This is a genomic window from Propioniciclava sinopodophylli (assembly GCF_004324755.1).
GTDB classification, from domain to species: domain Bacteria; phylum Actinomycetota; class Actinomycetes; order Propionibacteriales; family Propionibacteriaceae; genus Propioniciclava; species Propioniciclava sinopodophylli.
In genome coordinates this window covers 337,983-449,110 of sequence record NZ_SDMQ01000001.1, presented here as the reverse complement: position 1 = coordinate 449,110, position 111,128 = coordinate 337,983, and the positions used below count along the sequence as shown (strand labels likewise).

At 70.4% G+C, this 111,128-nt stretch carries 115 protein-coding genes, 1 tRNA gene and 1 pseudogene (2 of these 117 cut by a window edge); 54 read left to right on the top strand and 63 right to left on the bottom strand.

Annotation, left to right across the window (positions count from 1 at the left end; all coding sequences use genetic code 11):
• From ET989_RS02210 to ET989_RS02200, 3 genes are all read left to right on the top strand, one after another.
• A protein-coding gene (locus tag ET989_RS02210; RefSeq protein WP_131166896.1) for a helix-turn-helix transcriptional regulator crosses the window boundary here: on the top strand, positions 1 to 473 show its 3' portion. It extends 202 nt beyond the left edge of the window; 473 of the gene's 675 nt are visible here — the last part of the coding sequence; the start codon falls outside the window, past its left edge; it ends in the stop codon at positions 471 to 473.
• Between the two features lie 181 nt (positions 474 to 654).
• Positions 655 to 2,088, top strand: a complete 1,434-nt coding sequence (locus ET989_RS02205; protein WP_206662181.1) for a nitronate monooxygenase — start codon at positions 655 to 657, stop codon at positions 2,086 to 2,088.
• A gap of 112 nt (positions 2,089 to 2,200) precedes the next feature.
• Positions 2,201 to 3,010: a pseudouridine synthase gene (locus tag ET989_RS02200; protein ID WP_206662191.1), complete on the top strand. Its 810-nt coding sequence runs from the start codon at positions 2,201 to 2,203 to the stop codon at positions 3,008 to 3,010.
• A gap of 4 nt (positions 3,011 to 3,014) precedes the next feature.
• Here ET989_RS02200 and ET989_RS02195 read toward each other — a convergent pair whose 3' ends face one another.
• The 7 genes from ET989_RS02195 to purD all read right to left on the bottom strand — a co-directional run bounded on the left by ET989_RS02195 (position 3,015) and on the right by purD (position 9,916).
• Complete coding sequence (locus tag ET989_RS02195) at positions 3,015 to 3,983, bottom strand: amino acid ABC transporter permease (RefSeq protein WP_131166894.1); 969 nt, start codon at positions 3,981 to 3,983, stop codon at positions 3,015 to 3,017.
• Positions 3,980 to 4,651 carry an amino acid ABC transporter permease gene (locus ET989_RS02190; RefSeq protein WP_131166893.1) on the bottom strand — a complete coding sequence of 224 codons (672 nt, stop codon included), beginning with the start codon at positions 4,649 to 4,651 and terminating at the stop codon, positions 3,980 to 3,982. Before ET989_RS02190 ends, ET989_RS02195 begins: the two co-directional genes overlap by 4 nt.
• Positions 4,652 to 4,755: 104 nt before the next feature.
• Positions 4,756 to 5,598 carry a glutamate ABC transporter substrate-binding protein gene (locus ET989_RS02185; protein ID WP_131166892.1) on the bottom strand — a complete coding sequence of 281 codons (843 nt, stop codon included), beginning with the start codon at positions 5,596 to 5,598 and terminating at the stop codon, positions 4,756 to 4,758.
• A 61-nt stretch (positions 5,599 to 5,659) separates the two neighbouring features.
• Positions 5,660 to 6,379: an amino acid ABC transporter ATP-binding protein gene (locus ET989_RS02180; protein ID WP_421958204.1), complete on the bottom strand. Its 720-nt coding sequence runs from the start codon at positions 6,377 to 6,379 to the stop codon at positions 5,660 to 5,662.
• A 303-nt stretch (positions 6,380 to 6,682) separates the two neighbouring features.
• Positions 6,683 to 8,116: an adenylosuccinate lyase gene (gene purB, locus ET989_RS02175; protein ID WP_131166890.1), complete on the bottom strand. Its 1,434-nt coding sequence runs from the start codon at positions 8,114 to 8,116 to the stop codon at positions 6,683 to 6,685.
• Positions 8,117 to 8,207: 91 nt separating this feature from the next.
• Positions 8,208 to 8,651, bottom strand: a complete 444-nt coding sequence (locus ET989_RS02170) for an NUDIX hydrolase (protein WP_131166889.1) — start codon at positions 8,649 to 8,651, stop codon at positions 8,208 to 8,210.
• Entirely contained in the window at positions 8,651 to 9,916 is a 1,266-nt protein-coding gene (gene purD / locus ET989_RS02165) for a phosphoribosylamine--glycine ligase (protein ID WP_131166937.1), read from the bottom strand. The genes ET989_RS02170 and purD overlap by 1 nt, the downstream gene beginning before the upstream one ends.
• Before the next feature lie 130 nt (positions 9,917 to 10,046).
• Here purD and ET989_RS02160 point away from each other — a divergent pair, with 130 nt between their 5' ends.
• The 4 genes from ET989_RS02160 (at position 10,047) to ET989_RS02145 (ending at position 14,422) form a co-directional block, all read left to right on the top strand.
• Positions 10,047 to 10,988 (top strand): carbohydrate ABC transporter permease, encoded by a 942-nt coding sequence (locus ET989_RS02160; RefSeq protein WP_206662180.1) that lies wholly within the window; start codon positions 10,047 to 10,049, stop codon positions 10,986 to 10,988.
• Between the two features lie 80 nt (positions 10,989 to 11,068).
• Positions 11,069 to 11,878 carry a carbohydrate ABC transporter permease gene (locus tag ET989_RS02155; protein ID WP_206662179.1) on the top strand — a complete coding sequence of 270 codons (810 nt, stop codon included), beginning with the start codon at positions 11,069 to 11,071 and terminating at the stop codon, positions 11,876 to 11,878.
• Positions 11,879 to 11,952: 74 nt separating this feature from the next.
• Positions 11,953 to 13,263 carry an ABC transporter substrate-binding protein gene (locus ET989_RS02150; RefSeq protein ID WP_206662178.1) on the top strand — a complete coding sequence of 437 codons (1,311 nt, stop codon included), beginning with the start codon at positions 11,953 to 11,955 and terminating at the stop codon, positions 13,261 to 13,263.
• A gap of 28 nt (positions 13,264 to 13,291) precedes the next feature.
• A complete protein-coding gene (locus tag ET989_RS02145) occupies positions 13,292 to 14,422 on the top strand; it encodes an ABC transporter ATP-binding protein (protein WP_131166886.1) in 1,131 nt (376 codons plus the stop codon).
• Here the strand turns inward: ET989_RS02145 and ET989_RS02140 are convergent.
• From ET989_RS02140 to ET989_RS02110, 7 genes are all read right to left on the bottom strand, one after another.
• Positions 14,400 to 15,194 (bottom strand): MFS transporter, encoded by a 795-nt coding sequence (locus tag ET989_RS02140; protein ID WP_131166885.1) that lies wholly within the window; start codon positions 15,192 to 15,194, stop codon positions 14,400 to 14,402. The genes ET989_RS02145 and ET989_RS02140 overlap by 23 nt on opposite strands.
• Positions 15,182 to 15,580 (bottom strand): MFS transporter, encoded by a 399-nt coding sequence (locus ET989_RS15760; protein ID WP_131166884.1) that lies wholly within the window; start codon positions 15,578 to 15,580, stop codon positions 15,182 to 15,184. Before ET989_RS15760 ends, ET989_RS02140 begins: the two co-directional genes overlap by 13 nt.
• 286 nt (positions 15,581 to 15,866) lie before the next feature.
• Positions 15,867 to 16,076: an alcohol dehydrogenase catalytic domain-containing protein gene (locus ET989_RS02130; RefSeq protein ID WP_165489985.1), complete on the bottom strand. Its 210-nt coding sequence runs from the start codon at positions 16,074 to 16,076 to the stop codon at positions 15,867 to 15,869.
• A gap of 188 nt (positions 16,077 to 16,264) precedes the next feature.
• Complete coding sequence (locus ET989_RS02125) at positions 16,265 to 16,495, bottom strand: thiol-disulfide oxidoreductase DCC family protein (RefSeq protein WP_206662177.1); 231 nt, start codon at positions 16,493 to 16,495, stop codon at positions 16,265 to 16,267.
• Between the two features lie 117 nt (positions 16,496 to 16,612).
• The gene (locus ET989_RS02120) at positions 16,613 to 17,893 is read right to left on the bottom strand and encodes an adenylosuccinate synthase (RefSeq protein ID WP_131166881.1); all 1,281 of its coding nucleotides are present in this window, start codon (positions 17,891 to 17,893) and stop codon (positions 16,613 to 16,615) included.
• 121 nt (positions 17,894 to 18,014) lie between these two features.
• Positions 18,015 to 18,470, bottom strand: a complete 456-nt coding sequence (locus ET989_RS02115; protein ID WP_131166880.1) for a DUF3151 domain-containing protein — start codon at positions 18,468 to 18,470, stop codon at positions 18,015 to 18,017.
• Positions 18,471 to 18,558: 88 nt separating this feature from the next.
• The gene (locus ET989_RS02110; RefSeq protein WP_131166879.1) at positions 18,559 to 18,858 is read right to left on the bottom strand and encodes a hypothetical protein; all 300 of its coding nucleotides are present in this window, start codon (positions 18,856 to 18,858) and stop codon (positions 18,559 to 18,561) included.
• Positions 18,859 to 18,931: 73 nt separating this feature from the next.
• On the opposite strand from ET989_RS02110, the gene ET989_RS02105 reads away from it, so the two are divergent.
• Both ET989_RS02105 and ET989_RS02100 read left to right on the top strand, forming a co-directional pair.
• Positions 18,932 to 19,192: a hypothetical protein gene (locus ET989_RS02105; protein ID WP_131166878.1), complete on the top strand. Its 261-nt coding sequence runs from the start codon at positions 18,932 to 18,934 to the stop codon at positions 19,190 to 19,192.
• Entirely contained in the window at positions 19,189 to 20,142 is a 954-nt protein-coding gene (locus ET989_RS02100; RefSeq protein ID WP_131166877.1) for a Clp protease N-terminal domain-containing protein, read from the top strand. Before ET989_RS02105 ends, ET989_RS02100 begins: the two co-directional genes overlap by 4 nt.
• Positions 20,143 to 20,161: 19 nt before the next feature.
• Here the strand turns inward: ET989_RS02100 and ET989_RS02095 are convergent, their stop codons facing one another.
• The 4 genes from ET989_RS02095 to ET989_RS02080 all read right to left on the bottom strand — a co-directional run bounded on the left by ET989_RS02095 (position 20,162) and on the right by ET989_RS02080 (position 23,917).
• On the bottom strand, positions 20,162 to 21,181 hold the full coding sequence (locus ET989_RS02095) for a GNAT family N-acetyltransferase (RefSeq protein ID WP_131166876.1): 1,020 nt from the start codon (positions 21,179 to 21,181) through the stop codon (positions 20,162 to 20,164).
• 106 nt (positions 21,182 to 21,287) lie between these two features.
• Positions 21,288 to 22,307 carry a class II fructose-bisphosphate aldolase gene (fbaA, locus tag ET989_RS02090; protein WP_131166875.1) on the bottom strand — a complete coding sequence of 340 codons (1,020 nt, stop codon included), beginning with the start codon at positions 22,305 to 22,307 and terminating at the stop codon, positions 21,288 to 21,290.
• Between the two features lie 145 nt (positions 22,308 to 22,452).
• Entirely contained in the window at positions 22,453 to 23,034 is a 582-nt protein-coding gene (locus ET989_RS02085) for a hypothetical protein (RefSeq protein WP_131166874.1), read from the bottom strand.
• 283 nt (positions 23,035 to 23,317) lie between these two features.
• Positions 23,318 to 23,917 carry a TrmH family RNA methyltransferase gene (locus tag ET989_RS02080; RefSeq protein WP_180320748.1) on the bottom strand — a complete coding sequence of 200 codons (600 nt, stop codon included), beginning with the start codon at positions 23,915 to 23,917 and terminating at the stop codon, positions 23,318 to 23,320.
• A gap of 111 nt (positions 23,918 to 24,028) precedes the next feature.
• On the opposite strand from ET989_RS02080, the gene ET989_RS02075 reads away from it, so the two are divergent.
• Complete coding sequence (locus ET989_RS02075) at positions 24,029 to 24,964, top strand: DUF368 domain-containing protein (RefSeq protein WP_131166872.1); 936 nt, start codon at positions 24,029 to 24,031, stop codon at positions 24,962 to 24,964.
• Here the strand turns inward: ET989_RS02075 and ET989_RS02070 are convergent, their stop codons facing one another.
• On the bottom strand, positions 24,965 to 27,016 hold the full coding sequence (locus ET989_RS02070) for an MDR family MFS transporter (protein WP_165489984.1): 2,052 nt from the start codon (positions 27,014 to 27,016) through the stop codon (positions 24,965 to 24,967).
• Between the two features lie 61 nt (positions 27,017 to 27,077).
• Here ET989_RS02070 and ET989_RS02065 point away from each other — a divergent pair, with 61 nt between their 5' ends.
• Positions 27,078 to 27,602 carry a MarR family winged helix-turn-helix transcriptional regulator gene (locus ET989_RS02065; RefSeq protein WP_131166870.1) on the top strand — a complete coding sequence of 175 codons (525 nt, stop codon included), beginning with the start codon at positions 27,078 to 27,080 and terminating at the stop codon, positions 27,600 to 27,602.
• Between the two features lie 304 nt (positions 27,603 to 27,906).
• On the opposite strand, the gene ET989_RS02060 is transcribed toward ET989_RS02065, so the two are convergent.
• From ET989_RS02060 to ET989_RS02040, 5 genes are all read right to left on the bottom strand, one after another.
• The gene (locus ET989_RS02060) at positions 27,907 to 28,695 is read right to left on the bottom strand and encodes a LemA family protein (RefSeq protein WP_131166869.1); all 789 of its coding nucleotides are present in this window, start codon (positions 28,693 to 28,695) and stop codon (positions 27,907 to 27,909) included.
• Positions 28,696 to 28,716: 21 nt separating this feature from the next.
• Complete coding sequence (pyrE, locus tag ET989_RS02055; protein ID WP_131166868.1) at positions 28,717 to 29,259, bottom strand: orotate phosphoribosyltransferase; 543 nt, start codon at positions 29,257 to 29,259, stop codon at positions 28,717 to 28,719.
• 43 nt (positions 29,260 to 29,302) lie between these two features.
• Positions 29,303 to 29,998: a class E sortase gene (locus tag ET989_RS02050; protein ID WP_131166867.1), complete on the bottom strand. Its 696-nt coding sequence runs from the start codon at positions 29,996 to 29,998 to the stop codon at positions 29,303 to 29,305.
• A gap of 100 nt (positions 29,999 to 30,098) precedes the next feature.
• A complete protein-coding gene (locus tag ET989_RS02045) occupies positions 30,099 to 30,911 on the bottom strand; it encodes a spermidine synthase (RefSeq protein ID WP_131166866.1) in 813 nt (270 codons plus the stop codon).
• Positions 30,912 to 30,977: 66 nt separating this feature from the next.
• Positions 30,978 to 31,808, bottom strand: a complete 831-nt coding sequence (locus tag ET989_RS02040) for an alpha/beta fold hydrolase (RefSeq protein WP_131166865.1) — start codon at positions 31,806 to 31,808, stop codon at positions 30,978 to 30,980.
• Positions 31,809 to 31,930: 122 nt separating this feature from the next.
• On the opposite strand from ET989_RS02040, the gene ET989_RS14765 reads away from it, so the two are divergent.
• A complete protein-coding gene (locus ET989_RS14765) occupies positions 31,931 to 32,095 on the top strand; it encodes a hypothetical protein (RefSeq protein ID WP_165489983.1) in 165 nt (54 codons plus the stop codon).
• Positions 32,096 to 32,116: 21 nt separating this feature from the next.
• Here the strand turns inward: ET989_RS14765 and ET989_RS02035 are convergent, their stop codons facing one another.
• Entirely contained in the window at positions 32,117 to 32,809 is a 693-nt protein-coding gene (locus ET989_RS02035; RefSeq protein WP_131166864.1) for a Crp/Fnr family transcriptional regulator, read from the bottom strand.
• Positions 32,810 to 32,890: 81 nt separating this feature from the next.
• Between ET989_RS02035 and ET989_RS02030 the strand changes: the two genes are divergently transcribed.
• Complete coding sequence (locus ET989_RS02030; RefSeq protein WP_131166863.1) at positions 32,891 to 33,121, top strand: cation transporter; 231 nt, start codon at positions 32,891 to 32,893, stop codon at positions 33,119 to 33,121.
• 25 nt (positions 33,122 to 33,146) lie between these two features.
• Positions 33,147 to 35,039 carry a heavy metal translocating P-type ATPase gene (locus tag ET989_RS02025; RefSeq protein ID WP_131166862.1) on the top strand — a complete coding sequence of 631 codons (1,893 nt, stop codon included), beginning with the start codon at positions 33,147 to 33,149 and terminating at the stop codon, positions 35,037 to 35,039.
• 12 nt (positions 35,040 to 35,051) lie between these two features.
• Here ET989_RS02025 and ET989_RS02020 read toward each other — a convergent pair whose 3' ends face one another.
• The 3 genes and pseudogenes from ET989_RS02020 to ET989_RS15755 form a co-directional block, all read right to left on the bottom strand.
• Positions 35,052 to 35,657, bottom strand: coding sequence for an endonuclease domain-containing protein (locus tag ET989_RS02020; RefSeq protein WP_131166861.1), 606 nt, complete (start codon positions 35,655 to 35,657; stop codon positions 35,052 to 35,054).
• Between the two features lie 137 nt (positions 35,658 to 35,794).
• Positions 35,795 to 38,371: pseudogene (gene clpB / locus ET989_RS02015) on the bottom strand (ATP-dependent chaperone ClpB).
• A gap of 84 nt (positions 38,372 to 38,455) precedes the next feature.
• Positions 38,456 to 38,854 (bottom strand): carbohydrate kinase family protein, encoded by a 399-nt coding sequence (locus tag ET989_RS15755; protein ID WP_277751335.1) that lies wholly within the window; start codon positions 38,852 to 38,854, stop codon positions 38,456 to 38,458.
• Positions 38,855 to 38,885: 31 nt separating this feature from the next.
• Between ET989_RS15755 and ET989_RS15380 the strand changes: the two genes are divergently transcribed.
• From ET989_RS15380 to ET989_RS01995, 4 genes are read left to right on the top strand one after another with little or no spacing between them, the layout of a single operon-like run.
• Positions 38,886 to 39,095 carry a hypothetical protein gene (locus ET989_RS15380; RefSeq protein ID WP_241656168.1) on the top strand — a complete coding sequence of 70 codons (210 nt, stop codon included), beginning with the start codon at positions 38,886 to 38,888 and terminating at the stop codon, positions 39,093 to 39,095.
• Between the two features lie 42 nt (positions 39,096 to 39,137).
• Positions 39,138 to 39,380, top strand: coding sequence for a hypothetical protein (locus tag ET989_RS02005; protein ID WP_131166859.1), 243 nt, complete (start codon positions 39,138 to 39,140; stop codon positions 39,378 to 39,380).
• Positions 39,353 to 39,583, top strand: coding sequence for a hypothetical protein (locus ET989_RS02000; protein ID WP_131166858.1), 231 nt, complete (start codon positions 39,353 to 39,355; stop codon positions 39,581 to 39,583). The genes ET989_RS02005 and ET989_RS02000 overlap by 28 nt, the downstream gene beginning before the upstream one ends.
• Complete coding sequence (locus ET989_RS01995) at positions 39,580 to 39,810, top strand: hypothetical protein (RefSeq protein ID WP_131166857.1); 231 nt, start codon at positions 39,580 to 39,582, stop codon at positions 39,808 to 39,810. The genes ET989_RS02000 and ET989_RS01995 overlap by 4 nt, the downstream gene beginning before the upstream one ends.
• 87 nt (positions 39,811 to 39,897) lie before the next feature.
• Here ET989_RS01995 and ET989_RS01990 read toward each other — a convergent pair whose 3' ends face one another.
• The 3 genes from ET989_RS01990 to ET989_RS01980 form a co-directional block, all read right to left on the bottom strand.
• Complete coding sequence (locus ET989_RS01990; protein ID WP_241656167.1) at positions 39,898 to 41,346, bottom strand: DEAD/DEAH box helicase; 1,449 nt, start codon at positions 41,344 to 41,346, stop codon at positions 39,898 to 39,900.
• 181 nt (positions 41,347 to 41,527) lie between these two features.
• Complete coding sequence (locus tag ET989_RS01985; RefSeq protein ID WP_131166856.1) at positions 41,528 to 42,223, bottom strand: SCO1664 family protein; 696 nt, start codon at positions 42,221 to 42,223, stop codon at positions 41,528 to 41,530.
• Positions 42,211 to 42,837, bottom strand: a complete 627-nt coding sequence (locus tag ET989_RS01980; RefSeq protein WP_131166855.1) for an MSMEG_4193 family putative phosphomutase — start codon at positions 42,835 to 42,837, stop codon at positions 42,211 to 42,213. The genes ET989_RS01985 and ET989_RS01980 overlap by 13 nt, the downstream gene beginning before the upstream one ends.
• A 55-nt stretch (positions 42,838 to 42,892) precedes the next feature.
• Here ET989_RS01980 and ET989_RS01975 point away from each other — a divergent pair, with 55 nt between their 5' ends.
• Both ET989_RS01975 and ET989_RS01970 read left to right on the top strand, forming a co-directional pair.
• Complete coding sequence (locus ET989_RS01975; RefSeq protein ID WP_131166854.1) at positions 42,893 to 44,281, top strand: MoxR family ATPase; 1,389 nt, start codon at positions 42,893 to 42,895, stop codon at positions 44,279 to 44,281.
• 9 nt (positions 44,282 to 44,290) lie between these two features.
• A complete protein-coding gene (locus ET989_RS01970; RefSeq protein WP_131166853.1) occupies positions 44,291 to 46,282 on the top strand; it encodes a vWA domain-containing protein in 1,992 nt (663 codons plus the stop codon).
• A gap of 299 nt (positions 46,283 to 46,581) precedes the next feature.
• On the opposite strand, the gene ET989_RS01965 is transcribed toward ET989_RS01970, so the two are convergent.
• On the bottom strand, positions 46,582 to 47,607 hold the full coding sequence (locus ET989_RS01965; protein WP_165489982.1) for a patatin-like phospholipase family protein: 1,026 nt from the start codon (positions 47,605 to 47,607) through the stop codon (positions 46,582 to 46,584).
• A gap of 242 nt (positions 47,608 to 47,849) precedes the next feature.
• Between ET989_RS01965 and ET989_RS01960 the strand changes: the two genes are divergently transcribed.
• Positions 47,850 to 49,529, top strand: coding sequence for a hypothetical protein (locus ET989_RS01960; protein ID WP_165489981.1), 1,680 nt, complete (start codon positions 47,850 to 47,852; stop codon positions 49,527 to 49,529).
• 156 nt (positions 49,530 to 49,685) lie between these two features.
• Here the strand turns inward: ET989_RS01960 and ET989_RS01955 are convergent, their stop codons facing one another.
• The 4 genes from ET989_RS01955 to ET989_RS15120 form a co-directional block, all read right to left on the bottom strand.
• Entirely contained in the window at positions 49,686 to 50,462 is a 777-nt protein-coding gene (locus ET989_RS01955; RefSeq protein WP_131166850.1) for a dioxygenase family protein, read from the bottom strand.
• A 114-nt stretch (positions 50,463 to 50,576) separates the two neighbouring features.
• Positions 50,577 to 50,915, bottom strand: coding sequence for an MGMT family protein (locus tag ET989_RS01950; RefSeq protein WP_131166849.1), 339 nt, complete (start codon positions 50,913 to 50,915; stop codon positions 50,577 to 50,579).
• Positions 50,908 to 52,119 carry an MFS transporter gene (locus ET989_RS01945; RefSeq protein WP_131166848.1) on the bottom strand — a complete coding sequence of 404 codons (1,212 nt, stop codon included), beginning with the start codon at positions 52,117 to 52,119 and terminating at the stop codon, positions 50,908 to 50,910. The genes ET989_RS01950 and ET989_RS01945 overlap by 8 nt, the downstream gene beginning before the upstream one ends.
• Before the next feature lie 10 nt (positions 52,120 to 52,129).
• Complete coding sequence (locus ET989_RS15120; RefSeq protein WP_180320747.1) at positions 52,130 to 52,738, bottom strand: early set domain-containing protein; 609 nt, start codon at positions 52,736 to 52,738, stop codon at positions 52,130 to 52,132.
• A gap of 267 nt (positions 52,739 to 53,005) precedes the next feature.
• Between ET989_RS15120 and ET989_RS01935 the strand changes: the two genes are divergently transcribed.
• Together ET989_RS01935 and ET989_RS01930 are read left to right on the top strand one after the other, a co-directional pair.
• Positions 53,006 to 54,850 (top strand): ABC transporter ATP-binding protein, encoded by a 1,845-nt coding sequence (locus ET989_RS01935; protein WP_131166847.1) that lies wholly within the window; start codon positions 53,006 to 53,008, stop codon positions 54,848 to 54,850.
• Between the two features lie 103 nt (positions 54,851 to 54,953).
• Positions 54,954 to 56,873 (top strand): M3 family metallopeptidase, encoded by a 1,920-nt coding sequence (locus ET989_RS01930; protein WP_241656166.1) that lies wholly within the window; start codon positions 54,954 to 54,956, stop codon positions 56,871 to 56,873.
• Between the two features lie 46 nt (positions 56,874 to 56,919).
• Here ET989_RS01930 and ET989_RS01925 read toward each other — a convergent pair whose 3' ends face one another.
• Positions 56,920 to 57,924: an alpha/beta hydrolase gene (locus ET989_RS01925; RefSeq protein ID WP_131166845.1), complete on the bottom strand. Its 1,005-nt coding sequence runs from the start codon at positions 57,922 to 57,924 to the stop codon at positions 56,920 to 56,922.
• Positions 57,925 to 57,999: 75 nt separating this feature from the next.
• Positions 58,000 to 58,908, bottom strand: coding sequence for a hypothetical protein (locus ET989_RS01920; RefSeq protein ID WP_131166844.1), 909 nt, complete (start codon positions 58,906 to 58,908; stop codon positions 58,000 to 58,002).
• Between the two features lie 248 nt (positions 58,909 to 59,156).
• On the opposite strand from ET989_RS01920, the gene ET989_RS01915 reads away from it, so the two are divergent.
• A complete protein-coding gene (locus tag ET989_RS01915; protein WP_165489980.1) occupies positions 59,157 to 59,897 on the top strand; it encodes an AAA family ATPase in 741 nt (246 codons plus the stop codon).
• Positions 59,898 to 59,985: 88 nt separating this feature from the next.
• Complete coding sequence (locus tag ET989_RS01910) at positions 59,986 to 60,879, top strand: hypothetical protein (RefSeq protein ID WP_131166843.1); 894 nt, start codon at positions 59,986 to 59,988, stop codon at positions 60,877 to 60,879.
• A 51-nt stretch (positions 60,880 to 60,930) separates the two neighbouring features.
• Here ET989_RS01910 and ET989_RS01905 read toward each other — a convergent pair whose 3' ends face one another.
• The 5 genes from ET989_RS01905 to ET989_RS01885 form a co-directional block, all read right to left on the bottom strand.
• On the bottom strand, positions 60,931 to 61,356 hold the full coding sequence (locus ET989_RS01905; RefSeq protein ID WP_131166842.1) for a heat shock protein transcriptional repressor HspR: 426 nt from the start codon (positions 61,354 to 61,356) through the stop codon (positions 60,931 to 60,933).
• Positions 61,357 to 61,372: 16 nt separating this feature from the next.
• Complete coding sequence (dnaJ, locus tag ET989_RS01900) at positions 61,373 to 62,518, bottom strand: molecular chaperone DnaJ (RefSeq protein WP_131166841.1); 1,146 nt, start codon at positions 62,516 to 62,518, stop codon at positions 61,373 to 61,375.
• Between the two features lie 46 nt (positions 62,519 to 62,564).
• Entirely contained in the window at positions 62,565 to 63,170 is a 606-nt protein-coding gene (locus tag ET989_RS01895) for a nucleotide exchange factor GrpE (protein ID WP_338324505.1), read from the bottom strand.
• Between the two features lie 90 nt (positions 63,171 to 63,260).
• Entirely contained in the window at positions 63,261 to 65,132 is a 1,872-nt protein-coding gene (gene dnaK, locus ET989_RS01890; protein WP_131166840.1) for a molecular chaperone DnaK, read from the bottom strand.
• 297 nt (positions 65,133 to 65,429) lie between these two features.
• Positions 65,430 to 66,530, bottom strand: a complete 1,101-nt coding sequence (locus ET989_RS01885; protein ID WP_131166839.1) for an inositol-3-phosphate synthase — start codon at positions 66,528 to 66,530, stop codon at positions 65,430 to 65,432.
• A gap of 50 nt (positions 66,531 to 66,580) precedes the next feature.
• On the opposite strand from ET989_RS01885, the gene ET989_RS01880 reads away from it, so the two are divergent.
• A complete protein-coding gene (locus tag ET989_RS01880) occupies positions 66,581 to 67,372 on the top strand; it encodes an inositol monophosphatase family protein (RefSeq protein ID WP_131166838.1) in 792 nt (263 codons plus the stop codon).
• Here the strand turns inward: ET989_RS01880 and ET989_RS01875 are convergent.
• Positions 67,329 to 68,042, bottom strand: a complete 714-nt coding sequence (locus ET989_RS01875) for a MarC family protein (protein ID WP_131166837.1) — start codon at positions 68,040 to 68,042, stop codon at positions 67,329 to 67,331. The genes ET989_RS01880 and ET989_RS01875 overlap by 44 nt on opposite strands.
• Positions 68,043 to 68,278: 236 nt before the next feature.
• On the opposite strand from ET989_RS01875, the gene ET989_RS01870 reads away from it, so the two are divergent.
• A complete protein-coding gene (locus ET989_RS01870; protein ID WP_131166836.1) occupies positions 68,279 to 69,229 on the top strand; it encodes an aldo/keto reductase in 951 nt (316 codons plus the stop codon).
• Between the two features lie 14 nt (positions 69,230 to 69,243).
• Here the strand turns inward: ET989_RS01870 and ET989_RS01865 are convergent, their stop codons facing one another.
• From ET989_RS01865 to ET989_RS01850, 4 genes are all read right to left on the bottom strand, one after another.
• Positions 69,244 to 69,732, bottom strand: a complete 489-nt coding sequence (locus tag ET989_RS01865) for a vitamin K epoxide reductase family protein (RefSeq protein WP_131166835.1) — start codon at positions 69,730 to 69,732, stop codon at positions 69,244 to 69,246.
• The gene (locus tag ET989_RS01860) at positions 69,729 to 70,601 is read right to left on the bottom strand and encodes a DUF929 family protein (protein WP_131166834.1); all 873 of its coding nucleotides are present in this window, start codon (positions 70,599 to 70,601) and stop codon (positions 69,729 to 69,731) included. Before ET989_RS01860 ends, ET989_RS01865 begins: the two co-directional genes overlap by 4 nt.
• 63 nt (positions 70,602 to 70,664) lie before the next feature.
• On the bottom strand, positions 70,665 to 71,672 hold the full coding sequence (locus tag ET989_RS01855) for an ABC transporter substrate-binding protein (protein ID WP_131166833.1): 1,008 nt from the start codon (positions 71,670 to 71,672) through the stop codon (positions 70,665 to 70,667).
• 58 nt (positions 71,673 to 71,730) lie between these two features.
• Positions 71,731 to 72,117: a hypothetical protein gene (locus ET989_RS01850; RefSeq protein WP_131166832.1), complete on the bottom strand. Its 387-nt coding sequence runs from the start codon at positions 72,115 to 72,117 to the stop codon at positions 71,731 to 71,733.
• A gap of 52 nt (positions 72,118 to 72,169) precedes the next feature.
• On the opposite strand from ET989_RS01850, the gene msrA reads away from it, so the two are divergent.
• Entirely contained in the window at positions 72,170 to 72,793 is a 624-nt protein-coding gene (gene msrA / locus ET989_RS01845; RefSeq protein WP_206662188.1) for a peptide-methionine (S)-S-oxide reductase MsrA, read from the top strand.
• A 60-nt stretch (positions 72,794 to 72,853) separates the two neighbouring features.
• Here msrA and ET989_RS01840 read toward each other — a convergent pair whose 3' ends face one another.
• Entirely contained in the window at positions 72,854 to 73,411 is a 558-nt protein-coding gene (locus ET989_RS01840; RefSeq protein ID WP_131166831.1) for a hypothetical protein, read from the bottom strand.
• A gap of 2 nt (positions 73,412 to 73,413) precedes the next feature.
• Positions 73,414 to 73,827: a helix-turn-helix domain-containing protein gene (locus ET989_RS01835; RefSeq protein ID WP_131166830.1), complete on the bottom strand. Its 414-nt coding sequence runs from the start codon at positions 73,825 to 73,827 to the stop codon at positions 73,414 to 73,416.
• A gap of 155 nt (positions 73,828 to 73,982) precedes the next feature.
• Here ET989_RS01835 and ET989_RS01830 point away from each other — a divergent pair, with 155 nt between their 5' ends.
• The 5 genes from ET989_RS01830 to ET989_RS01810 all read left to right on the top strand — a co-directional run bounded on the left by ET989_RS01830 (position 73,983) and on the right by ET989_RS01810 (position 79,180).
• Positions 73,983 to 75,767 carry an alpha-amylase family glycosyl hydrolase gene (locus tag ET989_RS01830; protein ID WP_131166829.1) on the top strand — a complete coding sequence of 595 codons (1,785 nt, stop codon included), beginning with the start codon at positions 73,983 to 73,985 and terminating at the stop codon, positions 75,765 to 75,767.
• 54 nt (positions 75,768 to 75,821) lie between these two features.
• Positions 75,822 to 77,123, top strand: a complete 1,302-nt coding sequence (locus tag ET989_RS01825) for a DUF1015 domain-containing protein (protein ID WP_131166828.1) — start codon at positions 75,822 to 75,824, stop codon at positions 77,121 to 77,123.
• A 140-nt stretch (positions 77,124 to 77,263) separates the two neighbouring features.
• Complete coding sequence (locus tag ET989_RS01820; protein ID WP_131166827.1) at positions 77,264 to 78,121, top strand: D-hexose-6-phosphate mutarotase; 858 nt, start codon at positions 77,264 to 77,266, stop codon at positions 78,119 to 78,121.
• 40 nt (positions 78,122 to 78,161) lie between these two features.
• Entirely contained in the window at positions 78,162 to 78,917 is a 756-nt protein-coding gene (locus ET989_RS01815; protein WP_131166826.1) for a hypothetical protein, read from the top strand.
• Entirely contained in the window at positions 78,914 to 79,180 is a 267-nt protein-coding gene (locus ET989_RS01810) for a hypothetical protein (protein ID WP_131166825.1), read from the top strand. Before ET989_RS01815 ends, ET989_RS01810 begins: the two co-directional genes overlap by 4 nt.
• A 245-nt stretch (positions 79,181 to 79,425) precedes the next feature.
• Here ET989_RS01810 and lepB read toward each other — a convergent pair whose 3' ends face one another.
• Complete coding sequence (gene lepB / locus ET989_RS01805; protein ID WP_206662176.1) at positions 79,426 to 80,148, bottom strand: signal peptidase I; 723 nt, start codon at positions 80,146 to 80,148, stop codon at positions 79,426 to 79,428.
• A 174-nt stretch (positions 80,149 to 80,322) separates the two neighbouring features.
• Between lepB and ET989_RS01800 the strand changes: the two genes are divergently transcribed.
• From ET989_RS01800 to ET989_RS01780, 5 genes are all read left to right on the top strand, one after another.
• Positions 80,323 to 81,828, top strand: coding sequence for an acetyl-CoA hydrolase/transferase family protein (locus ET989_RS01800; RefSeq protein ID WP_131166824.1), 1,506 nt, complete (start codon positions 80,323 to 80,325; stop codon positions 81,826 to 81,828).
• Between the two features lie 160 nt (positions 81,829 to 81,988).
• A complete protein-coding gene (locus ET989_RS01795; protein ID WP_131166823.1) occupies positions 81,989 to 82,561 on the top strand; it encodes a hypothetical protein in 573 nt (190 codons plus the stop codon).
• A 10-nt stretch (positions 82,562 to 82,571) separates the two neighbouring features.
• A complete protein-coding gene (locus tag ET989_RS01790; protein ID WP_131166822.1) occupies positions 82,572 to 83,120 on the top strand; it encodes a type II toxin-antitoxin system PemK/MazF family toxin in 549 nt (182 codons plus the stop codon).
• 61 nt (positions 83,121 to 83,181) lie between these two features.
• A complete protein-coding gene (locus tag ET989_RS01785) occupies positions 83,182 to 83,751 on the top strand; it encodes a TIGR03086 family metal-binding protein (protein ID WP_206662175.1) in 570 nt (189 codons plus the stop codon).
• 43 nt (positions 83,752 to 83,794) lie between these two features.
• Positions 83,795 to 84,592: a MerR family transcriptional regulator gene (locus ET989_RS01780; RefSeq protein ID WP_131166820.1), complete on the top strand. Its 798-nt coding sequence runs from the start codon at positions 83,795 to 83,797 to the stop codon at positions 84,590 to 84,592.
• Positions 84,593 to 84,594: 2 nt separating this feature from the next.
• On the opposite strand, the gene ET989_RS01775 is transcribed toward ET989_RS01780, so the two are convergent.
• Positions 84,595 to 86,301 carry a DNA integrity scanning protein DisA nucleotide-binding domain protein gene (locus ET989_RS01775; RefSeq protein ID WP_131166930.1) on the bottom strand — a complete coding sequence of 569 codons (1,707 nt, stop codon included), beginning with the start codon at positions 86,299 to 86,301 and terminating at the stop codon, positions 84,595 to 84,597.
• Between the two features lie 358 nt (positions 86,302 to 86,659).
• On the opposite strand from ET989_RS01775, the gene ET989_RS01765 reads away from it, so the two are divergent.
• Positions 86,660 to 87,280 carry an arginase family protein gene (locus tag ET989_RS01765; protein WP_131166819.1) on the top strand — a complete coding sequence of 207 codons (621 nt, stop codon included), beginning with the start codon at positions 86,660 to 86,662 and terminating at the stop codon, positions 87,278 to 87,280.
• Entirely contained in the window at positions 87,277 to 88,497 is a 1,221-nt protein-coding gene (locus ET989_RS01760; RefSeq protein WP_131166818.1) for a Fic family protein, read from the top strand. Before ET989_RS01765 ends, ET989_RS01760 begins: the two co-directional genes overlap by 4 nt.
• A gap of 424 nt (positions 88,498 to 88,921) precedes the next feature.
• Here ET989_RS01760 and ET989_RS14760 read toward each other — a convergent pair whose 3' ends face one another.
• Positions 88,922 to 89,089, bottom strand: coding sequence for a hypothetical protein (locus tag ET989_RS14760; protein WP_165489979.1), 168 nt, complete (start codon positions 89,087 to 89,089; stop codon positions 88,922 to 88,924).
• Positions 89,090 to 89,355: 266 nt separating this feature from the next.
• A tRNA-Gly gene (locus ET989_RS01755) sits at positions 89,356 to 89,429 on the bottom strand.
• A gap of 138 nt (positions 89,430 to 89,567) precedes the next feature.
• Here ET989_RS01755 and ET989_RS01750 point away from each other — a divergent pair.
• From ET989_RS01750 to ppgK, 4 genes are all read left to right on the top strand, one after another.
• A complete protein-coding gene (locus tag ET989_RS01750) occupies positions 89,568 to 90,191 on the top strand; it encodes a DUF1707 SHOCT-like domain-containing protein (protein WP_131166817.1) in 624 nt (207 codons plus the stop codon).
• 69 nt (positions 90,192 to 90,260) lie between these two features.
• On the top strand, positions 90,261 to 90,914 hold the full coding sequence (locus ET989_RS01745; protein WP_131166816.1) for a PH domain-containing protein: 654 nt from the start codon (positions 90,261 to 90,263) through the stop codon (positions 90,912 to 90,914).
• On the top strand, positions 90,911 to 92,473 hold the full coding sequence (locus ET989_RS01740; RefSeq protein WP_131166815.1) for a PH domain-containing protein: 1,563 nt from the start codon (positions 90,911 to 90,913) through the stop codon (positions 92,471 to 92,473). Before ET989_RS01745 ends, ET989_RS01740 begins: the two co-directional genes overlap by 4 nt.
• Before the next feature lie 26 nt (positions 92,474 to 92,499).
• Positions 92,500 to 93,363 (top strand): polyphosphate--glucose phosphotransferase, encoded by an 864-nt coding sequence (ppgK, locus tag ET989_RS01735; protein WP_131166814.1) that lies wholly within the window; start codon positions 92,500 to 92,502, stop codon positions 93,361 to 93,363.
• 3 nt (positions 93,364 to 93,366) lie between these two features.
• Here the strand turns inward: ppgK and argS are convergent, their stop codons facing one another.
• Entirely contained in the window at positions 93,367 to 95,001 is a 1,635-nt protein-coding gene (argS, locus tag ET989_RS01730) for an arginine--tRNA ligase (protein WP_131166813.1), read from the bottom strand.
• Positions 95,002 to 95,085: 84 nt separating this feature from the next.
• Complete coding sequence (locus ET989_RS01725; RefSeq protein WP_131166812.1) at positions 95,086 to 95,721, bottom strand: carbonic anhydrase; 636 nt, start codon at positions 95,719 to 95,721, stop codon at positions 95,086 to 95,088.
• 363 nt (positions 95,722 to 96,084) lie between these two features.
• Here ET989_RS01725 and ET989_RS01720 point away from each other — a divergent pair, with 363 nt between their 5' ends.
• Complete coding sequence (locus ET989_RS01720) at positions 96,085 to 96,273, top strand: hypothetical protein (protein WP_131166811.1); 189 nt, start codon at positions 96,085 to 96,087, stop codon at positions 96,271 to 96,273.
• On the opposite strand, the gene ET989_RS01715 is transcribed toward ET989_RS01720, so the two are convergent.
• From ET989_RS01715 to ET989_RS01695, 5 genes are all read right to left on the bottom strand, one after another.
• Positions 96,251 to 96,928 carry a SanA/YdcF family protein gene (locus ET989_RS01715; protein ID WP_206662172.1) on the bottom strand — a complete coding sequence of 226 codons (678 nt, stop codon included), beginning with the start codon at positions 96,926 to 96,928 and terminating at the stop codon, positions 96,251 to 96,253. The genes ET989_RS01720 and ET989_RS01715 overlap by 23 nt on opposite strands.
• 111 nt (positions 96,929 to 97,039) lie before the next feature.
• On the bottom strand, positions 97,040 to 97,924 hold the full coding sequence (locus ET989_RS01710) for a class I SAM-dependent methyltransferase (RefSeq protein WP_131166810.1): 885 nt from the start codon (positions 97,922 to 97,924) through the stop codon (positions 97,040 to 97,042).
• A 6-nt stretch (positions 97,925 to 97,930) separates the two neighbouring features.
• Positions 97,931 to 99,595 carry a glucose-6-phosphate isomerase gene (pgi, locus tag ET989_RS01705; RefSeq protein WP_421958201.1) on the bottom strand — a complete coding sequence of 555 codons (1,665 nt, stop codon included), beginning with the start codon at positions 99,593 to 99,595 and terminating at the stop codon, positions 97,931 to 97,933.
• A gap of 225 nt (positions 99,596 to 99,820) precedes the next feature.
• Positions 99,821 to 100,885, bottom strand: a complete 1,065-nt coding sequence (locus ET989_RS01700) for an SH3 domain-containing protein (RefSeq protein ID WP_131166809.1) — start codon at positions 100,883 to 100,885, stop codon at positions 99,821 to 99,823.
• An 86-nt stretch (positions 100,886 to 100,971) separates the two neighbouring features.
• Positions 100,972 to 101,589 carry a beta/alpha barrel domain-containing protein gene (locus ET989_RS01695; protein WP_165489978.1) on the bottom strand — a complete coding sequence of 206 codons (618 nt, stop codon included), beginning with the start codon at positions 101,587 to 101,589 and terminating at the stop codon, positions 100,972 to 100,974.
• A gap of 105 nt (positions 101,590 to 101,694) precedes the next feature.
• Between ET989_RS01695 and ET989_RS01690 the strand changes: the two genes are divergently transcribed.
• The gene (locus tag ET989_RS01690; RefSeq protein WP_131166807.1) at positions 101,695 to 102,606 is read left to right on the top strand and encodes an aminoglycoside phosphotransferase family protein; all 912 of its coding nucleotides are present in this window, start codon (positions 101,695 to 101,697) and stop codon (positions 102,604 to 102,606) included.
• Between the two features lie 18 nt (positions 102,607 to 102,624).
• Positions 102,625 to 103,242, top strand: a complete 618-nt coding sequence (locus tag ET989_RS01685) for a TetR/AcrR family transcriptional regulator (RefSeq protein WP_131166806.1) — start codon at positions 102,625 to 102,627, stop codon at positions 103,240 to 103,242.
• On the opposite strand, the gene dcd is transcribed toward ET989_RS01685, so the two are convergent.
• Entirely contained in the window at positions 103,220 to 103,798 is a 579-nt protein-coding gene (gene dcd, locus ET989_RS01680) for a dCTP deaminase (RefSeq protein ID WP_131166805.1), read from the bottom strand. The genes ET989_RS01685 and dcd overlap by 23 nt on opposite strands.
• Positions 103,799 to 103,934: 136 nt before the next feature.
• On the opposite strand from dcd, the gene ET989_RS01675 reads away from it, so the two are divergent.
• The 7 genes from ET989_RS01675 to ET989_RS01645 all read left to right on the top strand — a co-directional run bounded on the left by ET989_RS01675 (position 103,935) and on the right by ET989_RS01645 (position 111,043).
• Positions 103,935 to 105,647: an ABC transporter substrate-binding protein gene (locus tag ET989_RS01675; protein WP_131166804.1), complete on the top strand. Its 1,713-nt coding sequence runs from the start codon at positions 103,935 to 103,937 to the stop codon at positions 105,645 to 105,647.
• Between the two features lie 69 nt (positions 105,648 to 105,716).
• On the top strand, positions 105,717 to 106,727 hold the full coding sequence (locus ET989_RS01670) for an ABC transporter permease (protein ID WP_131166803.1): 1,011 nt from the start codon (positions 105,717 to 105,719) through the stop codon (positions 106,725 to 106,727).
• A 9-nt stretch (positions 106,728 to 106,736) separates the two neighbouring features.
• Entirely contained in the window at positions 106,737 to 107,771 is a 1,035-nt protein-coding gene (locus tag ET989_RS01665; RefSeq protein ID WP_241656164.1) for an ABC transporter permease, read from the top strand.
• A 4-nt stretch (positions 107,772 to 107,775) separates the two neighbouring features.
• On the top strand, positions 107,776 to 108,804 hold the full coding sequence (locus tag ET989_RS01660; protein WP_131166802.1) for an ABC transporter ATP-binding protein: 1,029 nt from the start codon (positions 107,776 to 107,778) through the stop codon (positions 108,802 to 108,804).
• The gene (locus tag ET989_RS01655) at positions 108,801 to 109,949 is read left to right on the top strand and encodes an ABC transporter ATP-binding protein (protein WP_131166801.1); all 1,149 of its coding nucleotides are present in this window, start codon (positions 108,801 to 108,803) and stop codon (positions 109,947 to 109,949) included. Before ET989_RS01660 ends, ET989_RS01655 begins: the two co-directional genes overlap by 4 nt.
• 96 nt (positions 109,950 to 110,045) lie before the next feature.
• Entirely contained in the window at positions 110,046 to 110,735 is a 690-nt protein-coding gene (locus ET989_RS01650) for an AzlC family ABC transporter permease (protein WP_241656163.1), read from the top strand.
• Positions 110,732 to 111,043 carry an AzlD domain-containing protein gene (locus ET989_RS01645; protein WP_131166800.1) on the top strand — a complete coding sequence of 104 codons (312 nt, stop codon included), beginning with the start codon at positions 110,732 to 110,734 and terminating at the stop codon, positions 111,041 to 111,043. Before ET989_RS01650 ends, ET989_RS01645 begins: the two co-directional genes overlap by 4 nt.
• A gap of 77 nt (positions 111,044 to 111,120) precedes the next feature.
• Here the strand turns inward: ET989_RS01645 and ET989_RS01640 are convergent, their stop codons facing one another.
• On the bottom strand, positions 111,121 to 111,128 hold the final stretch of the coding sequence (locus tag ET989_RS01640) for an MFS transporter (RefSeq protein ID WP_206662171.1). The gene runs 1,447 nt beyond the window's last position; the window shows 8 of its 1,455 coding nt (coding positions 1,448-1,455); the start codon falls outside the window, past its right edge — the gene reads right to left on this strand; it ends in the stop codon at positions 111,121 to 111,123.

Sequence of the window (111,128 nt, the reverse complement as noted above, 5' to 3'; positions counted from 1 at the left end):
CCCTCGCCGCGGGCGGGCGCGGGCGTCCGGCCCAGGGCTGGTCGCTGACGGCGTCCGGACGCCGCGCGCTCGCCGGGGACGCCGCCGACACCGCCTACGCCGAGCTCGTCGACGCCATCGCCGACCGGCTCGCCGGCCTGCCGGACGCCCGCGCCGAGGCCCACGCGATCGGCCGCGCGTGGGGTGAGCGCCGCCGCGGTCGCGCGCTGTTCGACGTGCTGGACGAGCTGGGGTTCGCGCCCGAGCCCGACCCGGACACCCCCGGCACCACCCGGCTGCTGTCCTGCCCCATCCTCGCCTCGGCCCGCGAGCATCCCGAGGTGATGTGCGCGATCCACCAAGGGCTCGTCCAGGGCACCCTCGGCCACGACCGCGTCCGCCTGCTGCCGTTCGCCGAGATCGGGGCCTGCCGCCTCGAAGTGCACACCAGCCCCCGACCAGGGGTTGCCGGCATGCGACCCAAACGAGATTGACGGCCCTGGTCGCCCACATCATCTGCACGCCCTCGTGGCCCCGATCCCGCGGCTCACGCCCGTGCACCGTCGGGTGGATTTCGCGCAATCGCCGCGCGTCCACCCCGGCGGCGGGCAGAACCGACTCGCAGTACCGCGCAACCTACGCTACCGTAGGTTCATCCCACCGCGAGGAGTCACCATGCCCCAGCACCCGACCATCATCCAGGGCGGCATGGGCGTCGCCGTGTCGTCGTGGCGCCTGGCCAACGCTGTCGCGCGCGCCGGCCAGCTGGGCGTCGTGTCCGGCACCGGGCTCGACGGCGTCGTCGCCCGCGTGCTGCAGGACGGCGACCCCGGCGGCCACGTCCGCCGCGCGCTCGCCCACTTCCCCGTTCCGGAGATCGCCGAGCGGGTCATGAACGCGTACTACCTCCCCGAGGGCCGGGCCGAGGGCCAGCCCTACCGCCCGCACCCCACGCTCACCATCGCCCCCACGCGTGCGGCCATCGAGCTGAGCCTCGTGGGCAACTTCGCCGAGGTGTGGCTGGCCAAGGAGGGCCACGACGGCGTCGTGGGCATCAACTTCCTGCAGAAGATCCAGACCGCCACGCTGTCGGCCACCTTGGGCGGCATGCTCGCCGGGGTGGACTACGTGCTGATGGGCGCGGGCATCCCCAAGGAGATGCCGCGCGTGCTCACCGAGTTCGCGGCCGGACGCCCCGGGCGGATGACCATCGAGGTCGACAACCAGACCAAGATCCACACCGCCGTACTCGACCCGGTGACCTTCCTCGGCGAGCCGCTGCCCCCGATGAAGCGCCCCGAGTTCCTCGCGATCATCTCCCTGCACGTGCTGGGCGGCTACCTCGCCCGCGACCCCGAGATCCGCCCCGACGGGTTCGTCGTCGAGGGCCCCGTCGCCGGCGGCCACAGCGCCCCACCGCGCGGCAAGCTGATCCTTGACGAGCTGGGCCAGCCCATCTACTCCCCCAAGGACGACGCCGACATCGCCAAGATGGTCGCCCTCGGGCTGCCGTTCTGGATGGCCGGCGCCTGGTCCACACCCGAGCGGGTCGCCGAGGCGATCAAGGCCGGCGCCCAGGGCGTCCAGTGCGGCACGATCTTCGCGCTGGCGTCCGAGTCGGGCCTCACCGACGCGATCCGGGGCCAGCTGCTGGAAGAGCTGCGCGCCGGCACGCTGCAGGTGAAGAACGACGCGCTCGCCTCCCCGACGGGCTTCCCGTTCAAGGTGGCCCGCCTGGACGGCACGCTGTCGGAGCAAGAGGTCTACGAGGCCCGCAACCGCATCTGCGACCTCGGCTACCTGCGCCAGCCCGCCGAGACCCCCGACGGCAAGGTCGTCTACCGGTGCGCCTCCGAGCCGGTGCACATGTACGTCAAGAAGGGCGGCGACATCGCGGAGACGGTCGGCCGCAAGTGCCTGTGCAACGCCCTGTTCGCCAACATCGGCATGCCCCAGCGCCGCAAGGACGGCTACGTCGAGGACCCGGCCATCACCCTGGGCTCCGACCTGACCGGCGCCCGCGGCCTGCTCGCCGAGCACCCCGCGGGGTGGACGGGCACCGAGGCCGTCACCTACCTGCTGCGCGACGCGGCCACCGGCGCCGCCTGAGGCCGTGGGACGCCGCCGCGCGCGTCCGCCCCTGCCGCAGCGGGACGGACTGGACGCCGTCCGGGTGCGGACGCCCGCCCGGGTCGGCGACGAGCCCGCGCCGTGGGCCACGCTGGACGCCTTCCTGCGCGACCGGCTGCCTGGGCGCGTCCCGGTCGACGCCTGGCTGGCCGAGGGTCGGTTCGTGGACGCCGCGGGCCACCCGATCGCGCCGGGCACGCCCTACACCTCGGCCACGTTCGTCTGGTTCCACAAGGACCCGCCTGAGGACCCCGAGCCGGACGACCTCGCCGTGCTGCACCGCGACGACCGGATCGTGGTGGTCGACAAGCCGCACTTGCTGGCGACCATCCCGCGCGGGGAGCACGTCAACTCCTCAGCGCTGGTGAAGCTGCGCCGCCAGCTCGGCCTGCCCGACCTCGCGCCCGCCCACCGGCTGGACCGGCTCACCGCGGGCATCCTGCTGTTCACCGTGCGTCGGGAGCACCGGGCCGCCTACCAGGGGTTGTTCGCCGAGCGGCGGGCTGCCAAGACGTACGAGGCCCTCGCGGCCGCGCTGCCCGCCCTGGCCGCGCCGACCGTCGTGGAGAGCCACATCGTGAAGCGGCGCGGCTCGCTGCAGGCCGTCGAGGTGCCGGACGCCGAGCCGAACGCCCGCACCGTGGTGACGCTGGTGGAGTCGCGCGGCGACGTGGGCCGCTACCGACTGGAGCCGACCACGGGGCGCACGCACCAACTGCGCGTCCACCTGAACGGGCTCGGCGCGCCCATCATCGGCGACCCGCTCTACCCGGTCGTGACGGAGCCCCCCGAAGAGCCGGGGCCCCCGCTGCGCCTGGTCGCGCGCACGCTCGCGTTCACCGACCCCCTCGACGGCGATGCCCGGGAGTTCACCTCCCGGGCACCGCTGGACTGGCCGTAGCCGATCACTCGTCGGCGACGCGCCTCCCGCGTTGGTTGCGGTCGCGCCAGTCGTCGACCTCCTCCTCGACCGCGTCGGCGATGTTGGCGCCGAACTCGCCTGGCGCTCCGCCACCCTGCACGAGGGTGGACGCCGCGGTCTTGGCCGGGGCCGCGGTGTGGCCGCGGCGGTTGATGAACCGCTCGACGCGGCCGGCGGCGACGGTGAGGAGCCAGTTGATCAGCACGAAGATGATGCCCACCACGATGTAGGCGGCGATCACGTTGCCGTGGCGCGAGCCCAGCTGGCGGGCGGCGGCGATCAGCTCGGGGTAGGTGATCGCGGTGCCGAGCGCGCTGTCCTTCAGGATGACGACGAGCTGGCTCATCAGCGCCGGCAGCATCGCGGTCAGCGCCTGCGGCAGCTCGATCGAGCGCAGGGTCTTCGCCGAGGTCAGGCCGATGGCAAGGCCGGCCTCACGCTGCCCCTTGGGCAGCTGGTGGACGCCCGAGCGCACCAGCTCGGCGATGACCGAGCCGTTGTAGAGCGTCAAGCCGACGATGACGGCCCAGAAGGACGCCGTCTGGCCGGGCATGCCGAAGTTGCGTGCCATGAAGAAGAACAGGAACGTCATCATCAGCAGGACGGGCACGGACCGGAAGAACTCCACGATGACGCCGCATGCCCAGCGCAGGGGCCTGGCCTGCGACAGGCGACCCATGCCGAAGATGAGTCCGAACACGATCGCGAACACGACCGACACCAGCGCGGCCTGGAGGGTCCTCCAGAGGCCGGGCAGCAGGTACTGCGTCCAGGTCTGACCCTCGAGGAAGGGCGTCCAAAGCTGGGGCTCGAGCTGGGCGGTCTCGTACAGGCGCCAGATGAAGGCGCCGAAAATGCCGGCGGCCAGCAGGAGGCCGAGCACCGTGAGGATGGCGTGGCGACGGCGGGCCTTGGGGCCGGGCGCGTCGAACAGGACGGCTTGTGCGCTCATCGCTTCACCGCCAGGCGGCGCGACATCTCGGTGAAGCCGACGCCGATCGGGAGGGTCAGGATGACGAAGCCAAGGGCGAAGATGAAGAACACCAGCAGGGATCCGGTCTCGTTCTCGACGATCGTCTTCATCATCGCCGAAGCCTCTTGGCTGCCGATGATCGAGGCGACCGTCGTGTTCTTGATGAGCGCGATCAGCACCGAGCCCAGGGGGGCGATGGCGCCGCGGAACGCCTGGGGCAGGATCACCTGCGACAGCGACTGGGTGAAGGTGAGCCCGATCGCCCGCGCCGCCTCGGCCTGCCCGACCGGCACCGTGTTGACGCCGGAGCGCAGCGCCTCGCACACGAAGGCCGCGTGGTAGAGCGAGAGCCCGACGATGGCCCACAAGAAGATCTGCGTCCGCAGCGGGGCGCTCGCCGGCGCCAGCGACAACTGGAGGATGTAGAAGGCGCCCAGCACGCAGAAGACCAGGATCAGGGTCAGGGGCGTGTTCCGGGCGACGTTGACGTAGAGCGCGCCGAGCTTCTGCAGCACGGCCACCGGAGACACGCGCATGATGGCCAGGATCGTGCCGAGTGCGAGCGACCCCAGCGCGGCCCAGAAGGACAACTGAATGGTCATCCAGAAGGCGCCGAGGATGTCGTACCGGGTGAGGATGTCGAGCATGCGCCCTCCGGGTAGTAGGGAATAGCGTCCTGAGGTCCCTGAGGTGCGAGCGGAGCGAGCCTCGAAGGCCCGTCCGTCACACCTCAGGGAAGCCGGTCAGCGGATCAGGAGCAGGCGGCCGGGGTCGGCGGGTTGCCGGGGCCGGCGGTGTAGTCGGCCGCGCCGAGGGTCTTCTCGATCGCAGCCTCCCAGGCACCCTCGGAGACCATCTTGGTGATGGCGGCGTTGACCTGCTCGCAGAGCGCGGTGTCGCCCTTCTTGAGGCCGACACCGTAGTTCTCCGTGGTGAAGGGCTCACCGACGAGCTTCAGCTTGCCCGCGTACTGGGACTGGGCTGCGAAGCCGGCGAGGATCGTGTCGTCGGTGGTGACGGCGTCGATCGTGCCGTTCAGCAAGGCCGGCAGGCACTCGGAGTAGGTGCCGAACTCCTGGAGCTCGACGTCGGGGTAGGCGTCCTTGATCTTCTGGGCCGGGGTCGAACCGGTCACGGAGCACAGCTTCTTGCCGCCCAGGGTGTCCTGGCCGGTGATCGAGCTGTCGTCGGCGCGCACCAGCAGGCCCTGGCCGGCGATGAAGTACGGCCCTGCGAAGGAGACACGCTCCTTGCGCTTGTCGGTGATCGAGTAGGTGGCGAAGATCAGGTCGACCTGGTCGGTCTCGATGAGGGTCTCGCGCTGGGCGCTCGGGGACTCGATCCACTCGATGTCACCCTCCTCGTGGCCGAGCTCCTTGGCCACGAACTTGGCGACCTCGACGTCGAAGCCCGTGTAGCTGTCGCCCTCGCGCAGGCCCAGGCCGGGCTGGTCGAACTTGATGCCGATCTTGATGCCGTCTCCGCCGGCGGGGCCCCCGGTGGCGGCCGGGGTCGCCGCCCCGCCGCCGCACGCGGCGAGGGTGAGGGCCATACCCGCGGCAGCCGCGGTGGCGATCAGTCGTCGTGTGAACATGTGGTTCTCCTTCGTGTTTTTCCCGTGGGCTGCGTCGAGGCGACGCGGACAGGCTGTGGTGTCAGTGCGTCAGGATCTTGCCGAGGAAGTCCTTGGCACGGTCCGACTGCGGGTTGGTGAAGAACTCCTCGGGAGTGTTCTCCTCGACGATCTGGCCGTCGGCGAGGAACACCACGCGGTTCGCGGCCTTGCGGGCGAACCCCATCTCGTGGGTGACGACGACCATGGTCATGCCCGACTTCGCGAGCTGGATCATGACGTCGAGCACCTCGTTGATCATCTCGGGGTCCAGCGCGGAGGTCGGCTCGTCGAAGAGCATCACCTTGGGCTCCATGGCCAGGGCGCGGGCGATTGCGACGCGCTGCTGCTGGCCGCCGGAGAGCTGGGCAGGGTACTTGTTGGCCTGGTGGTCGACGCCGACGCGCTTGAGCAGCTCCATGGCCTTGGCGTCGGCGTCCGCCTTCTTCATGCCGCGCACCTTGATCGGCCCCAGCGTGACGTTCTCGAGGATCGTCTTGTGGGCGAACAGGTTGAACGACTGGAAGACCATGCCGACGTCGGAGCGGAGCTTGGCCAGGCCAGCACCCTCCTCGGGCAGGAGGACGCCGTCGATGGTGATCGTGCCGTCGGTGATGGTCTCGAGGCGGTTGATCGTCCGGATGAGCGTGGACTTGCCCGAACCCGACGGGCCGATGAGGACGACGACCTCACCCTTACCCACGGTCATGTTGATCTGCTTGAGGGCCTGCATGTCCCCGTAGTGCTTGTTCACGTCCTTCATGACGACCAACGGCTCTGGCATGGGGTGCAACCTACCCAGTCAGTGCCGGAGATGTCTGCCCCCAACGGCGCGGGGGCCGGTAACCATGCGATCACAATCCTGTTGCGCCGAGGGCTTGGGTTTCATCCGCCGAGGGCTTGGGTTTCGATGAAACCCAAGCCCTCGGCGGACGGAAGTGGAGCCCTCGGCGGACGGAAGTGGAGCCCTCGGCGGACGGAAGTGGAGCCCTCGGCTCTCAACGTGGTTCCCCCCTCGCAACGCGGAAACAATCAGCGTTTCGAGGGAGGAAGCGCGTTGTGAGGGTCAGAGGACCTCGCCCGGCGCGTAGGCGGCGCCCTCGGGGTGCTTGGCCGCCAGCTCGCGGACGCGCTCGACGACGGCGTGCACCTGGGCGGCGGCCGAGCCGGTGAGCTCGAGCGGGTTGGCCACGGCGGCGTCCAGCACCTCCCGGTCGACGCCCAGCCGCTCGTCGCCCGCGAGGCGGTCGAGCAGGTCGTTCTCCTTGAGGCCCTTCTGGCGCATCTCCAGCGCGACGGCGACGGCGTGCTCCTTGATGACCTCGTGCGCGACCTCGCGGCCGACACCGTGCTGGACGGCGGCCATCAGCACCTTCGTGGTGGTCAGGAAGGGCAGGTAGCGCTGCAGCTCGGCCTCGATGACCGCCGGGAAGGCGCCGAACTCGCCGAGCACGGTGAGGAAGGTCTCGAAGAGGCCGTCGATGGCGTAGAAGGCGTCGGGCAGCGCGACGCGGCGAACCACCGAGCAGGAGACGTCGCCCTCGTTCCACTGGTCGCCGGCCAGCTCGCCCACCATCGACAGGTAGCCGCGCAGCACGACCGCGAGGCCGTTGACGCGCTCGCACGAGCGGGTGTTCATCTTGTGCGGCATCGCCGACGAGCCGACCTGGCCCTCCTTGAACCCTTCGGTGACCAGCTCGGCGCCTGCCATGAGGCGGATCGACGTCGCCACGTTGGACGGCGCGGCCGCGACCTGGGTGAGCGCCGACAGCACGTCGACGTCGAGGGAGCGCGGGTAGACCTGGCCCGTCGAGGTGAGCACGCGCTCGAAGCCGAGGTGCTTGGCGACCCGCTGCTCCAGGTCGGCGAGCCTGGCGGAGTCACCACCGAGCAGGTCGAGCATGTCCTGGGCGGTGCCGACCGGGCCCTTGATGCCGCGCGCCGGGTAGCGCTCGATCAGGTTGTCGAGGCGGTCGTAGGCGACCAGCAGCTCGTCGATGGCGGTCGCGAAGCGCTTGCCCAGCGTGGTCATCTGGGCGGCCACGTTGTGCGACCGACCGGCCATCGCCGTGTCGCGGTACTGGACGGCCAAGCGGGACAGCGCCACCAGCACCGTCACCACGCGCTCGCGGACCAGCTTCAACGCGGCGAGCACCTGGTACTGCTCGACGTTCTCGGTCAGGTCGCGCGACGTCATGCCCTTGTGGACGTGCTCGTGCCCCGCGAGGTCGTTGAACTCCTCGATGCGGGCCTTCACGTCGTGGCGGGTGACGCGCTCACGCGCGGCGATCGAGTCGAGGTCGACCTGCTCCAGCACGCGGTTGTAGTCGGCGAGCACTGCGTCGGCGTCCGCCCCACCGAAGTCGACACCCAGGTCGCGCTGCGCCTCGATGACGGCCAGCCAGAGCCGGCGCTCGGCGACGATCTTGTGCTCGGGGCTCCACAGGTCGCGCATCGCGGGCGACGCGTAGCGGGTGGCCAGCACGTTGGGGACGGTCATGGTGCTCCTCGGTTCAGGGCGAGTGGTGGCCCGAGCATTCTCCCACGGCGCTCAGGTCAGGGACGCCGCAAGCTGAACAAGAGCCGGTGGGTCATCGGTCGTCCTCGAGCGAGCGGATGATGTCGGTGATGCCGTCGGGGTAGACATCCCGCCCGTCCAGTTCTGCGATCGGCCACCAGCCGGCCTGGGTGGGGGCGTCGGGCACCCGGACGCGGCGCTCGACCGGCCACGCGTCGAAGCCGGGCGAGGCCACCTCGAAGACGTGCACGACCTCGTGGGCGGGCCGGCCCTGCCACGTGAAGATGTTGTCGAGGCAGCCCAGCGAACGGACGGCCTCCACCTCGACGTCGAGCTCCTCCCGGAACTCCCGGGACAGCCCCTCAACCACCCGCTCGCCGAACTCGAGCCCGCCGCCGAGCGCCCGCAGGAAGGAGCCCTGCCACGCGTCGCCGGGGTACTCCTCGAGGAGCACGTGCCCGTCGCGGACCACCAACCCGACGACCAGGTTGCGGATGCGCTCCTCGGTGACCCCCATCAGAGCGCGGGCGTCGAGATCTTCCCTGACGCCGCGCGCTCGGCAATGTCGCGACGGCAGAAGAGGGTGGGGGCGTCCAGTTCGTCGATGGCGGCGTAGGCGGCCGCGCGGGCAGCACTCAGGTCGGCGCCGCGCCCGACCACGCCCAGCACCCGACCGCCGGACGCCGTGAGCGCGGCCTCGCCCCCTGCCGTGCCCGCGTGCGCGATGTGGACCGCGTCGTCGGAGCCGAACAGGCGCGGCCCGGCGATGGACCCGCCCTTGGCCGGGACGCCCGGGTATCCGTCGGCGGCCAGCACGACGATGACGGCGGAGTCGGGCGACCACGCCAGCTCCCCCACCTCGGCGAGCCGGCCGGTGGAGGCGGCGTCCAGCACTTCACCAAGCGGGGACTCCAGCAGCGACAGCACCGCCTGGGTCTCGGGGTCGCCGAAGCGGCAGTTGAACTCGACCACCCGCAGCCCGCGCGAGGTGAGGGCCAGGCCGGCGTAGAGCAGGCCGGTGAACGGGGTGCCGCGGCGGGCCATCTCGTCGACGGTCGGCTGCACGACGTCGCGCATGATCGCCTCGACCAGGCCGTCGGGCGCCCACGGCAGCGGCGTGTACGCGCCCATGCCGCCGGTGTTGGGGCCCGCGTCGCCGTCGCCGACGCGCTTGAAGTCCTGGGCCGGCTGCAACGGAAGCGCGGTCACCCCGTCGGTGATCGCGAACAGGGACACCTCAGGACCGTCGAGGTACTCCTCGACGATGGCGGGCAGGGCGTCGGCGGCGTGCTCGAGCGCGGCGTCCCGGTCGGGGGTGACGATGACGCCCTTGCCCGCGGCCAGGCCGTCCTGCTTCACGACGTAGGGAGGGCCGAAGCGGTCGATCGCCGCGGCGACCTCGTCGACGGTGGTGCAGTAGACCGACGCCGCGGTGGGGACGCCGGCGGCCTCCATGATCTGCTTGGCGAATTGCTTGGACCCCTCGATCTGTGCGGCCTCAGCCGACGGGCCGAAGCAGGCGATGCCGGCAGCGCGCACGGCGTCGGCGACCCCGGCGACCAGTGGCGCCTCAGGCCCGACGACCACCAGGTTCGCGCCGATCTCGCGGGCGAGCGCCACGACGGCGCCGGAGTCCGAGGCGTCGACGGCGTGATTCGTCGCGACGGCCGCGGTGCCGGGGTTGCCCGGGGCGACGTGGAGGCCGACGACGGAGGGATCACGGTGAAGGGCGAGCGCGAGCGCATGCTCGCGGCCCCCGTTGCCGAGGACGAGGACGGTCAGTTCACGAGCCACGCCGACACCCTATCGAGCGACGCGGCGCGGCGTGTTGCAGCAACCAGTTGCCCGGTGTTTGTCAACGCGTAACCAAACACACCACAACGCGTCGCTCGGGCGACCTAGCTTCAGCCACGTGACCACGACCCACATGGCAGCTGCCGGGGCCGGCCCCCTCCACGCGGAGCCACCCCGCAGGAAGCGGGGCTGGAACTGGCGCGAGATCGGTTTGGCTGCCCTGTTGCTGGCGCCGAACCTCGCGTTGCTGGTCGTCTTCACCTATCGGCCGCTCGTCGACAACATCCGGTTGTCGTTCTACAACTGGAACATCTCGTCGCCGCGCATGCGGTTCGTCGGTCTGGGCAACTACGTCGAGTGGTTCACCTCGTCGGACTCGTGGACCATCATGGCCAACACGGTCATCTTCACGGTCGCCGCCGTCGCGGGTTCGATGGTGCTGGGCCTGGCCCTCGCGCTGCTGTTGGACCAGAAGCTGTTCGGCCGCGGCGCCGTCCGCTCCCTGGTCTTCGCACCGTACGTGATCTCCGGGGCAGCCATCGGCGTCGCCTTCCAGTTCGTGTTCGACCCCAACTTCGGCCTGATTCAGGACCTCCTCGACAAGGTCGGCGTCACAGCCCCGAACTTCTACCAGAACTCGGGTTGGGCGTTGTTCATGGTGACCGCGACCTACATCTGGAAGAACCTCGGCTACGTCTTCGTCATCTACCTCGCTGCCCTGCAGGGCCGGCGCAAGGACCTCGACGAGGCGTCCGAGATCGACGGCACTTCGCCCACACGGCACTTCTTCCGCGTGGTCCTCCCCCAGCTGCGGCCCACCACCTTCTTCCTCTCGGTGACGGTGCTGCTCAGCTCGTTCCAGGTCTTCGACATCATCCAAGCGATGACCCAAGGCGGCCCGCTGGGCATCGGCACCACCACCATCGTGTTCCAGGTGTACCAGGAGACCTTCGTGAACTCACGGGCAGGCTACGGCGCGACCGTCGCGACGATCATGTTCACCATCGTGCTGGTCATCACGCTGATCCAGGTCCGCCTCCAAGACGGGAACGACGCATGACGAACCCCACCGCGAGGCGGACCGGGACCGAGGCACCTGTCAGGCGTACCAGATCGGCCGCACCCGAGGCCAGGCCCTGGATGAAGGTCATCGGCTACCTGGGCCTCGCCCTGGTAGTCGCCATGATCCTCGTGCCGGTGTACTTCATCGTGGTCACGTCGCTGAAGACCCAGCCCGACATCTATTCCGACCCGCTCACGTGGATCCCGAACCCGTTGCAGCCGGGGAACTACTCCTACGTGATGGAAACGGTGAACTTCGGCACGTACCTGCGCAACTCAATCATCATCACCGTCATCCTCACGGTCGTGCAGGTGGCGCTGGGCGTGATGAGTGCCTATGCGTTCGCGTTCCTGCGCTTCCCGTTCCGCAACGCGCTGTTCCTGGTCGTGGTCGCCGCACTCATGGTGCCCAACCAGATCACGATCATCTCCAACTACGCCCTCGTCGCGAGCCTCGGGTGGCGCAACACCTTCGTGGGCATCATCGTCCCGCTGGCCGGGGTGGCCTTCGGAGCCTTCCTGATGCGCAACCACTTCCTGAGCCTGCCCAAGGAGATCATGGAGGCCGCCCGCATGGATGGCACCAGCTTCCTCCGCACCCTGTGGCGGGTCGTCCTGCCCATGTCCTGGCCGACGGTCGTCGCGTTCACCCTCATCACGCTCGTGAATGAGTGGAACCAGTACCTCTGGCCGTTCCTCATCGCTGACACGGACGTGGTCACGCCCTTGCCGGTGGGCCTCACTCGGCTGCAGCAGAACGAGGGCCTCACCAACTGGGGACCGGTGATGGCAGGCACCGTCCTCACCACCGTCCCCATCCTCATCGTCTACCTGATCCTGCAAAAGCGCATGATCAAGGGTCTCACTGCGGGCGCTGTCAAGGGCTGAGCCCCGGGCGTCTCCGCCCCTCCCCCGATCCACCCCACCCACGACACAAGGTAACCAAGGAAATGGAGCACGTCATGATCTCTCGTCGCAATCTGCTCGGCCTCGCGGGAGCCGGCCTCGCGGCCACCGCGATCGCCGGATGCACCGGCGGCAGTACCGGCGGCGCTGCCGCTTCGTCCGGCGGTGGCCAGAAGGGCAGCGGCACCATCCAGTGGTGGTCCAACCACCCCGGTTCATCCAAGGAGGTCGAGCAGAAGATCATCGACGCCTGGAACGCAGAGAACCCGAACTTGCCGGTGCAGCTCGTCGACGGCGGTGCGAACTACGAGGAACTGGGCCAGAAGTTCAACGCCGCCCTCGCGGGGGGAGACCTCCCCGACGTGATCGTGGCCTCTGACGTGACCTGGTTCAACTTTGCCCTGAACGAGGCGACCGCCCCCCTGGACGACCTGTGGAAGGAGGCTGGCGTCGACGCGAGCAGCTACGTCGACACGCTCCGCGAGGACTACGCCTACGACGGCAAGCACTACGGCGTCCCGTTTGCGCGCTCGACCACCCTGATGTACTGGAACCAGGACATCCTGGCCAAGGCCGGTTTGGCCGCGGACAAGGGTCCACAGTCCTGGGCCGAGTTCGCCGAGTGGGCCCCCAAGCTTGTCGAAGCCAACGGCGGCAAGCCCGCGCTGATGGTGCCCGACGGCTCCAACTACCTCGACTGGTACTTCCAGGGCATGATCTGGACCTTCGGCGGCTCCTACAGCAAGGAGTGGACGCCGAACTTCACCGATCCCAAGTCGATCGAGGCGGGAACGTTCCTCGCCGAGCAGTTCAAGGCCGGCCACATCGGCATCGCCAAGGACGCCAACAACACCTTCGGCATCGGTGGCTCGGCCGGCCTGCTGCAGTCGACCGGTTCGCTGGGTGGCCTGACCAAGGCAGCGCAGTTCCCGTTCATCACCACCTACCTGCCCGGTCCCAAGCCCGGCGCCTGCACGGGTGGCGCGGGCCTCGCGATCCCGAACGGCATCAGCGACGAGCGCAAGCTCAACGCCACCAAGTTCATCGACTTCGTCACCAACACGAAGAACACGATCACCTTCACGCAGGCGACCGGCTACATGCCCGTGCGCAAGGACGCCGTGGACGACCCCGAGGAGAAGGCGTACCTCGAGAAGACCCCGAACGCGATGACCGCGATCAAACAGCTCGCCGAGAACACGGCCCCGCAGGACTACGCCCGCGTATTCATCCCCGGTGGTGGCGCACGGATCGGTGGCGGCCTGGACAAGATCACGATCGGCGGCCAGGACGTCGAGCAGGTCTTCGAGCAGCTGCAGTCCGAGACGGCCACCGTCTACAAGCGCGACATCGAGCCGCTGCTCTGACCTGACCGCACCCAGCAAGGAGGACACCATGGCCAGAGTCGAGTTCCGACAGGCGTCCCGCATCTACGACCCGAACCGCCCTCCGGCCGTCAACCGGATCGACCTCACCATCGACGACGGGGAGTTCCTCGTGCTCGTCGGCCCCTCGGGCTGTGGCAAGTCCACGACCCTGCGGATGCTGGCTGGGCTCGAGCCCGTCGACGAGGGGTGGATCTTCATCGACGGCGTGGACGTCTCGGAGGTGCCTGCCCGCAACCGCGACACGGCCATGGTGTTCCAGAGCTACGCGCTCTACCCCAACATGACGGCTCGTCAGAACATGGCGTTCGCCCTCGAGAACGCGAAGGTGCCGGCTGGCATCATCGCCGAAAAGGTCGCCGCGGCGGCCAAGATGCTCGAGCTGGAGCCCCTCCTCGACACCAAGCCCGGCACCATGTCGGGTGGCCAGCGGCAACGCGTCGCGATGGGCCGCGCGATCGTGCGCGACCCGAAGGTGTTCTGCATGGACGAGCCCCTGTCCAACCTGGACGCCAAGCTGCGCGTCTCCACGCGCAGCCAAATCGCTCAGTTGCAGCGCGAGCTCGGCGTCACCACCGTCTACGTCACCCACGACCAGACCGAGGCTATGACAATGGGCGACCGGGTGTGTGTGCTCAAGGATGGCGTCGTCCAGCAGGTGGACACCCCGACCACCCTCTACGAGAAGCCGATCAACACGTTCGTGGCCGGCTTCATCGGCTCCCCGGCGGTCACGCTGATGGACGGCATCACGATCCGCGATGGATATGCCACCCTCGGAGGGGACCGAGCCTCCGACCTCGGCATGCCCCGGGAGCTGGTGGGCCGTGGGGGAAGCAGGGTGACGGTTGGCGTCCGCCCCGAGTCGTGGGAGGTGGTCGGCAGCGGCGCGGCGGCCCCGGCGGGCAGCGTGCCGGCCCGCGTCAACCTGGTCGAGCACTTGGGCTCGGAGTTGTTCCTGTACTGCGACCCGATCTTGACCGACGACTCGCCGGTCACGGTCCGGGGACAGCGCGTCATCATCCGAGAAGACAAGCGGCACAACTTCCAGGCCGAGGACGTCCTGCACATCAAGCCACGCGTCGGCGAGTGCACCTTCTTCGACCCCCAGTCGGAGGTCAACCTCGAGTACGTCGCCTGAGTTCGAGCAGTTCGTCCTGCATCTGGCGGCAGCGGGCCAAGGTGAGTGGGTAGCGCCGGGAGATCCACCAGCCCAACGACAGCAGCACGGCGACGGCGCCCAGCAGGGTGAGCCGGATCCCCCACTGCACGTCGTCGGGCTGCGCGACCACCTCGGCTCCGACAGGGGCGCGGTAGCCGGTGAACTGCAGCACCATCGCGACGAGCTGGATTGTCAGCGCTGCGGCCATCCCCCGGATGAACGTCATCAGTCCCGTGAAGCCGCCGGCGTTGCGCTGGCCGGTGGCGAGCTCGGCGGCGTCCAGCACGTCGGGGAACATGACCCAGCTCATCAGCTGCGCGCCCACGAACCCGACCGCCATCACGCCGGTCGCCGCGTACAGCAGCACGGGGTTCGCGCCGCGCGGGAACAGCGCCACCACGAACACCATCGCGACGGCGATCGGCAGCAGCGTGCGGTAGATCCGGTGCTTGTCGACCCGCCCGACCAGCACGTTGACCACCGGGAACACCACGACGTTGACGGCGATGAAGATGCCCAGCAGCACCTGCGAGCTGACCCCGGTGACGACGTAGAGCGTGTAGTACATGACGGTCGTGGTGATCACGTCGAACGCCAGCGCCTGGCACAGGTACATGCCCAGCAGCCGCCGGTAGGGGCTCAGCCGGAGCGGGGCCAGGAATCCAGCCAGCGTGAACGGCTCGGCTCGCGCCGGCGCGGGCACGCGCTCGCGGGTGAAGAGCGCGACCCCGAGCATGATCAGCGCGAACACGCCGCCGAAGCCGAGACGATGACCAGGTAGAGCGCGCCGAGTTCGAGGCGTCCGTGGCGGTAGTCCTCGAAGAGCCGCGCCGCGAGCAGGGTGGTGCCGGCGCTGGCGACCGTCGAGAACAGCAGCCTCAGCACGTTGACCTTGTTGCGCTGATCGAAGTCGGCGCTCACCTCGGTGGACAGGCTCGAGTAAGGCACCGACACGATCGTCTGCACGGTGTTGTAGGCGATGTAGGTGAGCGCCGCCCAGACGGCCAGCCCGGCCTGCGAGGCGGGCGGCGGCTGCGGCAGCCACAACCACGCCATCACCCGCACGAGCAACAGCGCCCCCACGAAGATGAACGGACGCCGCGCGATGTTCCAGCGGTTCGACGGCGACGACCTCATCGGTCAGGCTGCGCGCCGCCAACTGGACCAGGAAGAGCCCGATGGGCCCCGCACCCACCACGGCGACCCGGTCACCGAGCCTCACGTGGCCGAGGTCCCAGGCATGGATCGCGACCCCAAGCGGCTCGAGCATCGCGGCGTCCTCGGCGGTCATACCCTCGGGCAGCGGCACCACCGCGTGCGTCGGCCAGCTCATCACCTCGCACAGGCCCCCGTCGAGGCCAGCGTTGCCGGAGAAGGCGATTCGCGGGCAGAGGTTCGGGTTCCCCTCCAGGCAGCGCGCGCACTAACGGCACGGCAGAGCCGGGTCGATCGCGACCACGCGGCCGGCGAACGGGCCGTCGAGGGCCACGCCGCCCTGCTCGTGGCCCGGGATGATCGGGTGCTCGATGCGCACGTCACCGATGCCCCCTTCGGAAAGCCAGTGCAGGTCAGACCCGCACAGCCCGACCGCGCCGATCCGCACCCGGGTGAACCCCTCGATCTTCTGGGGCATGGGGTCGGCGGTGATTCTGAGATCGCCCACCCCGTGGCGCCTGACCGCGCGCATGATGCCCTCCCTCGTCGGTGCGTCCACCCTAGTGCCCATCGGACCCCGGATCTTTGATGGTTCCGGCCCGACATTCGGCCAAGGTCCAGGCGAACACCCCTGACCCCCATCGGGGCCCGAGAATTACGCGTCGATCAGCCCAGCCGGCACTCCCCGGTACCGCCGGGGAGGCGGTGCCGGAACCGCGACACGAAGCGGTAGACCAGATCAGCAGGCCACGCGAGGGGACGTCGGATCAGCCACCCCGCGCCACGCAGCCACCAGGGCCCGAACCGCAGCGCCTCCCCGATCGCGCGGGCGCCGTACACCACACGACCGTCCGCCAGCACGGCCGGGATCTCGCGACCCGCACGCACGGCGTCCACCCCCAACGCGCCCTAGGTCGAGCGACTGCATCGACCGCACCCCCGGGACTCCCGACGCAGCAAGCCACGACGCCGAACGCGAGCAGAACCCGCAGTCGGCGTCGTAGAGGAGGTGCATCAGACCAGGTCGTGGATCATGACCGCCTGCTCGCGGCCCGGGCCCACGCCGATGCCGGAGATGCGGCAGCGGATGAGCTCCTCGAGGCGCTTCACGTAGGCCTGGCAGGTGGCCGGCAGCTCGTCGAAGCTGCGGCAGCCGGAGATGTCCTCGGTCCAGCCGTCGAGGTACTCATAGACCGGCTTGGCCTTGACGATGTCGTCCATCATCACCGGGTAGTGCTCCACGCGCTCGCCGTCGACCTCGTACGCCACGCAGACCGGGATCTTCTCCCAGCCGGTCAGGATGTCCAGCTTCGTCAGGAACACGTCGGTCACGCCGTTGTAGGTGCACGCGGCCTCGACCACCAGCGGGTCGAACCAGCCACAGCGGCGCGGGCGTCCGGTCGTGGTGCCGAACTCGCCGCCGTCGTGGCGCAGCCGGTCGCCGTCCGCGTCGAGCAGCTCGGTCGGGAACGGCCCCTCACCCACGCGAGTGGTGTACGCCTTCGCGATACCGACGATGCGGTCGAGGCGGTTCGGGCCCACGCCCGAACCGGTGCACGCGCCGGCCGCGATCGGGTTGGACGACGTCACGTACGGGTAGGTGCCGTGGTCGACGTCGAGGTGGTGCGCCTGGGCACCCTCGAAGACGACGAGCTTGCCGGCCTCGAGGGCGTCGTTCAACTCGCGGGCGACGTCGCGGACCATGGGGCGGACGCGGTCGGCGAAGCTCAGCAGGTGGTCGGCCACCTCGTCGGCGTCCACCGCCATCTGGTTGTAGACCTTCACCAGAAGCTGGTTCTTCTGGATCAGCGAGGCGGCGACCTTGTCGCGCAGCAACTGCTCGTCCAGCAGGTCCTGGATGCGGAGGCCCACGCGGTTGATCTTGTCGGCGTACGCGGGCCCGACGCCGCGGCCGGTGGTGCCGATCTTGCGCTTGCCGAGGAACCGCTCGGTGACCTTGTCGAGGGTCTTGTGGTACGGCGCGATGATGTGCGCGTTGGCGCTCAGGATGAGCCGCGACGTGTCGATGCCGCGGGCGTTGAGGGCGTCGATCTCGCTGAACAGCACCTCGAGGTCGACCACCACCCCGTTGCCGATCACCGGGATGCCCGGGTTCAGGATGCCGCTGGGGAGCAGGTGCAAGGCGTACTTCTCACCGTTGACGACGAGGGTGTGGCCGGCGTTGTTGCCGCCCGAGTAGCGCACCGTGTAGTCGACGGAGTCGCCGAGCTGGTCGGTGGCCTTCCCCTTGCCCTCGTCTCCCCACTGCGTGCCGATCACGACGATCCCAGGCATCCGTTGCCCCTTCTGCAAAGCGAAAGCCCGGCGCAAGGCTGGCCGGGCTCTTACCACAGCATCCTATCCGAAACACCGTTCCGACGCCGTGGGTCCGCCTTCCGGACGCCCCGGGCGCGGCTCAGAGCGCGAGCGGACGCGTGCGGGCCAGCTCGACGTAGCCCTCCTCGGACGCCTCCAGCAGGAACAACACGCAGCGTTCGTACTCGGCCTGCTCCCCGATGCGATACGCCGCGGACGCCAACGCCCACAGCGCGCGCAGGAAACCCTGGTTCGGCTCGTGGGCCCACGGGATCGGGCCCTTGCCCCGCCAGCCGGCGCGACGGAGGGCGTCCAACCCGCGGTGGTACCCGGTGCGGGCGAACGCGTACGCCGACAGGTTGCCCTGCGTCGTGCGCGCGCTCAGCGAGCCCTCGGCCAACAGCGCCCACGCCAGCGACGAGGCGGGGTGCTTGGCCACGACGTCGAGGAAGGATCCCTCCCCCAGCGCGACGATGTCGTCGAGCGCCTCGTCGACCGGCAGTTCCGTGCGCCCCACGGGGGCGGCCAGCAGCAGGGTGCGCGCGTCACTCGACATGGACGTCAGCCTAGTGGTGGAAGGCCCCGGGGCCCTTCGAGGCTCGCTGGGGCCCGCACCTCAGGCACCCCTTCCCGCCGACAGCCCCTCAGTAGCGGTTGATCGTGTCCACCAGCGCCTTGGCCGCCACCAGAGACAGCCGCGGCTCGGCCTGCCGCAGCACCTTCATCGCGTAGACCGGGTCGGAGTCGGCGTCCACGCCGGCGTCGTACAGCGTGGCCAGCGCCCACACGCGGGCCTTCTGGCCGGGCAGAGGCCGCGAGGGCTCCTCGAAGATGCTCGCCAGGTTCTCGCCGGCAGTCGCGGTGCGGGGCCCGCGCATCATGATGAGGAAGATCGCCCCGAACACGGCGAGGAGTGCGACGGTCTCGGCGGGTCCGATGGTCATGGCCAACACCGTACAACCACGCGAGAGCAACCCGGGTTGACAGCCGCGGCCGTTGTCAACCAAAGTTGCTCCCATGGACCCTGACCCCGCGCCCCGACCCCAGGACGTCGCGCGGGCGGCGGCCGACCCCGGAGACCCGCTGGCGGCGCTGCGGGCCGTGGCGTCCCTGCGCAAGCTGGCCGACACCCTCGAGTTCACGCAGGTCGAGAACGCCCTGAGCGCAGGCCACGGCTGGCCCGAGATCGCGGCCGCCCTCGGCGTCACCCGCCAGGCCGTCCACAAGAAGTACGTGCGCCGCATCACCCCCGAACTCCGCGAGAGGAACCACCGATGAGCCTGACCCTGACCGCCCTCTGGGCCCATGCCGCCTGGCGCGAGGCCGCCCGCGTCCGTGCGACCGAGGTCGACCTCGACCACCTCTACCTCGGCTTGCTCTCCATCGGCGGCTCGGCCGGCCGCGTGCTCGGGCGTCACGGCATCTCCCTCTCCTCGGCCCGTGCCCGGGCCCGCGAGGCGATGGACGCCGACCTCGCCTCCCTCGGGCTCCCGGACGCCACCGCGACGCTGCCACCGCCCCGCACGCTCCACGAGCTCGGCGAGGGCGATTGGAAGGCCACCCCCCGCGCCAGGGCCCTCATCGACCAGGCCGGCCGCGCCCCGGACACCTTCGCGATCCTCGTCGCCCTCCTGCAGGAACCGTCGGGCACCGTGCGCCGGCTCGTGGCGGCCGACGGCGTCGTCCCGCAGGACCTGGTGCCGGAACTGAAGGCGGGATCCGACGAGGCCTACTCGGCCGAGCAGGTCCCGGTCGTGCCGGGCCTCCTCCCCGATCCGGCCCACGCGTTCCGCGTCGGGACGTTCGTCTCCTCGCCCCCCGAGTTGGTGGCCGACACCCTCGCCGACCCCACCTTCCTGCGCGTGTGGGCGTACGACCCCGACAAGACGACGGTGTCCGCGGATGGCCTGCGCAACCAGCTCCGCAAGGGTTCGAAGTCGCTCACGGTGAGCTTGGCCTGCACCCGCGAGCGCGAGGGCGACGCCGAGGTCATCACCTGGGTGACCACCGCCGAGGACAGCGCCCACGCCGGCCAGCCCATCACCTACGACCGCTTCGAGGTCCGGCCCGCCCCTGGCGGCGCCGATGTGACGCGCACGTCCGGACGCCGCACGTTCGGCCTGCTCGGCCGGCTGATCCGTCCGGTGGTGGACAGGATGAGCGCGTGGGGCCTGCTGTACTCCATGGCGGCCACGGCGTTCGGTATCGCCGACCGACAGGACGCCTGACCGCCGAGGACTCGTGCAACTACCGGCGAGGACTCATGCTCCGCGGCCGCGGGGAGGCAACGTCGTGGCGGACGGGTACGACCGTGCCCATCCCACGCGCCAGACCGAGGACGGCATCCAGCGACCCCAGCCGCTGAAGCTCGTCCACCAGCGTCCGCGTCGGCGGCACCATCGCCAGGACGCCCGCCTCGGTGCGCGCCACCAGCTCGTCGACCGCCAGCCATTCGGACGCCGTCGCCTCGGTCGTGCTGTGCACGTGGGTGTCGGCGTCGTCCGGCAGCAGGAAGAACGCGACGTCGAACCGGCGGGCGTAGCCGAGCGGGGTGATCCAGTTGTCCCAGGGCAGCAGGCGCGCGGGGTCGACAACCGCCCCTGTCTCCTCGGCCAGCTCGCGGACGCCGGTCGCGAGCAGCGTGCGCGGGTCGTGGCCGGTGGCCGACCAGCTGCGGGCGTGCGCGTCCAGCACGGCGGACGCCAGCGTCAGGGCCCGGCCGGACGCCTCGTCAGCCGGGTCGACGCGGCCGCCGGGGAACACGACGACCCCGGCGAAGGCGTCCATCGTGCGCACGCGGTGCTGGATGAACACCTCCAGCCCGTCCGCGCCCTGCCGTACGGGGATCACGCTCACCGCCGGGCGCGGCGGCGGCTCGTCAGCGAGGGCCACCGCCAGGGTGCCGTCGCCATACTCCTCGGGGGCGAACCCGGCCCTGGCGCACAGCGCGCGCCAGGGCGCCCTGGACGGTGGTGACACGGTGAGGCGGAGGGCCCCGCGGTCGAGCGCCGTGCCGAGCGCGCAGTCGAGCAGGTAGCGGCCCAGGCCGCGGCGGCGGGCGTCGCGCTCGACGTGGAGGTGGGCGAGGTGCCAGTGCCCGGGCGCGACGGCGACCGCGTGCGCGAACCCGACGGCGGGTCGGCCGATGGCGAGGGTGAAGGCGCCCGGACCGTGGGGGTCGCCGGGCAGGTCGGCGCGGAGCCGGGTCAGGTCGTCCGCGGTCGCGAAGCGCGGACCAGTGAAGGACAACCGTCGAGGGCCTGACATGGCCTCACCCTAACCACCACGACGAACGCCGAGGACTCGTGGTCGGGGAGACCACGAGTCCTCGGCGGTAGTTGAGCGAGTCCTGGGCGGACGCGGCGAGAGACCGTCAGGCGTGCGTGCCGACCGAGCCGAGGTCCTGGCAGGCCTGGACGATGCGCGCGGACATCGCGTTCTCGGCCTCCTTGCCCCAGGCGCGGGGGTCGTACTGCTTCTTGTTGCCGACGTCGCCGTCGATCTTCAGGACCCCGGCGTAGTTGCTGAGCATCCAGCCGGCCACCGGGCGGGTGAACGCGTACTGGGTGTCGGTGTCGACGTTCATCTTGATGACGCCGTAGGACACCGCGTCAGCGATGTCCTGCGCCGAGGAGCCCGAGCCACCGTGGAAGACGAGGTCGAACGGCTTGTCCTTGCCGTACTTGGCGGCCACGGCGTCCTGGATGTCCTTGAGGACCTCGGGGCGCAGCTTGACCGCACCCGGCTTGTACACGCCGTGCACGTTGCCGAAGGTGAAGGCGGCCATGTAGCGGCCCTTCTCGCCCAGGCCGAGGGCCTCGGCAGTGCGGAGGCCGTCCTCGGGGGTGGTGTAGAGCTTCTCGTTGATCTCGTTGGCGACGCCGTCCTCCTCGCCACCGACGACACCGATCTCGATCTCGAGGATCTGCTTGTTGTACTGGGTCAGCGCCAGCAGCTCCTCGGCGATCTGGAGGTTCTCCTCCATCGGAACGGCGGAGCCGTCCCACATGTGGGACTGGAACAGCGGGTCCTGGCCGTTCGCCACGCGCTGGCGGGAGATCTCCAGCAGGGGGCGGACGTAGGTGTCCAGCTTGTCCTTGGGGCAGTGGTCGGTGTGGATGGCCACGTTGATCGGGTACTTGGCGGCGACCACGTGCGCGAACTCGGCGAGCGCGACGGCGCCGGTCACCATGTCCTTGACGCCTTGACCGGAGGCGTACTCGGCCCCACCGGTCGAGAACTGGATGATGCCGTCGCTACCGGCGTCCGCGAAGCCCTTGAGGGCCGCATTCAGGGTCTGCGACGAGGTCACATTGATGGCCGGGTAGGCGAAGCCCTTCGACTTCGCACGGTCGATCATCTCGGCGTACACGTCGGGCGTTGCAATGGGCATCTGTCACTCCTTGGTGGGTGCTTCCTCGAACACCACCATTCAACCGCATATCTGCCGCGGACGCTCCCCCCACGGGGACCCTGGCCACCTCATGGACGCGGAGGTTCAAGTGTTGGACACCCTGCTCCCTCGACAGCCGGCAGGGTCAGTTGTCGAGCGGCCGCAGGTCGACGTGGTGCCGGTCGCCCGACAGCGCACGCACGGCGTTGTCGACCGCGGACGGGGTGTGGCTGAGCCAATCGACGGGCACCTCTCGCCAGGCGCCGTTGGTCGCGACCACGACGAGGCGCCCCGAGCCGCGCGACCCGCCGGGGACGGCGACGAGGTGGTCGACGTCCTCCCAGGACAGGTAGTCGTCGAGGTAGAGCCCGCCCCGGCCGATGCCGAGGGCCAGTCCCTCGTGCAAGCGACCGATCGCACGCTTCGCGAGCACCGACTGCACGATGATGCGCACCAGCAGCGCGATGGAGATGGCAAGGCTGATGCCGAAGATCGTCCAGAACAGGGTGTCGAGGTTGTCGCGGTTGAACCAACCGATGACGGCCCAGATGACCAGCGACAGCACGAGCCCGAAGAGGCGGCCCTTGATGGCGCTGCGGAACTGCTGGTACCGGGCCACCGCCGGCTCGGGATTGAAGAAGACCGGGTAGTCGAGCGCCTCGCGGGGCGGGGGCGACCAGCCGCGGGACGCCTCGGGCGCGAGCGCGTGGGCGGGCGGCTGGGTCATGGCGCGATTCTACCCGCGGCCCCACGGTCACCATGTCCAGCCCGACGTGCCGGGCGCGCCGGTCGAGGATGGGCGCGGCCTGCGTGATGCCCCACCTCCAAGGTCAGCGCTTGACAGGGGTGGCCCACGACGAAGGTGAGGGCGAGGTCAGCATGGCGGGGGCGTCCATCAGCAGCGCGGCGTCCGCCGCTATGGATGCCGGGTCGTCGCCCCTCGTACCTTGGTCGCCCCCCTCCCGCCGAGGGCTTGGGTTCAGGCCGTCGCGACGCAATAGGAGGCAGGACTAGGGCTTACCCCCGGCGTGCTGCAGCGCCCAGTGGTACATCGCGATCGCAGCAGCGGCGCCGGCGTTCATCGAGCGGGTCGAGCCGTACTGGGTGATGGCGACAACGCTCTCGCAGGCGGCGACGACCTCGTCGGTGAGGCCCGGCCCCTCGGAGCCGAACACGACGCAGCAGTCACGCGGGAGCGCGGCAGTCTCGAGCGGAACCGACCCCGGCAGGTTGTCCACGCCGACGGGCGTGATCCCCCGCCCGGCCAGCCACGAGACGAAGCCCGCGACGGTCTCGTGGTGGTGGACGTGCAGGTACCGGTCGGTGACCATCGCCCCGCGCCGGTTCCAGCGCCGGCGTCCGAGGATGTGCACCCCGGCCACGTTGAAGGCGTTCGCCGTGCGCACGACCGAGCCGATGTTGAAGTCGTGCTCCCAGTTCTGGATCGCCACGTGCAGCGGCGCGCGCCGGGTGTCGAGGTCGGCCACGATCGCCTCGAGGCGCCAGTAGCGGTACTCGTCGAGCACGTTGCGGCGGTCGCCGGCGGCGAGCAGTTCGGGGTCGAGCCGCGGATCGTCCGGCCAGGGCTGTGGGTGGGGGCCCACCCCCACCGACGGGGCGGTTGGATCGTCCGGGGCGTCGCCCGCGGCAACCGGTTCGGAGGCATCCACCCGCCCACGGTAGCCTGAACGGCGGACCACGCCCCCCACCGGGAGAGAAGCATGACGACCGACGACACCCCGATCCGCCCCGACGCCCCCGACGCGACCGATCTCCACGCCCCCGACAGCGTGGGCGCGTGGCTGGTCCGGCTGCTCAAGGGCATCGCCGTGGGCGTCGGCTTCATCCTCCCCGGCCTGTCCGGCGGCGTGCTGGCCGTGATCTTCAAGATCTACGACCCGCTGATCAAGTTCCTGGCCAACCCCCTCAAGAACTTCGTGCGCCAGGTGAAGTACTTTCTGCCCGTCGGCATCGGCGGCATCATCGGCGTCGTCCTGTTCTCGATCGTGGTCGCCGCCGCGTTCGGACGCTACGAGGCGGCGTTCGTCTGCCTGTTCATCGGCTTCGTCATCGGCACGTTCCCCAGCCTGTGGCGCCAGGCCGGCAAGAAGGGTCGCGCCGCCAAACACTGGGTCATCCTCGCCGTCTCGGTCGCGGTCATCTTCGCGATCATGCTGGCCGGCGGCGGCCTGAACCTGCAGGTGCCGCCCAGCATCCCGGTGTGGCTCGGCTCCGGCGCCCTGATCGGCCTCGGCGTGATCGTGCCCGGCATGAGCCCGTCCAACTTCCTCATCTACTTCGGCCTCTACGACAAGATGGCCGAGGGCATCAAGGACTTCGACCCGTCCGTCTTCATCCCGCTCGGCATCGGCCTCGTGCTGTGCGTCGTGCTGTTCGCCAAGGCGGCCAACTGGGGGTTCGAACGGCACTACGCGGGCATGTACCACTTCATCTTGGGCATGGTCGCCGGCTCGTCGCTCGCAATCTTCCCGACCGTCGTGTTCGCCCCGGACGCCATCGAGAAGTCCGGTCTCGGCATGGGCGCCTTCCTCGCGTCCTGCGCGGTCATGTTGGCCCTCGGTGTGCTGGCCTCGTGGCTGTTCTCCAAGGTCGAGGACCGCTACGCCTCCGAGCGCGACGCCATCGACGCGGGCTGATCAGCCTTCAGGCTCGGTCTCGCCCGCCCACCGGCGGGAGGCGAAGTCGGCCACCAGCGCCGAGTCGAGCATCCACATCGCCCGCTGCAGGGCCTGGGCGTCCAGACCGTCGACCAACCCGATGCGCGGCCTGGTCGGGTTCTCCGACGGCGCCTGCTCGGCCTGCTCCGCGACCCGCTCGGCCACGCGGTGCAGGCGGGCGGTCAGACCGTCGCTCAGCATCTTCTGCGGCTGGCCGCGCTTGGAGAGCTCGACAGCAAACGACTCGTGCTCGTCGATGACGGCCGGGTCTTCCGCGAGCAGCATCGTGGACGTCGAGCGCAGCAACTGACGGCCCCGCTCGAGGTCTCCCCCACCGAACTCGGCCAGGGCGGCGCGCAGGATCTCGTTCTCGGGCCGGTCCACCTGGTCGGCGAGCAGGACGAGGTGGGCCGCAACCATCCGCTCCTTGTTGCGGGCGTGGTGCTCCTCCGGTGAAAGCGTGAGCATGGACGGGTCCGCGACGCTGAGGCTGGTGGAGTGCGCCGGCTCGTCGGGGGTGAACGAGTCGCGCAGCGGGATCGCCCGGATCGCCAGCGTGGTCGCCAGCACCGCCAGGCTCAGCCACGGCAGGACGGCGTAGATCGCCTGCATGGCGTCGGCCAGCGACAGCCGCAGCACGAGCGCCACCGCCTCGGGCAGCCCCTGCATCGCCGCGGGGTTGAGCACCGCGTTGGGGTCGAGCCCGCCGGCCGGGGTGTCGCGGATCGCCTCCGGCGTCATCCGCCACTTCATGCTCGTGACCAGCTGGGAGGTCATCAGGGTGCCGGCAATCGCGGTGCCCATGGTGTTGGCGATGCTGCGGAAGAACTGCAGCGAGGACGTCGCGGGGCCGAGGTCGCGGCGCTGGACGGCGTTCTGCACGGTCAGCGTGTAGATCTGGAACGACATGCCCACGCCGAGCCCCATCAGGGTCGTGTAGAGCGTGAGCTCGAGCGGGGTCGAGCGGGCGTCCAGCCGCAGTAGCAGGACGGATGCGATCGTCATCAGCACGACGCCCGCCACCGCGAAGGACTTGTACCGCCCCGTCCGGGTGGTGAGGTTCCCGATGACGATGCCCATGGCGAACAGGCCCACGTTCATCGGGATCAGGATCGCGCCGGACGCCGTGGCAGACACCCCCAGCACGCCCTGGGCGTACACCGGCGTGTAGATGATGAGCATCATCAGGGCCATGTTCATGAGGCTGCCGGCGATGACCGACCACGTGAAGATCGAGTTGCGGAACAGCGACAGCGGCACGATCGGCTCGGGCGCCCTGCGCTCGACGAGGACGAACGCGACGAGGAACACCACCCCCACCCCGAGCAGGACCAGCACCAGCGGATCGAGCCAGCCGCGGGTGCCGCCCAGGCTGATGCCGAGCAGCCCGGCGCTCACGCCGATGGTCATGGTGGCGATGCCGGCGTGGTCGACGCGGCGCGGGATGTCCAGTTCGGGGATATTCATGAACCGGACGACGAGGAACAGCGCGAGGAAGCCGACGGGCAGGTTGACGTAGAAGAGCCACCGCCACGTCGACACGTCGGTGATGAAGCCGCCGATGAGGGGGCCCGCCACCTGCGAGGCGCCCATCAGGGCGCCCATGTAGCCGGCGTACTTGCCGCGCTGGCGGGGCGGGATGATGTCGCCGAGGATCGTCTGCGACAGCGGCATCAGGATGCCCATGCCCATGCCCTGGACGGCGCGCGCCGCCACCAGCCACGTGAAGCTCTGCGCGATGCCCGACAGGACGTTGCCCAGCATGAAGATGATGAGCCCCAGCGCATAGAACCGCTTGCGGCCGAACATGTCGGCCAACTTGCCGCTGATGGGCGTCACGATGGTCATGACCAGCATGACGATGGTGGAGAGCCACGAGTAGTACTCGACGCCGCCGAGGTCGGCGATGATGCGCGGGATCGCGGGGCTGACGATCGTCTGGCTGATCGAGGACGTGAACATGCCGATCATCAGGCCGAAGTAGATCCAGCGGATCTTCGCGAAGTCGAACTCCTCGGGGGCTTGCGTCACGTAGCGGACCATACTCCCCGCCGGGGACAGCTCCCGAAGGGGCCCGGGGTACGATGCGCCCATGACCGAGGCCCCCGCACGCGCGCAGTTGATCGCGGCCCTCGTGTCGCAGGTGCAGGTGTTGGCGCTGGCGTCCGACCGCATCGGGACGGCCTTCGCCAGCCAGCACGACCTCCACACCACCGACTTCCGGGCGCTGACGGCGATCCACCGCGCCGAGCGCGCCGGGCAGCCCCTGACCGCCCGCCAGCTGGCCGACCAGCTGCAGGTCTCCCCCGCCGCCGTGACCTACCTGGTCGACCGGCTCACGGCGTCCGGCCACGTGCACCGGGACACGGACCCGACCGACCGCCGCCGCGTCCTGCTGCGGTTCGGCGACCACGGGCGCGAAGTCGCCGGTGCCTTTTTCGGCCCGCTGGGCCAGGCCCACGCCGAGGCGATGGCGTCCTACTCGGAGGACGACCTGGCCACCTGTCTGCGCTTCCTGCACGACGTGAACGCGTCGCTGGACCACTTCCACCGGGGACTGATCCACGAGGCCCCGCCGAGCCCGACCAGCACAACGGGCGAATACTTCAGCCACTGAAACGTCGTGCTGGCCTCACCCCGTTAGCAGGAGCACCACCTCCACCCGCGTTGGGGCATCGCGCTGGCCCTCTCGCTGCTGTGCGGCCTGGCCTCGGGCGTGGGCGCGCCGCTGTCCCGGCGTTCGAGACCAGCTACCTCCAGATGGAGGAGATCGACCTCTCGGAGATGACGTCCGGCTCGGGCGACCTGCCCGACGACCTCGTCGAGCCCCGGCCCCCCGGGCCCAGAGCCCGACCCGGCACGCACCGCGTCCGACCAAAGCAGAACGCCCGGCCCACAGGGGCCGGGCGTTCGCGAGCGGATCAGGGACGGTTGTAGTTCGGCGGCTGGTAGCCCTCGCCTTCGGGGCGATCGACGGGCTGGGCCTCGGGCCGCTGGTCGAACGACAGCCCGGGTGCCGACTCGCGGCCGGCCTGCGGGTTGGGCAGCTCGTTCGGGCTCGACGACTCGACCGGCGCCGCGGAGCGCGGCTGCTCGGGGGCGTCGCCGCGGTACGAGATCTCGCCGAAGCTCACGTCGGGCGCACGACGCACCTCGGCGTCGTTGACCTCGAAGTAGGTCGCCTTCTGGAAGTTGAACGAGCTCGCGATGAAGTTCGTCGGCACCGACTCGATGCGCGTGTTGTAGTTGCGCACGTTCGCGTTGTAGTAGCGGCGGCCGGCGGCGATCCGGTCCTCGGTCTCGGCCAGCTGGCGCTGGAGCTCCAGGAAGTTCTGGTTGCTCTTGAGCTCGGGGTACGCCTCCACCTGCACCATGAGGCCGCGGACCTGCTGGGTCAGCTGCTCCTCAACCGCGGCGCGCTCGGCGGTCGGGGCGTCCCCCCGCTCGGCAGACGAGAGCTGCTGGGCCTGCTGGCGCAGACGGACGATGCCCTCGAGCGTGTTGCGCTCGTGGCCCGCGAAGGCACGCACGGTCTCGACGAGGTTGGGGATGAGCTCGTAACGACGGTTGAGCTCGACATCAACCTGGCGCCAGGACTCCTGGATGAGGTTGCGTTGCTTCACGAAGCCGTTGTAGGCGCCGACCGCCCAGGCGACGCCGCCGACGACGACGAGCAGGACGATGATGAGGGGGATGGCGATCCATTCCATGGCGCCAACCCTAGCGGGCGATCAAGACAAACCGAGATCACCGAGGCCGACGGCGTAGCGGTACGGCAGCCCTGCGGCCTCGATCCGCTCGCGGACGCCCGTGTTGCGGTCCACGATCGTGACCACCCCGGCGACGATCCCGCCGGCCTCCTGCACGGCCTCGACGGCCTGCATCACGGAGCCTCCGGTCGTCGAGGTGTCCTCGACGACGAGCACCCGGAGACCGGCCACCTCGGTGCCCTCGATGCGACGCTGCAGGCCGTGGGCCTTCGATTCCTTGCGCACCACGAACGCGTCCAGCCGCTGCCCCTCCGCGGCGGCCGCGTGCAGCATGGCCACCGCCACCGGGTCCGCCCCGAGCGTCAGCCCGCCTGCGGCCTCGAAGTCCCAGTCGGCGGTCAGGTCGCGCATCACGCGTCCGACCACCGGGGCTGCGGCGCCGTCCAACGTGACGCGGCGCAGGTCGACGTAGTAGTCGGCCTCCTTGCCGGACGCCAGCGTGACCTTCCCGTGCACCACGGCGAGGTCGAGGATGTGCTGGATGAGGTCTTCGCGGTCGGCCATGACCCGAAGCCTAGGGGCAGGGCGCCGCACCCACGGCGTCCGTTCACTTGGACCGGGTGTCGACCAGCTTGCCGAACGCGATGGTGCGGTCGGGCGAGCGGAACAGGTCCTGACACGTCGTCAGCGTGATCAGCGCCTCGGTCGGCCGCACCTCGGGCTGGCCGGGCACGGGCTGGATCACCCACGTGTCGGTGTCCTTGACCGTCATCTCGGCGGGGTTGTTGGTGAGCTCGTAGGTGTACACCGCATCGCGTGTCTCGACGACGACCTGGTCGCCCGCGCCGAGATCCATGATCGGCGCGAACGGGCCGGTCGCACCGCGGTGGCCCGCCACGGCGAAGTTGCCCACCTCGCCCGGTGCGGCCGTGCCGTCGTACCAGCCCAGGCCCTTCTTCAGGGTGGGCTGGTCGGTGCCGGCCAGCACCGGCTGCTCGAAGGCGTCCCCGAACGTCGGGATGCGCAGGAGTGCCACCGCGTCCCCGGGCAGCGGCCGCGCGGGCTCCACCGGGCCGGCGCTCTCGGACGCCTCGGGCTCGGCCTCCCACTGCTGCCGCAGGTCGGCCGCCTGCGCGGAGGCGACCTGCGGGTCGACCAGCGGGTTCCAGAACAGGTCGTAACTGGACCAGGCGAGCGCGCCCAGCCCGAGCACGAGCAGGACGACCCCCGCGATCGTCAGGCCGCGCCCCTTGCGCGGCCGCGGTTCGGTCGCAGCGCGTCGGGGGGCGGTGCCGGCGGACATGCCGCCCAGTATGTCAGGACACGCGGGCACGAACCGTCCCGACCTCACGAGGGCCCGTGATCCGCCGAGGGCTTGGGTTCGATCCGCCGAGGGCTTGCCTTCAGCTGAACCAAGTGCCCCGTTTCGGGACCGGTGAGGACTGCTGGTCTTCGTCGGTGAAGGGTGTGGCGGCCCCGATCCAGTCGACGACGTCGCGGCCGGCCAGGTAACGGTAGGGGAAGGCCGCCCGGGCGGCCTGCCGGGAGAGCTCGGTGGCCGGCAGGGGGCCGTCCGCCGCGACCACGACCAGGTTACCGAAGCGGCGTCCCTTCCAGACCGCCGTCTCGGCGCTGACCAGCATCGACCGGTGCACGTCACGCACCGCCGCCGCGAAGCGTCGCGACCAGGTGAACGGGGCCCGGTCGGTGATGTTGGCGATGAACACACCGCCCCGGCGCCGGCGCGCCGCCACCTCGGCGAGGAACTCGCCCGTGGCCAGCGACGCGGGCACGCGCGGCCCGTCGAAGGCGTCCAGCACCAGAGCGTCGATGTGGTCCGGCGGCATCGCCTCGAGCCCCTCGCGACCGGCCACCGTCCGCACCTTGATGCCCGACCGCGCGGGCAGCGGCATCACACGGCGCACCTGCTCGACGAGGTCGGCGTCCGGCTCGCACACCACCTGCGCGGTGCCCGGACGCCGTGCCGCCACGTACCGCGGGATGGTCAGGCCGCCGCCGCCGAGGTGCACAACCCGGACGCGCTCGTCGGACGGACGGGCCAGCACCGTGGCGTCCAGCGCCTCGACGACGCGCTGGACGTACTCGAACTCGATCCGCAACGGGTCGGCGGGGTCCACCCAGGACTGGGCGGTGTCGCCCGCCACCACGCGGAAGGCCCCCGGATGGAACGGGTCCGGCTCCACGTAAGCAGGCATGGCCCCGACGCTACCGCGATCGGGCGAACCCAAGCCCTCGGCCCACCGAACCCAAGCCCTCGGCGGTCAGAGCGAGCCGAGGAAATCCAGCAGGACGGCGTTGAACTCGTCGGCGTGCGAGACGTTCACGCCGTGCGGCCCGCCGGCCACCACGTGCAGGCGGGAGCCCTCGATCAGCTGCGCCGCGCGCTGGCCGGACGCCGGGAACGGGACGTTGTTGTCCGCGTCCCCGTGGATCACGAGCGTCGGCACGGTGAACTTCGCGACGTCCTCGCGGAAGTCCGTGGCCCACGCGATGATCGTGTCCCGCAGCGCCTTGTCGGAGCCCTGGGCGGCCACACGCAGCACGTCGCGGAATTGGTCGTCACCGATCGTCATCTCCGACGGGTTCGAGAAGAACCAGGTCATGAACTTCTCCACGAACGCGTCCCGGTCGCCCCGGCACTCGTCGCGCAGCCCGCCGAACCCGGACATCGGCATGGCGCCGTCGGGGTTGTCGTCGGTGATGCACAGCGCCGGGGTGATCGCCGAGGCCAGCACCGCGCCGGCCAGCCGCGACTCGCCGTAGCGGCCGATGTACCGCGCGACCTCGCCACCACCCATCGAGAACCCGACCAACACCGCGCCGGTCAGGTCGAGCTCGGTCACCAGGTGCTGCAGGTCGGACGCCAGCGTGTCGTACTCGTAGCCGTCCGGCGCCTTGTCCGAACGCCCGAACCCGCGGCGGTCGTAGGCGATGGCGCGGTAGCCCGCGTCCACCAGCGTCGGGACCTGCCCCGCCCACGCCTCCGTCGACAGCGGCCACCCGTGGATCAGCACGACCGGACGGCCGTCACCTCCGGAGTCCTCGTAGTACAGCTGGATCGGGGTGTCGTCGGGGATCGTCACGTACGGCATGCTGCGGCCTCCTCGTCGTCGGGCGTCTACCTTCACGACCCTAGCCAGCCGAGCCGCGCTGCGGGACCCCCCATGGCGCACCCGGGGCGTCCGACCCCAGAATGTCGTCAGGAGGTAGACCCATGCCCCGCACGCTCACCGCCCACCTATTCAGTTCGGTCGACGGCGCCATGGGCCGCGACCTCATGCACGGCCACGACGACGTGCAGCGCCTCGAGCTGGTCGACCACGAGGTCACCGAGCGCGGAGACCTGCTGCTCACCTACCGCCCGCACGCCCGCCACTGATCCCCTGACGGACGCCGGGGGCTACGGCGTCGCCCGCTCCACGAGCCGGTCGGCGTCCAGGATGACCACCTCGCGGCGTCCGGACAGCTCGACGACGCCGTCGGCGACGAGGTCGGCGAGGCGGCGGCTGAGGGTCTCGGGCGTGGTGCCGAGGTAGGACGCCACGTCCTTCTTCGCCATCGGCAGGCGGACCACGGTGCGCCTGTCCACGACCGCCGAGGGCTGGTCGAGCAGGTAGGCGGCCACGCGCGTCCCGACGTCGGTGCTGGCGAAGGCGGCCAGCATGCGCTCGGCCGACAGCAGGCGCTCGGTGGCGACCTGCAGCATGCGGACGGCGATCGGCGGGTAGGACGCCACGAGCCTGGCCAGGTCGGCGTGGTCGAACGTGCAGAGCGTCACGTCGGCGTCCGCGTAGGCGAAGTGCTCCGGACGCCGCCCCAGCAGGAACGACGTCTCCCCCACCGCGTCCCCGGGCTCGGCGACCCGGACGACCTGCTCGCGCCCGTTCTCCAGGACGTGCACCAGCCGGATGCGGCCCGAGTGCAGCACCACCAGGCGCTTCTGCTCGGCCCCGGCCGCCTGCAGCAGCGACCCTTTCGGCGCGCGCACCGGGCGGGCGAAACCGGCCACCTCGTGCTGCTGCGCGGGTGTCAGGCCGCGGAAGATCGGCACCCGCGCGACGCAGGTGTCCTCGTGCTCGGAAACTTGATCCACGTCAAGGACCGTAACCCCGAATCTTCTTACCTTCAAGACATCGGCCGACACCACCGCGGCCCACACGAAGGGAACGAGACCATGACCGCAACCCCCACCCGCACGCTCCTCCGCGCCGAGGGCTTCACCTGCCCCTCCTGCGTCTCCAAGATCGAGAAGATCCTGACGAAGCTGCCGGGCGTGAGCGATGCGACCGTCCACTTCGCCACCTCGCGCATCGAGGTCGACCACGACGAGTCGGCCACCTCGGTCGACGGGCTGGTCTCCGCCATCAAGAAGGCCGGCTACACCGCCCGCCCTTCCGCGTTCTGATCCCACGATCCGAGAGGAAACCCCCATGTCCCGCGTCCATCGCTGGGCCGTTCCGGCGCTGTCCGGGACGCTGATCGCCGCCTCCTGGCTGGCCGGCCAGGTCGCCCCCGTCGCCGCCGACCCCCTGATGATCGCCGCCGCCGTCGTGGCCGGCATCCCCGTCCTGCGCGGCGCGTACCGCTCACTGCGGGCCCGCACGATCGGCATCGACCTGCTGGTCTCGATCGCCATGATCGGCGCGCTCGTCATCGGCGAGTACTGGGAGGCCGCCGCAGTCACCTTCCTGTTCGCCATCGGCCACGCACTCGAGGACGCCACCTTGGCCCGCACCCGCTCGGCCCTGGCCGGTCTCATCGAGTCGGCGCCGACCACCGCCACCGTCCTGCGGCACGGCGAGCAGGTCGAGGTGCCGGCCCACCAGGTCGGGGTCGGCGAGGTCGTCGTCATCAAGCACGGCGAGACCGTCCCGGTCGACGGCACCATCGCGACCGGCCACGCGGCCATCGACGAGGCGTCCATCACGGGCGAGTCGATGCCCGCCGAGCGCGTCGAGGGCGACAAGGTCTTCGCCGGCACGATCGTCACGGACGGCTTCCTGCAGGTCAGCACGACCGGCGCGGGTGCCGACACCACGCTGGCCCGCATCATCCACCGCGTCGAGGAGGCGCAGGAGGCCAAGGCCCGCACCCAACAGTTCATGGAGAAGTTCTCCACGTGGTACACCCCGGGCATCATCGTGCTCGCCGTGGTCGCCGGCCTCATCAGCCGCGACGTCGCCCTCGCGCTCACGCTGCTGGTCATCGGCTGCCCCGGCGCCCTGGTGATCTCGGTGCCCGTCGCGCTGGTCGCCGGCATCGGTCGCGCCGCCCGTGACGGTGTCCTGATCAAGGGTGGGGAGTTCCTCGAGACCGCCGCCAAGGTGGACGCCGTGGGGTTCGACAAGACCGGCACCCTCACCGAGGGACGCCCCGAGCTGACCGACCTCATCGCCTTCGACGGCTGGACGGACGCCGAGGTGCTCACCTGGGCCGCCCGCGCCGAGGCCGGCTCCAGCCACCCACTGGCCGCCCCCGTGCTCGCCGCCGCGGCCGAGCGTGGCCTGCCGGTGCCGGCGGTGCCCGACCAAGTCACCACCGTCCCCGGGCAAGGGATCATCGCCGTGGCAGGCGGCCGCACGGTCACCGTCGGCAACCGCGCCCTGCTGGGCGGCAGCCTCACCCCAGACGCCGACGCCTCGGCCACCGGGTTGGCCGGCAACGGCCGGACGCCCCTGCTGGTGGCCCTCGACGGGCAGCCCATCGGCGCCATCGGTGTGGCCGACCGCCTCCGCGACGAGGCGCGCGACGTCGTCGCCGCTCTCCACGCCGCCGGCGTGAAGCGGGTCGTCATGCTGACCGGCGACACCGCCGAGATCGCGAACGCCGTGGCCGCCCAGGTCGGCATCGACGAGGTCCGTGCCGGGCTCCTCCCCGAGGACAAGCTGGACGCCGTGCGCGCCCTTCAGGCCGAGGGGCTCAAGGTCGCGATGGTCGGCGACGGCGTCAACGACGCCCCCGCCCTGGCGCTGGCCGACGTGGGCATCGCGATGGGCGCGGCCGGTTCACCGCTCGCCGTCGAGACCGCCGACATCGCCCTGATGACCAGCCGGCTCGACAAGGTGGCGCACGCCATCGGCCTGGCTCGCCGCACCATCTCGGTGATGCGCCAGAACATCTGGATCGCCATGATCACGGTCGGCACGCTCCTCGCCGGCGTCCTGCTCGGTGGCGTGACCATGGCCATCGGCATGCTGGTGCACGAGGCGTCCGTCATCGTCGTGATCCTGAACGGCATGCGCCTCCTGCGGGCCGCCCGCCGCCCCGCGACCCCGGCTGAGCAGCAGGCCTCACGTCCCGCGGAGGTCGTCGCCGTGGCCTGATACCCGCAGCGCCTACACTCGACGGCCCCCGGATGCCTCCCGGGGGCCGTCGAGTGTCGGTCCTGCGGGTTTCGGTCGCCGTCGCTCCCGCGTCCGCAGCACGTCACGCACGATCGCGACGAACTCCTGGGGCGTCTTGAACACGACCGCGCTCCCCAGGCGCAACACCTCCCACCCCAGCCGCGCCATCCGCAGGTCACGCGCCCGGTCGCGCGCGGCGTCCCCGTCGGCGGAGTGGTGGCCGACACCGTCGAGTTCGACGACGAGCCACAGGTCCTCGAACACCAGGTCGCCATACCCGATCCGGTCCCCGGGGCCCGCGGAGATCGCCCTGTTCGCGCGCCAGCCCGTGATCGCGGCGTCCCGCAGGAGGACGTGGGCCGCGCACTCCAGCCGCGACCACGGCCGGTCGCGCACGAGGTCGAGCGCCGTCAGCGGGAAGGTGGTGATGCGCACCCCGTCCACCGTCCGGACCAGGCTGCGCGGAATCCGGCGCCGCTCGAGACACACGCCTCGGCAGGCGTCGTGCACCCGCGGCGTGGCGACGTCGAGCGCCGTGGGGCGGCCGAGGTCGGTCCAGCCCCCGATCTCGGCCGCAGCGCGCCCGGTGAGGTGCATGGATCCATCCCAGCAGGACGCGCCGCGACCCGGAAGAACCCGCAGCCCACCCCTGTGGACAACCGCACGAACGACACTCGACCCCTCCCGGAGCACCTCCGGGAGGGGTCGAGTGTCGGCCCTGCGGGTCGACCGGATCAGTCGCGCACGACCAGGCCCGTGCCGTCGGCGTCCACGTCGAACGTCACCGTCTGGCCGTCGAGGAGTTCACCGGCCAGCATGCGGCGAGCGAGGGCGTCCTCGATGGTCGTCTGGATGAGCCGCTTGAGCGGGCGCGCCCCGTACACCGGGTCGAAGCCGGTCGCGGCGAGCCACGCCTTGCCGGCGTCGGTGACCTCGAGGGTGATCCTGCGGTCGGCGAGCCGGGCCGCGACGCGCGCGAGCTGGATGCCCACGATGTGCGTCAGGTCGTCCTGGCTCAGCGGGTCGAACATGACCACGTCGTCGAGCCGGTTGAGGAACTCGGGCTTGAAGGCCTGGCGCACGACGCCCATCACGGCCTCGTGCTTGGTCTCGGGCTGCAGGTTCGGGTCGGCGAGGAACTGCGAGCCGAGGTTGGAGGTCATGATCAGGATGACGTTGCGGAAGTCGACCGTGCGTCCCTGCCCGTCGGTCAGGCGTCCGTCGTCGAGCACCTGCAGCAGGATGTTGAACACGTCCGGGTGGGCCTTCTCGACCTCGTCGAGCAGCACCACCGAGTACGGACGCCGACGCACGGCCTCGGTGAGCTAGCCGCCTTCCTCGTACCCCACGTAGCCCGGAGGGGCACCCACGAGACGGGAGACGGTGTGCTTCTCGCCGTACTCGCTCATGTCGATGCGCACCATGGCGCGCTCGTCGTCGAACAGGAAGTCCGCCAGCGACTTGGCCAGCTCGGTCTTGCCCACGCCGGTCGGGCCCAGGAAGAGGAACGATCCGGTCGGCCGGTTGGGGTCGCTGATGCCGGCGCGCGAGCGGCGCACGGCGTCCGAGACGGCCCGCACGGCCTCGCGCTGCCCGATGAGGCGCTGTCCCAGGTGGGATTCCATCGACAGCAGCTTCTCGGCGTCTCCCTGCAGCATCTTGCCGACGGGGATGCCGGTCCACGCCGAGACGACCTCGGCGATGTCGTTGGCCGAGACCTCTTCGGCCACCATCGGCACGCGGCTGGCGTCCTCCTCGGACGCCTTCTCCAGCTCGGCCTCCAGGCCGGGGATGCGGCCGTAGAGGATCTCGGACGCCGTGGTCAGGTCGCCCTCGCGCTGGGCCCGCTCGGCCTCGGCGCGCAGGTGGTCGATCTCGGTCTTGATGTCGCCGACCCGGTTGAGGCCCTGCTTCTCCGACTCCCAGCGAGCTTCCAGACCGCGTAGCGTCTCCTGCGCGTCGGCCAGCTCGGACGCCAGCCGCTCGCGCCGCTCCGTGCTCGCGGCGTCCTGCTCCTTGTCGAGCGCGAACTGCTCCATCGTCATGCGGTCGATGGTGCGGCGCAGCTGGTCGATCTCCTCCGGGCTGGAGTCGATCTCCATCCGCAGGCGCGAGGCGGCCTCGTCGATCAGGTCGATGGCCTTGTCGGGCAGCTGGCGGGAGGTGATGTAGCGGTTCGACAGCTGGGCGGCGGCCACCAGCGCGCCGTCGGTGATCCGCACCTTGTGGTGCGCCTCGTAACGTTCGCGCAGGCCACGCAGGATCGCGATGGTGTCCTCCACCGACGGCCCCCCCACGAACACCTGCTGGAAGCGACGCTCCAGCGCCGGGTCCTTCTCGATGCGCTCGCGGTACTCGTCCAGAGTGGTGGCGCCGATCAGGCGCAGCTCCCCGCGGGCGAGCATGGGCTTGAGCATGTTGCCGGCGTCCATGGCCCCCTCGCCGGACGCGCCCGCGCCGACGACGGTGTGCAGCTCGTCGATGAAGGTGACGACCTGGCCCTCGGACTCCTTGATCTCGTTGAGGACGGCCTTGAGCCGCTCCTCGAACTCGCCACGGTACTTGGCGCCCGCGACCATGCTGGCCAGGTCGAGTGAGACAACCCGGCGGCCCTTCAGCGAGTCCGGCACATCGCCGGCGACGACGCGCTGGGCGAGGCCCTCGACGACGGCGGTCTTGCCGACGCCGGGCTCGCCGATCAGGACGGGGTTGTTCTTCGTGCGGCGGCTGAGCACCTGCACGACGCGACGGATCTCGGAGTCGCGCCCGATCACCGGGTCGAGCTTGCCCTCGCGGGCGCGCTCGGTGAGGTCGACCGAGTACTTCTCCAGGGCCGACTCGCCGCCCTCGGACTCGGCCGAGGTGACGCGCTTGCCGCCGCGGGCGGCGTTGAACGCCTCGGTGAGCTTCTCGGGCGTGGTGACCTTCGCCAGGATCGGCTGGGCGTCCGAGGCGACGGACGCCAGCGCGATGAGCAGGTGTTCGGTCGCGACGAAGCCGTCGCCCATCTGCTCGGCGCGGGTCTCCGCGTCGGCGAGCACGCGGGCGAACGAACCCGACAGCTGCGGCTGCTGGACCGAGGAGCCGGTAGAGCTCGGCAGCTTCTTGATGGCCGCCTGCGCGGCGGCGTCGATGGCGGCCGGGTCTGCGCCGACGGCCGACAGCAGCGCCCCGACGGTGTTGTCGGGCACCATCAGCAGCGCGTGCAGCAGGTGGCTCGGCTCGGCGTTCGGGCTGCCGGCGGTCAGAGCGTTGCGCAGGGCGGCGCTGACGGCGTCTCGGCTCTTCGTGGTGAGTTTCGCGGTGTCCATGCGGGGCGTTCCTCCTGTGGAGAACATAAGTTGAGTACATCAGACTCAACTTTAGTGCGCCCCCAGTACTCCACTTGTTGGCCCCTAATCCACGTGTCGGTGGGACAGACCCTCCCAGTCCCCCGCACTCCCCACGCACGCCGCGGCGACATCAACGCCCCGCGCCAGCGCGGCTCCGGGGTCGAGCCCGTCCAAGCGTGCGGACAGGTAGCCGGCGCACAGGGCGTCGCCGGCACCGATCACGTCGACCACCTCGATTTTGCGCGCGGGCATGTGCGCCTCGCGTCCCGCCCAGAACACTGACGCCCCCCGCTCGTCCACCGGGTGCTGTTTCTGCCCATCGAAACCGAGTTCGGCTGGTCGCGGACCGTCACGTCCGGGGCCGTGTCGGTCAACCTCGTCCTCTGCGGGCTCACCGCACCGTTCGCCGCCGCGATCATGGAGCTGGGGCGCCCGACGGACGGTCGCGGCGCCCCTCACCATCGTTGGCGTCGCGAGCCTCCTGACCACGGTGATGACCAGCGCCTGGCAGCTGTGGATCCTCTGGGGCGTCTTCATCGGCGTCGGCACCGGCGCGATGGCGCTCGTGCTCGGCGCGATCGTGGCGAACCGCTGGTTCGACACCCACCGCGGCTTTGAGACGGACATCTTCTCGGCGGCGAACGCGACGGGCCAGCTCAGCTTCCTGCCGCTCATCGCGGTGCTCGCCGACCGGCCGGGCTGACGCTGGGCGGCGGGCGCCGTCGCGGTCGCCTCGTTAGCCCTCGTGCCGTTCGTGCACTGGCTACTGGGCGACCGGCCCGCCGACGTGGGGCTGCGCCCCTACGGCGCGGCCGACCTCACGCTCGACGCCCCGCTCCCGCCCGACCCGCGCAGCGAGCCCGCCGAGGGGCCCACGCCGGGACCGGTGGCGCTGGCGCTTGGCACGCTCAGGGACGCCCTGGGCCGCTGGCCGTTCTGGCCCGTGGTCGTGTCCTCCTCGTGTGCGGCTGGCGCACCAACGGGCTGATCCAGACCCACTTCATCCCGGCCGCCGACGACTTCGGCATGTTCGCCCTGCCGGTCGTGATGGCCGCCGACATCGGGCTGGGCCTGTGGTTCTTCAGCGTCTTCTACGGGCTCGACTGGGTCGCGACGGTCCTCCGACCGTCGCACTGTGCCGCCAGCACTTCGGCCTCGAGCGCTCCGGCAGGATGTTCGCCTCACACATGATCGGTGCGGGGGCCGGCGCCACGGTCGCCGGCCTGATCCGGTCGTCGACCGGCGGCTACCAGGACGCGTGGCTGCTCGCCGCAGCCCTCTGCCTGGGCGCTGCAGCGGTCGTGCTCACGATCTCCAAGCCCCGCCCGGTCGCGCGCAAAGCGGCGCCCGGCAGCCACGCATGGGCCCGGACGACGGCCCAGACGAAAGTGACGCTCAGCCGCCTCTCAATCTCGTGACTGCGCCGACCTCCCGCCCAACGGAAGGGCAGGTCGCGACTCCAGAGGCGGCTGACCGTCACTTCGTTACCCGAAGCCCGCTCCCACTCAGCGAGAGCGGCGGGTGGCCCTCCCGGCCGACGCGGAGAAGGTGGCCGCACCGCGGTTCGAGCCGCTCGGCGCGGCGCCGGAGGCCGTGCCCCCACCTCGCTGCCCGCGCGGGGCCTGCTGCGCCCGGGGGGCCTGGTGACCGCGCGAGGCCTGCGGACGGGACGACGTGGGCGCCGACGCGCCTCCACGCCCTCCGCGCCCCGAGGCGCGCTTCGGCGGTGTCGGCTGGGCGGGTGCAGGCGTCCTGTCGGCGACCTCGGCCGCCGAGAACACCAGGCGCTCCCCCGGCGCGAGCTCACGCAGGATCGCATCGGACGCCGCGGTCACGGTCGGGCTGATCTTCGCCGCGCGCATGAGCCCCTGCACGTCACCGCGCTGGTCGGGCGTGGCGATCGTGATCACGGTGCCGGACGAGCCGGCGCGTGCCGTGCGGCCCGAACGGTGCAGGTAGGCCTTGTGCTCGGTGGGCGGGTCGGCGTGGACGACCAGCGCCACGTCGTCGACGTGGATGCCGCGGGCGGCGATGTCGGTAGCGACCAGCGTCTCGACGCGGCCGGAGTCGAAGGCCTCCAGGTTCCGCACGCGGGCGTTCTGGGAGAGGTTGCCGTGCAGGTCGACGGCGGGGATGCCGCGACCGTTGAGCTGCTTCGCCAGCTTCTTGGCACCGTGCTTGGTGCGGGTGAACAGGATCGTCCGCCCCGGGGCGGCGGCGAGATCGGCGATGACGTCCGAGCGCTCGGCGGCGCTGACGGTGAGCACGTGGTGCTCCATGGTCGCCACCGGGGACTGCGCGGAGTCGGCCTCGTGGACGACCGGGTCGTGCAGGAACTGCTTGACGAGCACGTTCACCGCGTTGTCGAGGGTCGCCGAGAACAGCAGGCGCTGCGACCGCGCCGGCGTGGCGGAGAGGATCTTCTTGACCCCGGGCAGGAAGCCCATGTCGCTCATGTGGTCGGCCTCGTCGATGACGGTCACCTCGACCGCGTCGAGGCGCAGGTGACCCTGGTCACGCAGGTCGAGCAGGCGGCCCGGGGTGGCGACCAGCACGTCGACGCCGGCCTGCAGCGCGCGGACCTGCGGGTTCTGGTTCACGCCGCCGAAGATCGTCAGCAGCGACAGCCGGGACGCCTTGGTCAGCCCCTCGAAGGATTCGGCGATCTGGGCGGCGAGCTCGCGGGTGGGGGCCAGGATCAGCGCGCGCGGACGCCCCGAGGAGGGCCGCTTGCGCGAGGTCGGGTTGGTCGGGTCGGCCAGGCGCGTCACGACGGGCAGCGCGAAGGCGAAGGTCTTGCCCGATCCGGTGCGCCCGCGGCCGAGGACGTCGCGTCCGGCCAGCGAGTCGGGCAGCGTGGCCGCCTGGATCGGGGTGGGGGTCTGGATGCCACGCTCGTTCAGGACGGAGACGAGCGAGGAGGGCACGCCGAGGCGTGCGAAATCTGAGGTCACGTTGGTTCTTTCGTGGGCGTCTCGCCCGGCGCGCTCGTGCTGGGCCCGATCCGAGTGATCGGTGCGGCGCGGCCAGCGGCTGATCAGCCGCATCACCTGCGACCCGAGGCAAGACTGGTGCGGGTCGCGGGACCCATACTAGTGCATCCGACCCAAATCCCTTGCACCGGATGCCTGAGCCTCACACCAGAGGCCACGGGTAGCCGTGCCCCGTCTGGTCGAACGGCAGGACGCCGTGGGCCACGAGGCGACGGGCCCGCCCGCGCAACGCCACCAGCTCGGACACCGACAGCAGCTCGGCCAGCTCGTCGGGCCCGTCACGCGTCAGCCGGTCCAGTCCTTCGAGCGTGTCCTCGGGCAGCGGCTCGCCCGCGAAGTCCCAGATCACCGTCCGAAGCTTCGGCTCGGCCGCGAAGCAGAGCCCATGGTCGATCCCCCACACGCGACCCGCGGCGTCCAGCAACACGTGTCCGGATTTCCGGTCGGTGTTGTTGGTGACCACGTCGAACACGGCCAACCGGCGGAGCTGGTCGTGCAGGTCCGGGCGGTCCCGGGCGATCGTGAAGTAGTGCTGGCGCTGGTCGCCGTCCACGAACCACTGCAGCGAGCCGACGCCCATCGGGGCGTCCTCGCGGACGACCGTGGTCGGGACGAGCCCCCACCCGAGCCACTCGCTGAGCACGTGCGCGGCGCGTTCGCGGGCGTGCAGGCCGGGTTCGAAGTCCCACAGCGGGCGCTCCCCCGCCTGCGGCTTGTAGATGGCCCAGCTGTAGGCGTCGCCGGCGGTCACGTCGGCGACGAAGGTGGCGTTGCTGCTGTCCATCACCTGCGCGACGAGGCCGACCTCGCCGGTGCTCAGCAGCGTCAGCTGGTCCACGACAGCGGGCCGGTCGCGTTGACGGTGCGGACGGTCGGCGGACGCCCCGGCTCGTGGGCGAGTACCGACACCGACGCGGGGTCGACGGCGATCCGCTGGAAGAGATCGAGCGGCGTGCCCAGCGCGTGCGCGAGCGCCACCTTGATCGGGTCGGCGTGCGAGAAGCAGACGACCGTGCCACCCGGGTGGGCCGACCGGAGGCGGTCCAGCGTCCCGACCATCCGCGCCTGGAGCTCGACGAAGCTCTCCCCGCCCGGGAAGCGGAACGTCGAGGGCGCCTGCTGGACGGTGCGCCACGACTTCAGCCGGGCGAGCTCCGCGAGCTCCCGACCCGTCCACTCACCGAAGTCGCACTCGACCAGCCCGTCCTCGACGGTCGCCACCAACCCGGACGCCGCCGCCAGCGGTGCGGCGGTCTCCCGCGTCCGCTCCAGCGGGGAGGTGTAGAGCGCATCCGGCCGGACGCCCGCGAGCCGCTCCACCAGCCCCTCGGACTGGGTCCGCCCCTGGTCGGAGAGGTGCAGCCCGGGGGCCCGCCCAGGCAGCACCCGGCCGGTCGTCGGGGTGAACCCGTGCCGCACGAGCAGCACGACCGTCTTCCTCTTCGTCGCCATCACGGCGAGCCTACGACCCTCGTCCAGACCTTGTCGGCCGGGTTACCGTGTCCACGTGAGCGAAACGCCCCGAATCAGCACCCTCGGCGAGCTGCGCGCCAGTGGCCACGTCCACCGCACCCTGCGCGAGGAGATCCGTGAGAACCTGCTGGGCGCGCTGGCGTCCGGCCGTGACCCGTGGCCGGGCCTGCACGGGTTCGGGCGGACGGTCATCCCTCAGCTGGAGCGCGCCCTCATCGCCGGCCACGACGTGGTGCTGCTGGGCGAGCGCGGGCAGGGCAAGACGCGGCTGCTGCGCACGCTGTCCGGCCTGCTGGACGAGTGGTCCCCGGCCATCGAGGGCTCCGAGCTGGGCGAGCACCCGTACGAGCCCATCACGCCGGAGTCGCAGCGCAGGGCGTCCGCCCTCGGTGACGAACTGCCGATCACGTGGCGCCACCGCTCCGAGCGCTACGCCGAGAAGCTGGCCACCCCCGACACCTCGGTGGCCGACCTGATCGGCGACGTCGACCCGATGCGCGTGGCCGAGGGGCGCCGCCTGGGCGACCCCGACACGATTCACTTCGGGCTCATCCCCCGCAGCCACCGCGGCATCGTCGCGATCAACGAGCTGCCCGACCTGGCCGAGCGCATCCAGGTGGCCATGCTCAACGTGATGGAGGAGCGGGACATCCAGATCCGCGGCTACGTGCTCCGCCTGCCGCTGGACGTGCTCGTCGTGGCCTCCGCCAACCCCGAGGACTACACCAACCGTGGCCGCATCATCACCCCGCTGAAGGACCGCTTCGGCGCCGAGATCCGCACCCACTACCCCATCGACCTGGCCGACGAGGTGGCCGTCATCCGCCAGGAGGCGCACCTGGTCGCCGACGTGCCGGACAGCATCCTGGAGGTGCTGGCCCGCTACACCCGCCTGCTGCGCGACTCGCCGGCCATCAATCAGCGCTCAGGCGTCTCGGCGCGCTTCTCGATCGCCGGCGCGGAGACCGTCGCGGCGTCCGCCCTGCACCGCGCCACGTCGCGCCGCGAGGAGCACGCGGTGGCCCGCGTCGTCGACCTCGAGACCGCCGTCGACGTGCTCGGCGGCAAGATCGAGTTCGAGTCCGGCGAGGAGGGCCGCGAGGCCGAGGTGCTGGGCCACCTGCTCCGCACGGCGACGGCCGAGACGGTCCGCGAGCACTTCCGCGGCATCGACCTCGGTCCGCTGGTTTCCGCCCTCGACGGCCGCACGACCGTGACGACCGGCGAACAGGTGACCGCGCGCGAGTTCCTCGACGGCCTGCCGCCGCTGGACGAGGCGCCGCTCTACGACGAGATCGCCGAGCGGTTCGGGGCCACCGACGACGGACGCCGCGCGAGCGCCATCGAACTGGCGCTCGAGGGCCTGTACCTCCTGCGCCGCATCTCGAAGGACTCCGACGACGGCGAGACGATCTACGGGTGAGGTGATCAGATGCCCGAGCGCAGGCCTTCCCGCTACGGCCGCTACCACGGCGGCCCGGATCCTCTCGCGCCCCCGGTCGACCTGGCCGAGGCGCTGGACGCCATCGCCGAGGACGTCATGGCGGGCTACTCCCCCGAGAACGCACTGCGGGAGTTCCTACGCCGGGGTGGGCGCGGGCGCGAGGGGCTGGACGACCTGGCCCGCCGCGTCCAGCAGCGGCGCCGCGACCTGCTGAGGCGGCACAACCTGGGCGGCACCTTGGACGAGGTCAGGAAGTTGCTGGACGCCGCCGTCCTGGACGAGCGCAAGCAACTGGCCCGCGACGCCGCGATGGACGATGACGACCGCGCCTTCCGCGAGATGCGGCTGCAGAACCTGCCGACGTCGACAGCGGCGGCGGTGAACGAGCTGGCTTCCTACGACTGGCAGAGCCGCGAGGCGGCGGCGTCCTTCGACCGCATCAAGGACCTGCTCGGCCGCGAGCTGCTCGACCAGCGCTTCGCGGGCATGAAGCGCGCCCTGGAGAGCGCCGACGACGCCGACCGCGAGGCGGTCAACCAGATGCTGTCCGACCTGAACGGGCTGCTTGACAAGCACCGCCGCGGAGAGGACACCGACGTCGACTTCGACGACTTCATGGCGAAGCACGGCCACCACTTCCCGGAGAACCCCCGCAACGTCGAGGAGCTCATCGACGCCCTCGCCCAGCGGTCGGCGGCCGCCCAGCGGCTGCTCAATTCGATGACCGCCGAGCAGCGCCGCGAGCTCATGGACCTCTCGGCCCAGGCCTTCGGGTCGCCCGGACTGATGGCCCAGCTCGGTCAGCTGGACGCCAACCTGCAGGCCCTGCGCCCCGGGCTGGACTGGGGCGGCGCCGAGTCGTTCCGCGGCTCGGAGGGCCTGGGGCTCGGCGACGGGACCGGCGTCGTGCAGGACCTGGCCGAGCTGGACGCGCTGGGCCAGCAGATCGGCCAGGACTACGGGGGCGCCCGGATGGACGACCTGGACCTCGAGGCCCTCGCCCGCCAGCTCGGGCCCGAGGCCGCGGTCAGCGCCCGCACGCTGGCCGAGCTGGAGCGGGCGATGCGCGACAGCGGCTACCTGCGCCGCGGCACCGACGGCTCACTGCGGCTCTCCCCGCGCGCGATGCGGCGCCTGGGCAAGACACTGCTGGCGGACGCGGCGTCCCGGCTCTCAGGACGCCAGGGCCAGCGCGACACGCGGCAGGCGGGGGCGGCCGGCGAGCAGACCGGCGCCACCCGCCCGTGGCGGTTCGGCGACACCGAGCCCTGGGACACCACCCGCACCCTCACCAACGCGATCCACCGCACGGTCGGCGAGGGCCTCGACCCCGGCACGCTCCGCATCGACGTTGCCGACATCGAGGTGGCCGAGACCGAGACGCGCACGCAGTCCGCGGTCGCGCTGCTGGTCGACGTGTCGTTCTCGATGGCGGCCGAGGGGCGCTGGGTACCGATGAAGCGCACCGCGCTGGCCCTGCACCACCTCGTCTCGACGCGCTTCCGGGGCGACCAGCTCCAGCTGATCACCTTCGGCCGCCACGCCGGCGTCATGGACGTCGAGGAGCTCACCGCGTTGGGCCCCTGGCGCGAGCAGGGCACGAACCTGCACCACGGGCTGCTGCTGGCGGGGCAGTTCTTCCGGAAGCACCCCACCATGCAGCCGGTCCTGCTGGTGGTGACCGACGGCGAGCCGACGGCGCACCTGCTGCCCGACGGCTACGCCTGGTTCAGCTACCCGCCCGACCCCGAAACCATCAGCGCCACCGTGGTCGAGCTCGACAAGCTCGGACGCCGGGGCGCACAAGCCACGTTCGTGCGGCTGGGCGACGACCCCGGCCTGCAGCGGTTCATCGAGCAGATGGCCCGCCGGGTCGGCGGCCGCGCGGTCGCCCCGGACCTGGACGACCTCGGCGGCACGGTGGTGGACGAGTACCTGCGCGCCCGCTCACGCGGCCGCGACGACGACCTGCTGTGGTGAGCTGACCGCCCGAGGTGGCCGGCCCGCTCGATCTGCGAAAACCCTGGGTGGCAGAGGCCGGTCACACCGGTGCAGCGCGGTCGATGGGGCGCGCCGCTGTGTTGCCTGAGGGCCACGTCGTCGCAACGCGGATCCTCCCTCGCAACGCGGATGCGATCAGCGTTGCGAGGGAGGAAGGGCGTTGCGACCTCCCGGCAACTTCTTCGAGTTAGAGGGGTGCTCAATGGCGACGCCCGGGACCGAACTCATACGCCCAGCACGACTCTGTTGCAGCGTCCCTTCGGTCACCGAATGCTCCCTTAGTCGGAAAGATCCGCGATCAGGGCATCGATGTCGGCTGACTCGCGAGCCACCAGGGCGTCGGCCGCTTCCCGTAGCACCTTGAGCCGCTCGACCGATGGATCGTTCATTGCGCCCGCCACGCGCGAGTCGACGACTTGGAACCGCCGGTACTGGGCATTTCCGACTGCTCGCTGAGCGAGGAGTTCGCCCGCCCCAACACTCGTGGCCAAACCGATGAGATCTCGGGCGGAGCCCAGCCAGGATTGAGTCCCCTCGAGTACGGATTCGCCGGGGATGACTCCGGTGCCCAAGGACACCAGCAGGACTGCGGAACCTTGGAGCCCCCTCCGGGCGGTGATGGCGATGGATTCGTTCACTGCCACTCCTGCTGGGTTGTTGGCCCAGACACCGCCATCGATGAACTCGCGTGCTTGGCCAGCCCACGCGAGCTTCGCTGGTGGGAAGTAGGTCGGTGCGGCGGACGTGGCCCTCGCGACCTCGCGCACAAGAAGGTCGTAGGAGGAATCGAGGCGAGCGTCCCGACTGGACAGAACGCATGGACTTGAGGTGAGCCGGTCGAACGTGGTGATCGCCAGTTCGGTGGGCACTTCGGACAGTTTCATCTCGCCGAAGACCTCCTTGAGAGCCGATTCGAGTCCTTCGGCAGTGTGCCGGGCATTTCCGCCGAAAAGGGCGTTTCCGCCGAAGGGGCCGCCGATGCGTTTCGCGGCAAGATTCACACTTTGCATGATGTTGCCGCCAGATCCCCAGAGGCGCTTGTCCCATTCGCTCCTGTTGTCCACGCCGCCGAAGATGCGCCGGCCATACATCGGGTAGAACTCCGCGAGTTCGGCCGCGCTCTTGCCTGCTGCGAGCCCGAGACCGATGATCCCTCCGGTGGAGGTGCCGACGACGAGATCGAAGAGTCCAGAAATCGGACGTGCGGCACGGCGTTCCACTTCTGCGAGGAATACGGCGGGAAGATACCCTCGAATTCCGCCACCATCGATGCTCAGTACCTTCACTAGCTTGGAGCTGCTCATCAGCGGATGATGGCGCACCGGCGGGCGCCTGTCCAGAGTGCTGAACCCGAGTTTCGGCAGTCTCCCCATGCACTCACCAAGGGGCTACCCGCTGGGGGCCTGTTCGGGCAGGGTGATCCCACAGGCTTGGCGAGCGAACGGTTCGCTGAGCGAAAGTGCCGTGGAGCTGGAGGATCCTCATGCAGCCTGGGAAGGAGCGCGAAGGCGGACGCCAAACCACCCAGATTCGGTCCAACCGTTGGGTGGCCTTCCCGACGTTCGGCATTGCTGTTCTCCTCGTAGTGCTTGTGGCGGCCCTCGTCTCACTCCCTTCCGCCCAAGGTGTGTTGCGGAGTTGGTGGGGATCCACCGCTCTGGCGCTCCTCATGCTTGTCGGGTATGGAGCGGCCGTCGGATCACTGGGGGCCAGCGCCACGGTGCACGCCCGGACGAAGCTCGGTCGCCGCCTACCACCGGTGGTTTCCCTTGCGCCCCCCGTCCTGGTGTTGCTGCTCGTGGGGCCTCCAGCCGGGGTTGGCGCGGTGATCATGGGATCGGCCACCTGGGGCGCGATAGTCGTCAGTCTTCTTGCTCTGAGAACCGCGTCAACCCAGAGAGTGCGCTGGACCCTACGGGCGGTGGCCCTCGGTTTGCCAAGCTGGCTGCTGGCGGCGTTGGGTGTCGGGTATCTTGCCGCAACCGGCTCACCGCACGAGGTCGTGCCCTGGCTCTTGCCCGCGCAGTTGGCTGTTGTCGTAGGTGGAATCGTGGTGGTTCCCGCGATCCTCGTGACGGAGTTGGTCGACGCATTCAGCGCGGAGGGGTGGATCGGACGTTGGCTGACCCCAGAGAGCGAGCGTCGAGCGTGGGCGGCGCTTACTGTCAAGACTACAGCCACAATTGCGCTGGTCATCTACCTGGGGAGCCAGGGAATCGCACTGGCCGGGTGGGGACAGTCGGCGATCGTGGCCCTGCTCGTGCTGGTGCTCTTAGCGCTGGAACCCTTCGTCTCGTTCGGCGACTTGCGTCACGGGACGGGAGTTGGAGGGCGGCTTCGTGTGAGCATCACAGTGGCCATGGCTGCTGTTGGCGTATTGGTCGTTGCCTACCTCCTCCTGATGGCGCTTCTTCGGCCCCTCACACTGGCGGGGCTCCTTCTGGTAGCTCTGGCGGTCATGTTCACACCGGAACTCTTCGCCCACGGGGCGAGCCGGATCATCACAGTGACGGGCGCCGGCGTTGTCGCGAGCTGGGCCTGGGCAGTGGGCCCCACGATCGGCCTGGCGCCCACGACGTTCGATCCCCTCAACATCGCCGTGGTGGCGATCATCGTGGTCTTCCTTGGCGCTGTCGTCGTGCAGGTCTTCCTCGCACTGCGGGACCGGCAGTTGGGCTTTCCTGTGTTGGTGATTGCGGTCGCCGCTGGCCCACTTGCGCATGTGGTCACGCACGAGCGCGCCGGAGTTGCCCCAGTGAACCTCCTCGTTCTGCCGGCACTGGCGCTCGCCCTTCTGCTTGGACGCAGGTTCCGAAGGCGCCTGGTCGAGACCGGGGAGGTGATTCGGTGGAGCGTCCTGAGCTTGATAGCGATCGACGTCACTGCGGCGGCCACCCTGGCGACGGGACCTGTCAAGGCGGGACTGCTGGGCCTGAGCTTGGTAGCGCTCGGAATCACTCCACTCCTCTTCAGCCCACGCGGGGTTTCCCGAGTTCGTACGGCAGGGCTCGTGTGCGCTCTCTTTACTGCGTTCGCAGGCACGCTCAGTGTCAGCGTGCATCTGACGGATTCCACCAACCTCATCGAGTTGCTCGACGATCTCTCGACGGAGTTCTTCTGGATCATCGCCTTTCCAGTGTCCGCAGCGCTCAGTGCCGCCGCCGCACCACATCATCCGGGCAAGGGCCCCCACACTGCCGGCCCGACCGAATCCCCGATGGGGTGACCGCTGCTCGATCCGGCACACAAACCACACACCGGCGCCCTGCAAGGGTTTAACTTCGTTCGTGGGGGTTTCGATGTCACCGCGCGCGGGGACGAAGTACACACACCAGCCACCGCGGAACAGCGGGGCGTTCTACGTCGCCCGGCCGCACGAGCCTCAGGCGAACTGCCAGGACCGCTTCGACAGCCCGTACCAGAACCCGTCGACGGCCACCTCGTTCTCGTGGCCGGACGCCTCGGCCGCACCCAGCGCGACGTACAGCGGCGCCCAGTGCTCGGTGCGCGGGTGCGCCTCGTGCGCGGCCGGGGCTTGGGACTCGAAGTCGAGGATCGCGTCGATGTCGCGACGGGCGAGTGCATCGGCGGCCCAGTGGTCGAACTCGGCGGACGCCGTGGGCGCGGCCACGTCCGCGCCGCCCGCGGGGTTGAACCAGCGCAGGTTGTGGGTCGTGAAGCCGGAGCCGACGACCAGCGTCCCTTCGTCGCGCAGGGGCGCGAGGCGGCGTCCGAGCTCGTAGAGGCCCTTCGGGTCGAGGGTGGGCAGCGACATCTGCACCACGGGCACGTCGGCCTCGGGGAACAGTTCGACCAGCGGCACGTAGGCGCCGTGGTCGAGGCCGCGGGCCTGGTCCTGGTAGACGGGACCGTCGACGAGCCCGGCCACCCGCTGGGCGAGCTCGGGCGCGACGGGGGCGTCGTAGGTCACGTCGTAGTACTTCTGCGGGAAGCCCCAGAAGTCGTACACCAGCGGCGTCCCGGGCCGGGTGGAGGACACGGTGACGGGTTGGTTCTCCCAATGCGCCGACACCATCAGGATGCTCGTGGGCTTCTCCAGACGGTCGGACCAGGCGTGCAGCTGGCCGGTCCACGTGGCGTCGTCGGCGAGCGGCGGCGCGCCGTGACTGAGGAAGAGGACGGGCTGGCGCTCGATCATGGTGGTCCCTCCGTGGTGCGAGGAGACCAGCCTACGCCCACTTTGTTGAAGTATCAACCAGTCGGGTGCCTGAGGTGCGGCCTCGGCGGCCCGCACGCCAGCGAGCCTCGAACCTCAAGCCCCCGACTCGACCGACGCGACCCGGTAGTCGAGCGCGAGCTGGGCGAGGTCGGCGCGGAACTCGCGCATTCGGCAGCCGCGCCCGTCGGGCCGGATCTCGATGCCCTCCGCCTCCCAGCGCGGCCGCGCCTTGGCCAGCGGCACGAGGACGCCGTCGCGGGAGACGATCCGCCACCAGGGCACGGCATCTCCGTGGTCGCGCAGGATGGCGCCCACCTGGCGGGGCCCCACGCCGGCGATGGCGCCGATGTCGCCGTAGGACGCCACCCGCCCCGGCGGCACCTGCGCAACCGCGAGCAGGACGCGCGCGACGGCGTCCGGCCCGTCAGCCACGGCGGGCGGCCAACTCGTCGTCGACCAGCCCGGGCGCGGAGGCCACGACACCCGAGGCGACGAAGACCAGCACCGAGCCCAGGAGGAACCACAGCGGCACGTCCCAGCCGCCGGTGACCTCGAACAGGACGCCGACCAGCAGCGGCCCGATCGCCGAGAAGAGGTAGCCGATGGACTGGATGAAGCCGGACACCTGCGTGGTGACGTGGGGGTCGTGGGTCCGGGCCGTGACGAGCGCCAGCGCCATGGGGAACGCGAACCCGGAGAGCCCCAACAGGCTCGCCCACAGCCACGGTGCGGCGGTGGGCGCCCGCCAGACGCCGAGCCATCCAGCCAGCAGCAGGACGCCCAGTACCACCACGACCCAGCGGGGGTCGCGCAGCCGGGCCACCACCAGCGGCATGACGAGCCCCCCGGCGAGGCCGAATGCGGCCAGCAGGGACGCCGCCCCACCCGCCGCCGTCGCCGAGAGCCCCCCGTCACGCAGCATCTGCGCCACCCAGCCGAACTGCACGTAGGCCTGCATCGACTGCATGCCGAAGAACAGCGCCAGCGCGACCGCGTGCCGCGACCCGACCACGCCGAACACCGACGACGACGGCCGCGCGGTGACCGCGACCTCCGCCAGCCGCCGGCGCCGCTCGGACGCCGCCAGCACCGCCCACGGGACCGCGGCCAGCAGCGCCGCGAGCCCCCAGATGCCGAGCGAGGCGCGCCAGCCGCCGGGCGCGGCGTCCGACAGCGGCGCGGAGATCAGGGTGGACGCCGTCGCGCCGATCGCCAGGCTGATCGTGTAGGCCGACATCAGGCTCGCGGTGCGGTTCGGGTAGTGGCTCTTGATGTAGGCCGGGACGAGGACGTTGCCGATCGCCATCCCTGCGAAGGCGAGGATCGTGAGCGCGAAGAACAGCGGCACGGAGTCCACGAAGGAGCGCCCGAGCAGGCCGACGGCGGACGCCACGGCCGCCAGGAACAGCCCACCTGCCAGGCCGAGCCGCAGCCCGACGGCGACCGCGACGGCCCCGAACACGGCGAACCCCAACCCGGGGAGAGCGGTCAGCGCGCCGCCCAGCGCGGCGTCCATGCCGAGCCCGTCTTGGACCTCGGCCAGGACCGGCCCGAGCGACGCAGCACCGGGCCTCAAGTTGATCGCCAACAGGACGACCCCGACCGCGCCCCACCACAGGCGCGTCTGCGACCGCATCAAGGCCGGCTCACTTCTTCCTGGTCTTCTTCTCCGCCTTCTCGGCGAGCTTGCGGTCCTGCTTGGCCTGCTCCTTGGCGACGCGCTCGGCGGCCTTGCGCTGCTTCTCGTCGGCCTTCTTCACCTTGGCGGTCAGGTCGGTCGCCTTCCGGCGCTTCCGGTCGACGGCCCGCGCGACCTTCTCGTCGGCCTTGCGTCGCTTTTTGTCCGTGACGCCGACGGCGCGCTCGGCCGGCGACTGCAGGGCGGACGCGCCGGGGTCGGGAGTGGCGACCCACTCGGCCTCCTCAGCGGCGCCGCCCGCGACGGCCACGGCAACGTCCGGGTCGGGACCCATCGGCTCGACGCCCAGCACGACGCTCGCGCCGGCGTCCACGTAGTCGGCGTCCGGCTCGTCGAACCAGTGGTCGCCCTCACCCAGGTAGCGGAACACGGCGATGTAGTCGTCCGGCAGCACCACGGACGCCTCGGCGACGTCTCCGACCGCGACGAGCGGGAGGGCCCCCGGCGTCCAGTCGTTGAAGTTGCCCACCACGCTGGCCCGGCCGGCCCAATCGAGCGGGAGGGAGAACGTGAGGATGCGCTGGCCGGTGTCGGCCGCGCGGGAGCGCTGCAGCATGGCGGACCTTTCTCGTGAACGGACATTCTCCCACCTCGCGCCGACAGCCCCGGCTTCGTCCGCCGACAGCCCCGGCTTCGTCCGCCGACAGCCCCGGCTTCGTCCGCCGACAGCCCCCGCCCCGAACGGCGTAAGCTGGCTGACCGCGACCTCCCGCGATCCCATCACCCTCACCGGCTCGCCGGTCCGGCCCGAGCCGCTTCCCAGCACCTCTCCTGATACCCCCTGGGGTACACTGATCGACCTGCACCACCGAAAGGACGCGCCATGCGCACCCTCCTGCGCGTGCTGAGCACCGCCCGTGAACTCTGGCCCTGGTACGCCGGCATCATCGCCACCTCGGTCTTCGTCGCGGCGACGGCCCTGGCCACGCCGTTCATCATCGCCCGCGCGACCGACGAGGTTGTGGCGCAGGCGTCCGGCGGGGGTGGCGGGCTGATGGTGTTGGTGGCGCTGGCCGGCGCTCTGCTGGTCGCCGAACTCCTCAACACCGTTCTGACCAACGTCGGCGGCTACCTCGGCGACACGATGACCATGCGGCTGCGCGCGATCCTCTCCTCGCGCTACTACGCGAAGCTGCTCTCGCTGCCCCAGCGGTACTTCGAAAACCAGCTCACGGGCACGGTCATCAACAAGCTGCACCGCTCGATCACGGAGGTCACGCAGTTCCTCCAGATGTTCAGCAACAGCTTCTTCCCGACGCTGATCACGGTGTTCGCGGTCCTGGGCATCTCCCTCTACTACTCGTGGCCGCTGGCCCTTCTCCTGCTGATCATCTACCCGCTCTTCACGTGGCTGACCGCGCTCACGTCGAAGCGCTGGCAGGTGCTGGAGGGCGAGAAGAACGACGAGCTGGACGCCGCGGGCGGCCGCTTCGCCGAGGTGATAGGCCAGATCAAGGTGACCAAAAGCTTCGTCCGCGAGCGCACCGAGCTGGACACCTTCGACGGCCACTACCGCCGCGCCGTCGCGACCACCAACACCCAGTCCTCGTGGTGGCACCGCATGGACGTCGCGCGCCGCGGCTCCCTCAACATCATCTTCTTCGGCATCTACCTGATCATCTTCGCCCAGACCGCATCCGGGATCTTCACCCTGGGCGACATGGTGCTGCTCATCCAGCTGGTCGCGATGGCGCGGACGCCGGTCATGATGATGAGCTTCCTCGTCGACTCCTCGCAGCACGCCATCGCCGGCTCCAAGAGCTACTTCGAGGTCATGGACGAGACACCGGAACCCTTCGCCGCCGTCGGCGAGATCCGCTCCCCCGACCTGTCCCCGACCGCCACCACCGGCGGGGCCGCACCCGCGGCGTCCGCCTGGCCGGTCGTGCCGGACGCCCCCACGATCGCGTTCGACGGTGTCAGCTTCGGCTACGACTCGCACGCCGAGGTGCTGCACGACATCACCTTCGACGTAGCCCGCGGCGAGCGGCTCGCGCTGGTGAGCGAGTCCGGCGGCGGCAAGACGACGCTGGTGAACCTCCTGCTCGGCCTCTACAGCCCGTCCGCCGGAACGATCAGCATCGCCGGCACCGACACGGCGTCGGTGTCGCTGGCCCAGGTGCGCAGCCAGATCGGCGTCGTGTTCCAGGACGCCTCACTGTTCTCGGGCACGGTGCGGGAGAACCTCTCCTACGGACGCCCTGGCGCGACCGACGCCGAGCTCGAGCAGGCCGCCCGCCGCGCCAACGCGCACGACTTCATCGCCAAGCTCTCCGACGGCTACGACACGGTGATCGGCGAGCGCGGCGTCCGGCTCTCGGGCGGCCAGAAGCAGCGCATCGCGGTCGCGCGGGCCATGGTCAAGGACGCCCCGCTGCTGGTCTTGGACGAGGCCACCTCCGCGCTCGACTCGCGCTCGGAACGCCTCGTGCAGGCGGGCCTGGAGGAGCTGATGGCCGACCGGACGAGCATCATCATCGCGCACCGCCTCTCCACCATCAGCACCGTGGACCGCATCATCACCCTGCGAGACGGCCGCATCGACGAGGTGGGCTCCCCCGCCGAGCTCGCCGAGACCGACGGGATCTACGCCGAACTGCTCGCCCTGCAGGAGTCGGGCACCAAGCGTGACAAGCGCCGCCTGGCCGCGTTCGACATCACGGGCTGACCCGAGGGGCGTTAGGTGTGCAGTTCGAGGCGGCGTTTTCATCGCTGCAGCGATGGAAACGCCGCCTCGAACTGCACCCCCGGGGGGTGACTACGCTGGTCCGGTGACTGATCCCGCACCGCTGACCCTGCCCGCCGCCGACGCCTACCTGCCGTGGGTGACGGCGTCCACCGAGTCCTTGCTGGCGGACGCCCGCGCGAAGGCCGAGGCGATCAAGACGAGCCCGCCCGCCACCGCCCTGGCCACGCTGGAGGCCTGGAACGAGCTGGACATCGCGTTGGGCAACCTGTCCGCGCGCGGTGAGCTGTTCAGCGAGGTCCACCCCGACGCCGGCGTCCGCGAGGCCGCTGAGCAGGCCGCGCTGGAGGCGCGCAAGCTCTCCACGGAGCTGGGCCTGGACACCGAGCTGTACGCCGTGTTCGCCGGCCTCGACGCCGACGGCCTCGACGCCCAGGCCACCCGCCTGCTGGAGAAGACGCTGCGCAGCTTCCGCCGCTCCGGCGTGGCCGCCGACGAGACCACCCGCGCGCGCATCAAGGAGATCCGCGACCGGCTGACGGTGCTCGGCCAGACGTTCGCCCGCACGATCCGCGAGGGCACGCGCTCGATCAAGGTCACCCCCGACCAGCTGGCCGGCCTCCCCGCCGACTGGATCGAGGCCCACCCCGCCGGCGAGGACGGCCTGGTCACCGTCACCACCGACTACCCGGACGCCATCCCGTTCCGCACGTTCGCCCACGACGAGACCGCCCGCCACGACCTGCTGGTGGCCTCCCTCACGATCGGCTACCCCGACAACGTCGACGTGCTGCGTGAGATGTTCGGCCTGCGCGCCGAGCTGGCGACGCTGCTGGGCTACGACACCTTCCCCGACTTCGACGCCGAGGTGAAGATGATCAAGTCCGGGGCGGCGATCGGCGAGTTCATCGACAAGATCGCCGACGCGGCCCTGGAGCCCGCCCAGCGTGACGTCGCGATCCTGCTGGAGCGCCTCCGCCAGGACCGCCCGGACGCCGACCGCGTCCAGTCGTGGGACTCGGCCTACTACGCCGAGCTGGTCCGCAAGGAGCAGCACGACGTGGACGCCCAACTCGTCCGCACCTACTTCGACTTCGGTAAGGTCCGCGACGGCCTGCTGGCGGTCACCGGACGCCTGTTCGGGCTCACCTACACCCCGGCCGACGTGCCCGTCTGGCACCCGAGCGTGACGGCCTACGACGTCACCCGCACCGACGACGGCGCTGCCCAGGGCCGCATCTACCTCGACCTGCACCCGCGCGAAGGCAAGTTCAAGCACGCCGCCCAATTCACGCTCACCAACGGCGTCGCCGGACGCCAGCTGCCCGAGGGCACCCTGGTGTGCAACTTCCCGACCGGGTTGATGGAGCACGACGACGTCGTGACCCTGTTCCACGAGTTCGGCCACCTCGTGCACCACCTCGTCGGCGGGCACCAGCGCTGGGCGGAGTTCTCCGGCGTCGCCACCGAATGGGACTTCGTGGAGGCGCCCAGCCAGATGCTCGAGGAGTGGGCGTGGGACGCCGACGTCCTCGGCTCGTTCGCGACCAACGAGGCGGGCGAGGCCATCCCGGCCGCCCTGGTCGAGCGCATGCGGAAGGCTGACGACTTCGGCAAGGGCTACTTCGCCCGCACGCAGATGTTCTACGCCGCTCTCGCCTACCGCCTGCACCTGGAGAACCCCGAGGACCTGGTCGCACGCACCCGTGAGCTGCAGGAGCAGTACTCGCTGTTCCCGTGGGTCGAGGGCACGTGCATGCCGACGTCCTTCGGCCACCTGGACGGCTACAACTCGGGCTACTACACCTACATGTGGAGCCTCGTCATCGCCAAGGACATGTTCTCGGCCTTCGACGCCGACGACCTGTTCGACCCGGCCGTTGCGACCCGCTACCGCGATGTTGTGCTCGCCCAGGGCGGCACCAAGGACGCCGCGGATCTCGTCGAGGAGTTTCTGGGCCGGCCGTACGACTTCGACGCCTACGCCGCCTGGCTGGCCGAGTAGGCGCTCGGCGCCGAGGGCTTGGGTTCCCTCCGCCGAGGGCTTGCCTTCACACGGCCGCCGCGTCCACCGCCCCTGGCTGGCCAGCCGCGACGGCGCGCTTCACGGCGTCCATCCGGTTGGCCATGATCCGCTTCGACAGGGACGCCTCGGGTGCGAGCACCTCGGAGGCGTGGAAGGCGCCCGGGTAGAGGTGGAACTCGACCAGGTTGCCCTGCCGGACCAGCTCGCCGACGAGCGTGATGTCCTCGTCGCGGAACATGTCCTCGGTGCCGACGTCGATGAAGATCGGCGCGAGCCCCGACCAGTCGGTCTCGAGCAGCGGCGAGGCATACTTGTCGGGCTCGCTGCCGCCCAGGAACCACTCCCAGGCCTCGATGTTGCCCGCGCGGTCCCAGAGGCCGACCTCGGTGATGGAATGGCTCGCCGGGGTCGTGTTCGACGGGTCGAGCATCGGGTAGGCCGCGAGGATCAGCGCGAAGGCGGGGCCACCCTCGTCGCGGGCGCGCAGGGCGGTGGCCAGCGCGAGGTTACCGCCGGCCGAGCCGCCGACGATGACGAGGCGCTCGGGGTCGTAGCCCAGCTCCTCGGCGTTCGCGGCCATCCACTGCAGGCCGGCCCAGCAGTCGCGCGACTGCGCGGGGTGCGGGTCCTCGGGGGCCTTGCGGTAGCCGGTGGAGACGACCACGGCCCCGACCTCACGCGCGTAGGCGGTGGCCATGCCGTCCTCGCCCTCGATGCTGCCCATGATCATGCCGCCGCCGTGGATGAAGAAGATGCCGGGCAGCCTCGCGTCGGCGAGGGCGTCCACGGGACGGTAGACGCGCACGGGGACTTCAGGGTCGCCGTCGAGGCCGGGCACCGTGCGGTCGTCGCGGGTCACGGACGGGTCGGGCCCGCCGGCCGCCTCGACGCCGGCGGCGTTCAACGCGGCGGACGCCTCACGCCGCGCGACGATGTCGGGGATGCCGTTGAAGCCGCCCGGCAGGGCGCCGAGAAAGGCCTCGAGGGAGGTGCGGGATTCGGAGTCGAGTCGGTCGTGCTGCGCGGACATGGGCACTCCTTCGTGCTCGGGTTCGGAGCCGCCGACCACCCTGCAGCTCCGCGTCGGATGAGCGAAGCCCTCACCTCACTGGTCGGCAGCGCCCCAGGTGTGGGGCACGACCGCGTCGACGCTGATGCCGGAGACGAGGCAGCGGTCCTTGCGGTTGCGGGTGAGCGCCTGGGTCCACGTGACGAAGCCGCCGTCCCCGAGCTCCACCGGCTCCTCACCCTGCACGACGAAGCGGAACGCCGCCGTCGTGTACGGGTTGCGCCAGGGGCGCCGGTCGTCGTCCTTGCCGGCCACGACGATCACGTCGTCGCGCGTGCCCCGCGATTCGATCAGCCCGGCCAGCGTGTGGTCCCACACGGTGAGCTCGATGCGGCCCTGCGGCACGAGGCTGCCGATGATCTCGCGCCAGTAGTCCAGGTGCAGGTCGAGCAGATCGGCCTCGGTGCTGAGCCCGCCGCCGTCGGGGCAGCTGGACACGAGGGAGAAACGCAACTCGTGCGCCGACTCTTCGGCCTGGTCCCAGGCGTGGGTGCAGCGCGCGTGCGTGGCCAGGTGGACGCGCGAGTGCCCGTTGCGCCGCCGGCGGGACGCCTCGAGCGCCAGCCCGTGTGCCGGGTCGGCGAGCACCTCGGTGCCGCGCATCGTGGTGACGACGCGGTTCTGCCCGAGCCCGCCGAGATGGATGCCTGAGCCCAGCGACGTCAGCTGGGACAGCGTGACCCCGACGAACTCCCGGGGCACGGCCTCCCACAACCGCGCAGTGACGGGAATGGCCTCGCGCGGGTCGAGGAGGCTCGGCATGAGCAGGCGATCCTCGCGCCAGCGCTTGATCAGGTCGGCGTACGTCTCGTCGGACGCCCGCGTCCGGGCCACGTCGGCCAGGATCGTGCGGAGCTCGACCGAATTCAGCGAACGCAGCAGGGCTTCACGTGCATGGACGCCGATGCGTCGCCACACCTTTGTGGACGCCGCGGTTCCACTCATGGACAACCTCTCCCTACACGTCACCCCCATATCGGGGTCTTGCCCGCCGATTCAACCACACGCGGGCGGGCGAGTTCATCACCCCCCACCCGTACCGGACACGTCCACACGACAGATCTTCCGGACGTGGACCGCCCAGGACTCCCCTAACTACCGCCGAGGACTCCCCTAACTTCCGGCGAGGACTCATGGCCGCACCTGGGGATCATCGCCAGGGAAGTGTCGGTGGGTGTTCCTAAGCTGTCCGCATGCCTCGTCAGACCATCCCCGGCCTCGGGCGTCCCGTGCGCCGGGTGGCGATGCGGGCCGGCGCGTCGATCGAACCCAAGCTGTGGCCGTACAAGGTGCCCGCGGTCGCCGCGCTGCTCCGCGACGGGCTCGACCTGTCGCAGGCCACCGTGCTGGTCGGGGAGAACGGCTCGGGCAAGTCGACCATCATCGAGGCCGTCGCAGAGGCGTACGGGCTCAATCCCGAAGGCGGTTCGACCGGCGCCCGGTTCGCGACGGCGCACACTGAATCGCCCCTCTCCGGGGCTCTTCAGCTGGTGCGCGGCGCCGGCGCAAGCAAGGGTGGCTACTTCTTCCGCGCGGAAACCATGCACGGGCTGTTCACGTACCTGGCCAGCAACGGGGCGTCCTTCCACCACCTCAGCCACGGCGAATCATTCCGCGCGATGCTCGAGGACAAGACGCACGACGGACGCGGCCGCGTCCGCCCCGGACTGTACGTGCTGGACGAGCCCGAGTCGGCCCTGTCGTTCACCTCGTCTCTCCACGCCCTCGCCGTTCTGACCGACCTGCTGGCCGACCCGGGCGTCCAAGTGCTCATGGCCACCCACTCCCCCGTGCTGTCGGCATTGCCGGGGGCGCGCATCCTGCAACTGTCGTCCGACGGCCTTGACCAGCGGGCTTGGGAGGATCTCGACCTCGTGGTCAACGAGCGCTACTTTCTGGCCGACCCGCAGCGCTTCCTGCGCCACCTCTCCTGACTGTGGACAACCCCCTCAACGGAGCACGCCCATCCACAGGCTCGTGATTCACTGACCGGAGGCGGCAGGTGTCGCCCATTGTCCGGGCATGCACTCCGACGATCCCCTCCCCGAACGCGTCCGCCTGCGTCGCGGCGTCCTGCTCGACTTCGCCCCGCTCGACGAGCGCGAACTCCACCGCGAGCGCATGCTCGCCGCACTTCCCACCCACGGCTTGGGCACCTACTTCAACCAGGACTCCGCCGCCGTTCTGCACGGCCTCCCGCTCTGGGGCGCCGACCTGAAACGCGTCCACACACTGTGGCTCTTCGGTGGACACGGCCAGAAGAACGACCTCGCTCACGGTTACCGGCGACCGAAGGTGCTTCCGAACGTGACCGAGGTCGACGGGCAGCGCACGACCACACTCGCGCGCACTGCCGCCGACCTCATGCGCCGCTACCGGTTCGGCCCAGCCCTGGCCGTGGCGGACGCCGCCCTGCGGTTGGGCGCCGACCGCGCGGAGTTGATCGCCGAGGTCAGCGGCGGCCGCGGATGCCGACTCGCCACCGAGGCAGCGCGACGGGCCGACCCACGAAGCGAGTCGGCCTACGAATCGGTGTGCCGCGGGGTGATGCTTCAGCAGGGCATCCCGCTGCCCGAACTGCAGGTGGAGATGTCGGACGCCGCGGGCTTCATCGGCCGCGTGGACTTCTGGTGGCGCCTCTTCAAGGTCGTGGGCGAGTTCGACGGGGCGGTCAAGCTGACCGAGGCGATGCTGAGGGGGCGGACGCCCGAGGCCGAGTTCGCGGCGCGGGCGGCACGAGACAAGCGCCTGCGCGGCATCGGTCAGACGGTCCTTCGGTGGGTCGCCGACGACATCCACGCCGTGGGCCCTTTCGTGAGCAGCATCCGGGCGCAGATCGGCGACGCGGTGGTCGACCACGGCCTGTGCCCGGAAGCGATGGACTACAAGCGCCCGCCGCGGCGCCGCGCGAGCTAGGACGAGTCCTCGGCGGTAGTTAGGCGAGTCCTCGGCGAAGGGGGCGGGGGCTCAGCGGCCCGACGGCAGCGCGCGCGGGGAGCGCGAGCGGACGGTGCGGCCCAGGTGGACGGTGCCGTGGCCGGCGGTGAAGGTCCGCCCCGAGGTGTCGTCGCCGACCTGGTGGGCCTGGATGATCTCGACCAGGCGAGAGACCTGGCCGTGAGCATCCTCGAGCTGGGCCTCCAGCTCCAGGATGCGGCGGATGCCCTCGAGGTTGATGCCCTCCTCCTGCGACAGCACCTGGATGTGCCGCAGGCGGGCGACGTCGCGGAGCGTGTAGCGGCGTCCGCGCCCCTTGGCGCGCGACGGCACCACCAGGCCCAGACGGTCATAACCGCGCAGGGTCTGGGGGTGCATCTCGGCGAGCCGCGCCGCCATGGTCACCGTGAACAGCGGCGCGTCCACGTCCATCCGTGCGGGCAGGAAGTCCGACATCACGTCACCCGAACAGTCAGGCGCGCGGGTTGCCGGAGCCCACGACGTCCGCGTAGTTCCTCAGGGCGGCCTCGGCCTCGGCCGAAAGCGACGAGGGCACCTGAACGTTGACGGTCACGAGCAGGTCGCCGTAGTCGCCGTTGGCCTTGCGGACGCCCTTGCCGCGCACGCGGAACGTGCGGCCGTTGGGCGTCCCCGCCGGAACGCGCAGGCGGACGGGCGGCCCGTTCAGCGTCGGCACCTCGATGTCGGCCCCCAGGGCGGCCTCGGTGAAGGTCACCGGCACCTCGAGTGTCAGGTTGTCTCCCTTGCGCCCGAACACCGGGTGCGGGCGGACGTTGACGAGCACGTACAGGTCGCCGGGGGGGCCGCCGTTCTCGCCGGCCCCACCCTTGCCCTTGATGCGGATGCGTTGGCCGTCGGTCACGCCGGCCGGCACGCGGACCTGCATGGTGTTGGTCGACCGGGCGCGCCCGGAGCCGGAGCAGTCGGGGCACGGGTCCTCGACCACGAGGCCACGGCCGCGGCACTCGGGGCACGGCTCGGCCATGGCGAACCCACCGGCGGTCTGCGTCTCCTTCATGCCCGAGCCTTGGCAGGTGGTGCACACCTTCGGCACGGAGCCCGCCTTCGCGCCGGTGCCCCGGCACGAGGCGCACGGGGCGTCCGACACCGTCTGCAGGGACACCGTGGTGCCCTCGACAGCCTGGGTGAAGTCGATCGTGACCTCACCCTCGATGTCGGTGCCGCGGCGCGGGCTGCGGGTCGTGCGGCGCGTGGTGGTGCCGCCGAACAGGCCCCCGAACAGGTCGGAGATGTCCTGGTTGCCCGACGTGGCATTGCGGAACAGGTCGTCCATCGAGGGACCGCTCGAGCCGTAGCCCCCGGGGCGGGCGCCGCCCGCGCCCGGGAACTTGAAGCCGCCGCCGAACAGCGAGCGCTGCTCGTCGTACTCCTTGCGCTTCTTCGGGTCGGACAGCACCGAGTTGGCCTCGGACGCCTCCTTGAACCTCGCCTCGGCCTTCTTGTTACCGGGGTTCTGGTCCGGGTGGTTCTCGCGGGCGATCTTGCGGAACGCCTTCTTGATCTCCTCGGGCTTGGCGTCCTTGGAGACGCCCAGGATCTTGTAGTAGTCCTTTTCAAGCCAGTCCTTGGTGCTCATCGGCGCCTCCTCTCGGTGTGTGGACGGTGAGCGTGGTCGAAACCATTCAGTTCGGGTCGGCGACGCCGACGCGGGCGGGACGGACGATGCGGTCGCCCATCTGGATACCCTTCTGCATGACGGCCGAGATGACCGTCGTGGTGTGGTCGCCCTCCAGCGGCACCTGCATCAGGGCCTCGTGCAGGTGCGGGTCGAACTCCTCGCCGACCTCGCCGTAGACGACCAGGCCGTGCTTGCCGAACACCTTCTGCAGGGCCTCGACCACGAGCTTGAAGCCGCCGTCGACCTGGTCGTGCTGCCTCGCCGCCTCGATGGCGTCCACCACGGGCAGCAGGTCGTTGACGACCGACTCGACGCCCTTGAGGCGCGCCACGTCACGGTCGCGGTCGACCCGCTTCTTGTAGTTCACGTACTCGGCGTGCAGGCGCTGCAAGTCGGCGGTGCGCTCGGCGAGGGCTGCCTCCAGGTCTTCTTCACGGGCGGACGCCGCGGGCTCGGCCGAGCGCTCCTCGGCCGTCCCCTCGACGGGGGCGTCCACCGGCGAGTCGATGTCGATCAGCTGCGACGCGTCGTCGGGGATGATGGGCTCCTCGGGACCGTCGCCGCCGGCTTGGCCGTCGGGGACGAACTCGTCTTTGGGATTCTGGGTCACGTCTTCTCCTTCAAGAACCGGGTGGCCGGCTGGGCAGGCCCCTCGACAGGCTCAGGGCCCGTGTCGGAGCCTACCCAGCCGGCCTGCGGGTCACTTGTTGTCGGTCTCGTCGTCGATGATCTCGGCGTCCACGACGTCGTCGTCACCGGCTTCGGCCGACTCGCCCTGCGGGGCGTCCTCGCTGGTGTAGGCCTGGTCGTCGCCCGAGCCCTGCTGGGCCTGGGCGGCGGCGTACATGGCCTGCCCCATCGCGGATGCCTTCTCGTTGAGGTCGTTCATGGCGTCCTTGACCTCGTCGTCGTTGTCGGTGCCCTTCAGGGCCTCCTTCAACTTGTCGAGCGACTCCTGGACGGGCGCCTTGACGTCGTCGCCGATGGTCTCCTCGTTGTCCTTGAGGAGCTTCTCGGTGCGGAACGCCAGAGCGTCCGCCTCGTTGCGCATCTCGACGGACTCGCGACGCTTCCTGTCCTCCTCGGCGTGCGCCTCGGCGTCCTTCACCATCCGGTCGATGTCATCCTTGCCAAGCGCCGAGCCGCCGGTCACGGTCATGGACTGCTCCTTGCCAGTGGCCTTGTCCTTGGCGTTGACGTGCACGATGCCGTTGGCGTCGATGTCGAAGGTGACCTCGACCTGCGGAACCCCGCGCGGGGCAGGCATCAGACCGGTCAGCTCGAAGTTGCCCAGCGACTTGTTGTCGCGGGCGAACTCACGTTCACCCTGGTACACCTGGATCATCACCGACGGCTGGTTGTCCTCGGCCGTGGTGAACACCTCGGAGCGCTTGGTCGGGATCGTCGTGTTGCGCTCGATGATCTTGGTCATCACGCCGCCCTTGGTCTCGATGCCGAGCGACAGCGGGGTGACGTCGAGCAGCAGGACGTCCTTGACCTCACCCTTCAGGACGCCGGCCTGCAGGGACGCGCCCAGGGCCACGACCTCGTCGGGGTTGACGCCCTTGTGGGGCTCCTTGCCGCCCGTCAGCTCCTTGACCAGGTCGACGACGGCGGGCATGCGGGTCGAGCCGCCCACCAGGATGACGTGGTCGATCTTGCCGACGGTGGTGTTGGCGTCCTTGATGACGTTGTTGAACGGCGCACGGCAGCGGTCCAGCAGGTCCTGGGTCAGGCGCTGGAACTCGGCGCGGGTCAGCTTCTCGTCCAGGTGGAGGGGGCCATCGGCGCCGGCCGTGATGTACGGCAGGTTGATGTGCGTCTCCTGGGCGCTGGACAACTCGATCTTGGCGCGCTCGGCGGCCTCCTGAAGGCGCTGCTTGGCCATCTTGTCCTTGGACAGGTCGATGCCGTTCGCGTTCTTGAACTGCGTGACCAGCCAGTCGACGACGCGCTGGTCCCAGTCGTCGCCGCCGAGGCGGTTGTCGCCCTTGGTGGCCTTGACCTCGAAGACGCCGTCGGCGATCTCCATCAGCGACACGTCGAAGGTGCCACCACCGAGGTCGAAGACGAGGATCGACTGCTCGACGTCGCCCTTGTCGAGGCCGTAGGCCAGCGCGGCGGCGGTCGGCTCGTTGATGATGCGGTCGACGGTCAGGCCCGCGATCTCGCCGGCCTCCTTGGTCGCCTGGCGCTCGGCGTCGCCGAAGTAGGCCGGGACGGTGATGACCGCGTTGGTGACGGGCTCGCCGAGGTAGGCCTCGGCGTCCCGCTTCAGCTTCTGCAGCACGCGCGCGGAGATCTCCTGCGGCGTGTACTTCTTGCCGTCGATGTCGATGCCCCAGTTCGTGCCCATGTGGCGCTTGACGGAGCGGATCGTACGATCCACGTTGGTGACAGCCTGGCGCTTGGCGACCTCGCCGACCAGGACCTCGCCGTTCTTGGCGAAGGCGACGACCGACGGCGTGGTGCGGGCGCCCTCGGCGTTGGGGATGACGGTGGGCTCGCCGCCCTCGAGGACGGCGACGACAGAGTTGGTGGTGCCGAGGTCGATACCGACTGCACGGGCCATGGTGGGTTACCTCCAGTAGTTCGGGGAACTTCGCGATTGAGCCTAGCAGGCTCAACTGAGAAGTTGAGTTCATCTGACTCAACTCCGGGGCGGATCAGGGTATTCCCACGCCGACAGCTCCGGCTTTCCGCGCCGAGAGCCCCGGCTTTCCGCGCCGAGAGCCCCGGCTTCCCGCGCCGAGAGCCCCGGCTTTCCGCGCCGACAGCCCCGGCCCCGTCGGCCGACGCGGCGGAGGGGCTGTCGGCGGACGGAACCGGGGCTCTCGGCACAAAAGGCCGGGGCTGTCGGCGAGAGGGGTCAGGCCTTCTGGCCGTAGGTGTCGATGAACTTCTCGACGAGCTCGCGGGCCTCGCGGTCCTCGATCTGCACCGGCGGGTGCTTGCTGAAGTAGGCGGCCGGCTCGATGATGGCGCCCGACAGGCCGGCGTCCAGGGCGAGCTTGGCGCAGCGGATGGAGTCGATGGCGACGCCGGCCGAGTTCGGCGAGTCCTCCACCGACAGGCGCAGCTCGAGGTTCATCGGGACGTCGCCGAAGTGCGTCGACTCGATGCGCAGGAAGCAGACCTTGTTGTCCTTCTGCCACGGCACGTAGTCCGACGGGCCGACGTGGATGTCGTACGGGTCGATGGACTGACCACGGGCCTCGATCATCGACGTGACGGCCTCGGTCTTGGAGGTCTTCTTGTCGGCGAGGCGCTCGCGCTCGAGCATGTTCAGGAAGTCGGTGTTGCCGCCGGTGTTCAGCTGGTAGGTGTGCTTGATCTTCATGCCCCGGTCCAGGAACAGGTTCGTCAGTGTCCGGTGCACGATGGTCGCGCCCACCTGGGCCTTGATGTCGTCCCCGACGACCGGCAGGCCGGCGTCCGCGAACTTCTGCGCCCACTCCTCGTTCGACGCGATGAACACCGGGATGCAGTTCACGAACGCACACCCGGCCTCGATCGCGGCGTTGGCGTAGAACTCGGTCGCCTCCTGCGAGCCCACCGGCAGGTAGTTGACGACCACCTCGGCGCCGGACGCCTTGAGCGCGGCCACCACGTCGACCGGCTCGGCGGACGCGTCCACGGGCACGACGTCCGCGGTGTACTTGTTGACGCCGTCCAGCACGGGGCCGCGCTGCACGAGCACGCCGGTGGTCGGAACCTGGGCGAAGACGGTGGTGTTGTTGGGCTCGGCGTAGATGGCTTCGGCGACGTCTCGGCCGACCTTGCCGGAGTGCACGTCGAACGCGGCGACGACCTCGATGTCCCGCACGTGGTAGCCGCCGAAGTTGGCGTGCATCAGGCCGGGGATGAAAGCGTCGTCCGCGGCGTCCTTGTAGTACTCGATTCCCTGGATCAGCGAACTCGCGCAGTTGCCCACGCCCACCACGGCCAGCTTGATCGTGCGATCACCCATCGGTTACCCACCTGCTCCTTGCGTCCTCAGCCGCGTGGCAGACTGCCCGCGTGCCCCGTTCCGACGAGATCTCCCGCCTGATGGTGAACACGTGCGACGAGGTGGTTATTCCGCTCTTCAACCGCCTGCGCGCTGACCAGGTCGCCGAGAAGTCCCCGGGCGACCTCGTCACGGTCGCCGACCAGCGGGCCGAGGTGGTACTGACGGACGCGCTGCGCGCGTGGTTCCCGGACGCCACCGTCATCGGCGAGGAGGCCGTCGCGGCCGACCCCGGCCTGGCCGCGCGAATCGACCTCGGGCACGTCTGGCTTGTCGACCCCGTGGACGGAACGGGCAACTTCGTCGCCGGCATCCCCGAGTTCGGCATGCTGCTGGCCGAGCTGGTCGACGGCGTGCCGGTGCGGTCGTGGACGTGGCGCGCCGGCGTCCGCCAGATGCTCGTCGCCGAACGGGGCGCGGGCGTCCGGGTGGACGGGGAGCCCCTGGCACCGCCCCGGCCCGGGCGGGACCTGCTTGTGGGCGGCGTCACCCGCGAGTACGCCCACTTGCGCGGCGCCGGGCTGGCCGAGCCGTGGCCCATGACCGGCAGCTGCACCGGCGACTACCCCGCCATCGCGCTCGGTGAGCGCGACTACCTGATCCACAACGGGCGACACCCGTGGGACCACTGGCCGGGCGTCCTGATGCTGGAGGAACTGGGCGGGGTCGTGCGCTTCCTCGACGGGACGCCGTACGCCACGGCCTCGGCGTCCCCCGAGAAGGTGCTCGCGGCGCGGAGCCCCGAGGTCTGGGACGCGGTCAGCCGCGCAGCGCGGGCAAAAGGGACAACAGCCCCTCGATGACCATCGCGACCGCGATGGAGGCGATGATCATGCCCATCAGGCGGGTCATGATGACGCGCAACGTCTGGGACATCCGGTTGCCGATCGCGGGGGCGAACCAGAGCACGACCGCCAGGATCGCCAGCACGGCCACCACGGCGGTGACGATGGCGAGGAAGCCGGAGACGCTCCCCGCCTGGCCGGTGAACACGATGAGCGACGCGATGGTGCCGGGGCCCAGCAGCATCGGGAAGGTCAGCGGGTAGAACGCGACGTCGGCGTTGGCGTCCGTCTCGGGTTCGGCGACAGCGACCGGACGCCCGCCCGGCTCGTCGTGGAGGCCGCCGCTGGGTTGGAGCGCGCGGGCGCGCATGCGGGCCTTCTCCTGCGGCGTCCCCTCGTGGGCGGGGCTGCCGCCGTTGAGCATGGTGAGGCCGATCATCAGCAAGACGATGCCGCCGGCGACGCGGAAGTGGTCGACCGAGATGCCGAAGAACCCGAGGATCGCCGTGCCGCTCACCATGACGATGGCCGCCATGACGAGGCAGTAGAGCACGATGCGCATGCCCGTGCGCCGCTGGTGCGTCAGGTCCTGGGCCTGCGTCAGCACCAGGAACATCGGCAGCACCACGAACGGGTTCATGATCGCGAAGAACGCGCCGAACGCACGCACGAGCAGGGGGACATCCATGCGCGGCATCCTCGCATCCGGGCGCCCCCGACCCCGCACCGGCGGAGGGGTTACCTCTTCACAATCCCGCCCCTCCGCCCAGGACTCACCTAACTACCGCCGAGGACTCCCCTAACTACCGCCCAGGACTCTCCTAACTACCGCCCAGGACTCGTGGTGGTCCTGACGACCACGAGTCCTCGGCGGTAGTTGCACGAGTCCTCGGCGGGTGGAGGGGCCCACCTAGGATGCGGCCCATGACAGACCTGCGCCCGCTGGGCACCCCGGACCTCCTCGTCAGCGCCGTCGGCCTCGGCTGTAACAACTTCGGACGCCCGGGCTTCGTCACCGAGACCCTCCCCGCGACGAAGTCGGTGCTGGACGCTGCGCTCGAGCACGGGGTCACGTTCCTCGACACAGCGGCGCTGTACGGCAGCCCGGCCGGCACCAGCGAGTCCCTGATGGGCGAGGCGCTGCGCGGGCGCCGTGACCGGGTTGTGCTCGCAACCAAGTTCGGCCACCGGGGTGGCGGTCCCGAGGGGGCGGACGCCTGGGGCCCGCGTGGGGCGTCCGGCTACATCGACAAGGCCGTGGAGGGGGCCCTGCAGCGCCTGCAGACCGACCACATCGACCTGCTCCAGCTGCACACCCCCGACGAGGACACCCCGATCGGCGACACCCTCCAGGCCCTGGCGCGGCACGTCGAAGCGGGTCCCGTGCGGTTCATCGGGCACTCGAACTTCACCGCCGAGCAGATCGTCGAGGCGGACGCCGTGGCCGCCGACCTCGGCCTGCCGCGCTTCGTCTCCGCACAGAACCACTACTCGCTGCTGGCCCGCGGCGTCGAGTCCGACGTGTTGCCGGCCGCACGCGAGCACGGGCTGGGGTTCCTGCCGTACTTCCCGCTCCACAACGGGCTGCTGACCGGCAAGTACACGCCCACCTCCGGCGAGGGACGCCTGCGCCAGGTCCGGCCCGAGGTCCTGGAGAGCACCGACTGGGACCAGCTCGACGCCTACCGCCAGATCTGCGAGGGCGCGGGCGTGACCATGCTGCAGGCCACGTTCGCGTGGCTGCTCGCTCAGGATCCCGTCGCCAGCGTCATCGCCGGCGCGACCACGCCCGAGCAGGTCGCCGCCAACGCCGAGGCCGGCCGCACGCGCCTGGCCCCGGACGTCGTCGACGCGATCAGCGCGCTGTTCTCCTGACGGACGCCGCGGTTTCAGACGGAGGCGTCCTCCGGCGCACCGGCGAAGTAGGTCGTCAGGTAGAACACGAACAGCACGGCGGTGATGACGTGCACGACGGTGCACCACGAGCAGATCTGGCCGATCATGACGAACTCGGCCCACACCAGGTACAGCACGAACAGCATGCCGACACCGGTGAGCGCCAGGCCGACCAAGCGCCCGCGCGCCAAACCCAGCCGCCGACCCACGAACGCGAAACCAACGCCGACCACGTTGTACAGCAGACCCAGCAGCGCGACGGGGATGCCGAACAGGTAGGCCCACTGGCTCGAGGTCACCGACTCGCAGTTCACGAAGGAGCCCTCGGCGCACGCCAGTGTTCCGTCAGCGGCGTAGTGCGCCCACGTCAGGTAGGCGGACACGGCCAGCGCCGCGATCCAGAGCAGCTTGATGCAGAGCGGGCTCGGGTCGGCCGCGCGGACGCCGTCCGCCACAGCCGACCCACCGCGGCCCAAGGTCATCCCAGGACCGCCTTGGCGGCGACCACACCCGGCGCCGAGCACACGTCGGACGGCTGGTCGCCGGTCAACGCGCAGATCTGGGCGGTCGTCACGTTGGCCGCACCGAGGATGCCCTGGGCCTCCGGGGAGTTGGGGTCGGCCAACTTCGCCGCGACCGAGTCGCCGGTCTTGCCGGGCAGGTAGCCGCCCTGGGTGAAGGGCTGCAAGAACGGCGTCCCGCTGGTGTGGGTACCCCAGTAGAGCCACGGGTAGCCGGTCATGCCGTGCTGCTGGGCGATCTGCTCGTCCTCGGTGCTGAGCGGCTCGAGGTCGCGGCCCTGGGCGTCCTTCATCTCGTACCCCTTGAACACCAGGTAGTCGGAGGTGTAGGTCGACCCCAGGTACGACAAGGTCGGGATGTCGCCGAGCGCGCCGCCGGCCGGGGTGCGCGTGGCCTTGAGGCCCTCGAAGTCACCGAACCGCTCGAGCGCGATGGTCAGAGGCCAGCGGGTGAAGCCGCAGTAGGAGCAGTACTCGGCGCCGATGTAGAGCAGGCGGGGCTTGCCGTCCACCATCTGCACCTGGCCGCCGGGGATCGGCTGGGCCGGTGACACGGTCAGCGAGCCCGGGCCGACGGCGTCCAGCGAGGCGGCCGGGATGTTCTGCAGTGTCGCCACGTACCCGTCCGTGCCCTCGGCGGCCTGCGGGCGGTTCATGCCGATGGCGATGATCACGCCGACGACGACGAGCAGCAGCGCCGCCGCGGCCGCAGCGATGCCGAACATCTTGTTGCGACGCGCCGTCGCCTCGGCCTTCTGGCGCTCAGCGGCGAGCCTGGCCCGCGCGGATTCCTGCGCAGCTTTGTTCGGCTGCTTGCCTGCCTTCGCCATGGATCTTCTCCTGAGTTGATCGGGTTCACACCAGCGTAGCGACCGCCCGCGGTCGCGGTCCGGTCAGCCGATGGTGTGCTCGGCCCGGTCGAGCACGGCCTGCGGCAGGGTCACGCCCATCCGCTGCGCAGCACCCGGGTTGACGGACAGCTCCAGGTCCTTGGCGCGTTCGACGGGGATGTCGCCCGCCTTGCCGCCCGACGTGAGCATCGCGGCGGCCATGGTTCCGGTCTGGACGCCCTGTGCGCGGTAGTCGACCGCATACGCGGCGAGCGCGCCACGGGCCACCGAGTCAGGGTCGGACACCACCAGCGGGATCTGGCGAGCCTCGGCCACCTGGACGACGGACTCGATCGCGGACACGAAGGTGTTGTCGGTGCCGATGAAGAAGGCGTCCACGTCGGCCAGCGACTCGGCGGCCTGGGCGACCTCGGACGAGTTCGACACCGTGGCCTCCTGCACCGAGAGACCGAGGGCAGGGGCGGCCTCCTTCACCAAATCGGCATGGATGTGGCTGTTCGTCTCCGCCGAGCTGTACAGGAGCCCGATCGTCTTCGCCTCGGGCAGGATCTCCTTGATCAGCGCCAGCTGGTCGGCCACCGGCGGGAAGTCGGACGTGCCTGTCACGTTGCCACCGGGATCCTCGAGCGAGAGAACCAGTTGCGCGCCGACGGGGTCGGTCACGCCGGCGAAGAAGATCGGCGTGTCGGGCAGCGCCTGGATCATGGCTTGGGCGGTCGGGGTCGCGATCGCCACCACGAGGTCCTTGGTGGCGTACGAGGAGGCGATGGCGGTCAGCGTCGTCTGGTCGCCGGCGGCGTTGCGCTCCTCGTAGACCACGTCGGAGCCCTCGACGTACCCGGCGGCGGCCATGCCCTCCTTGAACCCGTCACGCAGGTCGTTGAGCGAGGGGTGGTTGACGATCTGCGCGATCCCCACCTTGAGCGCGCCGTCGGACGCCGTCGCCGCCGGCGTCGCCGGCGTCGCGGAGGGGGTTCCCGAGCACGCGGCAAGCCCCAACGAGCCTGCGGCCAGGAGGGCGACCAGGGAACGGCGGGTGAACGAAGGCATGGCAGCATTCTCCCCCGCCGAACCGACGGGCCCGGCCCCGTCTCACCCGATCAGGGGCTCAGCGGTCGCGTTCCTTGGACTTCTTGTCGCGGCCGGCCAGCACCACGGCGAACGCCGGGGAGGCCTTCGCCCGGGCCTCCAGCACCTCGGCGAGCGCCTTCCAGACGCCGGCCTGCTGGTCGGCGAACTCAGTCCCGCGGGCCCACACGAGCACCGTCTGGGGTGCGGTCCCGGCGAGGGCGGACGCCAGCCCGTCGACCGAGGCGACGTCCCCCAGCCCCAGCGCGCGCCCGAGTTCGACCAACACGATGCGGCGCGCGTCGTTGCCCAGGTCCTCGGGCAGCTGCAGCACCTTCGGCGTCCACCCGCCCAAGCGCCAGTCCCCGGAGACGGAGGCGGCGTCGGTCTCGGTCGTGTAGAAGCCCGGTGCGAAGGCGGCAGTCATGGCGTCCAGCGTAGTGCGAGCTAGGGTTGAGGGCATGTTCGGTAGTTGGGGGATGATGCAGCCACGGATGGTCGACCCGAGGCTGGCACTGGCCGGCCGCGAGGCGTCGATCCTTCCCGGAGGCGCGGTGCACGACATCTTCGGGATCAATGTGCTCGACACACCCGAGGGCTCAGAGGTCGCGTACCTCGCGCTGGGGTGTTTCTGGGGCGCCGAGAAGCTGTACTGGACGACGCCCGGCGTGACGAACACGGCTGTCGGCTACATGGGCGGCACCACTCTCAACCCGACCTACGAGGAGACCTGCTCGGGGCGAACCGGGCACACCGAAACGGTGCGCGTCACCTTCGACCCGACGAAGGTCTCCTACGAGCAGCTGCTGCGCATCTTCTTCGAGAACCACGACCCGACGCAGGGCATGCGCCAGGGCAACGACGTGGGCACCCAGTACCGCTCGGCCATCTTCGCCGCGACCCCCGAGCAAGCCGCTACCGCGGCGTCCGTGCTGGAGCAGTACGGCGAGGCCTTCGACAAGGCGGGCTTCGGGTCCGTCACCACGGAGCTGGTGACCGAGCCGACGCCCTTCTACCCGGCCGAGCCGGGCCACCAGCAGTATCTGTTCAAGGTGCCGCACGGCTACTGCCCCATCCACGCCACCGGCGTGACCTGCCGCTGAGCCCACGGACGCGGACGGGCCCCCGACCTGGAGGTCGGGGGCCCGTTCGTTCTCTGCGGGTCAGCCGCGGAACTCGTCCTTGGACTCGCCCGGGTAGGCGTCGGTCACGACGTCCTGGGCGTCCTCGGGCGCGACCGCGTCGGCGGCCTCCGCGTCGGCGGCGGCGTCGTCCTTGAGGTCGAACGCCTCGGGGCTGTCCTTGCGGGCGTCCTTGGCGGCGTCACGGGCGGCCGCGACCTGGCCCTGGAAGTCGGCCACGGAATGGCGACCGCGCTCGGCCATGTCGTGGAAGGCCTTGGTGGCCTCGTCCAGGAAGCCCTTGAACTGGTCGGGCATGGTGTCGACGAACTGGCGGAAGTTCGGGTCGACGCCCTCAGGGGTCTGCTCGGCGATCTGCTTGCGCTGCTGCTCGTAGAAGACCTTGGCCTTCTCGGCCAGGACGTTCGCGAGGCCGGCGGCCGCGTAGGCGGTCTCGGTGGCGAACTTGATGACGGCGTCGCCCAGCTGCTCGGGCGTGAACTTCTCGCCGGCGGTGAGGTGGACCTTGTCGGCCTCGACCTCGAACTCCTCGACGAACTCGCCCTCGGGCTTGGTCTGCTCGTTGTACTGATCGGACATGTTCACTCCTCGGTGGTCGCCGGTTGGCCCGGCATGGGTTGGGGTGCGAAATCGGCCCCCCCGGGCTGGACGAACGCCAGGTACACGGAGATGAGGGCCTGCTTCTGGGCGGCGGTCAGGGCCGGGTCGGTCTGGACGGCGCGCTGCACCGACGTCGGACGGGGCTCGTCCGGGTCGATGATTCCGGCGCGGACGTACAGGGACTCAGCAGACACCGACAGGGCGGTGGCGATCTGGTTCAGCACCTCCGCGGACGGCTTGCGCAGCCCACGTTCGATCTGGCTCACGTAAGGGTTGGAGATGCCCGCCCTCTCGGCGAGCTGCCGCAGCGACATCTCTGCCGCACGACGCTGGGCCGCGATGAAGTCGCCGAGTGGCAGCCGCTCATGCTGCTCGATGACCTCGTTGCGTTCCATGCCCACCAGTCTGCTAGCTGAAGTTAGCGCCGACAACCCCCGAGCCCCCGGATCCCGACCCTGACCTGCCCCGGACAACGCGATCAGAGTGCGAGCAGGCTTGCAAGCAGTTGGCAGGCCGCTACGCTGGCGCCGGACCAAGCGAAGGAGAACCGATGAGCGCACCGACCGAGCCGATCCAGGGCATGGGGGCCCTCCCGACCGAGGGCGGAACCGCCTTCCGGGTGTGGGCCCCGCACGCGGACGCGGTGACGGTCCTCGGTGACTTCAACGAGTGGCGCGACGACGTCTCACCGCTACAGTCCGAGGGCAACGGCTACTGGTACGGCTTCGTCGCGGGCGCCGAGCCGGGGCACGAGTACAAGTACCAGATCACCAACGGCGAGAACTCACTCTCCCGCGTCGACCCCTACGCCATGCAGGTGACCAACTCGGTCGGCAACGGCGTCATCTACGACCACGCCGCCTTCGACTGGGAGGGCGACTCGGCCAACTGCCCGCCCCACCACGAACTGGTCATCTACGAGATGCACATCGGCTCGTTCGGCGGTCAGGACTCCGAGGGTTCGGTCGGCCACCTCGACGACGCCATCGCGAAGCTGGACCACCTCGTCGACCTCGGCGTCAACGCGATCGAGGTCATGCCGATGGCCGAGTTCGCCGGCGACATGAGCTGGGGCTACAACCCCGCCCACGTGTTCGCGGTCGAGAGCGCCTACGGCGGCCCGGACGCCTACAAGCAGTTCGTCAAGGAGTGCCACCGTCGCGGGCTGGCCGTCATCCAGGACGTCGTCTACAACCACTTCGGCCCCTCCGACCTCGACCTGTGGCAGTTCGACGGGTGGAGTGAGAACGGCAAGGGCGGCATCTACTTCTACAACGACGACCGTTCGGAGACCCCGTGGGGCGACACCCGCCCGGATTACGGCCGCGAGGAGGTGCGCCGCTTCATCCGCGACAACGCGCTGATGTGGCTGCGCGACTACCACGTGGACGGCCTGCGCCTGGACATGGTGCCCCACATGTACTCCCACCAGGGCAACTACCTCGACGAGGGCTGGTCGCTCATGCGGTGGATCACCGACTCGGTGCGCGACGAGTTCCCCGGCCGCATCACGATCGCCGAGGATCTGCACAAGAACCCGCTCATCACCGAGGAGAACCAGGACGGCGCCGGCTTCCACGCCCAGTGGGACGCCGCGTTCGTGCACCCCGTCCGGGCCGAGCTGATCACCCCCGACGACAACAGCCGCTCGATCGGGACTCTCGCCGAGGCCATCGCCCACCACTATGGCGACCCCCTGGAGCGCGTGATCTACACCGAGTCCCACGACGAGGTGGCCAACGGGCAGGCCCGCGTCCCGGAGGAGATCGAGGCGGACAACGCCACGGGCTGGCCCGCCCAGAAGCGCTCCACGATCGGGGCCGCACTGGTGATGACGTCGCCGGGCATCCCGATGATCTTCCAGGGGCAGGAGTTCCTCGAGGGCGGCTGGTTCCGCGACGACGTCCCGCTGGACTGGAAGCGCAATGAGGACTTCTCCGGCATCGCCCGCCTCTACAGCGACCTGATCGACCTCCGCCTCAACCGGGGTGGCGTGACCCGCGGCCTGACGGGGCGCGGCCTGACCGTGCACCACGTGAACGAGGACGACAACCTGCTGGTGTTCCACCGCTGGCTCGACCACGGCCCCGGCGACGACGTCGTCGTGGTGGTCAACCTGTCGGCCGAACCCGTCGAGTACCGCCGCATCGGGCTGCCCTCGGGAGGGCTGTGGAAGCTGCGCTTCAACTCGGACGCCACCCTCTACAGCTCCTTGTTCGGCAACTACGAGTCGTTCGAACTCGAGGCCTACGAGGAGGACGCCGACGGCATGCAGTGGCACGGCAACGTGTCGGTCGGCCCCTACTCCGTGCTGGTCTTCAGCCAGGACGCCTGAGCAGGCTGCGGACCGGGCCACCCCGCCCGCCTGCGGGGTGGCAGACTGGCCGGCATGTCCGTCCAGACCGCTGCCTGCGTGCGCGTCCCACGCGTGCTGCTGCCCACCGCGTCCGTCGACGTGCACCGCTGGGCCGTCATCGCGTGTGACCAGTACACCTCCCAGCCCGAGTACTGGGCCCAGGTGGAGGAGCTCGTCGGCGACGCCCCCTCCACGCTGCGGCTGGTCCTGCCCGAGCTGCACCTCGGTGCCCCGGACGTGGCGCAGCGCGTCCACGCCTGCAAGGCGGCCATGCACGACTACCTCGGCCGTGGGTTGCTCGAGCCGTACGAGGCGATCGTGTACGTGGAACGCACGCACAGCGGCGGCGTCCAGCGGGGCCTGGTCGTCGAGGTGGACCTCGAAGCGTACGACTACTCCTCGACGGCCGTGTCGCCGATCCGCTCCACCGAGGGGACGGTGCTCGACCGACTGCCCCCGCGCATGGCCGTGCGCCGCGACGCCCCCCTCGAGCTGCCGCACATCATGGTGCTCTACGACGACCCCGAGGGGGCCGTGCTGGCGCCGGTGCTGGCTGCGCGCGAGTCCTTGGCGACGGCGTACGACACCGACCTCATGCTCGGCTCTGGCCACGTGACCGGACGCCTCGTCGCCGACCCGGGCCTGCAGGCGTCCGTGTTCGCCGCCCTGGACGGGCTCGTCGCGACGGAGGCCTACCAGGCCCGCTACGGGCTGTCGTCGGATCACCCGATGCAGTTCGCGATGGGCGACGGCAACCACTCGCTGGCCACGGCGAAGGCCATCTGGAACGAGCACAAGGCCGCGGGCGCGGCGTCCGACCACCCCGCGCGCTGGGCGTTGGTCGAGCTGGTCAACCTTCACGACGACTCGCTGTCGTTCGAGCCGATCCACCGGGTCGTGTTCGACGGGGCGGACGCCGCCGACGACCTGGTCGCGGCCCTGGGTGCGTCGGAGCGCCCCGTCGGCTCGCTGCAGGAGGCGCTGGATGCCGTGACCGCCGGCCACGCGCAGCGGTTCGCCGTGGCACGGGCGTCCGGTGTGAGCGTGGTGGAGGTGCCCTCCCCCACGCACCAGCTCGCGGTCGGGACACTCCAGTCGTTCCTGGACACGTGGCTGGCCGAGCACGCCGAAGCCGAGATCGACTACGTCCACGGCGAGGACGTGGCCGCCGGCCTGGGCTCGCGTCCGGGGAACGTGGCGTTCCTCCTGCCCGGCATCGGCAAGGACGCGTTCTTCCGTTCGATCGCCGTCGACGGTCCCCTGCCGCGCAAGACATTCTCCATGGGTCACGCCCAGGACAAGCGGTTCTACCTGGAGGCCCGCGCCATCCGCTGATCGCCCTCACCGAGCCCCGACGACCACGACCCGGACGACTTCGTCCGGGTCGTGACCTTTCTCCCGTCCGGGGTCGTATACGACAGTGAGTCGGACTAGGCTCGGTTCACCAGAGCACCACCAACGAGGAGGTCTTTCCAATGGAGCATGAGATCACCGAAAACCCACTTCGGGGCGTCGAGGCCACGATCGGGTCCGGGCACTACGGCGTGTTCGACCAGGGCGCGCACGTGTGGTCCTGGCAGCCCGACGGCGCGGCCCCCGTGCTGTGGATGAGCGCCAAGTCCTGGTTCGCCGACGGGCAGCCCATCCGCGGTGGCGTCCCGATCTGCTTCCCGTGGTTCGGCAACGGACGCGCGGGTGACCAGGAGCCCGGCCACGGCTTCGCCCGCCTGCACACCTGGCACCTCAGCGACATCAAGGACACCCTCGATCGCGACGGCCGCCTGCTGGTCGAGTACACCCTGGACAACGCCATGACCGGGCAGCAGCCCGACTGGCCGTACCGGTACGAGGCGCGCTTCGTCGCGAAGTTCACCCCCGAGTACCTGGGCATGACCCTCGAGGTCACCAACACCGGCCAGAGCCATGTGCCGCTCGACGGCGCGCTGCACACCTACCTGGCGGTGGGCGACGTCCGCAAGGTGTCGGTGTCCGGCCTCGACGGCGCCGAGTACTACGACAAGGTGACCGGCCAGACCGAGACCCAGTCCGGCGACGTGACGATCACGGGCGAGACCGATCGCGTGTACCGCTCCACCGGCGAGGTCGTCCTCGACGACCCGGTGCTCGGCCGCAAGCTGGTCATCGCCAAGTCGGGTTCGGCCAACACGGTCATCTGGAACCCGTGGGTCGACAAGTCCGCCGCCGCGCCGGACTTCGGCGACGACGAGTGGCAGGGCATGATCTGCATCGAGGCCGCGAACGCGCTGGCGGACCAGCTCACCCTGCGTCCCGGCGAGACGCACACGCTCAAGCAGCGCATCACCCTCGCCTGACGAAGTCGTCCACGCCCGCCATCCCGCTAGGGTGGCGGGCGTGACCTCTTTGGACCTCCACGGGCTGGGCGTGCGCGTCCACGTCACCGTGAGCGGGTCTCGGGTCGACGAGCTGACGGACGCCCTCCGCACGGCCTGGTCGCGGTGCCTCGTGCCGCGGGGCAGCGAGATCGATGCGCCTCCCTTGACAGTGTCGCTGGAGGCGGACGAGGACCTGGCCCCTCGCCTCCAGCGGTTGACCCAGGACGTCACCCAGACGGCCATCCAGGCCCAGCGCGGGCGCCTGTTCATGTTCCACGCAGGGGCGGTGACGGACCCTCGTACGGGTGCGGCGCTGGCCTACGTGGCGCCGGGCGGCACGGGCAAGACCACGCTGTCGGGCGTGCTGGGTCGCACGCACGGCTACGTGACCGACGAGACGGTCGGGTTCAACCTGGACGGCCGGATCATGCCCTACGAGAAGCCCCTGTCGATCCGCCCGCCGGACTTCACCGGGGTGAAGATCGAGACGTCACCGGACGAGCTGGGCCTGGCGCGCGTGCACCCCGATGCGCGCTTGCGGAGGTTCGTGCTGATCCGGCGCGACGAGTCGCTGACGACACCCACGGTGGAGCCGCTGGGGGTGTTGGACGCCATCGTCCAGCTCACGAGCGAGAGCTCGTCGCTCAGCTCCCTCGGGACGCCGCTGCACAGCCTGGCCGCGTTCCTGGACGCCCGTCCGCCCACCCTGCTGGTGACGTACGCCGAGGCCGAGAGCGCCCGTGACGTGCTGATCGAGGCGCTGGAGGAAACATGACGGTCCACGCCGTACCCGTCGTCGACCGCCTCGAGCGGGACGGCCGCACCCTGCTGCTGCTGGAACGCCGAGTCGTGGAGCTCAGCCCGCTCGGGCTGGCCGCCTACGACGCGGTGTCCGAACCCCTGACGGTGCCGGAACTCACCGAGGTGTTGGTGGGACTGTTCGGTTCCCCGCCCGAGGGGGACGCGAGCGAGGGCGTCCAGCGGCTGGTGGACGAGCTGGTGAGCCTCGGTCTGCTGACCGCCGAGGGCTTGGGTTAGAAGCGCCGAGGGCTTGCCTTCAGGCCGCCGAGGGCTTGCCTTCAGACCGCCGAGGGCTTGCCTTCAGACCGCCGAGGGCTTGCCTTCAGACCGCCGAGGGCTTGCCTTCAGACCGCCGAGGGCTTGAGTTCTGTAGGGAAATCCGCACGCAGATCAGCGAACCGGAGCACTCGACGCATCGAACCGGAGCCCTCGGCGCATCGAACCGGAGCCCTCGGCGGTCTGGACCCAAGCCCTCGGCGGGATCAGCCGACCGGGCCGGGCGGCCAGGCCTTCGCAATCACCTTGCCGGTGATGCGGGCGCCCGGGACGAGGCGGGCGCACCCAACGGCGTCCCTCGCCCCGCGACACCCCGAGACCGAATCGGCCGAGTTCGAGCGGTGGTCGCCCAGGACGAGGTAACTCCCCTCGGGCACCGTGATGGGCGGGAAGCAGCGCGCGGACCGCGGCGTGCTCGCGCAGTCGAGGCCTCCTGCGATGAAGGGCAGGTCGCGGTGGATGTACGGCTCGTCGATCGACTGCCCGTTCACCACGAGTCGGCCCTGCGCGTCGCAGCATTCGACGGTGTCCCCCGGTATGCCGAGCACGCGCTTGACGGTGTAAGTCCGGTTGGAGATGCCGATGCCGGTGACGTCGCCGAAGATGCGGACGGCCGCGATCACAGGGTTGGGGTCGGGGGTGCGGACCGGGTCCTCCCAGGACGCACCGTGCCCGAAGATCACGATGTCGCCGCGCTGGGGCCCCGAGTTCAGGTAGGGCAGGTTGGACGACAGCACGCGGTCACGGACGCCGAGGGTCTCCTGCATCGAACCCGAGGCGACGTTGTGGACCCGGACGACGAACGTCTGCACCAGGGACACGATGGCCAGGGCGACGACGACGTTGCCGAGGACGACCAGCCACAGGGGCGTCGGCTTGCGTGCGGGCAGCGTCGTGCCAGTCGGCACGGCCTCCTGCTCACCACTCACGACTACCCCTTTCACCGTCAGTCTAGGGCGCCGCCCAGCGCGTCCGGGCCACACAGACCCGGCCGGGCCGAGCCGGCGGCGTCCGGCCGCTCACGGGCGGCAATGCGGGTGAGCACGCGAGGCGGGAGTTTGGCTAAGGTGTCGCCCAAGAACGTCATTTCAGGGAGGAAATGGATGTCCCGCATCGCTTCTGACACGTACCGCTCCAAGGTGATGTCGGCCGAGGAGGCCGCCAAGCTGATCAAGAACGGCGACCGGGTCGGGTTCTCCGGCTTCACCGGTTCCGGCTACCCGAAGGTCTTGCCCGAGGCGCTGGCCGCCGAGATCAAGGCCGCCCACGACAGGGGTGATGAGTTCCAGATCGCGTCCTACACCGGCGCGTCCACCGCGCCCGAGCACGACGGTGCCCTCGCCGCGGTCGACGGCATCTCCATGCGCATGCCGTACCAGTCCGACCCCGTGATGCGGAACAAGATCAACGCCGGCACGTCCGAGTACTACGACGTGCACCTCTCCCACTCCGGCCCGCAGGTTCGCCAGGGCTTCTGGGGCGACCTGGACGTCGCCGTCGTCGAGGTCGCGGCCATCAACGCCGACGGCACCGCGATCCCCTCCTCCTCGGTCGGCAACAACAACGTGTACCTCGAGACCGCCAAGAAGATCATCCTCGAGGTGAACGCGTGGCAGTCCATCGATCTGGAGGGCATGCACGACATCTACTCGATGAAGCTGCCGGGCGAGAACGTCGCCATCCCGATCAACGCCGCCGGCGACCGCATCGGCTCGAAGTACTACGACATCGACTGGAGCCGCGTCGCCGCGGTCATCGAGACGGACGCCGAGGATCGCAACTCGCCGTTCAAGCCGCTCGACCAGGAGTCGAAGACCATCGCGGAAAACCTGCTCGACTTCCTCGGCAACGAGGTGAAGCAGGGCCGCATGCCCAAGAACCTGCTCCCGATGCAGTCCGGCGTGGGCAACATCGCCAACGCGGTGCTCGTGGGCCTCAACGAGGGTCCGTTCGAGCAGCTGACCTCCTACACCGAGGTCATCCAGGACGGCATGGTCGACATGATCGACTCCGGCAAGCTGCTGGTCGCCTCCGCCACCGCCTTCTCGCTGTCGCCCGAGGCTGCGGCGAGGATGAACGACAACGCCAAGAAGTACCGCGAGCACATCGTGCTGCGCCCGCAGGAGGTTTCGAACAACCCCGAGGTCATCCGTCGACTCGGCGTCGTCTCCTGCAACGGCATGATCGAGGCCGACATCTACGGCAACGTGAACTCGACCCACATCATGGGCTCCCGCATGCAGAACGGCATCGGCGGCTCGGGCGACTTCACCCGCAACGCCTACATCTCGTGCTTCGTGTCCCCGTCGCTGGCCAAGAACGGTGACATCTCCGCGATCGTGCCGATGGTGTCGCACCACGACCACACCGAGCACGACGTGCAGGTCATCATCACAGAGCAGGGTCTGGCCGACCTGCGTGGCCTGTCGCCGAAGCAGCGCGCCAAGGTCATCATCGAGAACTGCGCCCACCCGGACTACCGCGAGGCTCTCCTCGAGTACGTCGCCCGCGCCGCCAAGGTCGCCAACGGGGCGCACACCCCGCACGACCTGGCCACCTCGCACGAGTGGCACCGCCGCTTCCTCGAGACGGGCTCGATGAAGGGCTGACCTTCTCCTGCACCAGCGGGGCCCCGGCTTCCAGCCGGCGCCCCGTTCGCGTGCGCGCCCCCAGCCGCCGAGAGCCCCGTGTTTGTCTGCCGACAGCCCCTGCTGGGGGCCTTGGGCGGTCGGAACAGGGGCTCTCCGCGCAGCGTCTAGGCTGGGCGCCGTGTCCAGCGCTTCCGAGAACACCGCGCAGCCGAGCATCGGCACGGCTGCACGGACGGTCGACACCTCCGTCGACCAGAACACCGGCGAACCCAGGCGTCCGGCCGTGGTGTGGGCGTCCGCCGCCGCGTTCTTCACCGGCATCGCGTTCGTCGTCGCGGGCTTGTTGTGGGCCTTCTGGCGCAGCGTCCGTGAGTTCGGTGACGCCGCATGGCTGAACGGCGTCGTCGCCACCGAGCCGGGCAGCCTGCTGCGCGTCCTCATGGTCACCGCGCTGTTCGTCGTCACCCTCCTCATCGGGGCGGGCGCGATCATCGCCGGCCACTACGGCTGGCGCGGGTTCGGCTGGGCGCGCAGGGCCGGCCTCATCGCCACGGCCGTCTCCCTGCTGGCCCTGCTCATCAACTGGGTGGCCTGGATCGGCATCCCCCTCATCGCGCTCGGCGCCGCCCTGCTGTGGACGCCCGCCGCCCGCTCCTTCGCCGAGCGCTGGCACCTCCGCCGCCACCCCGCGGCCCCCGCCGTGGTCCGGCCGGACGAGGTCCACTACGGCCCCCTGCCCCGCTATCGCTAGGCTCCCCCGAATGGACAACCGCCTCCTCTCCGCCCTCGGCCGCATCGCCCGGGACCTCCTGCGCACCGGCCTGCGCGAGGCCACCCGCCGTCCACGCCAGGAGCAGCAACAGCCGCGGCAGCGGCAGCGCAGCGAGCCCGCGGCGTCCGGCCGTCAGAGCTACCCCGGCGACTTCCGGGGCATGCCGCAGGTGGACTACGCGCCGGTGCGCGGCAACCGCCCCGACCCCGGCGAGGTCGTGTGGACGTGGGTGCCCTACGAGGAGGACCACTCCCGCGGCAAGGACCGCCCCGTCGTGCTCGTCGGGCGCGACGGCCCGTGGCTGCTCGGCCTGCAGATGACCAGCAAGGACCACGACTTCGACGAGCAGCAGGAGGCCCGCGCGGGCCGCTTCTGGGTCGACATCGGCGCCGGCGCGTGGGACAACCGCGGCCGCGAGTCGGAGGTGCGGGTGAACCGCGTCATCCGCGTCGACCCGGACGCCGTGCGCCGCGTCTCGGTCTCGCTGCCGCGGGACCGCTTCGACCAGGTCGTCGCCGGGATGCGCCGGTACCTGTGAAGCAACCGCGGATCCACCGCGTCCGGCGCATTCTGTCGGACGCCGCGGCTAGCGTTTGACCATGAGCAACCAGTTCGCCGAGGCCCACCGCTCGGCTTCCGCCACGTTCACCGACCGCATCAAGGGCGTCGCCGATTGGGACGCCCCCGCCCCCGTCGCCGGGTGGAAGGCCCGCTCGGTCGTCGAGCACCTGCTGGAGTGGTTCCCGGGCATGCTCGCCGCGGGCTCCGACGTCGCGCTGCCCGACGGCCCCGACCCGAAGGTCGACCTGCTCGCCGCGTGGGAGCACCAGCGCGATGCCGTCCAAGCGGTGCTGGAGGACCCGGCCACCCAGACCAAGACCTTCTCCAACCCGATGACCGGCGACATGCCACTGGCGGTGATGATCCAGAACTTCTACACCGCCGACGTGTTCATGCACACGTGGGACCTGGCCCGCGCCACGGGGCAGGACGACCGCCTCGACGAGGCCGTCGCCACCGAGATGCTCGCCGGCATGGAGCCGATCGAGCCCATGCTGAGGGCGTCCGGCCAGTTCGGTTCCGAGCGCGGCCCGCTGCGCGCGGACGCGGACGCCACCGACCGGCTCATGTCGTTCATCGGACGCGACCCGTACTGGTCGGCCTCGTAGCGGGGCTTGAACCTGACACGGTGTCAGGCGGTGGAGTGCAGACATGTTGAGTATCGGAGAGTTCGCCCGTCTGGTCGGGGTGTCGGTGCGCATGCTGCGGCACTACGACCGGCTGGGCCTGCTCGAGCCGGCTCGCGTCGACGAGTACACGGGTTACCGCTCGTACTCCACCGCCCAGCTCGACCGAGCCAACCGCCTGGTCGCGCTGAAGGACCTCGGCTTCTCCCTCGACCAGGTCGGCCACCTGCTGGCCGACGGGGCGTCCGAGGGTGAGGTCCTGGCGCTGTTGCGGCAGCGCTCCGACGAGCTGACCCACCAGCTCCGGGCCGACGCACGCCGTCTCGCGCAGGTCCAGGCGCGTATCCGCCTGATTGCGAAGGAGATCCCCATGTCCACGTACCACGAGACCGCCCTGCCCGCCCTGACCCTGGCCGCCCGATCGGTGCGCATCACCGACATGACGTCGTTCGAGACCGAGATGGGCCCGCTGTTCGACTCCGTCGGGTCGGCGCTGACGGCGTCCGGCGTCCACCCGGTCGGCCCCGGCGTCGCCCTCTACGCCCCCGACAGGGACGCCATGATCGCCTCCGCCGCCGAGCCGATCGGGGACGCCCCCACCCCCGCCGGCCTGGAGGAAGTGACGGTGGAGGCCGTCGATCGGGCGCTGACCACGCAGTACGTGGCGCCCGACCTGGAGGGCATCCAAGCCGCGTGGCAGGGCCTCGTCAGCGAGGTGGAGCGCCGGGGGCTCACGGCCCAGGGCACCTGCCGCGAGGTGTACCTGTCCACGCCGTTCGACGGCGAGGGCTGGGTGGTCGACCTCCAGCAACCGATCGGCTGACCTCAGCCCTCGGACGCGCCCGTCCGGCGGTCGACGAAGTAGCTGTCGTCCATCGCCGGGTCGGGCGCAACGGGGACGAACTGGCGGCGCAGGTGCTCGGCCGCCCACTCGCGGCCCTGAACGGCGTCGCGGGCGGCGTTGACCTGGTCGCACTGCTCCTGGTTGAGGTAGAACTCGATCGCCACCACGGCCCGGTTGGCGCGGTCGAACGCCTCGAGCTCCTCGCCCTCGGCGGAGCGCGCGACGAGCCGGTCGACGGCCCGCTGCACGGTCTCGCGCCGCATCCGGCGCTTGAGCTTGGGCAGCAGGTCGATCTTGCCGTCCTCGCTGACGATGATGACCATGGCGCCCCGCCCGGCGCCGGCCAGGTAACGGATCGCCGAGTTGTAGCGCGCACCGCGCCCGGAGTCGCCGGTGCCGGTGGCCACGCCGTCGAGGATGACGCCGACGGCGTGGACGCGGCCGTCCGGGCTGACGAGCACGGCGCCGTCGATCGACGTTGCAGCGGTCAGGACACGCCCGGTGAGGCGCGCCGGCGTGATCGCGTGCACCTGCGGCAGCAGGCGGTCGGACTCGGCGGCGGCGTCCGGGTGGACGACCAGCATCGTGCCGTGCGACTGGCGCGCGCAGGCGACGGCCATCTCCCACAGCTGGCGCGCGTTACGTGCGGACGCCTCGGGAAAGACGAGGTCGACCGTGTGCGAGAACTCGTCCTCGTCGAGGCGCTCGCGGGGCAGCTGCGGCAGGCCGTTGTCCATGCGCAGCAGCGGCGTGGACTGGTGCCACAGCTCCCACGACCCGTTGCCGCTGATCGTGGCGGTGAACACGTACTCGGAGTCGGCGTTGTAGGTGTCGGCGAGCGTGCCGAGCCCGAACACCTCGCGCCCGTCGCAGAGGAGGTGCAGGTCGGCGTCCGACATCTCGAGCACCTTGCGGAACGACCGCGCCAGCGCCACGGGCACCGGGTGCTCGAGGGCGACCTCGACGGTCAGGTCGGGGTGCCCCTGCTGGGCCAGCAGGACCGACCCCGTGCCCGCGCGTCCCTCGTACGGCTGGGCGGACACGGCGTCGAGTGCGTGCCGGACGCCGTGGGCGAGGTCCTGGCCGGCCCGCTGGACGAGGGTGGAGACGAACACGTCCGCGGCCGAGCGGAGGACGGCGTCCGGGTCGACGTGCAGGCGGACGCCCGGGACGCGACGATCCAGCTCGCGGCTGGCCGCGTCGAGGACGGCGGTGACGGCGGCCTCGGGGAAGCTGCGGGGCGAAGAGTCGCCGGCGGGCGTGCGGCGGAGGCGGGCGAGGTCGTTCCACGGGTCGGCGTGGATGGCCAGCACGGGAACGATGAACCACTCCCCGATCGGGACGCCGATGCCCGCGAAGTGCTGGCGCCCGACGGTGCGCGCGGCCTCGCCTAGCTTCTCGGCCAGCACCTCGCGGCGGACGTACGACTCGGCCGCGGCGAGGGCGTTCTCGTCGTCGCCGGCCTCACGGCGCGCCTTGGAGCGGGCGAAGCGCTGCTGCGCGCGGTCGAGCGCGTCGGCGAGGATGTCGCGGTCGAAGTGCCCACGGGCCGGTTCGACGGTGACCTGTCCGTTGTCGCGGAACCCGATCAGGTAGGCGCGGGGGTCGACGTTGGCGCCGGCGCGGTCGAGCACCTCGTTGGCCAACTGCTCCAGGGACCACCTGAAGCCCGCTTGGTGCTCCCACATCTCCGCCACGGTGCGAATGTTGTCAGCCGGGGACCGTTTCCGCTATTCACGCTGCTCGGCGGCCAGTCCCACTGCCCTTCGCCGCGGCGAAGCGGGAGGCACGACCAGTGCCCCGGCGTTCTGCGCCGACAGCCCCTGCGTTCTGCGCCGACAGCCCCGGCGTTCTGCGCCGACAGCCCCGGCATTCTGCGCCGACAGCCCTGGCGTTCTGCACCGAAAGCCCCCGCTGCGGGCTGTCGGCGGACGCAACCGGGGCTCTCGGCAGTGAAACCCGGGGCTCTCGGCGAAGAGGGGTCAGGCGTAGAAGCGGTTAGGGAACGTCGCCACGACGGCCGGGCGCTCCTGACCCTCGATCTCAATGGTGCCGTCGGCGACCAGGTGGCTGCTCGACCACGGGGCCGACCGCGTCGCCTACGTCGACCTCGACGCCAATCACACAGACGCCGTCGAGCGCGTCTTCTGGGACGACCCGCGTGTCCTCACCATCTCCCTGCACGAATCGGGGCTGCACCTCTTCCCCCACACCGGCTTCCCGCGCGAGGTGGGCGGGGCGGACGCCCGGGGCACGGCCGTCAACGTGTGTGGCCCTCCTGCCCCGCACGGCCGACCGCGTGTGGCTGCACTCCTTCGCCGCGATCGTCCCGCCGCTCATCGAGGCGTTCCGACCCTAGGTGATCGTCGCCCAGCACGGCGCCGACCCCCACCGCTCCGCCCCCTCGCCGACCTGTCGTTGTCCGTGGACGCCATGGCCCTGGCCCAACGCCTCGTCATCGACATCGCCGACCGGTTCGCCGACGGCCGCTGGATCGGCGTGGGCGGCGGCTACCACCGGGATGACACAGCGTGCGTGCCGAAGGGGGGCAGAACCCCGCGAAGTGTCGTGACGGCCACGATGACGACACATCTAGTCTGGGAGTGTCCCAAATGGAACATTCTCGCGTCGCTTCATTCCTCTTGGCCGCGTAGAGTGACATTGTGAGACTTGATCTGTTCGCCAACAGCGCCGTAAGGCAACTTGTTCCGATCGCCGGCGTCGACCCCGCGCGCGGCAAGTGGACACATGCTGCGTTCGTTCCCGATCCGCTGCCCGGGGAGTCCCCTGAGCTGTCTGGGGCCACCTATCGGGCAGTCGCGGACGCACGCGCCTCGCTCGCGGCGCTCGATAGCACCGCTCGTTCGTTGCCGAACCCCCGGCTGTTCCGGCAGGCGACGCTTCGCGTGGAAGCCCAGTCAACGGCCGCCTTGGAGGGCACTTACGAGCCGCTCATGAAGGTGCTGGCCGCCGATGACGACGCGGAGAAGGACCCGTCCTTGCGCGAAGTTCTCAACTACCTGGTCGTCGCCGAAGCCGCCTTCGGATGGTCTCAGGAACGCCGAGCGCTCACGGTGTCAATGCTGGGCCAATTGCAGGAGCGTCTGATGGAGGGCACCCGGCACCGCAGCTCGCAGACGGGCCGTGTTCGTGACGTCCAGGTGGTCATCGGCCGCAGGCAGGACGCCGACCTGACCGAGCCGCCGATCAAGGCGGCCCAGTTCGTCCCCGCTCCCCCGGGTCCGGACCTGGCTGCGCGCCTCAGCGACCTCCTGATCTGGATGTCTGGCGACCACCGTGGCCGCTTCGACCCGGTGGTTGCCGCTGCGTTGGCCCACTACCAGTTCGAGGCGCTGCATCCGTTCCATGATGGCAACGGACGCTTGGGGCGCCTCCTCATCGTCGTCCAGTTGCACCACTCTGGCGTCCTGTCGGAACCGACCTTGTCGGTCTCGCCCTGGTTCGAGGGCCACCGCGCCGACTATTTCGGATGCCTCATGGGCGTCTCCACGCACGGCGATTGGGATAGCTGGGTGGGCTTCTTCGCCCGGGGCCTGCAAGCCTCCGCCGACCAGACCCGGCACCGCATGGAACAGCTCGCCCGCGTCCAGGCCGACCTTACGCAGCAGGTCGCCGCCTCGACCTTGCGCGCAGGGTCGGCGCGACAACTTGTCGACTTCGCCGTCGGTCAGCCCACCTTCACCGTCAGGGAGGCCGCAGCTGCCCTCAACCTGTCCTACGGGCGGACAAACAAGCTTGTCGACTCACTCGTGGAACTCGGGGTCCTCGGTCATTGGGGCCCGACCGAGTACAACCGACGCTTCGCGGCACCCACCGTCATCGATGTTCTGCTCGGATCCGACCCCACCAGGCAATCAACCTGACGCTGGACCCTGGGAACGAACCGGAGAAGGAGGACGGCAGAACAGGGCACTGGCCCCTGATGAACTCATGGAGTCCTCCACCCCTCACCTTCTCATCGCGAATAGCATCTGGCCTTGTAGCCGGCAGATACGGGGAAATCCTGAGGGGTGCGCCGGGGCCTCACCATGCATGAATGCACCGCCGAGGTAATGACGGGGCAACCCGAGCGCCAGTCGCGGAGGCGCAGGATGCCGGAATTTCCCCTCGTGCGGTTCGTCGCGAAGTCGTAGGCGCAGCCCTGAGAGGCATCAGCCAAAGCCGATCGTGGCTTCGAACGCTGGGTGGAACTTCCCTGAGCGGATTCGTGGGGCGGATCGGACATGTGAACCGCCCAGAACCAGCTGGTCCCGGGACAACACGCACCTCCACTGAATCTGGGGCGGTTCAGATTGCCTGCCGCATCGAGTAGAGACGGAACGCCTTCGGCTTGGGCGTGCCATCGTCAGCAAAGTCGTCTGGATCGGCTGTTCCGAACAACTCCATCGTCTTCGGCTTCGGAGTGGCGGTGAACGCCAGGTAGGAAATGTTCTCCGTGGATTCGCGTTGCGTCATCGTGGCCGCGAACAAGGCCTCCGTGTCGAAGCTGTCCCCATCAGCCAGGTCCGCCTGCTCAGCCGGCGACAGTACACCTCCATGCTGCGCTGGTCCACCAGCATCGGACAGCGGACCGGGACCGCGCCATTGCGGAGGGCATGGACGCGCTCGCGGAGGCCCAATTGGGCACCGATTGGGCACGTAGAGGGCACGACGACGAGGGCGAGGGTGTGAGTCGTGGATCGGACCTGGCATGAACTGCACCGTGACAACCACTGTTCGTTTGGAGCGGGCGACGGGAATCGAACCCGCGTGTCCAGCTTGGGAAGCTGGCGCTCTACCATTGAGCTACGCCCGCGTGTTTCTCGCGCAACCCCGCCATCATAGCCATCCGGCACCCAACGTCGCACATCACCGCTCAGGGGTCACCCCGGTGTCTCCCCCGAAGCGGTTGGGCGCCATCGATTGGGCCGAACAACGGGGTTAGGTTGGCCCCATGAGCGACGCCTACCCCGAGCCCCACCGCTTCCCCGGCCACATGCGTGCTGCGGATTCCGACCGCGCCATCGTGACCGACCTGCTGTCGGCCGCCTACGCCGAGGGACGCCTCAGCCGCGACGAGCACGACGCCCGCCTTGCCCAGGCGATGGAGGCCAAGACCTTCGACGACCTCCGAGGGCTCACCGCCGACCTCATCCCCGGCTCCAACCCCGGACGTGCCGTCGGCGCCTTCTCTTCCGCCGGCGCCCCCACCGTGGACCGCTCGGGCGACACCAACGAGGCGGAGACCACGTTCGCGATCTTCGGCGGCATGGAGCGGGCCGGCTCGTGGCGCGCGCGCCGCAACATCTCCAACGTCACCCTGTTCGGTGGGTCGTCGTTCGACTTCCGCGACGCCACCTACGCCTCGGACGTCACCACGCTCAACGTCTTCTGCGCCTTCGGGGGCGTGGAAGTGATCGTTCCCGAGGGCGTGAACGTCCGCAACGAGACGGTCGCCATCTTCGGCGGCACGGACGTGAAGAACATCAACCCCGCACCCGGGGCGCCCACGATCGTGCTCAAGGGGTTCGTGATGTTCGGTGGCATCGACGCCAAGGGCAAGCAGCGCCGCCGCTGACAGGCGATCGACCTTGGTCGCGCCGGATGACGGGTCGGAACGTCGGCCCGACCTCCTAGGGTGTGGGGCATGCAGTCCCAGCAGCCCGAGTTCACGGCGCCCACCCCCGCGGCGTCCCCCACCCCGGAACCCCCGCTCGCCCAGCCCGTGCCAGCGCCGCTCGCAGCCGAACCGGCAAGGACGCCGTTTGTCCCCGACCCCAGCCTGGACGGCCTCCCCGACCGCGCGGTCGAGCCCTTCGCTCCCCCGTCGGACGCCTGGCGTCGCGTCTCCCCCAAGCTGACCGCCGTCAAGCGCATCACCTCGTCGATCTGGCTGGCGATCCTGTTCATCCCTGCGTCGGTCGCCATCTGGTTCCTCGTCCCGCCCGAGGAGCCCGTCCGCTGGGTCGCCGTCGCGTGGCTCGCGCTGGGGCTGGCCTGGTGGCTGTGGCTGTTCTTCCGCTCGCGCCGGTACGTGGCCGCGCTCGGCTGGGCCCGCCGCGAGAAGGACCTCTGCGTGGTCAGCGGCCTGATGTTCCGCCGCCTGGAGGTCATCCCCTTCGGCCGCATGCAGGTGGCCAAGGTCAGCTCCGGCCCCCTCATGCAGGCCTTCGGGCTGTCGACGGTCGAGCTCGTCACGGCCGGCGCGAGCGCCACCGTGCCGGGGCTTCCCTCCGACGAGGCCAAGGCACTGCGCGACCTCATCATCGAGCTCAGCGACGCCGAGGGGTCGGGGCTGTGAGCGACTTCCTGCCCCCGCCCGGGCCGCCCGGCGCCGAGGCCGCGCCCGGGGCGTCCGTGCCCGTCATCGAGGAGCGGATGCACCCGCTCAGCCCGCTGGTCAGACTGTGGATCGGCGTGGTGGCCCTCGGCTGGTACGTGGTCACGTCGTTCCTGCAGGGCGACCCACTCTGGGAGGACGTCGACAAGCTCGAGGAGTTGCTGACGTCGGCGCCGTGGTGGGTCTACGTCGCCGCCGCCGGCGTCGCGGTCGGCCTCGGGTTCGGCTACTGGTCATGGTGGACGAACCGGTTCGTCATCGACGACCGCGAGTTTCGGCTCGAGAACACCGGCGCCTTCCAGGAGAGCCAACGCATCGCGTTCAGCCGCATCCAGTCGGTCGACGTCACCCAGCCCTTCGCGGCCCGCCTGCTGGGGCTGGCGCAGGTGCAGATCGACGTGGGCGCCGAGGGCGGCGCGTCCCTGAAGTACCTGAAGCGGGCCCGGGCGACCGAGATCCGCGACTATCTGATGGCCCGGGCGCACGGGCGCACGGCGACGACCGCCGAGCCGGGGCGTGGCGCGTCCGCCTGGGACGACTCGGCCACCGGCGACCACGTGCTGGTGCGCCTGACGCCGGGCGAGATCATCCTGAGCGCATTCGCGACCCTCGACATGCCGCTGATCGCTCTCGGCTTCACGCTGCCGTGGATCCTCGGCGCGGTGTTCGACTGGTCGACGCTGGCGTTGGGCGGCGGCATGGTGGGCCTGGCGTTCGCCCTGTTCAGCTACCTGTCAAAGCGACTGTTCGAGCAGTTCAACTACACCCTGGCCCGGACGCCCGCCGGCCTGCGCATCACCCGCGGCCTTTTCACGCTGCGCTCGCAGACGATTCCCACCCACCGGGTGCAGGCCGTCCAGACGCAACAGCCGCTGATCTGGCGCTGGCTCGGCCGGGCGCGCCTCGACGTGACGATCCTCGGCGTGGGCGACGAGGACAGCGACGAACTCGGCACCTCGCTGATCTACCTGCCGTTCGGCACGCCCGCCCAGGTGCAGGTCGCCCTGGCGGCGCTGTGGCCCGGCCTGGAGCTCGACCAGCTCCAGTTCACCCGGACGCCCGAGCGCGCCCGTTGGCTCGACCCGCTGCAGTGGGAGTGGCAGGGGTACGCCGCCGACGACCGCGTGCTGGTCGGCCGGTCGGGGTGGCTGCACCGCCGCCAGTTCATCGTGCCGCACGCCCGCCTGCAGTCGGTGACGATCAGCCAGGGCCCCTTCGAGCGCCGCCTCGGCCTGGCGAGCGTGCTCACGACGACCACCGACATGTTCGACGCGAACTCGGTCAACCACCTCGGGGAGACACACGCCCGCGCGCTCGCGTTCGCCGAGATGGACCGTGCTCGCACCTCACGGGTCGCCGAGCTGCTCGACCCGCCGGGCCTGCGGGACGCCGTGGTGGAGGCCGACCCGGCCGGCGTCGTCCTGGCCGGCGCGCCGGACATCTGGACGCCCACCACCGCTCCCCTGCCCGCCCTGCTCCCGGCACCGGTCCCGACCGGGTCCGCGCCCTCGACAGAGTGACCGCCCGCACCAGTAGGGTTGCCCCCATGAACACGCGGTACGCACTCGGCATCGACATCGGCGGCTCCGGCATCAAGGGGGCCATCGTTGACCTCAAGAAGGGCGAGTTCGCCGTCGACCGCCTGCGCATCCCGACGCCTCGGCCGGCCACGCCCGAGGCCGTCGCCGCCATCGTGAAGCAGATCGCCGACCACTTCTCCGCCGAGCTGGGAGACGCCCCCATCGGCATCACCGTGCCCGCGGTCGTCACCCACGGCATCACCCGTTCGGCCGCCAACATCGACCCCTCGTGGGTGGACGCCCCGGCCGAGCGCATCTTCGAAGAAGCCCTCGGCCGTCCGATCACGCTCGTCAATGACGCGGACGCCGCGGGCATCGCCGAGGTACGCTGGGGCGCGGCCAAGGACCACCCTGGCCTGGTCATCGTCACCACGCTCGGCACGGGCATCGGCACCGCAGTGATCCACAAGGGCGTTCTCATCCCGAACCAGGAGCTCGGCCACATCGAGATGAACGGCGCCGACGCCGAGCCGCAGGCCGCGGCGTCCGTCAAGGACCGCGAGGAGCTCTCCTACGAAACCTGGGCGACCGAGCGCCTCCAGCCCTACTACGAGCGCCTCGAGTTCCTGACCTGGCCCGACCTGATCGTGGTCGGGGGCGGGGTATCGAAGAACGCCCAGAAGTTCCTGCCGCTGCTGAAGCTCAAGACCCCGATCGTGCCCGCCCACCTGCGCAACGCGGCCGGCATCGTCGGCGCTGCCTGGCTGGCGGTCGACCGCCTCGCCAACCCCGACGAGCTCAAGGACCTGACGCCCGAGGACATGAAGCGCATGGCCCCCGAGAAGATCAAGAGCGAGGCCAAGAAGGCGAAGAAGGACAAGAAAAAGTAGGCGTCACATCTGGTCGGGGGCTTCGATGCCGAGCAGGCCGAGGCCCGTGGCCAGCACCTTCTTCGTCGTCGCGCACAGCGCGAGGCGGGACGCCCGCACCTCGCCTTCCGACTTCAGCACCGGACACTGCTCGTAGAACGAGCTCATGGCCGTGGCCAGGTCGAACAGGTAGGTGCACAGCTTGTGCGGCTGGAGGTCCTCGGCGACGAGCGCGACGATCTCCCCGAACCGCGACAGCAGCAGCGCCAGCGCCTGCTCGGCGGGCTCGTCCAGCACCGTGATGGTCGACCAGGCGATGCCGTCCGCCTCGGCGCGGCGCAGGATCTGGTTGGCGCGCGCGTGGGCGTACTGCAGGTAGGGCCCGGTGTCGCCGGTCGTCGCGGTCATCCGCTCGGCGTCGAAGACGTAGTCCTTCTGCAGCTGGTTGGACAGGTCGGCGTACTTGATCGCCGCCAGCGCGACCGGCCGGGTGACATGCTCCTCCGCGGCGTCCAGCAGGTCGATGAGGTAGGCGGCCGTGCCCTCACGGGTGGAGAACGGACGCCCGTCGCGTCCGAGCACCATGCCGTAGCCGACGTGCTCGGTGACCAACGAGTCGGGGATGTAGCCGGCCTTGCGCGCCACCGCGAACACGAGTTCGAAGTGGTTGCGCTGGCGGGCGTCCGTGACGTAGATCAGGCGGTCGGCCCCCAGCGTCTCGGCGCGGTACTTCAGCGCGGCGACGTCGGTGACGTCGTAGCCGTAACCGCCGTGCCGGTTGCGCAGGATCGCCGGGGCGTCGAAGCCGTCGACGAACACCACGAGCGCACCGTCGTCGACCACGGCGATGCCGCGCTGCTCGAGGTCGGTGCAGACGTCCTCCAGCAGGTGGTTGTAGGACGACTCGCCCGCGATGTGCTCGTCGGTCAGGAGCACGCCAAGGCGGTGGTAGGTCTCGTTGAAGCCCACCTTGGAGACGTCGATGAGGCGCTGCCAGATCGCGCGGGTCTGCTCGTCTCCGGCCTGCAGCGCGACCACCCGGTTGCGGGCACGGTCGGCGAAGGACTCGTCGGCCTTGAGGCGCTCGTTGGCGCGCTTGTAGAGCTCCTCGGCGCCTGCAAGGTCGAGGGTGCTGAGGTCGAGGCCCTCGTCCAGGGTCTGCTCGATGAGCATGCCGAACTGGCGCCCCCAGTCGCCGATGTGGTTCTGCGGCAGGACGCTGTGGCCCGTCGCGGTCAGGACGCGGTTGAAGCAGTCGCCGATGATCGTCGTGCGCAGGTGGCCGACGTGCATCTGCTTGGCCACGTTCGGCGAGCTGTAGTCGATGACGATCTTCTGCGGGGCGTCCGCCTGGTCGATGCCGGTGTGGGGATCCGCGAGCAGGTCGGACGCCGCCCGCGCCAGCACCTCGGAGCGAATGCGGAAGTTGATGAACCCGGGCCCGGCGACCTCGAGCGGCTCGCACAGGTCGGCGACGTCGATGCGGGTGATCAGGTCGGCGGCGACGTCACGCGGGGGGCGCCCCTCTGCCTTGGCCAGGCGCAGCGCCACGTTGCTCTGGAAGTGGCCGAACTGGGGCTTCGTGGCGGGCCGCATCTCCGGGTCGACACCGGCGGCGGCCTCGACCCGCGACGTGAGCAGGGAGGCGAGCGATTGCATGCTCAACATTCTCCCACACCGCCGACGCGCCGAGAGCCTGCGTTCCGGGCGCCGACAGCCCGTGTTTTGGGCTGTCGGCGGGGGTCAGGAGTGGAAGTCGACCTTGCCGGAGTTCAGGTCGTAGACGGCGCTGACCACCTTCACCTTGCCGTCGGCGATCGCCTTGGCGATGATTGTGTTCTCGGAGAGTTCCCGGGCGACCGAGCGGGCTTGCTCGGCGATGGCCAGGGACACCGTGTCACCCCCCTGCCCCTTCACCGCCTCGACGGCAGGTGTGATCTCCTCGACGAGGTAGGCGATGTCGCCCGGGGCATGGCCCCCGGATCCGGCCGCCTCGACTGCTGCGGTGACCGCACCGCACGCCGAGTGGCCGGCCACGACGATGAGGGGGACGTGCAGGTGGTCCATCCCGTACTCGACGCTACCGACGATGGCCTTGTCGAGCACCTGCCCGGCCGAGCGCACGACGAACAGGTCACCGAGGCCGTGGTCGAAGACGAGCTCCGGGGGCACCCGGGAGTCGACGCAGGACACGATCGTCGCGAACGGGGACTGTCCCGTCGCGACCTCGGCCCGGCGGCCCACAGACTCGTTGATGGGCTGGGATTGCGCTGCGGCGAACCGAGCGTTGCCCTCCTTGAGCAGGGCCAGCGCCTGGTCGGGGGTCGGGCTGTCGGGAACGTCGGACGTGGGCGGCGCACCTGCGGCCGTGGGGCTCATGGCGGGTGTCGTGGCTGGGGCGGTGGTCGTGGGGGTGGCTGACGAGCAGGATGACAGCACGGCACCGGCGGCGGCCACACCGGTGAGGGTGAGGAGTCGACGGCGGGTGAGGGGGTTACGGGGGTGGTTCCATGGCCCCATCCAACCCGCTCGGTCGCCACATTTCCTGAGAATCCGCTACCCGGCACGAAGGGATGAAGCCCTCGACCCAAGCCACGCGGGTGAGTTCGCACCAAAGTTGGAGCCCTGTTTGCGGTCGGACCCCCGCCGACGGCTTGGGCGCCCACGCCCTCGACGCACGGGACCGGCGCCTTGGGCGTATCCAACCCGAGCCCTCGGCGGATCGCGTCGGCGGTGTTCGGGGTGGCGCTGTTCCACGGGGTGTCGGAGGCGGCGGTGGAGGCCGGCCGCACCGCAGCTCCGTTGTCGGGCTACCTCGTGGTCTGGGGCCTGTGCGGCCTGACGGCCGCGGTGTGCGCTCTGCTGCTGCTGGTGGGCGTGCCGAAGGACGCCTTCACGCGGTCGACGGTCAGCGACCCAGCGCCGCGCTGACGGCCTCGGGGTCACCCTCGAGGTTGGGGGTGCGGCGGGTCGTGAGGTCCCAGACCATCTTGAGGTTGGCGCCGAGCTCGCGCTGCGCGAACTCGTCCCAGCGCTTGGAGGTGCGCTTGACCGAGACGTCGCCGACGCCCACGGCGTCCACGCCGACGGCCCGGCAGGTCGCGACCGCACGGTGCAGGTGGTAGCGCTGGCTCACCAGCAACGCCTCGGTGACGCCGAAGACGTCACGGGCGCGCACGCAGGTGTCGTAGGTGTCGTAGCCGTGCTCGTCCTCGACGACGCGCTCGGCCGGGACGCCCTGCGCCACCAGGTACCGCTTCATGTTGGTCGACTCGCGGTGGTGCTCGGGGGCGTTGTCGCCCGACACCATGAGCACCTTCGCCTTGCCCTCCTGGTAGAGCCGGACGCCGAGGTCGAGTCGCGCCTTGAGGTAGGGGCTGGGCCGCCCCGAGGGGTACATCTCGGCGCCGAAGATGATCGCCACGTCGCGCGCCGGCGCCTGGGACGCCGTGAGGTTGCGGTCGTGGGCCATGGCGCGGGTCCAGAGAGCCGGACCGCCGATGGCGAGCGCGCCGAGTCCGGCGAGGGCGACCAGCGCCCCCACCGCCCGCAGGACGGGGCGACGGGGGCGCTGGCGGGTGCTCACGGCGTCGAGGTTACCCGGGCGTCGCGGTGGCCCGGGTGCCGCAGGGGCGTGTCACTCACCTGAGTGCGCGACACTCACCGTTGTCACGACGACGACGCGGGAGGAACCCCCTCAGCTGTTACAAGCCGCGCGCGCAGCGATGAGGGTGAACGACGCCGGCAGTCGTTCGGGCCGGTCGGCAAGGCTGTACTCGCCCCGCTCGTCGGCGACCATGAGGCCGGGGAGGGCATCCCAGGGCAGCGAGTCGTGCTCGGCCAGCAACTCCAGGGCGAGGCCGGCGTCGATCACCGCCATGACGATCTCCGACAACGCGTGGTTCCACTCCACCGAGGCCGGGCTCGCGACCGTGCCCTCGCCGGTGTAGGAGACCCCGTCGTGCCACACGGTGCCCTCGGCGGGTGTCCAGTAGGGCAACTCGAGCGACGGCGTCCAGTCACCGAGGGGGGTGAGGCGGTCGGACGCCTCGGCCCAGTACTCGTGCTGCTCCCCCACCCGGACGGCACCGAGCGCGTTGAGGACGGGATGGGCGTCGCGGACGAAGAGTCGTCCGCCGGGGCGCAGGAGCCGCGCGACCGTGGTGCCCCAGCGCCCGATGTCGGGTAGCCAGCACAGGGCGCCGATGCCGGTGTAGACGAGGTCGAAGGTGCGTCCGTCGAGGGCCTCGGGGGCGGAGTAGAGGTCAGCTTCGACGTAGTCGACCGCCACCCGCGCCCGCGCCGCGATCGTGCGGGCGTGGTGAAGCGAGCGCGGCGACAGGTCGACGCCGGTCATGTGCGCGCCGAGTCGGGCGAGACTGATCGTGTCGGTGCCGATGTGGCACTGCAGGTGGACGCCGTGGGCCCCGGTCAGGTCCCCCAACAGCGGGCGGTCGAAGGCGACCGCCTGGGAGATCCAGGCCGGGTCCTCGATCGCATCCAGCCGGTATCCGCCCGGGCCCACGTGGACGTCGGCGCGGGCGTCCCAGTTCGCTCGGTTGACCTCCAGGTAGTCGGGCACCCGCGATCAGGCCCGGTTCGCCCGGTAGTACTCGATGAGGGCCTTGGTGGACGGGTCCTGGGCCTCAAGGGCCTCGGCGTCGCCGCCGATGGCCGGGGTGATCTGCTTGGCGAGGACCTTGCCCAGCTCGACGCCCCACTGGTCGAAGCTGTTGATGCCCCACACCACGCCCTGGGTGAACGTGATGTGCTCGTACAGCGCGATCAGCTGGCCGACCACAGACGGCGTCAGCGCCGGCGCCATGATGGAGGTCGTCGGGCGGTTGCCCTGGAACACCTTGGCGGACACGAGCTCCTCAGCCACGCCGTCGGCGCGCACCTCGTCGGCGGTCTTGCCGAACGCGAGCGCCTTGGTCTGGGCGAAGAAGTTCGCCAGGAACAGCTCGTGGACGTCCTGGCCGCCGTCCTTGAGCGGGCGGTGCGGGGTGGCCACGGCGATGAAGTCGGCGGGGATCAGCTGCGTCCCCTGGTGGATCAGCTGGTAGAACGCGTGCTGGCCGTTGGTGCCCGGCTCGCCCCAGAAGACCTCGCCGGTCTCGGTGGTGACCGGAGTGCCGTCCGCCTTCACGCCCTTGCCGTTGGACTCCATCGTCAACTGCTGCAGGTAGGCCGCGAAGCGGTGCAGGTACTGCGCGTAAGGGAGCACGGCGTGGCTCTGCGCCTTGAAGAAGTTGACGTACCACACGTTCAGCAGGCCCATCAGCGCAGGCACGTTGTCGCGCCACGGCGTCTCGGCGAAGTGGGTGTCGATGGCGTGGAAGCCGGCGAGGAAGTCCTCGAAGTTCTCCTTGCCAATGGCGACCACCACGGCCGCCCCGACGGCCGAGTCGACCGAGTAGCGCCCGCCGACCCAGTCCCAGAAGCCGAAGGCGTTCTCGGGGTCGATGCCGAAGTCCGCGACCTTGTCCAGAGCGGTGGAGACCGCCACGAAGTGCTTGGCGATGGCGTCGGTGCGCGAGGCGTCCGACCCGTCGATCGCGCCGCCCTGCTCGAGGGCGTCCAGCAGCCACGCGCGCGCCATGTTGGCGTTCGTGATGGTCTCCAGCGTCGTGAAGGTCTTGGACGCCACGATGAACAGCGTGGTCGTGGGGTCGAGGTCGACGGTCTTCTCGTAGACGTCACTGGGGTCGATGTTGGAGACGAAGCGGCACTCCAGGCCCTCCTGCTTGTACGGCTTGAGCGCCTCGTACACCATGACCGGCCCCAGGTCGGAACCGCCGATGCCGATGTTCACGACGGTCTTGATCGGCTGACCCGTGACGCCCTTCCACTCCCCCGAGCGCACCTTGTCGGCCCACGCGTAGACCTTGTCGAAGGTGGCGTGGACGTCGGCCACCACGTCCTGGCCGTCGACGGTGAGCTGGTCGGTGCGCGGACGCCGCAGAGCGGTGTGCAGGACCGCGCGGTCCTCGGTGTTGTTGATGTGGACACCCGACAGCATCGCGTCGCGCTTGCCGGCAAGGTCGACCTCGTCGGCGAGTTCGACCAGCGCCTCGAGGACGGCCTGGTTCACGAGGTTCTTCGACAGGTCCACGTGCAGGTCGCCCGCAGTGCGCGTGTACGTCTCGGCGCGGTTCGGGTCCGCCTCGAACCAGCCGCGCAGGTCGGGGGTGAAGGTGTCCTTGATCTGGGCGAGCTTGCCCCAGGCATCGGTCTTGGTGACATCACTCATGGACGCCAGCCTAGGGCTCGGCACGTCGACCTGCCGGGGTCTCGCCCAAGGGAGGGGCTGTCGGCGGACAGAACTGGGGCTCTCGACCGAAAAACGCGGGGCTCTCGGCGGGTAAACCCGGGGCTCTCGGCGGGTAAACACGGGGCTCTCGGCGGATGGGGGTGGACATGCTCCGACCCCCGTCGCGTGTTCGCGTCGGGGGCCGGGCAGTTCAGGGCCGGAAGGTCAGAGCTTCACGGAGACGTGCACGTGGTCGTAGTGGTTCGCCGTGATGGAACCACGGTCAGCCATGGGGCGCCAATAGGGCTTGTAGGGCGTCCAGATCTTCTGCTCGAAGATGATGTGGTCGACCTTGAACGCATCGGCGTTGGCGGCCACGTACTTGGCGACGGCCCAGCCCTTGGCGGAGTCCTTGTAGGTCATGAAGTCGATCGCGCCGCCGGAGCCGTGGTTCGAGCGGTTGTTGGTGGCGCGGTAGCCACCGATGGCCGCGAACGACCAGCGGGCGGTGACGGCGTTGTAGACGACCATGGCGCGGGGCTTCAGCCCCAGGACCGACTTGCCGGGCGCCGGCAGGTTCGTCTCCTGGGGAGCCGCGGCCTCCTTCTTGGAGGCGCTCTCCTTGGCGGGGGCGGCCGTGGTCGATTCCTTGGTCGATTCCTTGGGGGCGGCGGCCTCGGTCTTCGGGGCCTCCTTCTTCACCGGGGCCTTGTTGCCAAGCTTCGAGTCGAGCACGTAGCCGACAGTGCTGCCGAACTTGATCTGGCGGAAGCCGTTGGCGGTCCTGTCCAGGATCGCAACCTTGTCGCCCTCGGAGACGGTGCCGAGCTTGGCGGCGTCGCCGGAGGCCTGGGCGCGGACGACGACGTCGGTCTGCGTGAACTTGGTGCCGGCGGGGGCGCCGATCGCGGCGGCCCACTGGCCACCGATGAACGCCTCGGCGCCCTCGGTCGCCACGACCTCGACGGCCTCGGCCGGGGCCTCCTCGGCGGGGGCCTCCTCAGCCGGGGCCTCCTCGGTCGTCTCGACGAGGGTGCGGGCGGTGTCGCGGCTGACGGGGTCGGCGGCACGCACGGGGGCGGGGGTGGCGGTGGCCTCCTCGGTGGCGCGGAGGTTCAGCGCGAAGGCGCCGGACGTCGCGAGCAGCGCCACGGAGACGGCCGTCGGGGCGACGCGGGTGCGGAGGAAGTCTCCGCGGGAGCGGGCCGCGCGGCGCGCGGGCACCACGAAGGCAGCGGCAGCGTCGGACGGGGCGGCCTGGGGATCCGCGGCACGTCGGGCTTCGTACATCGTGTGACTCCGATTGCTTGAGACTGAGACAGCACTAACTTAGCTGAGATTTTCTCAGGGTCAAATCGGGGATGCTCAGGATTCGCTCAGTTGACATTCAATGGTCGGAACGAAGCCGCCCGCCGGGCCACCTCGTCGGGCGCGTTGGCCCCCGCGCCGTCCTCGGGACGGAGGATCACCTCGGACACCACGGCCGCCGACGCCCCGGCCTGGAACCACATGTCGCACTGGTAGCGCTCGAGCCTCCCCCACGGCACCAGGGAGGCCGCAGGGAACAGCGGCGGCAGGGAGCGGGCGTAGGCGGCACCCAGAGCGTCCGCCGGCGCCACGAGGGCGGTATCGGCGCCGGTCCGGAGCACGTCCGCCACCTCCTGCGGGGTCAACCCGCCGGTCAGGAGCGGCACTTCCCCCGCCCCCGCCAGCAGGTCGCTGCCGGAGACGGGGGCGAGCACGAAGTGCGCCCCCGCCGCCACAGCCGTCCGGACGCCCTCGGCGTCCGTCACACCGCACACCCCCACGCGCGCGCGATGGCCGTGCAGGGCCAGCACCTCGGGCAGGAGGTGCACCAGCTCCACGGGAAAGGCCCAGGCGCCCAGCCCCTCCTGGAGGAGCACCTCGGCGGCCACCACCCAGTCCTCGACGCCGGTGCGCGGCACTTCGACCACGATGCGGTTGGCGCGCACGGCCGCCTCCAGGACGCTCATACCGCCCATCATGCCGCACCCGGCGAACCGGCCCGGGGGCCGCCTCCCGCTGCAACCCACCGCAAGTTCTTGGGGCACGGGGCCCCCGGGGCGTCCAATGGATGCATGGCCCTCGCACCCTCTGCCGACCTCGCCACGTCCGTCGACCTCGTGGCGACCCTGTTGGCCGCCCAGGCCCCGGCACTCGCCGACCTCCCCATCCGCCCGCACGCCAGTGGCTGGGACAACGACACCTACCGCCTCGGCGAGACGCTGGCCGTCCGGCTGCCGCGCCGGGAAGCCGCAGTGCCGTTGATCGCGAACGAGGTGCGCTGGCTCCCGGTGCTGGGGCAGTTCGTCACGCTCCGGACGCCCCAGCCGATCGTCGTCGGCACCCCCTCGCAGGCGTTCGGTCGCCCTTGGGCGGTGGTCGAGTTCATCCAGGGCACGCCGGTCTCGTCGGTCCCCGTCGCCGAGCGCACGTCGTTCGCGCCCCAACTGGCCGACTTCCTCTGGTCGCTGCACGTGCCCGCGCCGGCGTCCGCCCCGGTCAACCCGGCGCGCGGCGGCTCGCTGGCCACGCCGGCCACGGCCGAACGCGTCCGCGACCGCCTCGCCCAGCTGACCGAGGCCGGCTCGCGTGACCTGGCCGACGCGCTGCAGCCGCGGTGGGAGGCCTGGGTCGCGGCCCCCGACTTCGACGGCGTGGACGCCTGGGTCCACGGCGACCTCCACCCCCACAACATGCTGCGCGGCGACGACGGCCAGCTCGCGGGCGTCATCGACTGGGGTGACATGACCGCTGGCGACCCCGCCTGCGACCTCGCCACAGCCTGGCTCACCTTCGACGATGCCGGACGCGCCGCGTTCCGCGGCCAGATCGACGAGGGCGGGGCCGTGGACTCGGCCACGTGGACCCGAGCCAAGGCCTGGGCGCTGCACCTGGGCCTCATCCTCACCACGATGAGCGACGACCACCCGTGGCTCACCGCCATCGGCCGTCACGCCCTGAACGGCGTGGCGAGCGAGTCCGACTGACCGTCGTACAGTTTCGCCGTGCCTCGGACCAAGACCTACCCGGAGGACCTCCGCGACCGACTCGTCGCGGCGGCGCTGGAGCGTCTGCGCACCCATGCCTCCGAGCACGTCTCCCTGCGTGAGCTCGCCGCCCGGTGCGGCACCTCGACGAACGCCATCTACTCGATCTTCGGCGGCAAGGACGCCCTGATGGAGGCGGTCATCGAGCTGGCCCGGGCCGAGCTGCTCGCCCACGTCGTCCTGTTCGACGAGCCCGACGAGAGCCTGGACGCCTTCGGCGCGGCAGGGCGCCGCTACCGCGCCTGGGCGCGCCGCCATCCCGACCTCTACCGGCTGACCTTCGAGGACGGCGGCCCGATCGCCCTCGGCGAGGAGGACATGGCCCGGGTCATCGCGTTGGTGGAGTCACTCATGGCCCAGGGCGTCCTGCGGCGTACCGACCCGACCGCGCTCATCATCACGGTCTGGACGTCGCTGCACGGCTTCACGTTGTTCGAGCTGAACCGCTGGCCGCACGGCTCCGAGGAGGCCGATTACTACTACGCGCTGACCCAGCAGCAGTTGGCCGAGGGCCTGCTGACCCCCGGCATGCTGGCGGTGCTGGCCGCCCAGCTCACGCCGGAGGCGTCCGCCTGAAGCCCTCGAACGAACGCGAGGCCGTCGGCCCGCGCTGACCCTGGTAGTGGGAGCCGCGCCGGCTCGTCCCGTACGGGTGCTCGGCGGCCGAGCTGAGCCGGAAGAAGCACAGCTGCCCGATCTTCATGCCCGGCCACAGCTTGATCGGCAGCGTGGCGACGTTGCTGAGCTCGAGGGTGACGTGGCCGGTGAAGCCGGGGTCGACGAACCCGGCGGTCGCGTGGGTCAGCAGCCCGAGGCGCCCGAGGGAGGACTTGCCCTCCACGCGCGCGGCGATGTCGTCGGGCAGCGTCACCTGCTCCAGCGTGCTGGCGAGCACGAACTCCCCGGGGTGCAGAATGAACGGCTCGTCGGCGTCGACCTCGACCAACCGGGTCAGCTCGGGCTGCTCCTCGGCGGGGTCGATGAAGGGGTACTTGTGGTTGTCGAACAGCCGGAAGTAGCGGTCCAGTCGCACGTCGATGCTGGAGGGCTGGACGAGGTCCGCGTCGAACGGGTCGAGCCGGACGCGCCCGGCCTCGATCTGGGCAGCGATGTCGCGGTCAGACAGGAGCACGAAGCGAGCCTAGCTGCGTTTCAATTGGGTCACGAGATGGCGCGGTTGGTGGAGGGCTGTTCAACCACTCTGCTTGGGTTGACCCCAATCGCTGGGCCGGACCCGGGCCGGCCCCCCGAACGAGAGGACATCACCGATGCCCAACCGCAAGCTGGTCGCCGTCGCTGGCGCGCTGGCCCTCGCAGTCGGCCTGTCCGCCTGCGCGGAGTCGCAGCGGACCCCGACGACGTCGGCACCGCAAGGTACGACGGGTGCCACGGCCGCCCGGTCCGACTCTGGCAACGCCAATGCCGACGCCACCTTCATCTTCGGCGCCGCTGGCGCCCCCAAGCTGTTCGACCCCTTCTACGCCTCCGACGGTGAGACGTTCCGCGTCACCCGCCAGATCTACGAGCAGCTGCTCGACTTCCTCCCCGGCGAGGCGAAGACGGGCCCCGGGCTCGCGGAGTCCTACGAGGGCTCCGAGGACGGCCTCACCTGGACGTTCAAGATCCGCGAGGGCGTCACGTTCCACGACGGCACCGACCTCGACGCCGCGGCGGTGTGCGCGAACTTCGACCGCTGGTACAACCAGACCGGCGCCGCCCAGAGCTCCGCGGTGACCTACTACTGGAACAACAACTTCGGTGGCTTCGCCGACCAGACCGACAAGGACTCGCTGTTCGAGTCCTGCACCGCCGACGGCATGACCGCCACGGTCAAGGTCACCCGCGTCACCTCGAAGTTCCCCGACATCCTCGCCCACGGCGCGTACGCCATCCAGAGCCCGACGGCGCACGAGAAGTACGACGCCAACAATGTCCAGGCGCAGGGCAGCGGCTTCACCTACCCGGCCTACGCCCTCGAGCACCCGACCGGTACCGGCGCGTTCACCTTCGGCGGATACGACGACGCCGCAGGCGAGGTCACGCTGAACCGCAACGAGGACTACTGGGGCACCAAGGCGGGCGTGGCCAAGATGGTCATCCGCACGATCCCCGACGAGTCGACCCGCCGCCAGGAGCTGCAGGCCGGCACGATCCACGGCTACGACCTGCCCAACCCGGTTGACTGGAAGGCACTCGAGGACGGCGGCGCGAAGGTGGAGATCCGCCCCGCGTTCAACATCCTCTACGTCGGCCTGAACGCCACCAAGAACGAGGCCCTCAAGGACGTCCGCGTCCGCCAGGCCCTGTCCTACGCGATCAACCGTGACCAGCTCGTCCAGTCGCAGCTGCCCGAGGGCGCCGAGGCCGCGAGCCAGTTCTTCCCGAAGGCCGTGTCCGGCTACAACACCTCGCTGCAGCCGTACCCGCACGACCCCGAGAAGGCCAAGGCCCTCCTGGCCGAGGCCGGTCACTCCGACCTGACCCTCGAGTTCTGGCAGCCCACCGAGGTGACCCGTCCGTACATGCCGGACCCGGCGTCCATCTACGAGGCCATCCGCTCCGACTGGGAGGCCGTGGGTGTCACCATCAACCCGGTCGCCAAGCCCTGGACCGGTGGCTACCTCGACGGCACCGAGCAGGGTGAGGCCCCGGCCTTCCTGCTGGGCTGGACCGGTGACTACGACTCGGCCGACAACTTCATCGGCACCTTCTTCACCAAGCAGGACAACGCCTTCGCGACGAAGAACTACCCGTTTGCGCAGGAGCTGACCGACGCCCTGGTGGCCGCCGACTCCGAGCCGGACGCCGCCAAGCGCGACCAGATGGTCTCCGACCTGAACAAGAAGATCGCCGAGGAGTACCTGCCCGGTCTCCCGATCTCCCACAGCCCGCCGGCCATCGTCGTGGCCGCCGGCGTGAACGGTCTGGTGACCAGCCCGCTGGCCGCGGAGGACTTCTCCACGGTCACGATCACCGAGTGAGGTCCCGGGGGCCGTGGGTGCACGCACCCACGGCCCCCGCCCTCGCCTCCTCCTCCTCCTGGTGAGCCTGTGAGCAGATACATCGTCCGGCGGCTCCTCCAAGCCATCGTGACCCTCTTCGTCCTGTCCCTCCTCTTGTTCGCCTGGCTGCGCTCGCTGCCGGGCGGCCCCGTGTCCGCGCTCCTCGGCGAGCGCAGCACCCCCGAGGACCGCGCCGCACTGGAGCAGGCGCTCGGCCTCGACCAGCCGATCTTCATCCAGTACCTGCGCTTCCTCGAGCGGGCCGCGCAGGGCCAGTTCGGGGTCTCCACCGGCGTCCTGCCCGGACGCGACGCGCTCGAGATCTTCCTGTCCAGGTTCCCGGCGACCATCGAGCTCAGCTTCTTCGCCCTGACCCTGGCGATCCTGCTCGGCATCCCGCTGGGCTACCTCGCCGCCCGCCACCGCGGCACCTTCCTCGACACCGGGTCGGTACTCTTCTCGCTGGTCGGCATCGCGGTCCCCGTGTTCTTCCTGGCGTTCGCGCTGAAGTACGTGTTCGCGATTCAGCTCGGCGTCCTGCCGCCTTCCGGACGCCAGAGCGTCGGCATCAACGCCACCCACATCACCGGCATGTACGTGCTCGACGGACTGCTGACCCGCGAGTGGGACGCTGCCTGGGACGCCCTGCGCCACCTGATCCTGCCCGCCGTGGCCCTCAGCTCGATCCCGTTCGCGGTGATCCTGCGCATCACGCGCGCCTCGGTGCTCGAGGTGCTGGACGAGGACTACGTCCGCACCGCCCAGGCCAAGGGCCTGCGCGCCGCGACGATCCGCGGGCGGCACGTGCTGCGCAACGCGCTTATCCCCGTCGTGACCACCATCGGCCTGCAGACCGGCGCGCTGCTCGCGGGCGCCGTCCTGACCGAGCGCGTGTTCACCTTCCGGGGCGTCGGGCACGCGCTGGCCTACGGCTTCGAGACCCGCGACTACGCGGTGCTGCAGGTGCTGATCATGATGGCCGCCCTCATCTACATCCTCGTCAACATGGTCGTCGACATCGCGTACGCGGCCATCGACCCGCGCGTCCGGGTGCGGTAAGGGGCTGACATGACCGATTCTCCTCGTCGCCCGATGCCGGGCACCCCGTCGCACAAGAAGGCACGCCTCGACGCGCTGGCCTCGACCGCGGCGCCGTCCGGTTCCTCGGGCGGTTCGGCGGGCGGTGGCGTGGCCACCGCCGTCAGCGACGCCGGGCGCGTGGCGTCCGGTGAGGGCGTCAGCCTGTGGATGTCGGCCTGGCGCCGCCTGCGCCGTGACTGGGTATTCCTCTTCGGGGCCGCCATCGTGGTGCTGTTCATCGTCCTGGCCGTCGTCGCGCCGCTCATCGCGCCACACGACCCGGCCACCCGCGTCCTGATCGACCAGGTGAACCGCCAGACCAACCCCGTGCCCGGCCCCCAGCCGGGCCACCCGCTCGGCGCCGACTACCAGGGCCGTGACGTGCTGTCGCGCCTGATGGTGGGCGCGCGCCAGACGTTGCTCGTCGGCGTTCTGGCCACGCTCGGCGGCCTGCTCGGCGGCATGACCCTGGGCACGCTCGCCGGGGCGTTCGGCGGCTGGGTCGACTCCGTGGTCATGCGCGTGGTCGACGTGCTGCTGTCGATCCCGTCGCTGCTGATGGCCTTCTCCATCGCGGCGATGTTCCGCTCGCCGTCTCAGTGGACCGTCATCCTCGCCATCGCGATCGTGCAGGTCCCCGTGTTCGCGCGGCTCCTGCGCGGCTCGATGCTGGCGCAACGCCACTCCGACCACGTGCTGGCGGCCCGGGCCCTGGGCGTCCGGAAGGGGCCCATCGTATTCCGGCACATGTTGCCCAACGCGATGGGGCCCGTGATCGTCCAGGCCACCCTGGTGCTGGCCACGGCGATCATCGACGCGGCCGCCCTGTCGTTCCTCGGCCTGGGCAACCCCGACGACCGCTCGCCGGAGTGGGGCCAGATGCTCGGCAACGCCCAACCGTACTTCGACTCCCACCCGCACCTGGCCGTCTACCCGGCCCTGTGCATCATCGTGGTGGCGCTCGGCTTCACCCTCGTCGGTGAGTCATTGCGCGAGTCGCTCGACCCGAAGTCCAGGAGGTGAGGCGATGAGCACGCCCCTGCTCGAGGTCGACGACCTTTCGGTGCGGTTCACCCGCCAAGGCCAAGAGCCGTTCACGGCCGTCGACAAGGTCACGTTCAACGTCGCTCCCGGCGAGGTCGTCGGGCTGGTGGGCGAGTCCGGCTGCGGCAAGTCGGTGACGTCGCTGGCGATCATGCGGCTGCTCGCCCGACGCGGCAACCAGGTGACGGGGTCGGTCCGCTTCGCCGGCACCGAGCTGTTGACCCTGCCGGACGCCGCCATGCGCGACAAGCGCGGCGCGGAACTGGCGATGATCTTCCAGGACCCGCTGTCGTCGCTGAACCCGGTCGTCCCGATCGGGGTGCAGGTCTCCGAGGTGATCACGCGGCACCGCGGCGAGAACCGGGCGGTGGCGGCCAGGCAGGCGGCCGAGATGCTCGACAAGGTCGGCATTCCCGACCCCACCCGGCGCCTGAAGGAGTACCCGCACCAGCTCTCGGGCGGCATGCGCCAGCGTGCGCTGATCGCCATGGCGCTGGCCTGCGAGCCGCGCCTGCTGATCGCCGACGAGCCGACCACCGCGCTGGACGTGACGATCCAGGCCCAGATCCTCGCGCTGTTGACCGACCTGGTCGAGCAGTCGGGCACGGCGCTGATCATGATCACCCACGACCTCGGCGTGGTCGCCGGCCTGTGCGACGGCGTCAACGTGCTCTACGGCGGGCGCATCGTCGAGCGCGCCAAGCGGCACCCGCTGTTCGCCGAGCCGCGCCACCCCTACACCGGCGGGCTGCTGGGGTCGATCCCCCGGCTGGACGGCGACCGGGACGCCCGGCTGTTCCCGATCCGCGGGTCGGTGGCCGACAACATCCCCTGGGACCACGCGTGCGCGTTCGCGCCGCGCTGCCACCAGGAGGGCGAGAAGTGTCGCACGGTGGCACCGGACCTGCTGCCCGACGAAGAGGCGCGAACCGACGGCGGGCTGCGGCTGCTGCGCTGCCACTACCCGCTGACCGCCGCCGACCGCCAACGCATCGAGGAGGGCCGGGCATGACCGAGGTCGTGGACGCGTCCGGGATCGCCCCCGGCGAGGTGCTCGTCGACGCGCGGGGGGTGAAGGTGCACTTCCCCATCAAGAGCGGCCTGCTCATCGACCGGACGGTCGGCCACGTGTACGCCGTGGACGGCATGGACCTCACCATCCGGCGCGGGGAGACCTACGGGCTGGTGGGCGAGTCCGGCTGTGGCAAGTCGACCTTCGGGCGCGCGCTGCTGCAGCTGGAGGAGCTCACCGAGGGGTCGGTGACGTTGGGTGGTGTCGACCTGGCCACACTCAAGGGCGAGGACCTGCGCCGCCAGCGCCGCCACATGCAGATGGTGTTCCAGGACCCGCTGGGCAGCCTGGACCCGCGCCAGACCGTCGAGCAGCTGCTCCTGGAGGGCATGCAGGCGCACGGGTTGGCGTCCGACAAGAAGGGGGCGCGTGACCGGCTGGTCGAGCTGCTCGACGCCGTCGGCCTGCCCGCCTCGGCCCTGTCGAAGTACCCGCACGAGTTCTCCGGCGGCCAGCGGCAGCGCGTCGGCATCGCGCGGGCGCTGTCGGTGGACCCGGAGCTGATCGTGGCCGACGAGCCCGTCTCGGCGCTGGACGTGTCGGTGCAGGCCCAGGTCATCAACCTGCTGCAGGATCTCCAGGAGGAGTTCGGGCTCACCTACCTCGTCATCGCGCACGACCTGGCCGTGGTGCGGCACATCTCCGACCGCATCGGGGTGATGTACCTGGGCGCCCTGGTCGAGGAGGCGGAGGCCGACGACCTGTACGCCATGCCGCTGCACCCGTACACGCGGGCGCTGCTGTCGGCCATCCCCGTGCCGGACCCGGTGGTGGAGGACACCCGCGAGCGGATCCTGCTCTCGGGCGACCTGCCGTCGCCGGCGAACCCGCCCTCGGGCTGCCGGTTCCACACCCGTTGCCCCTGGGCGCAGCAGACCCGGTGCTCGACCGAGCGGCCGGCGCTGCGCCAGGTCACGATCGAGGGCTTGCCCGGGTCGCACCGGGTGGCGTGCCACTTCGCCGAAGGGATCGCGTCAGGCGAGATCCAGCGTCACGCGGTCGAGGCGGTGCTGACCGAGCCCACCGAGGCGCCGGAGCCCGCGCCCCACGCCGTTCCCGGGACGACCCTGCTGCCTGAGGACTGACACCCGGGTGGGTGTGCGGTTCGAGGCGGCGATCCCATCGCTCCAGCGATGGGATCGCCGCCTCGAACTGCACACCGGCGGGCTAGCATCACCCCGGTGACCAGCCTCGCCCCGACCACTGCCCGGCTCACGCCGGCAGTCCGGATGGGGCTGTCGATCTCCGTCGCGGTCGGCCTCTACGGCATCTCCTTCGGGGCGCTGGCCGTCGCGGCCGGGCTGTCGGTCTGGCAGGCGGTCGCGCTCAGCGCCCTGATGTTCACCGGCGGCTCGCAGTTCGCCTTCATCGGCGTCCTCTCCGGCGGAGGATCGCTCGCCGCCGCCGCCACGGCCGCCTCGCTGTTGGGGCTCCGCAATGCGGTGTACGGCGTCCAGATCAACGCCCTGCTGCGGCCCCGCCGGGCCGTCCGCCCGCTGCAGGCCCACCTCACCATCGACGAGTCGACCGCCACCGCGGTCGCCCAGGTCAGCGCCGACGAGCGCCGCCGCGGCTTCTGGGCCGCGGGCGTCGGGGTGTGGGTGCTCTGGAACCTCTTCACCTTGCTCGGCGCGCTGCTGGGCGAGCGGCTCGGCGATCCCGCCGCCTGGGGCCTGGACGGGGCGGCGGTCGCGGCCTTCCTCGGCCTGCTCTGGCCGCGCCTGACCAACCGGGACGCCCACGCCATCGCCATCGCGGCCGCGTTCGTCACGCTCGTCGCCGTTCCGCTCGTGCCGCCGGGCATCCCCATCATCCTCGCGGCTGCCGTCTCAGCGGCTGTTACCGTTGCCCAGCACCGGAGGGGCGCATGACCGAGCTCTGGGCCTGGGTGCTCATCGCCTGCGGCATCGCCTACGCCACGAAGATGGCGGGCTACCTCGTGCCCGACTCGGTGCTCGACCGCCCGTGGGTCGCCACGGTCAGCACCGGCATGACGGTCGGGCTGCTGACCAGCCTCGTCGTCGCCAACACGTTCGTGACCGGCACGGCCGTCGTGATGGACGCCCGCGTCGCGGCCCTCGTGGCGGCCGCGATCGCGCTGTGGCTCAAGGCGCCCTACCTGGTGGTCGTCATCGTGGGCGCCATCGCCGCGGCGCTGGCCCGTGTGGCGGGGTTCTGAGCCAGCGGCCTCTTCCATCCGGCCTCGGCCGCCCGCGGGTGATCCTGACCGGGGAATCCGCGGCGAAGGCCGGGGCTTCAGCTTC

Bases quoted from the DNA above. Each gene is read 5' to 3' on its own strand.
- ET989_RS02205 (WP_206662181.1), top strand. From the start codon at position 655: ATGCCCCAGCACCCGACCATCATCCAGGGCGGCATGGGCGTCGCCGTG.
- ET989_RS02195 (WP_131166894.1), bottom strand. From the start codon at position 3,983: ATGAGCGCACAAGCCGTCCTGTTCGACGCGCCCGGCCCCAAGGCCCGC.
- ET989_RS02190 (WP_131166893.1), bottom strand. From the start codon at position 4,651: ATGCTCGACATCCTCACCCGGTACGACATCCTCGGCGCCTTCTGGATG.
- ET989_RS02185 (WP_131166892.1), bottom strand. From the start codon at position 5,598: ATGTTCACACGACGACTGATCGCCACCGCGGCTGCCGCGGGTATGGCC.
- ET989_RS02180 (WP_421958204.1), bottom strand. From the start codon at position 6,379: ATGAAGGACGTGAACAAGCACTACGGGGACATGCAGGCCCTCAAGCAG.
- purB (WP_131166890.1), bottom strand. From the start codon at position 8,116: ATGACCGTCCCCAACGTGCTGGCCACCCGCTACGCGTCGCCCGCGATG.
- ET989_RS02170 (WP_131166889.1), bottom strand. From the start codon at position 8,651: ATGGGGGTCACCGAGGAGCGCATCCGCAACCTGGTCGTCGGGTTGGTG.
- ET989_RS02155 (WP_206662179.1), top strand. From the start codon at position 11,069: ATGAAGGTCATCGGCTACCTGGGCCTCGCCCTGGTAGTCGCCATGATC.
- ET989_RS02150 (WP_206662178.1), top strand. From the start codon at position 11,953: ATGATCTCTCGTCGCAATCTGCTCGGCCTCGCGGGAGCCGGCCTCGCG.
- ET989_RS02145 (WP_131166886.1), top strand. From the start codon at position 13,292: ATGGCCAGAGTCGAGTTCCGACAGGCGTCCCGCATCTACGACCCGAAC.
- ET989_RS15760 (WP_131166884.1), bottom strand. From the start codon at position 15,580: ATGAGGTCGTCGCCGTCGAACCGCTGGAACATCGCGCGGCGTCCGTTC.
- ET989_RS02130 (WP_165489985.1), bottom strand. From the start codon at position 16,076: ATGCCCCAGAAGATCGAGGGGTTCACCCGGGTGCGGATCGGCGCGGTC.
- ET989_RS02120 (WP_131166881.1), bottom strand. From the start codon at position 17,893: ATGCCTGGGATCGTCGTGATCGGCACGCAGTGGGGAGACGAGGGCAAG.
- ET989_RS02115 (WP_131166880.1), bottom strand. From the start codon at position 18,470: ATGTCGAGTGACGCGCGCACCCTGCTGCTGGCCGCCCCCGTGGGGCGC.
- ET989_RS02110 (WP_131166879.1), bottom strand. From the start codon at position 18,858: ATGACCATCGGACCCGCCGAGACCGTCGCACTCCTCGCCGTGTTCGGG.
- ET989_RS02105 (WP_131166878.1), top strand. From the start codon at position 18,932: ATGGACCCTGACCCCGCGCCCCGACCCCAGGACGTCGCGCGGGCGGCG.
- ET989_RS02100 (WP_131166877.1), top strand. From the start codon at position 19,189: ATGAGCCTGACCCTGACCGCCCTCTGGGCCCATGCCGCCTGGCGCGAG.
- ET989_RS02095 (WP_131166876.1), bottom strand. From the start codon at position 21,181: ATGTCAGGCCCTCGACGGTTGTCCTTCACTGGTCCGCGCTTCGCGACC.
- fbaA (WP_131166875.1), bottom strand. From the start codon at position 22,307: ATGCCCATTGCAACGCCCGACGTGTACGCCGAGATGATCGACCGTGCG.
- ET989_RS02085 (WP_131166874.1), bottom strand. From the start codon at position 23,034: ATGACCCAGCCGCCCGCCCACGCGCTCGCGCCCGAGGCGTCCCGCGGC.
- ET989_RS02075 (WP_131166872.1), top strand. From the start codon at position 24,029: ATGACGACCGACGACACCCCGATCCGCCCCGACGCCCCCGACGCGACC.
- ET989_RS02065 (WP_131166870.1), top strand. From the start codon at position 27,078: ATGACCGAGGCCCCCGCACGCGCGCAGTTGATCGCGGCCCTCGTGTCG.
- ET989_RS02060 (WP_131166869.1), bottom strand. From the start codon at position 28,695: ATGGAATGGATCGCCATCCCCCTCATCATCGTCCTGCTCGTCGTCGTC.
- pyrE (WP_131166868.1), bottom strand. From the start codon at position 29,259: ATGGCCGACCGCGAAGACCTCATCCAGCACATCCTCGACCTCGCCGTG.
- ET989_RS02050 (WP_131166867.1), bottom strand. From the start codon at position 29,998: ATGTCCGCCGGCACCGCCCCCCGACGCGCTGCGACCGAACCGCGGCCG.
- ET989_RS02045 (WP_131166866.1), bottom strand. From the start codon at position 30,911: ATGCCTGCTTACGTGGAGCCGGACCCGTTCCATCCGGGGGCCTTCCGC.
- ET989_RS02040 (WP_131166865.1), bottom strand. From the start codon at position 31,808: ATGCCGTACGTGACGATCCCCGACGACACCCCGATCCAGCTGTACTAC.
- ET989_RS14765 (WP_165489983.1), top strand. From the start codon at position 31,931: ATGCCCCGCACGCTCACCGCCCACCTATTCAGTTCGGTCGACGGCGCC.
- ET989_RS02030 (WP_131166863.1), top strand. From the start codon at position 32,891: ATGACCGCAACCCCCACCCGCACGCTCCTCCGCGCCGAGGGCTTCACC.
- ET989_RS02025 (WP_131166862.1), top strand. From the start codon at position 33,147: ATGTCCCGCGTCCATCGCTGGGCCGTTCCGGCGCTGTCCGGGACGCTG.
- ET989_RS02020 (WP_131166861.1), bottom strand. From the start codon at position 35,657: ATGCACCTCACCGGGCGCGCTGCGGCCGAGATCGGGGGCTGGACCGAC.
- ET989_RS15755 (WP_277751335.1), bottom strand. From the start codon at position 38,854: ATGGTGAGGGGCGCCGCGACCGTCCGTCGGGCGCCCCAGCTCCATGAT.
- ET989_RS15380 (WP_241656168.1), top strand. From the start codon at position 38,886: ATGACCAGCGCCTGGCAGCTGTGGATCCTCTGGGGCGTCTTCATCGGC.
- ET989_RS01995 (WP_131166857.1), top strand. From the start codon at position 39,580: ATGATCGGTGCGGGGGCCGGCGCCACGGTCGCCGGCCTGATCCGGTCG.
- ET989_RS01980 (WP_131166855.1), bottom strand. From the start codon at position 42,837: ATGGCGACGAAGAGGAAGACGGTCGTGCTGCTCGTGCGGCACGGGTTC.
- ET989_RS01970 (WP_131166853.1), top strand. From the start codon at position 44,291: ATGCCCGAGCGCAGGCCTTCCCGCTACGGCCGCTACCACGGCGGCCCG.
- ET989_RS01965 (WP_165489982.1), bottom strand. From the start codon at position 47,607: ATGAGCAGCTCCAAGCTAGTGAAGGTACTGAGCATCGATGGTGGCGGA.
- ET989_RS01955 (WP_131166850.1), bottom strand. From the start codon at position 50,462: ATGATCGAGCGCCAGCCCGTCCTCTTCCTCAGTCACGGCGCGCCGCCG.
- ET989_RS01945 (WP_131166848.1), bottom strand. From the start codon at position 52,119: ATGCGGTCGCAGACGCGCCTGTGGTGGGGCGCGGTCGGGGTCGTCCTG.
- ET989_RS15120 (WP_180320747.1), bottom strand. From the start codon at position 52,738: ATGCTGCAGCGCTCCCGCGCGGCCGACACCGGCCAGCGCATCCTCACG.
- ET989_RS01935 (WP_131166847.1), top strand. From the start codon at position 53,006: ATGCGCACCCTCCTGCGCGTGCTGAGCACCGCCCGTGAACTCTGGCCC.
- ET989_RS01925 (WP_131166845.1), bottom strand. From the start codon at position 57,924: ATGTCCGCGCAGCACGACCGACTCGACTCCGAATCCCGCACCTCCCTC.
- ET989_RS01920 (WP_131166844.1), bottom strand. From the start codon at position 58,908: ATGAGTGGAACCGCGGCGTCCACAAAGGTGTGGCGACGCATCGGCGTC.
- ET989_RS01915 (WP_165489980.1), top strand. From the start codon at position 59,157: ATGCCTCGTCAGACCATCCCCGGCCTCGGGCGTCCCGTGCGCCGGGTG.
- ET989_RS01910 (WP_131166843.1), top strand. From the start codon at position 59,986: ATGCACTCCGACGATCCCCTCCCCGAACGCGTCCGCCTGCGTCGCGGC.
- ET989_RS01905 (WP_131166842.1), bottom strand. From the start codon at position 61,356: ATGTCGGACTTCCTGCCCGCACGGATGGACGTGGACGCGCCGCTGTTC.
- dnaJ (WP_131166841.1), bottom strand. From the start codon at position 62,518: ATGAGCACCAAGGACTGGCTTGAAAAGGACTACTACAAGATCCTGGGC.
- dnaK (WP_131166840.1), bottom strand. From the start codon at position 65,132: ATGGCCCGTGCAGTCGGTATCGACCTCGGCACCACCAACTCTGTCGTC.
- ET989_RS01885 (WP_131166839.1), bottom strand. From the start codon at position 66,530: ATGGGTGATCGCACGATCAAGCTGGCCGTGGTGGGCGTGGGCAACTGC.
- ET989_RS01875 (WP_131166837.1), bottom strand. From the start codon at position 68,042: ATGGATGTCCCCCTGCTCGTGCGTGCGTTCGGCGCGTTCTTCGCGATC.
- ET989_RS01870 (WP_131166836.1), top strand. From the start codon at position 68,279: ATGACAGACCTGCGCCCGCTGGGCACCCCGGACCTCCTCGTCAGCGCC.
- ET989_RS01865 (WP_131166835.1), bottom strand. From the start codon at position 69,732: ATGACCTTGGGCCGCGGTGGGTCGGCTGTGGCGGACGGCGTCCGCGCG.
- ET989_RS01860 (WP_131166834.1), bottom strand. From the start codon at position 70,601: ATGGCGAAGGCAGGCAAGCAGCCGAACAAAGCTGCGCAGGAATCCGCG.
- ET989_RS01855 (WP_131166833.1), bottom strand. From the start codon at position 71,672: ATGCCTTCGTTCACCCGCCGTTCCCTGGTCGCCCTCCTGGCCGCAGGC.
- ET989_RS01850 (WP_131166832.1), bottom strand. From the start codon at position 72,117: ATGACTGCCGCCTTCGCACCGGGCTTCTACACGACCGAGACCGACGCC.
- msrA (WP_206662188.1), top strand. From the start codon at position 72,170: ATGATGCAGCCACGGATGGTCGACCCGAGGCTGGCACTGGCCGGCCGC.
- ET989_RS01840 (WP_131166831.1), bottom strand. From the start codon at position 73,411: ATGTCCGATCAGTACAACGAGCAGACCAAGCCCGAGGGCGAGTTCGTC.
- ET989_RS01835 (WP_131166830.1), bottom strand. From the start codon at position 73,827: ATGGAACGCAACGAGGTCATCGAGCAGCATGAGCGGCTGCCACTCGGC.
- ET989_RS01830 (WP_131166829.1), top strand. From the start codon at position 73,983: ATGAGCGCACCGACCGAGCCGATCCAGGGCATGGGGGCCCTCCCGACC.
- ET989_RS01825 (WP_131166828.1), top strand. From the start codon at position 75,822: ATGTCCGTCCAGACCGCTGCCTGCGTGCGCGTCCCACGCGTGCTGCTG.
- ET989_RS01820 (WP_131166827.1), top strand. From the start codon at position 77,264: ATGGAGCATGAGATCACCGAAAACCCACTTCGGGGCGTCGAGGCCACG.
- ET989_RS01810 (WP_131166825.1), top strand. From the start codon at position 78,914: ATGACGGTCCACGCCGTACCCGTCGTCGACCGCCTCGAGCGGGACGGC.
- ET989_RS01800 (WP_131166824.1), top strand. From the start codon at position 80,323: ATGTCCCGCATCGCTTCTGACACGTACCGCTCCAAGGTGATGTCGGCC.
- ET989_RS01790 (WP_131166822.1), top strand. From the start codon at position 82,572: ATGGACAACCGCCTCCTCTCCGCCCTCGGCCGCATCGCCCGGGACCTC.
- ET989_RS01785 (WP_206662175.1), top strand. From the start codon at position 83,182: ATGAGCAACCAGTTCGCCGAGGCCCACCGCTCGGCTTCCGCCACGTTC.
- ET989_RS01780 (WP_131166820.1), top strand. From the start codon at position 83,795: ATGTTGAGTATCGGAGAGTTCGCCCGTCTGGTCGGGGTGTCGGTGCGC.
- ET989_RS01775 (WP_131166930.1), bottom strand. From the start codon at position 86,301: ATGTGGGAGCACCAAGCGGGCTTCAGGTGGTCCCTGGAGCAGTTGGCC.
- ET989_RS01765 (WP_131166819.1), top strand. From the start codon at position 86,660: ATGGTGCCGTCGGCGACCAGGTGGCTGCTCGACCACGGGGCCGACCGC.
- ET989_RS14760 (WP_165489979.1), bottom strand. From the start codon at position 89,089: ATGACGCAACGCGAATCCACGGAGAACATTTCCTACCTGGCGTTCACC.
- ET989_RS01750 (WP_131166817.1), top strand. From the start codon at position 89,568: ATGAGCGACGCCTACCCCGAGCCCCACCGCTTCCCCGGCCACATGCGT.
- ET989_RS01745 (WP_131166816.1), top strand. From the start codon at position 90,261: ATGCAGTCCCAGCAGCCCGAGTTCACGGCGCCCACCCCCGCGGCGTCC.
- ppgK (WP_131166814.1), top strand. From the start codon at position 92,500: ATGAACACGCGGTACGCACTCGGCATCGACATCGGCGGCTCCGGCATC.
- argS (WP_131166813.1), bottom strand. From the start codon at position 95,001: ATGCAATCGCTCGCCTCCCTGCTCACGTCGCGGGTCGAGGCCGCCGCC.
- ET989_RS01725 (WP_131166812.1), bottom strand. From the start codon at position 95,721: ATGAGCCCCACGGCCGCAGGTGCGCCGCCCACGTCCGACGTTCCCGAC.
- pgi (WP_421958201.1), bottom strand. From the start codon at position 99,595: ATGAGTGATGTCACCAAGACCGATGCCTGGGGCAAGCTCGCCCAGATC.
- ET989_RS01700 (WP_131166809.1), bottom strand. From the start codon at position 100,885: ATGTACGAAGCCCGACGTGCCGCGGATCCCCAGGCCGCCCCGTCCGAC.
- ET989_RS01695 (WP_165489978.1), bottom strand. From the start codon at position 101,589: ATGAGCGTCCTGGAGGCGGCCGTGCGCGCCAACCGCATCGTGGTCGAA.
- ET989_RS01690 (WP_131166807.1), top strand. From the start codon at position 101,695: ATGGCCCTCGCACCCTCTGCCGACCTCGCCACGTCCGTCGACCTCGTG.
- ET989_RS01675 (WP_131166804.1), top strand. From the start codon at position 103,935: ATGCCCAACCGCAAGCTGGTCGCCGTCGCTGGCGCGCTGGCCCTCGCA.
- ET989_RS01665 (WP_241656164.1), top strand. From the start codon at position 106,737: ATGACCGATTCTCCTCGTCGCCCGATGCCGGGCACCCCGTCGCACAAG.
- ET989_RS01660 (WP_131166802.1), top strand. From the start codon at position 107,776: ATGAGCACGCCCCTGCTCGAGGTCGACGACCTTTCGGTGCGGTTCACC.
- ET989_RS01655 (WP_131166801.1), top strand. From the start codon at position 108,801: ATGACCGAGGTCGTGGACGCGTCCGGGATCGCCCCCGGCGAGGTGCTC.
- ET989_RS01645 (WP_131166800.1), top strand. From the start codon at position 110,732: ATGACCGAGCTCTGGGCCTGGGTGCTCATCGCCTGCGGCATCGCCTAC.